103 protein-coding genes, 3 rRNA genes and 4 pseudogenes (1 of these 110 running past the window's edge) are annotated in these 115,343 nt (G+C 45.8%); 67 read left to right on the top strand and 43 right to left on the bottom strand.

The genetic code is table 11. The features are described 5' to 3' along the window. Window positions 1-180 carry the final stretch of a 3-deoxy-D-manno-octulosonic acid kinase gene (locus FM037_RS00550; protein WP_144048763.1) on the top strand. 564 nt of this gene lie to the left of the window's left edge, so the window shows 180 of its 744 coding nt (coding positions 565-744); the start codon falls outside the window, past its left edge; its stop codon occupies window positions 178-180. Window positions 181-536: 356 nt separating this feature from the next. Here FM037_RS00550 and waaA read toward each other — a convergent pair whose 3' ends face one another. Then, entirely contained in the window at window positions 537-1,823 is a 1,287-nt protein-coding gene (waaA, locus tag FM037_RS00545) for a lipid IV(A) 3-deoxy-D-manno-octulosonic acid transferase (RefSeq protein WP_144044378.1), read from the bottom strand. Between the two features lie 4 nt (window positions 1,824-1,827). Then, a complete protein-coding gene (locus tag FM037_RS28365; RefSeq protein ID WP_185976929.1) occupies window positions 1,828-2,004 on the bottom strand; it encodes a hypothetical protein in 177 nt (58 codons plus the stop codon). Window positions 2,005-2,135: 131 nt separating this feature from the next. Here FM037_RS28365 and FM037_RS00540 point away from each other — a divergent pair, with 131 nt between their 5' ends. The 5 genes from FM037_RS00540 to glpG all read left to right on the top strand — a co-directional run bounded on the left by FM037_RS00540 (window position 2,136) and on the right by glpG (window position 6,583). After that, a complete protein-coding gene (locus FM037_RS00540; protein WP_144044377.1) occupies window positions 2,136-2,792 on the top strand; it encodes a TetR/AcrR family transcriptional regulator in 657 nt (218 codons plus the stop codon). 301 nt (window positions 2,793-3,093) lie between these two features. After that, window positions 3,094-4,287 carry a glycine C-acetyltransferase gene (locus FM037_RS00535; RefSeq protein WP_144044376.1) on the top strand — a complete coding sequence of 398 codons (1,194 nt, stop codon included), beginning with the start codon at window positions 3,094-3,096 and terminating at the stop codon, window positions 4,285-4,287. Further along, a complete protein-coding gene (tdh, locus tag FM037_RS00530) occupies window positions 4,288-5,313 on the top strand; it encodes an L-threonine 3-dehydrogenase (protein ID WP_144044375.1) in 1,026 nt (341 codons plus the stop codon). Window positions 5,314-5,408: 95 nt separating this feature from the next. Further along, on the top strand, window positions 5,409-5,717 hold the full coding sequence (gene glpE, locus FM037_RS00525) for a thiosulfate sulfurtransferase GlpE (RefSeq protein WP_144044374.1): 309 nt from the start codon (window positions 5,409-5,411) through the stop codon (window positions 5,715-5,717). A gap of 26 nt (window positions 5,718-5,743) precedes the next feature. Further along, window positions 5,744-6,583, top strand: a complete 840-nt coding sequence (gene glpG, locus FM037_RS00520) for a rhomboid family intramembrane serine protease GlpG (RefSeq protein WP_144044373.1) — start codon at window positions 5,744-5,746, stop codon at window positions 6,581-6,583. A 35-nt stretch (window positions 6,584-6,618) separates the two neighbouring features. Here glpG and elbB read toward each other — a convergent pair whose 3' ends face one another. After that, window positions 6,619-7,272, bottom strand: coding sequence for an isoprenoid biosynthesis glyoxalase ElbB (gene elbB, locus FM037_RS00515; protein WP_144044372.1), 654 nt, complete (start codon window positions 7,270-7,272; stop codon window positions 6,619-6,621). Between the two features lie 424 nt (window positions 7,273-7,696). On the opposite strand from elbB, the gene polA reads away from it, so the two are divergent. Beyond that, a complete protein-coding gene (gene polA, locus FM037_RS00510) occupies window positions 7,697-10,450 on the top strand; it encodes a DNA polymerase I (protein ID WP_144044371.1) in 2,754 nt (917 codons plus the stop codon). A gap of 1,080 nt (window positions 10,451-11,530) precedes the next feature. Here the strand turns inward: polA and yihA are convergent. Further along, a complete protein-coding gene (gene yihA, locus FM037_RS00505) occupies window positions 11,531-12,232 on the bottom strand; it encodes a ribosome biogenesis GTP-binding protein YihA/YsxC (protein WP_144044370.1) in 702 nt (233 codons plus the stop codon). A 168-nt stretch (window positions 12,233-12,400) separates the two neighbouring features. On the opposite strand from yihA, the gene FM037_RS00500 reads away from it, so the two are divergent. The 7 genes from FM037_RS00500 (at window position 12,401) to FM037_RS00470 (ending at window position 20,311) form a co-directional block, all read left to right on the top strand. Beyond that, on the top strand, window positions 12,401-13,021 hold the full coding sequence (locus tag FM037_RS00500) for a c-type cytochrome (protein ID WP_144044369.1): 621 nt from the start codon (window positions 12,401-12,403) through the stop codon (window positions 13,019-13,021). Between the two features lie 743 nt (window positions 13,022-13,764). Next, window positions 13,765-14,442 (top strand): class I SAM-dependent methyltransferase, encoded by a 678-nt coding sequence (locus tag FM037_RS00495; RefSeq protein WP_144044368.1) that lies wholly within the window; start codon window positions 13,765-13,767, stop codon window positions 14,440-14,442. A gap of 48 nt (window positions 14,443-14,490) precedes the next feature. Beyond that, a complete protein-coding gene (gene yihI, locus FM037_RS00490; protein WP_144044367.1) occupies window positions 14,491-15,036 on the top strand; it encodes a Der GTPase-activating protein YihI in 546 nt (181 codons plus the stop codon). A gap of 76 nt (window positions 15,037-15,112) precedes the next feature. Further along, complete coding sequence (locus FM037_RS00485; RefSeq protein WP_144044366.1) at window positions 15,113-15,580, top strand: DUF2489 domain-containing protein; 468 nt, start codon at window positions 15,113-15,115, stop codon at window positions 15,578-15,580. A 224-nt stretch (window positions 15,581-15,804) separates the two neighbouring features. Further along, window positions 15,805-17,181, top strand: a complete 1,377-nt coding sequence (gene hemN, locus FM037_RS00480) for an oxygen-independent coproporphyrinogen III oxidase (RefSeq protein WP_144044365.1) — start codon at window positions 15,805-15,807, stop codon at window positions 17,179-17,181. Between the two features lie 197 nt (window positions 17,182-17,378). Then, a complete protein-coding gene (locus FM037_RS00475) occupies window positions 17,379-19,178 on the top strand; it encodes a DUF885 domain-containing protein (RefSeq protein ID WP_144044364.1) in 1,800 nt (599 codons plus the stop codon). A gap of 137 nt (window positions 19,179-19,315) precedes the next feature. Further along, entirely contained in the window at window positions 19,316-20,311 is a 996-nt protein-coding gene (locus tag FM037_RS00470) for an alpha/beta fold hydrolase (RefSeq protein ID WP_144044363.1), read from the top strand. A gap of 85 nt (window positions 20,312-20,396) precedes the next feature. Here FM037_RS00470 and flhA read toward each other — a convergent pair whose 3' ends face one another. The 8 genes from flhA to FM037_RS00435 all read right to left on the bottom strand — a co-directional run bounded on the left by flhA (window position 20,397) and on the right by FM037_RS00435 (window position 26,922). Further along, window positions 20,397-22,478 (bottom strand): flagellar biosynthesis protein FlhA, encoded by a 2,082-nt coding sequence (gene flhA, locus FM037_RS00465; protein WP_144044362.1) that lies wholly within the window; start codon window positions 22,476-22,478, stop codon window positions 20,397-20,399. A gap of 11 nt (window positions 22,479-22,489) precedes the next feature. Further along, complete coding sequence (gene flhB, locus FM037_RS00460; RefSeq protein WP_144044361.1) at window positions 22,490-23,623, bottom strand: flagellar biosynthesis protein FlhB; 1,134 nt, start codon at window positions 23,621-23,623, stop codon at window positions 22,490-22,492. Further along, window positions 23,616-24,398: a flagellar biosynthetic protein FliR gene (gene fliR / locus FM037_RS00455; protein WP_144044360.1), complete on the bottom strand. Its 783-nt coding sequence runs from the start codon at window positions 24,396-24,398 to the stop codon at window positions 23,616-23,618. The genes flhB and fliR overlap by 8 nt, the downstream gene beginning before the upstream one ends. Window positions 24,399-24,400: 2 nt before the next feature. After that, window positions 24,401-24,670 (bottom strand): flagellar biosynthetic protein FliQ, encoded by a 270-nt coding sequence (locus FM037_RS00450; protein WP_077750707.1) that lies wholly within the window; start codon window positions 24,668-24,670, stop codon window positions 24,401-24,403. Between the two features lie 4 nt (window positions 24,671-24,674). Next, the gene (locus FM037_RS28360; RefSeq protein WP_185976928.1) at window positions 24,675-24,818 is read right to left on the bottom strand and encodes a hypothetical protein; all 144 of its coding nucleotides are present in this window, start codon (window positions 24,816-24,818) and stop codon (window positions 24,675-24,677) included. Between the two features lie 59 nt (window positions 24,819-24,877). Then, window positions 24,878-25,606 carry a flagellar type III secretion system pore protein FliP gene (fliP, locus tag FM037_RS00445; RefSeq protein ID WP_144048762.1) on the bottom strand — a complete coding sequence of 243 codons (729 nt, stop codon included), beginning with the start codon at window positions 25,604-25,606 and terminating at the stop codon, window positions 24,878-24,880. Between the two features lies 1 nt (window position 25,607). Then, entirely contained in the window at window positions 25,608-25,964 is a 357-nt protein-coding gene (gene fliN / locus FM037_RS00440) for a flagellar motor switch protein FliN (protein WP_077750706.1), read from the bottom strand. Window positions 25,965-26,043: 79 nt separating this feature from the next. Then, complete coding sequence (locus tag FM037_RS00435) at window positions 26,044-26,922, bottom strand: FliM/FliN family flagellar motor switch protein (protein ID WP_144044359.1); 879 nt, start codon at window positions 26,920-26,922, stop codon at window positions 26,044-26,046. Window positions 26,923-27,659: 737 nt separating this feature from the next. On the opposite strand from FM037_RS00435, the gene FM037_RS00430 reads away from it, so the two are divergent. From FM037_RS00430 to FM037_RS00395, 9 genes and pseudogenes are all read left to right on the top strand, one after another. Continuing rightward, on the top strand, window positions 27,660-28,493 hold the full coding sequence (locus FM037_RS00430; RefSeq protein ID WP_227993161.1) for a MotY family protein: 834 nt from the start codon (window positions 27,660-27,662) through the stop codon (window positions 28,491-28,493). Further along, window positions 28,483-29,258 (top strand): annotated as a pseudogene (locus FM037_RS30270) (sigma 54-interacting transcriptional regulator); the annotation flags it as partial. The gene FM037_RS00430 and the pseudogene FM037_RS30270, both read left to right, overlap by 11 nt. Window positions 29,259-29,288: 30 nt before the next feature. Next, on the top strand, window positions 29,289-29,783 hold the full coding sequence (locus FM037_RS30265; protein WP_407695646.1) for an AAA-type ATPase lid domain-containing protein: 495 nt from the start codon (window positions 29,289-29,291) through the stop codon (window positions 29,781-29,783). Between the two features lie 38 nt (window positions 29,784-29,821). Further along, entirely contained in the window at window positions 29,822-30,160 is a 339-nt protein-coding gene (gene fliE / locus FM037_RS00420) for a flagellar hook-basal body complex protein FliE (protein WP_077750702.1), read from the top strand. A gap of 90 nt (window positions 30,161-30,250) precedes the next feature. Then, window positions 30,251-31,954 carry a flagellar basal-body MS-ring/collar protein FliF gene (fliF, locus tag FM037_RS00415; RefSeq protein WP_144044357.1) on the top strand — a complete coding sequence of 568 codons (1,704 nt, stop codon included), beginning with the start codon at window positions 30,251-30,253 and terminating at the stop codon, window positions 31,952-31,954. Window positions 31,955-32,040: 86 nt separating this feature from the next. Next, window positions 32,041-33,027 carry a flagellar motor switch protein FliG gene (locus FM037_RS00410; protein WP_152830737.1) on the top strand — a complete coding sequence of 329 codons (987 nt, stop codon included), beginning with the start codon at window positions 32,041-32,043 and terminating at the stop codon, window positions 33,025-33,027. Between the two features lie 67 nt (window positions 33,028-33,094). After that, window positions 33,095-33,886: a flagellar assembly protein FliH gene (fliH, locus tag FM037_RS00405; RefSeq protein WP_144044355.1), complete on the top strand. Its 792-nt coding sequence runs from the start codon at window positions 33,095-33,097 to the stop codon at window positions 33,884-33,886. Beyond that, the gene (fliI, locus tag FM037_RS00400; protein WP_144044354.1) at window positions 33,879-35,216 is read left to right on the top strand and encodes a flagellar protein export ATPase FliI; all 1,338 of its coding nucleotides are present in this window, start codon (window positions 33,879-33,881) and stop codon (window positions 35,214-35,216) included. Before fliH ends, fliI begins: the two co-directional genes overlap by 8 nt. Then, the gene (locus tag FM037_RS00395) at window positions 35,213-35,629 is read left to right on the top strand and encodes a flagellar FliJ family protein (protein ID WP_144044353.1); all 417 of its coding nucleotides are present in this window, start codon (window positions 35,213-35,215) and stop codon (window positions 35,627-35,629) included. Before fliI ends, FM037_RS00395 begins: the two co-directional genes overlap by 4 nt. Before the next feature lie 24 nt (window positions 35,630-35,653). Here the strand turns inward: FM037_RS00395 and FM037_RS00390 are convergent, their stop codons facing one another. From FM037_RS00390 to flgA, 3 genes are all read right to left on the bottom strand, one after another. After that, complete coding sequence (locus FM037_RS00390) at window positions 35,654-36,100, bottom strand: flagellar protein FlgN (protein WP_144044352.1); 447 nt, start codon at window positions 36,098-36,100, stop codon at window positions 35,654-35,656. Between the two features lie 14 nt (window positions 36,101-36,114). After that, window positions 36,115-36,399 carry a flagellar biosynthesis anti-sigma factor FlgM gene (flgM, locus tag FM037_RS00385; RefSeq protein ID WP_144044351.1) on the bottom strand — a complete coding sequence of 95 codons (285 nt, stop codon included), beginning with the start codon at window positions 36,397-36,399 and terminating at the stop codon, window positions 36,115-36,117. A 122-nt stretch (window positions 36,400-36,521) separates the two neighbouring features. Continuing rightward, complete coding sequence (gene flgA, locus FM037_RS00380) at window positions 36,522-37,268, bottom strand: flagellar basal body P-ring formation chaperone FlgA (protein ID WP_144044350.1); 747 nt, start codon at window positions 37,266-37,268, stop codon at window positions 36,522-36,524. Window positions 37,269-37,356: 88 nt separating this feature from the next. Here flgA and FM037_RS00375 point away from each other — a divergent pair, with 88 nt between their 5' ends. The 23 genes from FM037_RS00375 (at window position 37,357) to FM037_RS00260 (ending at window position 56,132) form a co-directional block, all read left to right on the top strand. Next, window positions 37,357-37,707 carry a flagellar basal body rod protein FlgB gene (locus tag FM037_RS00375; protein WP_077750693.1) on the top strand — a complete coding sequence of 117 codons (351 nt, stop codon included), beginning with the start codon at window positions 37,357-37,359 and terminating at the stop codon, window positions 37,705-37,707. A gap of 11 nt (window positions 37,708-37,718) precedes the next feature. Continuing rightward, a complete protein-coding gene (gene flgC, locus FM037_RS00370) occupies window positions 37,719-38,138 on the top strand; it encodes a flagellar basal body rod protein FlgC (protein ID WP_144044349.1) in 420 nt (139 codons plus the stop codon). A 1-nt stretch (window position 38,139) separates the two neighbouring features. Next, window positions 38,140-38,847, top strand: coding sequence for a flagellar hook assembly protein FlgD (locus FM037_RS00365; RefSeq protein ID WP_144044348.1), 708 nt, complete (start codon window positions 38,140-38,142; stop codon window positions 38,845-38,847). A gap of 57 nt (window positions 38,848-38,904) precedes the next feature. Then, the gene (gene flgE / locus FM037_RS00360) at window positions 38,905-40,113 is read left to right on the top strand and encodes a flagellar hook protein FlgE (protein WP_144044347.1); all 1,209 of its coding nucleotides are present in this window, start codon (window positions 38,905-38,907) and stop codon (window positions 40,111-40,113) included. A gap of 11 nt (window positions 40,114-40,124) precedes the next feature. Further along, entirely contained in the window at window positions 40,125-40,859 is a 735-nt protein-coding gene (locus FM037_RS00355) for a flagellar basal body rod protein FlgF (RefSeq protein ID WP_077750689.1), read from the top strand. A gap of 41 nt (window positions 40,860-40,900) precedes the next feature. Further along, window positions 40,901-41,686, top strand: a complete 786-nt coding sequence (gene flgG / locus FM037_RS00350) for a flagellar basal-body rod protein FlgG (RefSeq protein WP_144044346.1) — start codon at window positions 40,901-40,903, stop codon at window positions 41,684-41,686. A 34-nt stretch (window positions 41,687-41,720) separates the two neighbouring features. Beyond that, window positions 41,721-42,383 (top strand): flagellar basal body L-ring protein FlgH, encoded by a 663-nt coding sequence (gene flgH, locus FM037_RS00345; protein WP_077750687.1) that lies wholly within the window; start codon window positions 41,721-41,723, stop codon window positions 42,381-42,383. 184 nt (window positions 42,384-42,567) lie between these two features. Beyond that, window positions 42,568-43,608, top strand: coding sequence for a flagellar basal body P-ring protein FlgI (locus FM037_RS00340; protein WP_265575351.1), 1,041 nt, complete (start codon window positions 42,568-42,570; stop codon window positions 43,606-43,608). After that, entirely contained in the window at window positions 43,608-44,060 is a 453-nt protein-coding gene (locus tag FM037_RS00335; protein ID WP_077750685.1) for a rod-binding protein, read from the top strand. Before FM037_RS00340 ends, FM037_RS00335 begins: the two co-directional genes overlap by 1 nt. Before the next feature lie 58 nt (window positions 44,061-44,118). Next, entirely contained in the window at window positions 44,119-45,483 is a 1,365-nt protein-coding gene (gene flgK / locus FM037_RS00330; RefSeq protein ID WP_144044344.1) for a flagellar hook-associated protein FlgK, read from the top strand. Between the two features lie 63 nt (window positions 45,484-45,546). Continuing rightward, a complete protein-coding gene (gene flgL, locus FM037_RS00325) occupies window positions 45,547-46,464 on the top strand; it encodes a flagellar hook-associated protein FlgL (RefSeq protein WP_144044343.1) in 918 nt (305 codons plus the stop codon). 14 nt (window positions 46,465-46,478) lie between these two features. Continuing rightward, window positions 46,479-47,522: a hypothetical protein gene (locus FM037_RS00320; protein ID WP_229381038.1), complete on the top strand. Its 1,044-nt coding sequence runs from the start codon at window positions 46,479-46,481 to the stop codon at window positions 47,520-47,522. Between the two features lie 494 nt (window positions 47,523-48,016). Beyond that, a complete protein-coding gene (locus FM037_RS00310; RefSeq protein ID WP_144044341.1) occupies window positions 48,017-48,823 on the top strand; it encodes a flagellin N-terminal helical domain-containing protein in 807 nt (268 codons plus the stop codon). Between the two features lie 365 nt (window positions 48,824-49,188). Next, entirely contained in the window at window positions 49,189-50,556 is a 1,368-nt protein-coding gene (fliD, locus tag FM037_RS00305) for a flagellar filament capping protein FliD (protein ID WP_144044340.1), read from the top strand. Between the two features lie 18 nt (window positions 50,557-50,574). Then, on the top strand, window positions 50,575-50,955 hold the full coding sequence (fliS, locus tag FM037_RS00300; RefSeq protein ID WP_077750680.1) for a flagellar export chaperone FliS: 381 nt from the start codon (window positions 50,575-50,577) through the stop codon (window positions 50,953-50,955). Continuing rightward, the gene (locus FM037_RS00295; protein ID WP_144044339.1) at window positions 50,924-51,250 is read left to right on the top strand and encodes a hypothetical protein; all 327 of its coding nucleotides are present in this window, start codon (window positions 50,924-50,926) and stop codon (window positions 51,248-51,250) included. The genes fliS and FM037_RS00295 overlap by 32 nt, the downstream gene beginning before the upstream one ends. After that, on the top strand, window positions 51,240-52,277 hold the full coding sequence (locus tag FM037_RS00290; RefSeq protein WP_144044338.1) for a flagellar hook-length control protein FliK: 1,038 nt from the start codon (window positions 51,240-51,242) through the stop codon (window positions 52,275-52,277). The genes FM037_RS00295 and FM037_RS00290 overlap by 11 nt, the downstream gene beginning before the upstream one ends. 14 nt (window positions 52,278-52,291) lie before the next feature. Beyond that, complete coding sequence (locus FM037_RS00285; RefSeq protein WP_144044337.1) at window positions 52,292-52,750, top strand: flagellar basal body-associated FliL family protein; 459 nt, start codon at window positions 52,292-52,294, stop codon at window positions 52,748-52,750. Window positions 52,751-52,761: 11 nt separating this feature from the next. Continuing rightward, a complete protein-coding gene (locus FM037_RS00280) occupies window positions 52,762-53,484 on the top strand; it encodes an RNA polymerase sigma factor FliA (RefSeq protein WP_144044336.1) in 723 nt (240 codons plus the stop codon). A 16-nt stretch (window positions 53,485-53,500) separates the two neighbouring features. Continuing rightward, entirely contained in the window at window positions 53,501-54,358 is an 858-nt protein-coding gene (motA, locus tag FM037_RS00275; RefSeq protein WP_144044335.1) for a flagellar motor stator protein MotA, read from the top strand. Further along, the gene (locus tag FM037_RS00270; protein WP_144044334.1) at window positions 54,358-55,368 is read left to right on the top strand and encodes a flagellar motor protein MotB; all 1,011 of its coding nucleotides are present in this window, start codon (window positions 54,358-54,360) and stop codon (window positions 55,366-55,368) included. Before motA ends, FM037_RS00270 begins: the two co-directional genes overlap by 1 nt. Then, window positions 55,365-55,799, top strand: coding sequence for a hypothetical protein (locus FM037_RS00265; protein ID WP_144044333.1), 435 nt, complete (start codon window positions 55,365-55,367; stop codon window positions 55,797-55,799). The genes FM037_RS00270 and FM037_RS00265 overlap by 4 nt, the downstream gene beginning before the upstream one ends. Before the next feature lie 48 nt (window positions 55,800-55,847). Further along, window positions 55,848-56,132 (top strand): hypothetical protein, encoded by a 285-nt coding sequence (locus FM037_RS00260; RefSeq protein WP_144044332.1) that lies wholly within the window; start codon window positions 55,848-55,850, stop codon window positions 56,130-56,132. A gap of 15 nt (window positions 56,133-56,147) precedes the next feature. Here the strand turns inward: FM037_RS00260 and FM037_RS00255 are convergent, their stop codons facing one another. The 4 genes from FM037_RS00255 to FM037_RS00240 all read right to left on the bottom strand — a co-directional run bounded on the left by FM037_RS00255 (window position 56,148) and on the right by FM037_RS00240 (window position 64,985). After that, complete coding sequence (locus tag FM037_RS00255) at window positions 56,148-58,655, bottom strand: putative bifunctional diguanylate cyclase/phosphodiesterase (RefSeq protein WP_229381037.1); 2,508 nt, start codon at window positions 58,653-58,655, stop codon at window positions 56,148-56,150. A gap of 1,145 nt (window positions 58,656-59,800) precedes the next feature. After that, a 5S ribosomal RNA gene (gene rrf, locus FM037_RS00250) occupies window positions 59,801-59,916 on the bottom strand. 145 nt (window positions 59,917-60,061) lie between these two features. Then, window positions 60,062-62,964 (bottom strand): 23S ribosomal RNA (locus FM037_RS00245). A 478-nt stretch (window positions 62,965-63,442) separates the two neighbouring features. Then, a 16S ribosomal RNA gene (locus FM037_RS00240) occupies window positions 63,443-64,985 on the bottom strand. The 16S, 23S and 5S rRNA genes sit together here, the layout of an rRNA operon. 570 nt (window positions 64,986-65,555) lie before the next feature. On the opposite strand from FM037_RS00240, the gene FM037_RS00235 reads away from it, so the two are divergent. Next, the gene (locus tag FM037_RS00235) at window positions 65,556-66,110 is read left to right on the top strand and encodes a gamma carbonic anhydrase family protein (RefSeq protein WP_144044331.1); all 555 of its coding nucleotides are present in this window, start codon (window positions 65,556-65,558) and stop codon (window positions 66,108-66,110) included. A gap of 53 nt (window positions 66,111-66,163) precedes the next feature. Here the strand turns inward: FM037_RS00235 and FM037_RS00230 are convergent, their stop codons facing one another. The 5 genes from FM037_RS00230 to FM037_RS00210 form a co-directional block, all read right to left on the bottom strand. Next, window positions 66,164-66,427 (bottom strand): DUF1488 family protein, encoded by a 264-nt coding sequence (locus tag FM037_RS00230; protein ID WP_144044330.1) that lies wholly within the window; start codon window positions 66,425-66,427, stop codon window positions 66,164-66,166. Then, on the bottom strand, window positions 66,424-67,248 hold the full coding sequence (gene aroE, locus FM037_RS00225; protein ID WP_144044329.1) for a shikimate dehydrogenase: 825 nt from the start codon (window positions 67,246-67,248) through the stop codon (window positions 66,424-66,426). The genes FM037_RS00230 and aroE overlap by 4 nt, the downstream gene beginning before the upstream one ends. A gap of 225 nt (window positions 67,249-67,473) precedes the next feature. Next, window positions 67,474-68,394 carry an oxygen-dependent coproporphyrinogen oxidase gene (hemF, locus tag FM037_RS00220; protein WP_144044328.1) on the bottom strand — a complete coding sequence of 307 codons (921 nt, stop codon included), beginning with the start codon at window positions 68,392-68,394 and terminating at the stop codon, window positions 67,474-67,476. 90 nt (window positions 68,395-68,484) lie between these two features. After that, a complete protein-coding gene (locus tag FM037_RS00215; protein WP_144044327.1) occupies window positions 68,485-69,042 on the bottom strand; it encodes an L-threonylcarbamoyladenylate synthase in 558 nt (185 codons plus the stop codon). Window positions 69,043-69,217: 175 nt separating this feature from the next. Further along, the gene (locus FM037_RS00210; protein ID WP_144044326.1) at window positions 69,218-69,781 is read right to left on the bottom strand and encodes a DNA topoisomerase family protein; all 564 of its coding nucleotides are present in this window, start codon (window positions 69,779-69,781) and stop codon (window positions 69,218-69,220) included. A gap of 140 nt (window positions 69,782-69,921) precedes the next feature. Between FM037_RS00210 and FM037_RS00205 the strand changes: the two genes are divergently transcribed. Further along, window positions 69,922-71,694, top strand: coding sequence for a collagenase (locus FM037_RS00205; protein WP_185976927.1), 1,773 nt, complete (start codon window positions 69,922-69,924; stop codon window positions 71,692-71,694). 396 nt (window positions 71,695-72,090) lie between these two features. Here the strand turns inward: FM037_RS00205 and FM037_RS00200 are convergent, their stop codons facing one another. From FM037_RS00200 to FM037_RS00190, 3 genes are all read right to left on the bottom strand, one after another. Beyond that, window positions 72,091-72,564, bottom strand: a complete 474-nt coding sequence (locus tag FM037_RS00200; protein WP_144044324.1) for a DUF494 family protein — start codon at window positions 72,562-72,564, stop codon at window positions 72,091-72,093. Between the two features lie 2 nt (window positions 72,565-72,566). Next, the gene (gene dprA / locus FM037_RS00195; RefSeq protein WP_456114954.1) at window positions 72,567-73,562 is read right to left on the bottom strand and encodes a DNA-processing protein DprA; all 996 of its coding nucleotides are present in this window, start codon (window positions 73,560-73,562) and stop codon (window positions 72,567-72,569) included. Window positions 73,563-73,782: 220 nt separating this feature from the next. Further along, complete coding sequence (locus tag FM037_RS00190; protein ID WP_144044322.1) at window positions 73,783-74,883, bottom strand: LysM peptidoglycan-binding domain-containing protein; 1,101 nt, start codon at window positions 74,881-74,883, stop codon at window positions 73,783-73,785. A gap of 181 nt (window positions 74,884-75,064) precedes the next feature. Between FM037_RS00190 and def the strand changes: the two genes are divergently transcribed. From def to FM037_RS00165, 5 genes and pseudogenes are all read left to right on the top strand, one after another. After that, on the top strand, window positions 75,065-75,577 hold the full coding sequence (gene def / locus FM037_RS00185) for a peptide deformylase (RefSeq protein WP_144044321.1): 513 nt from the start codon (window positions 75,065-75,067) through the stop codon (window positions 75,575-75,577). Window positions 75,578-75,584: 7 nt separating this feature from the next. Then, on the top strand, window positions 75,585-76,544 hold the full coding sequence (fmt, locus tag FM037_RS00180; RefSeq protein ID WP_144044320.1) for a methionyl-tRNA formyltransferase: 960 nt from the start codon (window positions 75,585-75,587) through the stop codon (window positions 76,542-76,544). Next, window positions 76,544-77,821 (top strand): 16S rRNA (cytosine(967)-C(5))-methyltransferase RsmB, encoded by a 1,278-nt coding sequence (gene rsmB / locus FM037_RS00175; protein ID WP_144044319.1) that lies wholly within the window; start codon window positions 76,544-76,546, stop codon window positions 77,819-77,821. The genes fmt and rsmB overlap by 1 nt, the downstream gene beginning before the upstream one ends. A 9-nt stretch (window positions 77,822-77,830) precedes the next feature. Then, a complete protein-coding gene (gene trkA, locus FM037_RS00170) occupies window positions 77,831-79,240 on the top strand; it encodes a Trk system potassium transporter TrkA (protein WP_144044318.1) in 1,410 nt (469 codons plus the stop codon). A 102-nt stretch (window positions 79,241-79,342) separates the two neighbouring features. After that, window positions 79,343-80,784: pseudogene (locus tag FM037_RS00165) on the top strand (TrkH family potassium uptake protein). A 276-nt stretch (window positions 80,785-81,060) separates the two neighbouring features. Here the strand turns inward: FM037_RS00165 and FM037_RS00160 are convergent. Together FM037_RS00160 and hemG (FM037_RS00155) are read right to left on the bottom strand one after the other, a co-directional pair. Next, the gene (locus FM037_RS00160; RefSeq protein WP_144044317.1) at window positions 81,061-81,672 is read right to left on the bottom strand and encodes a hypothetical protein; all 612 of its coding nucleotides are present in this window, start codon (window positions 81,670-81,672) and stop codon (window positions 81,061-81,063) included. A 418-nt stretch (window positions 81,673-82,090) separates the two neighbouring features. Continuing rightward, window positions 82,091-82,630 (bottom strand): menaquinone-dependent protoporphyrinogen IX dehydrogenase, encoded by a 540-nt coding sequence (gene hemG, locus FM037_RS00155; RefSeq protein ID WP_144044316.1) that lies wholly within the window; start codon window positions 82,628-82,630, stop codon window positions 82,091-82,093. A 198-nt stretch (window positions 82,631-82,828) separates the two neighbouring features. Here hemG (FM037_RS00155) and FM037_RS00150 point away from each other — a divergent pair, with 198 nt between their 5' ends. Beyond that, window positions 82,829-83,134 (top strand): ArsR/SmtB family transcription factor, encoded by a 306-nt coding sequence (locus tag FM037_RS00150; protein WP_144044315.1) that lies wholly within the window; start codon window positions 82,829-82,831, stop codon window positions 83,132-83,134. Window positions 83,135-83,451: 317 nt separating this feature from the next. Here the strand turns inward: FM037_RS00150 and hemG (FM037_RS00135) are convergent, their stop codons facing one another. The 4 genes and pseudogenes from hemG (FM037_RS00135) to pepQ all read right to left on the bottom strand — a co-directional run bounded on the left by hemG (FM037_RS00135) (window position 83,452) and on the right by pepQ (window position 87,653). Then, window positions 83,452-83,979, bottom strand: a complete 528-nt coding sequence (hemG, locus tag FM037_RS00135) for a menaquinone-dependent protoporphyrinogen IX dehydrogenase (RefSeq protein ID WP_144044314.1) — start codon at window positions 83,977-83,979, stop codon at window positions 83,452-83,454. Between the two features lie 116 nt (window positions 83,980-84,095). Continuing rightward, window positions 84,096-85,552, bottom strand: a pseudogene (locus FM037_RS00130) (TrkH family potassium uptake protein). A 164-nt stretch (window positions 85,553-85,716) separates the two neighbouring features. After that, complete coding sequence (locus tag FM037_RS00125; RefSeq protein WP_144044313.1) at window positions 85,717-86,334, bottom strand: YigZ family protein; 618 nt, start codon at window positions 86,332-86,334, stop codon at window positions 85,717-85,719. After that, on the bottom strand, window positions 86,334-87,653 hold the full coding sequence (gene pepQ / locus FM037_RS00120) for a Xaa-Pro dipeptidase (RefSeq protein ID WP_144044312.1): 1,320 nt from the start codon (window positions 87,651-87,653) through the stop codon (window positions 86,334-86,336). Before pepQ ends, FM037_RS00125 begins: the two co-directional genes overlap by 1 nt. A gap of 303 nt (window positions 87,654-87,956) precedes the next feature. Between pepQ and fadB the strand changes: the two genes are divergently transcribed. From fadB to FM037_RS00080, 8 genes and pseudogenes are all read left to right on the top strand, one after another. Then, window positions 87,957-90,110 carry a fatty acid oxidation complex subunit alpha FadB gene (fadB, locus tag FM037_RS00115; RefSeq protein WP_144044311.1) on the top strand — a complete coding sequence of 718 codons (2,154 nt, stop codon included), beginning with the start codon at window positions 87,957-87,959 and terminating at the stop codon, window positions 90,108-90,110. 18 nt (window positions 90,111-90,128) lie between these two features. Next, on the top strand, window positions 90,129-91,292 hold the full coding sequence (gene fadA / locus FM037_RS00110) for an acetyl-CoA C-acyltransferase FadA (protein WP_144044310.1): 1,164 nt from the start codon (window positions 90,129-90,131) through the stop codon (window positions 91,290-91,292). A 201-nt stretch (window positions 91,293-91,493) separates the two neighbouring features. After that, window positions 91,494-91,994 carry a GNAT family N-acetyltransferase gene (locus FM037_RS00105; RefSeq protein WP_144044309.1) on the top strand — a complete coding sequence of 167 codons (501 nt, stop codon included), beginning with the start codon at window positions 91,494-91,496 and terminating at the stop codon, window positions 91,992-91,994. Next, the gene (gene ybaK / locus FM037_RS00100; protein WP_144044308.1) at window positions 91,991-92,470 is read left to right on the top strand and encodes a Cys-tRNA(Pro) deacylase; all 480 of its coding nucleotides are present in this window, start codon (window positions 91,991-91,993) and stop codon (window positions 92,468-92,470) included. Before FM037_RS00105 ends, ybaK begins: the two co-directional genes overlap by 4 nt. Window positions 92,471-92,637: 167 nt before the next feature. Next, a complete protein-coding gene (gene tusA / locus FM037_RS00095) occupies window positions 92,638-92,871 on the top strand; it encodes a sulfurtransferase TusA (protein ID WP_144048759.1) in 234 nt (77 codons plus the stop codon). A 33-nt stretch (window positions 92,872-92,904) separates the two neighbouring features. Beyond that, entirely contained in the window at window positions 92,905-93,342 is a 438-nt protein-coding gene (locus FM037_RS00090; RefSeq protein ID WP_144044307.1) for an MOSC domain-containing protein, read from the top strand. Window positions 93,343-93,767: 425 nt separating this feature from the next. Further along, window positions 93,768-97,006 (top strand): annotated as a pseudogene (locus FM037_RS00085) (amidohydrolase family protein). Window positions 97,007-97,636: 630 nt separating this feature from the next. Continuing rightward, window positions 97,637-98,227: a hypothetical protein gene (locus FM037_RS00080; RefSeq protein WP_144044306.1), complete on the top strand. Its 591-nt coding sequence runs from the start codon at window positions 97,637-97,639 to the stop codon at window positions 98,225-98,227. A gap of 112 nt (window positions 98,228-98,339) precedes the next feature. On the opposite strand, the gene FM037_RS00075 is transcribed toward FM037_RS00080, so the two are convergent. Beyond that, the gene (locus FM037_RS00075) at window positions 98,340-98,939 is read right to left on the bottom strand and encodes a DNA-3-methyladenine glycosylase I (RefSeq protein WP_144044305.1); all 600 of its coding nucleotides are present in this window, start codon (window positions 98,937-98,939) and stop codon (window positions 98,340-98,342) included. 180 nt (window positions 98,940-99,119) lie between these two features. Between FM037_RS00075 and glyQ the strand changes: the two genes are divergently transcribed. Beyond that, window positions 99,120-100,025, top strand: a complete 906-nt coding sequence (gene glyQ, locus FM037_RS00070; RefSeq protein ID WP_144044304.1) for a glycine--tRNA ligase subunit alpha — start codon at window positions 99,120-99,122, stop codon at window positions 100,023-100,025. An 11-nt stretch (window positions 100,026-100,036) separates the two neighbouring features. Continuing rightward, window positions 100,037-102,106, top strand: coding sequence for a glycine--tRNA ligase subunit beta (gene glyS, locus FM037_RS00065; protein ID WP_144044303.1), 2,070 nt, complete (start codon window positions 100,037-100,039; stop codon window positions 102,104-102,106). A gap of 51 nt (window positions 102,107-102,157) precedes the next feature. Here glyS and FM037_RS00060 read toward each other — a convergent pair whose 3' ends face one another. Continuing rightward, entirely contained in the window at window positions 102,158-103,225 is a 1,068-nt protein-coding gene (locus tag FM037_RS00060) for an HDOD domain-containing protein (protein ID WP_143564349.1), read from the bottom strand. A gap of 149 nt (window positions 103,226-103,374) precedes the next feature. Between FM037_RS00060 and pxpB the strand changes: the two genes are divergently transcribed. From pxpB to pxpA, 3 genes are all read left to right on the top strand, one after another. Beyond that, complete coding sequence (gene pxpB, locus FM037_RS00055; RefSeq protein WP_143564348.1) at window positions 103,375-104,157, top strand: 5-oxoprolinase subunit PxpB; 783 nt, start codon at window positions 103,375-103,377, stop codon at window positions 104,155-104,157. Continuing rightward, window positions 104,154-105,083 (top strand): 5-oxoprolinase subunit C family protein, encoded by a 930-nt coding sequence (locus tag FM037_RS00050; protein ID WP_143564347.1) that lies wholly within the window; start codon window positions 104,154-104,156, stop codon window positions 105,081-105,083. The genes pxpB and FM037_RS00050 overlap by 4 nt, the downstream gene beginning before the upstream one ends. Window positions 105,084-105,262: 179 nt before the next feature. Continuing rightward, window positions 105,263-106,000: a 5-oxoprolinase subunit PxpA gene (pxpA, locus tag FM037_RS00045; protein ID WP_143564346.1), complete on the top strand. Its 738-nt coding sequence runs from the start codon at window positions 105,263-105,265 to the stop codon at window positions 105,998-106,000. A 46-nt stretch (window positions 106,001-106,046) separates the two neighbouring features. Here the strand turns inward: pxpA and FM037_RS00040 are convergent, their stop codons facing one another. The 8 genes from FM037_RS00040 to dnaA all read right to left on the bottom strand — a co-directional run bounded on the left by FM037_RS00040 (window position 106,047) and on the right by dnaA (window position 115,328). Continuing rightward, window positions 106,047-106,397, bottom strand: coding sequence for a c-type cytochrome (locus FM037_RS00040; RefSeq protein WP_143564345.1), 351 nt, complete (start codon window positions 106,395-106,397; stop codon window positions 106,047-106,049). Window position 106,398: 1 nt separating this feature from the next. Continuing rightward, window positions 106,399-106,830: a cytochrome C gene (locus tag FM037_RS00035; RefSeq protein ID WP_227993374.1), complete on the bottom strand. Its 432-nt coding sequence runs from the start codon at window positions 106,828-106,830 to the stop codon at window positions 106,399-106,401. Next, a complete protein-coding gene (locus tag FM037_RS00030) occupies window positions 106,830-108,056 on the bottom strand; it encodes a sulfite oxidase (RefSeq protein ID WP_143564344.1) in 1,227 nt (408 codons plus the stop codon). The genes FM037_RS00035 and FM037_RS00030 overlap by 1 nt, the downstream gene beginning before the upstream one ends. Window positions 108,057-108,058: 2 nt before the next feature. Next, window positions 108,059-108,394: a c-type cytochrome gene (locus FM037_RS00025; RefSeq protein ID WP_227993363.1), complete on the bottom strand. Its 336-nt coding sequence runs from the start codon at window positions 108,392-108,394 to the stop codon at window positions 108,059-108,061. A 569-nt stretch (window positions 108,395-108,963) separates the two neighbouring features. After that, the gene (gene gyrB / locus FM037_RS00020) at window positions 108,964-111,384 is read right to left on the bottom strand and encodes a DNA topoisomerase (ATP-hydrolyzing) subunit B (protein WP_143564343.1); all 2,421 of its coding nucleotides are present in this window, start codon (window positions 111,382-111,384) and stop codon (window positions 108,964-108,966) included. Between the two features lies 1 nt (window position 111,385). After that, on the bottom strand, window positions 111,386-112,483 hold the full coding sequence (gene recF, locus FM037_RS00015) for a DNA replication/repair protein RecF (RefSeq protein WP_143564342.1): 1,098 nt from the start codon (window positions 112,481-112,483) through the stop codon (window positions 111,386-111,388). 336 nt (window positions 112,484-112,819) lie between these two features. Then, on the bottom strand, window positions 112,820-113,920 hold the full coding sequence (gene dnaN, locus FM037_RS00010) for a DNA polymerase III subunit beta (protein ID WP_143564341.1): 1,101 nt from the start codon (window positions 113,918-113,920) through the stop codon (window positions 112,820-112,822). Window positions 113,921-113,939: 19 nt separating this feature from the next. Continuing rightward, window positions 113,940-115,328, bottom strand: a complete 1,389-nt coding sequence (gene dnaA, locus FM037_RS00005) for a chromosomal replication initiator protein DnaA (protein ID WP_143564340.1) — start codon at window positions 115,326-115,328, stop codon at window positions 113,940-113,942. Window positions 115,329-115,343: the final 15 nt, after the last annotated feature.

Below are 115,343 nucleotides of genomic sequence, written 5' to 3'. Positions count from 1 at the left end.
GATGAATTCTATCTTATCGATTTCGACAGAGGGGAGATCCGAGCGCCTAATACTAAGTGGCAAGCTGCAAACCTTGACCGCTTATTGCGCTCGTTCAATAAGGAGAAGGGAAAACTCCCAGCCTTAGCATTCACCGAATCTAACTGGCAGGACTTATTAAAAGGTTATGCGAAACCTTAGATCGAAATATTCATTAGTATCAGCTCATTAATTCTTTAGCAGAGCCTAACGCTCCCAAAGCTGCACTTGCATTAATCGCCTCCAGCGAGGCAAATGTGCAGGTGCTTCTGTGAGACGCTGTAAACCCTTCCCTGGGCGCTCTGCAGTTTCATCCCTGAAACCGAAGCTCACAGCCGTACCTACACCTGGATTAACCAAACTACGACTCAGTACTCGCTACCGATTGCGAACTTCTATTGACAAATCAGGTGCATTATCCCAATTAACAGGCTTTATATCAGTTACGCATGAAGAAGCAGGTCTGGAACTTTTATATGAATTTATGCCTGATACAAGCCCATCGAAAAACCAAATAACTATTTATTTTGGGACCATTCTTGTGAGCCGATCAATTGTTTCGCAAGCTCAAACTGCTGCTTCAGTGCGCCTCTATTAGCGGCGACAACCTTATGCCCAGCCTCACTGGCGGCTTCATAGGCCGACTGGTCATTGAACTTATTGAGCAATTCACCTGCAAGCTCACTATCCGAAGCGATCACCTTCAATGCCCCGGCATCTTGAAGTAAACCCGTTATCTCAGCGAAATCCCAATGCTGTGGACCGACAAACACAGGTAACCCCAATGCAGCAGGCTCCAATGGATTATGACCACCGTTATCGATCAAGGTGCCACCGACAAAGGCCTGATCGGCGGCGCCATAGAAGGTGAGCAACTCCCCCATGGTATCGCCTAATAGTACTTGAGTATTTGGCTGTAGCGGCTCATTTAAACTGCGACGAGCTAAATTAAATCCAGCACCAGCAATCTTACCTGCGGCGGCATTAAACTGCTCTGGATGACGAGGAACCATGATAAGCAAGGCATCGGGCTTATCCGCTAATACCTGGCGATGAGCATTCAAGATGGCATCAAATTCTCCCGGATGCACACTGCCCGCCACCCAGATAGGACTATCATCTTTCTGCCACGCCAGGCGCAATGCTTTTGCTTGCGCTATTTTATCTGCCGATATACTGAGATCGAACTTTAGGCTCCCACAGACACTGATATTTTCAGGCTTAACGCCTAAATCGATAAAACGCGCCGCCGCCAGCTTAGATTGAGCCGCTATCCGATCTAGGCTCTGTAACATGGGCAAGGTCAGAGTTGCTTGTTTTCGATACTTTTCCGCCGATTTATCAGATAAGCGGGCGTTTGCCAACATCAACTTAATCCCAGAGTTCGATGCCTGATGAAGCAGGTTAGGCCAGAGCTCGGTCTCCATGATGATGCAAGATTTAGGCGCGACTTGTTTGAGAAAACGCCTGACACAGACAGAGATATCGAAGGGTAAGTAACAGTGCTGCACGCTATCACCAAAGGCCTTTACCACTTCGGCAGAACCAGTAGGGCTAGTGGTGGTCACAGTAATCGTCAGCTGGGGAAATGCTTGCTGAATCGCTTTAATCAAGGGCACCGCCGCCAATGTCTCCCCCATGGACACACAATGAATTAACAGATCGCTTTGCTTAAGTGATGTCAGGCCAAACCTCTCACCCCAGCGCCCACGATAGTCAGCGCTCTTCATTGCACGTATGGCTAAATAAATAACCAATAACGGCAGTAACAGATAGAGCAAGGCGGAGTAGATAAAACGATTCATAGGATCAGGTACTTAAAATATTTGGCAGTTGAATATGCAATGCTATCACAGCACTAAACCCAGAGATAATGTCACGGGGCGAGTCGCTAGCGGTCAAGCTGGCATCGCGATGCTTACAACTTAATCCTCTATGGCCTGCGATCTCGATACAATTACTGGTCGGTTCAGCGATTCTTTTCATCTCACCTAATATCCTTCTACTAGCAGCAACCAATATTACAGTCTCTGACAAATGAGTTTTGCCTGATGAATTCCGTCAATGCTAGTATGTTTGTCAACTAAGTTATTAAGTAAAATGCCATTAGGACGAAGATGAAAACCCGCGATAAAATTATACATGCCAGCCTGGAGCTGTTTAACGAGCATGGTGAAAGGACTATCACCACCAATCATATCGCCGCGCACTTAGGTATTAGCCCGGGTAACCTCTATTACCATTTCCGTAATAAAGAGGACATTATTCGCTCTATCTTCTCCCTTTACGAGAGCCACCTTGAGACCAGTTTTCAGCCCTATGAAGGCAAACCCGTCACTATCGATCTCTTGATAGGCTACTTCGATGCCATCTTCTATGCCATGTGGGAGTTCAGGTTTATGTATGCCAACCTCACAGATATATTGAGCCGTGATGATGAGCTTAAGAGACAATATTTACAGGTGCAGCAACAAGTACTCACCCGTTGCAGCCATGTCCTGAGTAAACTCGAGCAAGATGGTGTGATCGCTATCGAGCAAGATGAGATCCCCCCTCTGGCAGAAACCATCAGAATGATTGTCTGCTTCTGGATCAGCTATAAGCAGACCCACTCCCCGGATACCAAGATCACTAAATCATCCCTCTATGAAGGGCTGCTGAGGATCTTGATGTTGTCTAAGGCATATTCGACGCCAAATTCCCACGCGACATTTGTCAGACTCGAGCAGCATTATCAAGAATTAGCCGCGGCCCCGCTCGAAGAACCAGCCTAAGGCCAATCGGTAATAAGGCAAATATCGCCGGCTAGATGTTGGCGATATTCCTCCTCGAATGTTAATCACAATAAGACCATCAAAACTTTAAAATTCCTTCTACAATCAAGGCTTATATTAATAAATCAAACTGAACTTGCCTACTTGTTACGGATTAGTTTTATTGATGTGAAAACATCACTAGGCCTAATCTAATTCATCTTGCTATCACTGGTAAAAAAAAGGCTGTAGGGCGAGCGGCTTTAAGGTTAAAATGCCGCCACTCCAATACTCAAAATAATGCTAATTAAGGAGAATTCAGGTGGCAACGACCTCATTCTACGACCAGCTCAATCAACAACTTGCTGAAGTGAAAGCCGAAGGCTTATATAAGAGCGAGCGCATAATTGTCTCTCCTCAGCAGACCGAAATCCGGGTTAATGACGCAGAAGTCATGAACTTCTGTGCAAATAACTACCTTGGTTTAGCGAATCATCCTGAACTCATCAAGGCGGCGAAAGACGGCTTAAACAATCATGGTTTCGGCATGGCTTCGGTCAGATTTATCTGCGGCACCCAAGACATACACAAGCAACTTGAGGCTAGCCTCAGTGAATTCCTCGGCATGGAAGACACTATTCTTTATTCATCTTGTTTCGATGCAAATGCAGGTCTGTTTGAAACCTTGCTTAGCGCGGAAGATGCCATTATCTCTGACGCCCTAAACCATGCATCTATTATCGATGGTGTTCGTCTTTGTAAGGCGAAACGTTTCCGTTACGCCAACAACGACATGGCCGCCCTCGAAGAGCAACTTAAAGCAGCCAAAGAAGCTGGCGCACGTAACATTTTGATCGCCACCGATGGCGTGTTCTCTATGGACGGTGTTATCGCTAACCTTAAAGGCGTGTGTGATCTTGCCGACCAATATGGCGCACTAGTCATGGTCGACGACTCTCACGCAGTAGGCTTTATCGGTCAAAATGGCCGAGGTACTCACGAATATTGTGAAGTGATGGATCGTGTCGACATCATCACGGGAACTTTAGGTAAGGCATTAGGTGGAGCCTCGGGTGGATTCACCGCGGCCAAGAAAGAGGTCGTTGACTGGCTACGTCAGCGTTCACGCCCTTACCTATTCTCTAACTCTTTAGCACCTTCGATTGTCACGGCCTCCATCCATGTGCTGGAGATGCTAAAAACAGGACAGGCACTGCGTGAAGCCGTCTGGGAAAACAGCCGCTACTTCCGTGAAAAAATGACCGAAGCAGGCTTTACCTTAGGTGGCGCCGATCACGCAATCATTCCTGTGATGATTGGCGATGCAAAACTGGCTGGTGACTTCGCTAATCGTCTACTCGAAGAGCACATCTATGTGGTTGGTTTCTCTTTCCCTGTTGTCCCTAAGGGACAGGCGCGTATCCGCACTCAGATGTCTGCCGCTCATACTAAAGAGCAGCTGGATAAAGCTATCGAGTCATTTATTCGCATCGCCAAAGAGATGGGCATTATTTAAATGAAAGCATTAAGCAAGTTAAAGCCTGAACAAGGTATCTGGATGGTCGAAGCACCTAAGCCAGAGCTAGGGCATAACGATCTCTTGATCAAGATCCGCAAGACAGCCATCTGCGGTACCGACGTACATATCTATAACTGGGATACCTGGTCGCAAAATACGATTCCGGTACCTATGGTTGTCGGCCATGAATATGTGGGTGAAATTGTCGACATAGGCCAGGAAGTCCGTGGCTTTACCATTGGCGATCGAGTCTCTGGTGAAGGACACATTACCTGTGGCCACTGTCGTAACTGTCGTGCAGGCCGAACTCACCTATGCCGAAACACCTCAGGTGTTGGTGTAAATCGTGACGGTGCTTTCGCGGAGTATTTGGTTATTCCGGCGTTTAATGCGTTTAAAATCCCCGATGATATCTCAGACGATCTCGCCGCTATCTTCGATCCTTTCGGTAATGCCGTTCATACCGCGCTATCATTTGACCTGGTCGGTGAAGATGTATTGATCACCGGAGCTGGCCCCATAGGTATCATGGCCGCCGCAGTATGCCGTCATGTTGGTGCTCGCCATGTTGTGATCACCGATGTCAACGAATACAGACTCGAACTGGCTAAGAAGATGGGTGCAACTCGTACGGTTAATGTTGCTAAAGAGAAGCTGGAAGATGTCATGACTGAGCTCGGCATGACAGAAGGCTTCGATGTCGGACTAGAGATGTCTGGAGTACCAAGTGCATTCCACTCTATGCTAGAGACCATGAATCACGGCGGTAAAATCGCCATGCTAGGTATTCCTGGCGATGAGATGGCCATCGACTGGAGCAAGATTATCTTTAAGGGATTGATAATTAAAGGCATCTATGGCCGTGAAATGTTTGAAACCTGGTACAAGATGGCGAGTCTGATCCAATCGGGTCTGGATATCTCACCTATCATTACCCATCACTACAAGATCGATGATTTCCAGCAAGGCTTCGACGCCATGCGTTCGGGTCAATCGGGCAAAGTTATCCTCAGCTGGGATTAACCTTTATCGTTGTGAATGCTATATTAAGGGGCTGTACTATTACGGCCCCTTATCGCACAATTAATCTATACCCTCATTTTTTGCAGTAAGGTTCTATGTCTAACTTTCAACATTTTAGCGTCAATCAATTAATTCAACTCTCAGAGAGTCACTCAGATATTCAGATCGTTGATATTCGCGACGCAGCCAGCTTTGCATCTGGTCATGTGGAAGGCGCAATCAACCTCAATAACGAAAATCTTGCGAGTTTTGTAGCAGAGGCCGATATGGATCAACCTCTTATTGTTGTCTGTTATCATGGCATCAGCAGCCAGGGCGCAGCACAATATTTAGTCGAGCAGGGATTCGATGATGTCTATAGCCTAGATGGTGGCTACCAAGCTTGGCACCAAGCACACGCATAAACAGATCAGTTCCTTAAGGACACTCTATGATTGAAATAGGTAGGCTCCCCAACGAACGAGCGGCTCTAGCGCTAATCGATTACCTTAAAGGCGAGAAGATTGAGTGTAAAATTTTGCCTGCCGAACAGGGCGTCAGTATCTGTGTCCTCAACGACCATCATAGTATTCGTGCCAGACAGGAATTTGAACGCTTTACCCACAACCCTCACGACCCTAAGTATCTACAGGCTTCTTGGGATAATGGTGATAGCAAGCTTAAACTAGACTACGGCTCCCCCTCTCTGCAACTCGTCACACAGTTTATTACCGGCGCAGGTCCGTTAACCTTAGGTATTATCTTCATCTGCATCTTAGTGTTTGCGGGGTTTAATCTGGGCTTTGCCGAGCCAATATACCAACACCTGTCATTTTTTAATGCCGTGCCTGGCTCTAGCCTAAGTGAATTTTGGCGAGTGTTCACCCCAAGTCTACTGCACTTCTCCGCCCTGCATATTATTTTCAATTTGCTTTGGTGGTGGTCTCTGGGAGGAAAAATAGAGAATAAATTAGGCCTGATTCCGTTACTCACCTTACTGATAGTTGCGGGGACTTTACCTAATATAGTCCAGTACTTCGTCGGTGGACCAAACTTCGGTGGCCTATCCGGTGTAGTTTATGCCGTCGTCGGTTACACCTGGATCATGGGCACTAAACGCCCCGAATTAGGCATTGGCCTGCCGCCTGCCTACATTGGCTTCATGTTAGTCTGGTTAGTGTTTGGCTTCACCGATATGTTCGGACTCTCTATCGCCAATGGTGCTCACATAGGCGGATTACTCGTCGGACTTGCACAAGGATTTATTGATAGTAAAAGAATTAAGGGATAGCAGATCCTAGGTTCTAAGCCCTAGGATCTAGAACCTTATACCATCTCAACCACTTTCTTCACTAGCTTCTCGATACCAAGGCTCGCTTCGGCGATATTACCCGCCAGCATATAGGCAGGGGTACTCACCACCTTGTTTATCTCATCGACTATGATGTCCTGAACTGCGGCCTCCTGATGCTGTCCCCCCATCAAGTTGAAAGCTTGTGCAGTCTCGCTGTCATAACCTATAGTGCCTATGGCACCTTCGCCATATAAAAGAGGGATCATTATCGGTGCAATACAGATAAAGCCAACAGGCTTGTTACTAGTGGCAAACTGGCCGATAAAACTTATGATTTCCGGCGCAATAACGCAATCACTACCATTAGTGGCAAAATTGCATAAATTTTTCGCGGCCCCGAAACCACCAGGAATGATCAAAGCATCAAACTCATTGAGTTCAAGCTCTTCGGTCACCTTTATTTCACCTCTGGCAATACGAGCCGATTCAACTAAAACATTTCTGATTTGGTTCGATTCCACCTCTCCAGAGAAATGATTAACCACATGCATCTGTAAAATATTGGGCGCAAAACACTGGTAATCCACGCCCAGCTTTGAAAGCGCTAACATAGCTAAAACCGATTCATGTATCTCACTACCATCGAATACACCCGAACCACTCAATAAGACTGCTATTTTGTTCATTAAAACTAATCTCCATATATCTTTTTATTTTAACAAGATCACAACAAAGCCCTTGATCCGATTGTTTTTCGTGCTAAGTTAGTGCATCGACTTTACCGGGCGCTGAATATTTAACCAATAATTGAGTCTGGAAAGACAGGGGAATAATTAAGTCCACAAATTAGGATGATTTTCAAGAAACTAATGTCTAGTTCACACTTTTTTTAGTTTCACCTTACAATCAATAAGTTACAACCATATCACTTCTACCGTATAACCCAGTTCCACAACGAATCAAAAGTTTAATTCACAGACTTATCCACAGGCTGTGCGTTATTTGACGTGGCTGAAATTCCCCTTCTGTGGCATGCTAGCATCACTATCAAAAATGCACTCAAAATCAGAGTCATTCGCCGCTCTCGAAACCTAAATCGAAACCTAAATTATGCCTAAAATTGCCGAAAATCCGTTAGTTCTAGTAGATGGCTCCTCCTACCTTTATCGTGCCTATTATGCACCACCACATCTTACCAACTCTAAGGGTGAAGCCACCGGCGCTGTTTATGGCGTAATTAACATGTTACGTAGCCTTCTCAAGCAGTATGAACCGACTCAGATGGCGGTAATTTTCGATGCGAAAGGTAAAACGTTCCGTAACGACATGTATGAAGATTACAAGGCCCAAAGGCCGCCTATGCCAGATGATCTTCGCACTCAGATAGAGCCTCTTCATAGAATTATACGCGCTATGGGACTCCCTCTGGTATGTATTTCCGGAGTCGAGGCCGACGATGTTATCGGGACTATCTCTACCCAAGCGAGTAAAGAGGGTAGAGCCGTGCTTATCAGCACCGGCGATAAGGATATGGCCCAGCTTGTCGATGAGAATGTCACCCTGATCAACACCATGACCAATACCATCATGGGGCCGGACGAAGTCACCGAAAAATTTGGTGTCGGACCCGAGCTCATTATCGACTTATTAGCCCTACAGGGTGACAAAGCCGATAATATTCCCGGGCTTCCTGGTGTAGGCGAGAAAACTGCCGTAGCCATGCTAACCGGTGCCGGCTGCATAGATAAGATTCTTGCCGCTCCGGAGAAGATGCCGGAACTCGGCTTCAGAGGCGCTAAGACCATGCCAGCTAAACTGGCCGAACACAGGGATATACTCAAGCTATCCTATGAACTGGCGACGATTAAGTTAGATGTTGAGCTCGAACAAGACTGGCAAGAGCTCACTATCAAGCCGGCAGACCGGGATGAATTGATAAAATGTTTCGGTGAAATGGAGTTCAAGCGTTGGTTAGCCGAAGTACTCGATAATAAGACGGGCTCGGGTAAAGGCGAGACAGCAGCCGATGAAGAGGTAACCAGGCAAGATATTCAGACCGAATACACCACTATATACACCCATGAAGAGTTAGATCTCTGGATAGATAAACTCGCGAATGCAGAGCTCATCGCCATAGATACAGAGACGACCAGTCTCAACTATATGGAGGCCAAGTTAGTCGGTATATCCTTCGCGATTGAAGTGGGTAAGGCTGCCTACCTTCCGCTAGGCCACGATTATTTAGATGCACCAGAGCAACTGGATCAGGCTGAAGCCTTAGCAAAACTCAAACCTTTGCTTGAAAATTCCGAGCTTAAAAAAGTAGGCCAAAACCTTAAATACGACATCAGTATTTTTGCTAATGTGGGCATTAAGCTACAAGGTATAGCCTTCGATACTATGCTCGAGTCTTACGTGTTCAATTCAGTCGCAACTAAGCACAACATGGATGATTTGGCACTTAAATATCTGGGTCACAAGAATATCAGCTTCGAAGAGATCGCAGGCAAAGGTGTCAAACAGCTCACCTTCAATCAGATCGACCTGGAAACCGCCGCTCCCTACGCTGCCGAAGACGCCGACATTACCCTTAGATTACACCAGCACTTATGGCCAAGATTAGAGAAAGAGCCGGAACTGGCTTCGGTATTTACCGATATTGAACTACCACTCATACAAATACTGTCAGATATTGAACGTGGAGGCGTTTTAATCGATAGTATGATGTTAGGGCAACAGAGTGAAGAGCTCGCCAGAACCATAGATGAATTAGAGCAAAAAGCCTTCGAGATCGCGGATGAGAAATTCAACTTAAGTTCACCTAAGCAGCTTCAGGCACTATTTTTTGAAAAATTGGGCTATCCCATTATCAAGAAGACGCCTAAGGGGGCACCTTCGACTGCCGAAGAAGTATTAGTCGAGTTAGCCTTAGATTACCCGCTACCTAAGATTATACTGCAGCACAGAAGCTTAGCTAAGCTGAAGAGTACCTACACGGACAAGTTACCCCTCATGGTCAATGCTCAGAGTGGCCGGGTACACACGAGTTACCATCAAGCCAATGCGGCAACCGGACGCCTGTCTTCCAGTGAGCCCAACCTGCAAAACATCCCCATTCGTACCGAAGAGGGCCGTAGAATACGTCACGCCTTCATTGCACGAGAAGGTAAGAAGGTACTCGCAGCCGATTACTCACAAATCGAATTGCGTATCATGGCTCACCTGTCTCAAGATAAGGGTCTACTCACGGCCTTCGCCGCAGGTAAGGATATTCATAGGGCAACCGCAGCCGAGGTATTCGATGTAGACTTCGATGACGTCACTACAGAACAACGCCGTCGCGCCAAAGCGGTAAACTTCGGACTCATTTATGGCATGTCGGCATTCGGACTCGCTAAACAGTTAGATATTCCTCGCCCTGAGGCTCAAAAGTATATCGATACTTACTTTAAACGTTACCCGGGTGTGCTCAAGTATATGGAAGAGACTCGTGCCGAAGCCGCAGATCTTGGTTACGTCTCGACCCTCTACGGTCGCCGACTTTATCTACCCGCCATTAAAGATAGAAATGCCATGAGACGCCAAGCCGCAGAGCGGGCGGCAATTAATGCACCGATGCAAGGTACTGCAGCCGATATAATCAAGAAAGCCATGATCAACATAGCCCATTGGATCGCTACCGAGACTCAGGGTGAGATCGATATGATCATGCAAGTGCACGATGAACTCGTGTTCGAAGTCGACAGCGATAAGGCTGAACAGATGCAAGAGAAGGTTTGTCAGCTGATGGCCGATGCTGTCAGCCTGGACGTCGAACTGCTTGCGGAAGCTGGAATAGGTGACAATTGGGAACAGGCACACTAGTCCTAAACAAACACATATAACCTAAACTAAGAAGCCTCTGATACTTACCAGAGGCTTTATAGTTTATAACCCTGCCTCATTAGTTTCATTACCTCTATAGGCTCATCATAAATGATGAGACATGTGTTCGCTTGTTAAAACAGTAAAACCTTCCAATTTACTTAATCAAATACGCAGAATGTTGAAAAAAGATCAGTAAATGATGTCTTTTCATCCTTAAGCCTCTAAGTGATTCAGTTTCAATCACTAAAACGATAATTATGGATCATAAAACAACATTTCATCAACGAAAATGTTAGATCTAAGTCACAATATTGACTCCTTTTATAAAAAACTGTTTTCCTAATAACGTCCAATGGGGTATTATTCTTTGCGTAGGGTACAGAGGTTAAGATGTTCTATCTTTCAAACCTTTTTAGTTCATTTTTTAAATGAACAGCCAAATTATGGCGCCTCAGCAATGTATTTTGCTGGGGCTTTTTTTCGCCCAAAATAAATTTTAGAGTATTTACTTTAAATCTGAGTTGATTCGCGCTATGCTGTCGCCATTAAGAGTCATTGAGTCTATCTTAATGGCGCTTGAGTCTTGTTGAATTTAGCTTCTCCCCAAAAGAGCTAATTAGGCCGATGGTTATTCCGTCGGCTATTTTTTTGCCTGTAATTCCTCACAACCCAAGTTAATTTCCAGCAAGTTCACCAATCTAGGCTAAAAAAAACGCCTGCCATGAAAAATGGCAAGCGCTGTTATATACCAATTTCATTAAATGTATGACCTATTCAGAGCTTTCTCAGGGCTTTAAATTCAAGGCGCATTGCTGAGGAAATGGTTATTCCCTTTTGAGGCAATGCAACGCAGAAGTGGAAGTCCTGAGAAGCTCACCTAGTGCGGGTTTAAAAACACTTTTTGCTGCGCAATACGACTGCATGGATGCTGGAGGTAGAGCAACGCAGGAGCTTGTTGCCGAGAATAACTATTAGCTTCAATCCCCTTACTTGCCTACAGCGTTTTTAATTCCCGCTGAATGATCACTTATTTAATGGAACTGGTATTAATACTAGCTTTCGGCTTTGAAGGTAAGGTTAACCCTTAATTGCAGAATCAGTGGCAGAACTTTCGTCTTCAGCCCCATTAGCTTCATCTTCAGCTAATGCGTCAATCAACCATTGCGGATGACACCAGGTATTTAAAATGCCTAAAACTTTGGCCTTACCTATGCCTTTAAGCGATGAGAAAGGCTCTACCTTAACCCGACCATCAAAATCACCCAGATGCTTTCTGACTTCATTGACCATCTTCATGCGATCACTCTGCCTCATCTTATCTGCTTTTGTTAACAGAGCTAACACAGGTATTTCACTCTCGACGGCCCATTCGATCATCTGCATGTCGAGATCTTTCAATGGATGCCTGATGTCCATCAAGACCACCATGCCACCTAGACACTGACGTTTCTGTAAATATTCCCCCAGAGATTGCTGCCATTTTTTCTTGAGCGCCAGTGGCACTTGAGCGAAACCGTAACCAGGAAGATCTACCAGCCTACGATGTTCATCCAGTTCGAACACATTGATTAATTGCGTTCTTCCCGGAGTCCTACTGGTCCGAGCCAGACTCTTTTGATCTGTAAGAAGGTTAAGGGCGCTAGACTTACCTGCGTTCGAACGCCCAGCGAAAGCGATTTCGATTCCAGCATCCCCAGGTAAATACTCGTCTAGGTGTGCGATATCGGGGGCACTGATTAAAAACTTGGCTTTACGAAAATCAATACGAGATTCAGTCACTACTGACTCCAAAAATATTAGGTTTTGCACTATAAATATCGAAGAGTTGCTTACATTTTCACAATTTCGTGTAAAATATTACCCCGATCACATAAGTAGCATTTTATCACGCTTGCGGGCTCAGCTAGTAAGCTCAGGACAAAAAATTTAACAATAAGTTGGAACGCCATGAAAAAGTTAGCTCTTGCGCTATCAGTCTTAGCCTGTATCTCTTCGCCTGTAATGGCTGAAGGCAATGCTGAAGCGGGAAAAACTAAAGCAATTGTTTGTTCTGCCTGTCACGGTGTTGATGGTAACAGCATGATAGACATGTACCCAAAACTTGCTGGACAGCAAACCACTTACCTGATTAAGCAACTACACGATTTCCGTAGTGCAGCTAAAACAGGCGGTAAAGAGGGTCGTAACGATCCGATTATGGGTGGTATGGCTCTCATGCTCAGCGATCAAGATATCGAAGATGTCGCTGCATACTACTCTTCACAGACTAAAGTTGTAGCCGAAGTAAAAGATATACCAACTCTAGGTGAGCAACTATACAAGGGTGGTGATATGACTCGCGGAATTACTGCTTGTATCGCTTGTCACGGCCCGGAAGGCGCTGGTATAGAGTTAGCAGGCTTCCCAGATATCGGTGGTCAACATGCCAACTACCTTAAAATACAGCTTAACAAGTTTAGCGATACAAATCGTAACAACGACTTAAATGGCATGATGCAAGATATCGCGAAGAAACTTACCAGCGATGATATCGAGGCATTATCTAAATATATATCAAGCCTTAAGTAACTTTAAGCATGTTAAAGAAGGTGGTGTTTCCACCTTTTTTAACATCACCACATTTACCTTTACGTAAACTACCTGCAAAAACATACTTGACAGAGATCACAGATTTAGGTTTAATTAAGCCCGTACCGAGATGAACCCATCTGTTTGTATAAAATATTAAATAATAACTTACAGTTTTCGGTATTTGTGACATTTAAGATATAAGAATAAATAAATTCAATAATAATAATATAATTAAGACCACTCACTAAAAATAATAAGAGTCGTGATTTCGATTGAAATCCAGGTCAGAAAAATATTCGTAAGGAACTTGGTTAGGAAGGCCATTTAGCTGTAATAGCACTACCTTACAGGCTCAGAGAACATCGCTTCGCGGATAAGTAATTATCGGTTTTAGAGCGTTAAATCACTGAACTAACGATAAAACTAACAGGGATGGTTACATTTGGCGTCATAGATGACGATAGGATTGTGATGTGTCATGAAGACCATCTACGGAAGCTGTGGTCAGGAAGACTCAGGACTATTAAGAAAGCGTCTGGAAGACCGAAAACTAAAAAAGCATGCATGGAAAGCAGACTAAAAAAAGATGGAAATTGACCGGGAAAGTCGCATAGCAAGTACGGATACTTGAAATAAGAATTGGTGTCTCTGACACTTTTTGAAGGCGACAGTCGTACTGTCGCCTTTTTTTATGGCAAAATATTACCATTACTATCGATAGTGAGCAGATCCATACCTATATGCTTAGATGCCCTCTTTGTCACAATGAACATACCTCACTATTTTATCAAGACAGAAAACGCAGTATCTACACTTGTCACCACTGTCAGCTGGTATTCTCCGACGCTACCTCTCATCTCCCGCCCCAGATAGAGAAAAAGCGATACCAACTGAGTGCCAACAAATACCAAAAGCCCCTTAGACAGTTCTTGCTCAGCCTGATACAGCAGATCGCACAAGAAACCAATCAAGCATTAATTGGACTTAACTTTGGCCGCTTAACCGACACTCACACACTCGAGACAATCAAAGCCCAGGGACATGATTTACGGCAATATGATCCTTACTTTGCCCCCGACCATAACCTCCTGCAGCAAGAGTATGACTTTATCTGCTGTTATCGGGTATTCGAACATTTCCGCTCCCCATTCAAGGAGTGGTCACTGCTGTGTAAGCTCTTGAAACCCGGAGGATGGCTAGCAATAAACACTAAATTACTCACCGAAGCCCACGCTTTCGATAGGTGGCATCACAAGAACAACCTGACTCATGTCAGCTTTTATCAGGCAGACACCTTCGAGTTTCTAGCCGAGCAGGCAGGTTTTAGGCTATTATTCGCAGCAAATGATCTCATCTTGGTGCAAAAACCATCAGGATCTGATATAAAACGCGGCCAAAGTTCGCTTATTGATCTGTAATCAGCGCATTTATATCTAAATTTGTATTACCAGTTATTGAGAAAAACCATGTCACACTCTAAGAAATCCCGTAAAGCCAATGAAAATGCGCCTAAGTTAGCTCCAAGAACCAAGAAGAGTGATCGTGGTCTTGAAGGCAAGAAGAAAAAATCAGGAAACAAGGCAGGAAGCCGTCACAATTCAAATATTGTCGGTGGAAAAGAGGGTTCGGCTGCCACTAAGAAAGATCCACGACATGGTAGCAAGAAGACAATAAAACTTGATCTTCCAAGCCAAGTCAAAGTGATCGCCCCGAAAAAAGAGCAAGGTCCAAAACTGACCGATGAGCAGAAGCTATTCAAACTCGAAGAAGATCCAAGACTAAACCAGCTACTCGATATGCTCGAAGAGGGTAAAGATCTAAGCCAAGACGATCAGAAGTGGCTCAACAAGACGCTTAATCAGATAGAAGCATTGATGGAGCGTTTAGGGATCACCGAGGAAGATGATCTTGGTCAGGTTATTGAGTCAGCAGCTGCAGTGAGCGATGACGACCTGTTGGACAAGTTTGAATCCGGTGCAGATCTGCTAAAAGACTATCAGAATAAAGATTAACGCTTAGCTTTCTAAAAAATGGCATTTTATCGATGCCATTTTTTAGTATTCGTTATCTATACCGACAGGACAAAGCATGACAACAGCGCTTATAGTCATAGGTTTTATCATCATTACCACCCTTGCTGGCTACGCCACAGCCTTGTTGCTTAAGCTGCGTAAACAAAGCATCCAAAAGAAGAAGCATCAACAAGAATTAAAAGCCATAAACCAGGCACGCCTAGACGAGCATTTGAACAGCATCCGCTACATTGCCACCGCTATGTTAGAAGATCGCTGCGAACTTTCAGAAGGCGTAATGAGAATAGCCAAACTGTTCAGTCTTTTATCTATGTCGGAACAGGTAGAAGCTCAATATCCGGCTATTTTCAAACATTTTGCGGTGATCCAAGATCATCCCATCATGGCTCAACGAAAAAAACTGGAGAAGCAACAACGCATGAAGCTGGATTTTGCCCGCATGCGCTCTGAAGCTGAACTCGAAACCGATATTCTTGAAGAAGCGAAACAACTAACCAGTTTTACACCAAGTCCACTGCATTAACTCGGTTAAGCTCTGTTACTCTGCATAAATAGTCCTATCCCGTGAGTCTGTGCACAAATTCCCCATAAGAGCACAGACAAGTGCTCTATTTTCGTGGATATTCCCCAACTGAAATTCTCGAATTAATTATTCAGCTTCAATTTATACAACATGGATCAAGGTTATTTAGCCAATAACCATGCATACTTTACATGTTGCTAAACTATCACTTCGGAGGACACGCCTTGAAGCAGCCCACCCAAATTAGTTGGGATCAGTCAATGATCGAGAAATACAATTACAGCGGTCCCCGTTATACCTCTTACCCGACGGCGCTTGAGTTCGATGACTCATTCACCGAAGAAAAGCTGCTGACTTCGATTAAGAACAGCAAGAGTGATAAGCTTTCTCTCTATATCCATATTCCATACTGCGCCAAGCTTTGTTACTACTGTGGTTGTAACAAGGTCATCACTCGTCACCAGCATAAAGCCGACCAATATCTTGAGTATCTGGCAGCTGAAATTGTCAAACGCGCACCTCTGTTTAAGGACTATCTCGTCACCCAGATCCATTGGGGCGGCGGAACACCGACCTTTCTACGTCCAGATCAGATCCTCGATCTATCAGAGCTAATCAAGGCCAACTTCAACGTAGCCGACGTCGGCGAATATTCGATTGAAGTCGATCCCCGTGAAATCGAACTCACCATGTTAGATACGCTTAAAGAGGCGGGATTTAATCGCATCTCAATCGGCGTTCAGGACTTCAATAAGAAAGTACAGATTGCCGTCAACCGTGAGCAAGACGAGCAGTTCATCTTCGATCTTATGGCTAAGGCCAAAGAGTTGGGCTTCGTCTCTACCAACATAGATCTCATCTATGGTCTGCCTCACCAGACACCGGAAACCTTCGCTGAAACCATGCAGCGAGTCTTAGATCTGGATCCGGATCGTCTTTCTGTATTTAACTATGCGCACCTGCCTTCTCGTTTCGCGGCTCAGCGTAAAATTAAAGATGAAGATCTGGCTTCACCGCAACAGAAACTAGAGATGTTGCACCAAACAATCGAAACCTTAACCGGTGCCGGTTATCAGTACATAGGCATGGATCACTTCGCCAAGCCCGATGATGAGCTGTCTATCTTGCAAAATGAAGGCAGACTCCACAGAAACTTCCAGGGTTACACCACCCAGGAAGAATGTGACCTATTAGGCCTGGGCGTCTCTTCGATCAGCCAGATTGGCGACTGCTATGCCCAGAACCAGAAAGATATCCGCCCTTACTTCGAATCTATCGATGCTAATGGTCATGCATTATGGAAAGGTTGTGGTCTAAACCGTGACGATGAAATCCGCCGCGTGGTCATTAAACAGCTTATCTGTCACTTCGAATTGGATATGGCTCAAATCGATGAGAAGCTAGGGATTAAGTTCGAAGACTACTTCACAGAAGATCTCAAACTACTGCAAACATTTATCGATGATAAGCTAGTCGACATCACCGATAGGAAGATCACCATCAGCCCGACGGGTAGACTGTTGATCCGTAATATCTGTATCTGTTTCGACGTCTATTACCGGGAAAAAGCCCGCCAACAACAGTTCTCTCGAGTAATTTAATAGATAATAAGGACTGTTTCGACGGCTCTCGATGAGATAGCTAAATGAAAGCCGACATCTAGTCGGCTTTTTTGTCTCTCAGATTTACCTCTCTGTTTTGTATTTTGTAACTATTTTTGTATACACTTTTTATCTTTAGCGAGTCTGAGGCATAATCGAAGACATAATAATCAATAATAGCCATTAAGGTCTCAGTAATGTTTAAGCTTTTACTTCCCAGTTTACTCGCCGTGTCTCTCAGTGCTTGCCAAATCAACTCCGTCTCAACCGAACAAACTCAGTCTATGACATCTGCCGAGAGCCCACTAACTATGGGAGTTAGCGATTTAACGCTTAAATCGATTATCGAAGCTGACTGGCAGATTCAACTCGATAGTGATCCATCACAGGCTTTCTTCGAGGGTGATGCCAGTGCAGCCGGTAAATTATCCGATCTATCTCCTGCTAACTTAGCCTCACTCAATCATCGTAAACAGGCGCAGCTCACTAAACTCAAAGCATTAGACAGAGATACCCTCTCGAAAGAGGACAAGATTAACGCCCAGATCCTCCAGGGACAGCTGCAAAACAGTGTCGACCTGTATCGATACAAGGATCACTATCTGCCCATCACAGCCGAGAGCGGTTTTCATGCTTATATCGCCTCCATTGCTAAGGCAAGATTCGTAACGGAGCAAGATTACGAAAACTATATAGCCAAGTTATCTAACCTACCTAAATACTTCGCTCAGCAAACCTATTGGCTGAAACAGGGCTTAGAGTCAGGGATTACTCCGCCACAAGTCACCCTCAATGGCTTCGAAGACAGTATCAGCGCCTTCACGGTTCCCGTGGAAGACAGTGGCTACTTCAAGCCTTTCACCCACTACCCAAAGCATTTTACTCAGGCTCAGAAAGATGACCTGACGGCCCGAGGCAAAAAAATCATAGAACTGCAGATATTGCCGCTTTATCAGCAGTTTTATGACTTCATGACCGAGGAGTACATTCCCGGTGCCCGTACAGATATCGCCTGTGCCAGCCTGCCCGATGGCGCCGCCTTCTATGAAAACCGAGTCCGTTATTACACCACTCTCGATATGACATCCGATGAAGTTCACCAACTCGGCCTTAAAGAAGTAAAACGTATCCGCGCAGAGATGCAGATCATTATCGACGATCTCGGTTTCGAGGGCAGTTTCGCCAACTTCTTACATTTTTTGCGTACCGATCCTCAGTTTTATCCTAAAACGGCCGAAGAACTATTGAAAGAAGCTGCATTCATCGCCAAAAAAGCCGATGCCATGCTACCTAAATACTTCGGCAAGCTACCAAGAATTCCATACGGCATTCAAGCCGTCCCGGCCGAGATAGCGCCTAAGTACACCACAGGGCGTTACTCAGGATCCAACCGTGACGATGAACCGGGTTACTACTGGGTTAACACCTACGCCTTAGATAAACGGCCTCTATATGAACTTGAAGCCCTGACCTTGCACGAAGCCGTACCCGGCCATCATCTACAGATCTCCCTCAATAAAGAGCTCATCAAACTGCCAAACTTTCGCCGTTATAGCTATATTTCGGCCTTCGGTGAAGGCTGGGGACTCTACTCCGAGTATCTGGGCTTAGAAGCAGGCTTCTATCAAGACCCCTACAGCAACTTTGGTCGCCTGACCTATGAGATGTGGCGTGCGGCTCGCCTGGTCGTCGACACAGGCATGCACGCTAAGGGGTGGAGTCGACAGCAAGCACTGGACTTTATGGCTGGTAACACGGCTCTGTCCATGCACAATGTCACCACAGAGATAGATCGTTATATCTCATGGCCGGGCCAAGCCCTGTCATACAAGATTGGCGAGCTCACCATCAAGCGTCTGCGAGTTCAGGCTGAAGAGGAGCTAGGTGAAAAGTTTGATATCAGAGCATTCCATGATGCCATCTTAGAAAATGGCTCTGTGCCCATGTCAGTGCTAGAGCAACAGATCGCAGACTTTATCTCCTCTCAAAAAACCTAGCAAAGAGTTAACTAAGTAACAGTGTCACGAGTATTCAGTAAATGGGAGCTTCAGCTTCAAGACGATACTCGTGACTCGCGGCGGCTTTTTACTCTGTGCTACACTGGCAAGCAGCATACATAAGACCAGTAGATATCATGTCGATAGCCGTCGAATCACAAATGAATGATCAAGTTAACCTTCAAGCTAAGCCGCTCTCATCTGAGCAGATGCTTAATACCCATGAGCAGCAGGTATTTTGGGACAGAGTGACAGAATCAGAAATAAAAACTGATGACAATATTTCTCTCGCCTACATGTATATTGAACACCCGAACAGTGTGCGAGCCATAGTGATCAGCAATGGCCGAATCGAGTCTTATCTTAAATATAAAGAACTTATCTTCGACCTCTATAATCAAGGCTACAGTATTTTCGCACTGGATCATCGCGGCCAGGGCCTATCGACTCGTACCACAAGTAATCCGCATCACGGTCATATCGATAAATTTAGTACTTACGTCGATGATTTTGCTTTCTTTATCGACACTGTGGTGACGCCTAAACAGTATCAAGACCTTTTTCTGGTGGGTCACTCCATGGGAGGGGCCATCGGCACTCTGTATATTGACAAGTATCCTGACACCTTCACCGCCGCCGTTTTCTCAGCCCCCATGTACGGCATAAAACTTCCCATAAGCAAACGCTTTATCCGTTGGCTGGCAAGCCTGTTAGACACTAAACAGGGTGAAGAGCCTAACTATATTATCGGCGGTAAAGACTACCACGGCGATGAGTTCGCCAAGAATGATCTGACTAAGAGCCAGCCGCGTTATGAAGATTACCGTAAGCTTTATCAGCAACGTCCTGAGCTACAACTTGGCTCGCCAACAAACCATTGGCTAGTCGAATCTATCGACGCAGGTGCCAGAACGGTAAAAGCAGCCAAAGAAACTAAGACGCCAATTTTGATTCTTCAGGCTGATGAAGACACGGTTGTCGATAATTTCGCCCAGTACCATGCTGTAGGTGGTTTATGCGAACTGATCAATATTCCCGATGCCCGTCACGAGATTTTTATGGAACAAGATGAAAGCCGTAACTTTGCCATAGAAGAACTGCTTAAGTTCTTATCCTCACACCACACAGGCTAAAATCAAACACTAACAATCAGCATTAAAAAGGGAGTCTGGCTCCCTTTCTTCTAACTGGACGTATCCAGCATATTTGTTGTCAGAACTAGCCCAACTGGCCTGCAACTAGCAGCTCACGACTCTCGGGGATCTCGTTATATGACAGAACATGTAAACCTCGGGCAAAAGCCAACGCATAACGGGCTAATATAGGCCTTAGCTGTGGCGAGACAAGCAACATAGGGCTGTGACCTTGCTCTTTTGCCTGGGCCAGCAGCTGGGGCATCTTCTGCTGTAGCTGAGCAAGCAACTGAGGCTCCACTGGAAAACTGTCTAAAGAAACCTTACCTTGCTGCTGTGATTGATTAAGCGCTGTGAGCAAGGTTTGTTCCAGTTCTGGCGCTAGGGTCAAGACGTTCAACTGCTGCGAAGTACCAGCAATGGTGTGTAATATACTGCTACGAAGCGCACAACGTACGTCGGCAGCGAGTAGCACAGGATCCTTACTCTCCTCGCTGCAATCGAGCAAAGTCGTGGCTATGGTGCGAATATCTTTGAGTGACACTTGCTCCTTGAGCAAAAGTCTATACACCTTCAACTGTAAGATCGGCGTCAAAGCCGTAGAGAGTGATTCCGCCAGTTTAGGTGATTGCTTAGCTAAGCGATCACTCAATGCCATCACATCATCGTGCTGTAACATCTCCGGCAAAGATTCACGGATAAGTTTACTCACATGGGTCGCAATCACGGTTGCGTTATCGACAACCGAATAACCTAAATTCAGGGCTTTCGCCTTAGAATCAGGTTCAATCCACAAGGCATCCATCTGATAAGCGGGCTCTTTAGTGATGATGCCATCGATATCTCCAAAGACAGGCCCACTTTTGATCGCCATCAACTTTTCGGGCTCTAATTCAGCGGTGATCACCGGATTACCCATTAAATTAATTTGATAAGCATTAGGTGCCAAGGCTAAATTATCCCGAACACGCACCTCAGATAACAAGAATCCAGCTTGCTCGGACAAGGTTCGCCGAATGCCTGTTAAGCGTTTCTGCAACTCGGCACCCTTACTGCGCTCGACAAGGTGTACCAAACGATAACCAAGTCTCACCTCAATGAGATCCGTAAAAGGCAATGCTTCCCAGCTTGGCAGTGATGGCTCTGATAGACTCTTTTCAAGTTTCTCTTCAATCTTTTCTTCAGGCCTAACTTCTACTCGCTGGCTCAGCTTCCAGGCGGAAAAACCTAAAACAGCAGCAAATGGGAGAAACACCAAGGCAGGCATGCCAGGCACAATACCAAAAATGACCATGATCACAGATGCTGTGGCTAAGGTCTTAGGGTTAGCCAGTAACTGCTTGGTCAACTGAGCTGGCATCTCTTCAGCATCTGAGACTCGAGTCACGATTATCGCAGCGGCGGTAGCGAGCAACAAAGATGGGATCTGAGCGACCAGTCCATCACCAATCGCCAACAAGGCATAAGTCTTAAAGGCATCACCTGCACTTAAGTCATGCATAAACATACCGATGGCAATACCACCCAAAATATTGATAACTAAGATCAGTATTCCGGCAATAGCATCACCACGAACAAACTTAGAAGCACCATCCATAGAGCCATAAAAATCTGCCTCTCTGGTAACTTCCTGGCGACGAAGCCTCGCCTGATCTTGGCTTAACACCCCAGCATTAAGATCGGCATCAATAGCCATTTGCTTACCGGGTAACGCATCTAAGGTAAACCGAGCTGATACCTCAGAGATGCGCTCACCACCTTTAGTGATCACCACAAAGTTTATGATCATCAAGATTAAGAAAATCACCGCACCGACCACATAATTGCCATCAATGACCACTTCACCGAAGGCCTGGATCACTCTACCTGCAGCGTCTCCCCCTTGATGCCCCTCAATCAGCACGACTCGAGTGGAAGCGACATTCAATGTCAGTCTCATCAAGGTAGCAAGCAGCAAGACTGTCGGAAAAACAGAGAACTCCAACGGCCGCCTTATTGATACCGCAACCAACAAGACCATCACAGACAGGACAATGTTGAAAGTAAAGAGAATATCCAACAACCAGGGCGGCAGCGGAAGGATCACCATAGCAAGAATAGTCAGTAGCATGATAGGTATACCTATATAGCTACGATTTCCAGCAAATGTTCGAGATAACCAATTCATGGAAAGTACCTTTAATCGTGTCTTAAGTGTTTCGGAATAAAAAAGTTTGGTAGTGGATCCGGGCGTTTCTTCTTACCATCTCTGGCCACTTTTATCTGCAATACATAACTCAATACATGGGCTATAGCGATAAAAAGTGCGGCGGGGATCTGTTGCTCAACTTTCGTCGAATAGTAGATAGCACGGGTAAGTGGTGGCAGCTCGATCACCTCAATATCATGCTGCTTGGCAATTTGTCGCATATAGAGGGCGACTTCATCTGTTCCCTTGGTCAATACATAAGGTGCATCGGCCTTTTCAACATCATATTTGAGTGCAACGGCATAATGTGTCGGATTAACCAACAAGACATCGGACTGTGGGATAGCAATTTCTGCTCTAGCTCGCCCCATGCGTTGCTGTAATTGACGGATTTTAGCCTTGACCTCAGGTTTCCCATCCTGTTGTTTTTGCTCATCCTTAACATCCTGCCTCGACATCTTAAGCTCATTATGATGATGCCAATATTGATATGGCACATCGATAAACGTGATAACCAGCAGGCCAAGACCCAAATACAAGATCCCAAGCGCCAGCATATTGATGCCCTTACTCACCGCTTCGTCGATAGGAAGTTGGTTATAGGTGAGTAATACTTGTAAATTATTTTCTAAGAAAATAAACATGATGCCAATAAGCAGGGTGATCTTGAGAATAGATTTAACCAACTCAACCAGAGATTTCACTGAACACATACGGCCAATACCGGCAATGGGATCGATACGACTGTACTTAAACTGAGCATTCTTAAAGCTAAATACCGGTCCACCAGGCATAGCACCTGCAACCATGGCAATAATCGCCACCATAATGAACAAGGGGCCAAGAATATTGAGCATCTCTACCAGAGTCGTACCAAGGTGCTCTAGCATCATACCGGGGCGATCTAACTCCTCTTTAGTGATAGACATATTAAACTGCGCCAATTGAGCAACACGAGCAGCAAACCAATCGGCACTCAGAAATAACATCATAGAACAGCCGATAATAAGCGCCGTAGAGGCCAGATCTTTAGAGCGCGGAACTTGGCCCTCCTCTCTGGCTTTCTTTAACTTCTGCGGTGTCGCCTTCTCGGTTTTACTCTGCCCGGTATCTTTTTTACTCATGTGATCCCCCGATGAACTGATACATGGCAGATAAAGCTTCCAGACAAAGATCACTGTATCGACTAGGCAGGCCACTAAACGAGAAGAACACACATAACAGGCCCATCAACATGGACATAGGGAAACCGAGAGCGAAAACGTTCAAAGATGGTGCGGCGCGGCTCAATACACCAAAGGTGAGGTTAACCATCAACATGGCCAGTATTGCGGGAATTGCTAACATAAATGCCGACGCGAATAACCAGGCGAACCGGCCAACTAATCCCATCAAGGGCAAATCAAAAATACCAGTGCCGATTGGCCACAATCTAAAGCTATCGACGATAATACCAATTGCAACTAAATGACCATCTAGGGCTAGAAATAACAAGGTGCCATAGAGGAGAAACCATTGGCTTAATATAGGATTTGAGCTGCCATTTGCAGGATCATTCATAATCGCCATTGCCAAGCCCATCTGCATCGACATCATGGCACCAAACAGAGTCATTACATGGATCAAAATATACGTAAATAGCGCTAACATGAAACCAATTAACAGCTGCTCTATGGCAAGAAATAGTGCTCCAATAGAAATAGCATCCACAGCAGGCACAGGCGGTAACATAGGTGATAACAAGGCAGAGATAAGCACAGCCAATAGTACTCTCACCATAGGCGGGATATAACTGCTACTCAAGAATGGCATTACAATAAAGGCACCCATTATTCGACAGAATGGCCACCAGAATGTTCCTATAAATGCACTGATTTGAACTGAAGTAAGTGAGAGCATAGTTACCCAATAATATGGGGGATCGTCATAAACAGACGATTGAAGAGATCGGAGATCTGTTGTAAAAGCCAGGGGCCCGAAAACAGCACCATCAACAAGGTGAGAACCAGTCTGGGAAGAAAACTTAACGTCTGCTCATTCACCTGAGTTGCCGCTTGAAAAACAGCGATTAATAGGCCAACTAGCAGACTAGGCACGACGAGTACACCCACCATAGAAACCACAAGAAATATGGCATCGGCGAACATCGAAGTCAGCTCATTTACGTCCATAAATCTACCTTAGACCCGATGCTAACATGCTAAGTAATGACTCCCAGCCATTGAACAAGACAATTCCACAAACCCCAAGACACAACAGAAAATAGATCATGTCACCTAGGCTCAACTCTTTTTCTATCTCTCGTAAAACTTCCATCATGTTCACCTAATTAGGTTAATAACTAGCTCAAATAATCTTTGGTTCTGCCAGTGACAGCACTAACCAAAGCTCGCCACTAAGGTACCGACTGTCATAGACCAACCATCAACCAGCACAAAAACCATCAACTTAAATGGCAAGGAGATAATTAACGGCGATAACATCATCATTCCCATAGACATCAAGACACTGGCCACGACGAGATCGATCACCAAAAAAGGAAGAAAGAGTAAAAAACCTATTTGAAATGCCGTTTTTAGCTCACTCAATACAAATGCCGGCATCAGCACAAAGAAAGGCACCTCATCGGCGGTCAAGGTCACTGGCTCATCGGCTATTTTCAACATCTGCTCAAGATCTGTCTCCCTGGTTTGAGCCAGCATAAATTTCCTGAGGGGCCCTTCACCAATAGAAACAGCCTCAGTGAGCTCAATCGTGCCCTGGTCATAGGGTAAATAAGCTTGATCATAAATATCTTGCCCTACAGGCCTCATAATAAATATGGTCAACACCAGAGTGATCCCTAGAAGTACCTTATTAGGGGGACTCTGCTGCAAGCCTAACGCCTGACGTAAAATAGCTAATACGACTATGATTCGGGTAAAACTGGTCATCATCATCAGCAGTACAGGCAGAAAACTCAGCACTGTCATTAATGCCAATATCTCAAGCTTGATGTTCACAGACTGAGATTGATCACCATCATTGACCGTAAATAAGGTTAAACCTTCATTGGCAAACACATTAGGGGCAAACAGAAATAAGATGAGCAGCAGGACTCGACACATATCAGTCATTCGCTCCGGTTAGACTGATCGCCTCTACCTCTAGCAATCTCACACCATAGCGCCCATTAACCTCAACGACTTCGCCCCGCCCTAGTAGCGCACCGTTAACACGAATATCTAACGGCTCACCAACCATACGATCCAGTGCTACAACGTCCCCCTCTCCCATACGAGTTAATTCACCTAATGACATCTCAGCGCTGGCCAACTCCAGCGTGACTTGGACAGGTAACTGCTGAAAAAATGAGATATCTTTTACAGGCTTAGCTTTAACGGCCTCCTGCTCAACGTCCTCATCAGCGAATAAATTATCATCAAGTAGAAAGTCTTCATCTTGTAGCAAGGTTTGTTCTGACACAGTTAGCTCCTAAAAATTTATTATTCAATAGCTTAAAAAATTCACATACATTCAAATAAATCATTGCATCACAATGAAATTAAACAGTTTTCATATCATCTTGCTGAAATATATCTTGGGTTAACTTGGCAACCATTTGGCCTTCATGGGTATGAATCGCAGCGTAAAAAAGCGGTCTTTTCCCTACGGTTACAGGACATCTGGAATGAAGTTTCATAGGCAAAATGTCTCCAGGTTTGAGACCACTAAGGGAAATCACCGGAGTATTTTGTCGCCCTAGCTCAAGTAGCACTCTTAAAGGGATCTGTTTTAGTCGATACGCTAGCTTTTCTGACAGATCGGAAGTGGCTTGATATTGGCTGGGTTGCTCAGACATCAAGCCTAGCAAATGTTCAGTCATACAGAACAGCATAGGAGGTGCCATATACTCTTCAGGAAACTTAAGCGCCCAATTTACTGGCGCTTGAATAGGTGTGTTATTAGCAACTAGCTCAAGCTCTAAAGCCTCTTCATCTAGCTCAACAGTGGGTAGCATTTTCAGTGCCGCAAGCATGAGCTTTCTGGCCAGCCTAAACTCAGACTGACTAGGTGATCTTAAAGGAGATTTCAACGGACTAGAAGTACTGCCATAATATGCACTTGCAAGTTGATCTAACGTGCATCTGTCGATGCGCCACCAGGCAAGTAGGGATCTATGGTAACTAAGACGAAACCATGCATGTTTTCCTTCTGGCTCTATCGGCTGATCATCGGTCAAAGATATATTGGTTAACCCATGATGACCTTGGCGGATAATTGGATTTAACACACCATTTGCTGCATCTAGCACTAAACGTTGGCACGACTCAACCTGAACCAGTAACCGACTTCTAGCAAGCTTTTCTTGGATTAAAGCCACTGGCCTTACTTTCTCACACTGACTCAACTTCAGTAAACTTGCTTTCGCTGTTGTTTTCATTTAAATCCAACCAAGTAATTAAGTAATTAAGTAATTAAGTAAGTCTATTAATTAATTAATATGACAAACAAACAAATAAAATGACTACTGCCATATTAATGACGCAACCAAAAAATGACTATCGACATGTTTATGGCGCTATTTAAACCTTTGCAATTAACAACCTCAAATACATGAACACCAACTTAATATAAGTAACAACCGATGTGTAAAATAAAATAACCTATTAAGTCGACACAAAATACCAATAACTTTAATTGTTTTTCATTTAATTTTTAATTTATTTTTAAAGTTAATACAACCAGTAAAATGGATAGCAAAAGAGCAACAAAAACAGATAGATAGATGACATTCGAATGGTACACACTTGTATCATGATTTATCAAAACAGTAATAAATAGCGTATTAAAGCATCAACCAGTGGATATATTCTAATACCATTTCTAATTCAGAAAAAGATAATAGCTGAATTAAATTAGTTCAACTAGCTTATTCTCACAAAACAAATAAATTAATGAAAAAACATTTTACATATTCATTGATTAATGTTTAATTACACTCCGAAAACAAGCCTGACAATAAACTACCCACTGTAAAGATAATATTTATACAGTTAGTTACTTTGTAGTTTTATATTCTAAAAACAAATGAGAAATAAAACATTGAAAGCATCAGCTCATATATTAATCTTTTCGCTGTTTATTAGTACAAGCCTTTCTAATCCAGCAGCAGCTAATATGACTCGCTACCAAACACCATTTGAACAAGCCATATGGACGTTTAATGGTGACCAGTTTAGCTGCCAGATAGAGCATAAAATAACTGGCTTCGGTAGTATGAAGATGGAAGCGCTTCCAGGTGAGACACTCAGATTAGAGTTAACGGCTGACTGGCTGACACTCAACCAAACCCAAAGCTCAATTAAGATCACCCCACCCACCTGGAAAAAAAGCCACACAGCACTTGGTGAAACACAATTAATATGGCAAGGCAATAAGGCCACCAGTAATACCAGTATCAACCCTTTTCTAGAGGCTCTCGAACAGGGCTTTGCCTGGCAGGCCATTATCGACGGCAGTGAAACAGCGTCATATTTGGTCAGCAGCAGTCCGGTAAACACTGGCCAAGTTGCCAACCAATTTAGACTTTGTCGCCATCAACTTTTACCTAAGCCTTTCTCTTATGTTCGTAGTGTCGAGCTGTTTTTCAGTCCAGGTTCGAGCCAAATCACAATGGCTCACGAAACAGATCTCGACGCGATCACTCAATATGTGAAAGCTGACAGCTCTATCACCCAAGTGTTAGTCGATGCCCATGCAGATAATAACGGAGAGCACTTAGCAAATTTAGTGCTAAGTAAAGAGAGAGCCGATGAGATTTCAGCTAGGTTAGTGGAGCTAGGCTTGCCAAAAAGATTAATCCAAGCCAGGCATCACGGTGCCAGGGAACCAAAAGTATCTAACAAGACCCAGGATGGCAGGGATGCTAATCGCCGCGTAATGATCCGTTTAATAAAACGCCCCAACAAGATCGCGACAAAAAGAACTGCTGGAGTTGAATATGGTTCTTAATCAAATAAGGCTCGTAGATACCTCTTTATCAACGAGTGAACTGTCGCAGTTGAAATATCAAGGTTTCGACCTTTGGCAACCGGATGATAAATCCCTCTGGCTGTCTATGATAAATATTTCAAACTGTACAACAGAAGAAGCCATCATAAAGCTAGCTCAACATCCTGCTAGAAATCAGGTGGCACTACTCGATCCTGAACAGACAGAGCTTGCAACCACAGCAATGCAGTATGGCGTTCAAGACTACTTATTACTTCCTCTGGAAATTGCACAAGTTTGTGCACTTGCACAGAGATTAAGACGCCTTGAACAGCTGGACTCAGAACTGATAGTCGCATCACCTGTGAGTCGTCAACTCATGATGTTAGCCCACAGAGCAGCGACAACTGAAGCGACTGTGTTACTCACAGGAGAGAGTGGCACAGGCAAAGAGCCACTAGCCCGCTATATTCACCGCCACTCTGCCCGAGCCGATAAACCTTTTATCGCAGTCAATTGTGCTGCAATTCCTGAGAGCATCTTAGAGTCGATTCTTTTCGGTCATAACAAGGGAGCTTTTACCGGAGCCACTTGCGATCAACCTGGCAAGTTTGAACTGGCCAATGGCGGTACCCTGTTACTCGATGAGATTGGAGAAATGCCAGCAGTGCTACAAGCCAAGCTTCTTAGAGTATTGCAAGAAAGGGAGGTCGAGCGACTGGGGGGCATAAGTCGATTAAGCTAAATATCCGAGTCATTGCCTCAACCAATAAAAATCTGAAAAAAGCGGTTAAATCAGGCAGTTTCAGAGAAGATTTGTTTTATCGACTCGATGTTTTGCCCTTAAAAATTACGCCATTAAGAGACAGGCGCGCAGACATTCTTCCGTTAGCTGCGCATTTTTTACAAAGGTACAAGCACCTTGCAGGTGATCAACAGTGTTATTTCAGCGAACCAGCTAAGCAACGCCTCACTTCTCATAACTGGCCTGGAAATGTGAGGGAGTTGGAGAACACCATTCAACGAGCATTAGTCATGAGAAGAGGTCAGGCACTTCAAGCTGCAGAACTCGGTATTGAAACTGACTCCCCCCTCAACTGCGGACAAAAAGAGCAGAGTAAGCAAGGGTTAAAAGCCTCTAAACGCCAAGCTGAGTTTCAGTACATTCTGGACACCCTCAGAAAGTTTAATGGTCACAGAATTCAGAGTGCCGACTCTCTAGGTATGACGACCCGAGCCTTGAGATACAAGCTAGCGCAAATGCGAGAAGAGGGCATAGATATAGATCTAGCCCTAGGTAAAGCAGCCTAAATATCAGTTCATAAATTTGTTTTAGATAGGAAATACAGATGCAAAACTCAACCATTATCAGTCCTCAATCTATGATGAATACTCTAAGTATTCACACTGAGATGGCTAAAGGAGCCATAAAAATCCCTCAAAACCCGAGAGATTTAGGCATACAAGCCCCCTCCTTCACCGAGTTAATGGAGAGTAAGGTCGCGGCAGTAAATACAGATCAAAATGCATCATCAGCCTTAATGAGGGCGGTCGATAGTGGCGAAAGTGATGACTTAGTCGGCGCTATGGTCGCATCTCAAAAGGCAAGTCTTTCGTTTTCAACCATGATCCAGATCCGAAATCGATTAGTTCAGGCCTTTGATGAAGTAATGAAAATGCCCCTCTAACGTCTAAGTTGATCAATTCATAATGAATCAACCCGTTTATCAGTTTTAGAAAAGCCGCAAGCCTATGCGATTTTTTGTAAGGATTAAACAATGTCTACAACTTTAGCTCAACCGAGCCCCGCTATTACAGATGTGTCAGAGAAGAGTGACTTACTCTCGACGGCAAGAAGTAAATGGCAACAGTTTAACAACGGCGACAAGCAAGTACTGATTCTGGCAATACTTGCCAGTGTTGTTGCTTGTGTGATCGTGCTACTTCTTTGGACTGCCAGTCAAGGATATCGTCCACTCTATGGCCATCAGGAGCAAGTTGAAACCTCTGAAATTATCGAAGTGCTCGAAGCTGAAGGCATAAAATATCGACTAGAGGCAAACACCGGACTCGTCTTAGTACAGGAAGATAAGCTAGGAAAGGCACGTATGGTGCTAGCAGCCAGAGGCGTGAAAGCAAGAGTACCATCTGGCATGGAGTCATTGGATAATTCAAGCATAGGCACCAGCCAATTTATGGAGCAAGCTAAGTATCGCCATAGTCTTGAAGGCGAACTATCCAGAACAATTATGGCACTCAAACCGGTTCGGACGACCCGGGTACACCTAGCCATTCCTAAGCGCACCCTGTTCATCCGTCAGCAGCCTGAACTACCGTCAGCCTCTGTGATGTTAGACCTTTATGCTGGTAGTAATATCCAACCTAACCAGATAGAAGCAATAGCTAGCTTAGTCGCAGCAAGTGTCACAGGTATGACACCTGAGCGTGTACAGATTATCGATCAAGAAGGCAACCACCTCAGTTCAGGTCTTGCCATGAATCAAGACATCACTCAGGCAAGAGACAGGCAGCTTAAATATACCCAAGAGCTGGAACAGAGTCTTATCAGCCGCGCATCAAGCATGCTTACTCCTGTACTGGGTCAGGACAATTTTCAAATTCAAATTTCGGCTAAAGTTAACTTTAATCAAGTCGAAGAAACCCGAGAATCTCTGGATCCACAAACAGTAGTCTCACAAGAAAAGCAGAGCTCAAACGAGACCAATTCAAGCATGGCCATGGGAATTCCAGGAGCCTTGAGTAATCAAGCCCCCACGGCTAATGCCGAGGGTGACGACAACGGTCGCCGCAACCTAAACCAACAAGAGAGTCGCCAATTTGAAGTTGGCCGCTCGGTCAGACACACGCGTTTTCAACAGATGCAGCTAGAAAACCTCTCAGTCTCTGTTTTATTGAATACCCAAGCCGCCGGCGAAAATGGCTGGAGTGAGGCTCAGCTTTCTCAGCTTGGGGCTATGGTGCAAGACGCCATTGGTTTTACAGCGATGAGAGGCGATCAGTTCAGTATCAATAGCTTCGACTTTGCCCCGGTACAAATAGCAGTATTTGAGCCTGTGCCTTGGTGGCAAACCGAAGGCTATCTAAGATACTTTATCGGCGGCATACTCGGCTTTGGATTAATTCTGTTTGTATTGAGACCACTTGTGTCTCACCTAACTCGAACAGCCGAACCTAAGACTCAGCAAGATGATGCCACAAGTATCCCAGAGTTAGACTCACCATCTCATAGTCAGCTAGCGAATAAGGAACAAGCTAGTGACTCTCAAGCCCTAGCCGATCAGTTGATGGGACTGGATAGAGACATGTCAAACAGTGACTGGATCAGCAATCAAGGTTTACCACCACCAGAATCTCCGCTAACGGTGAAGATGGAACACCTTAGCTTACTCGCGAATCAGGAACCGGCGCGAGTCGCAGAAGTGATAGCCCATTGGATCGGCGACAACGAGAACGAGAAATAGCAGCAAACCAGAGATCGATAGCTTGGTGTAATAACAGATTAACTGACAGGATAGAGACTGTGAACAAGAGTGAACTTGGAATAAAAATGGACAATCTGGGGCAGGCTGCCATGTTGCTGCTGAGTATGGGTGAGAAAGGTGCCGCTCAAGTAATGGCGCACCTAGACAGACATGATGTTCAACACTTAAGTCATAAAATGGCGCGTCTATCGAGTATCACTCAGCAAGAAGCCGAGGCAGTATTGGGTCGCTTCTTTATGCGTTATCAGGAGCAATCCGGCATCGCCCGTGCTTCTCGATCATATCTACAAAAAACATTAGATCTTGCACTCGGTGATCGGGTAGCAAAAAGTTTGATCGATAGTATCTATGGTGACGAGATTAAGACATTAGTTAAGCGTCTCGAATGGGTAGATCCTCAGCTACTCGCCAGAGAGATCACTAATGAACACAGCCAACTTCAGGCCGTACTACTCGGGCTATTACCACCTGAAAGCGCAGCCCAAGTGTTACTTAGCTTGCCTGAAGCTGGTCAAGATGAGGTTCTGGTTCGTATCGCTAAATTGGGCGAATTAGATAGAGATGTCGTCGATGAACTCAGACAACTGGTCGAGCGCTGTATGTTAATCGCTATGGAGAAAAGCCACACTCAAGTCGCCGGTATCCGCCAGGTTGCCGATATCCTCAATCGCTATGAAGGCGATCGGGAGCAGTTGATGGAGATGATCAAACTTCATGACAGACAGTTAGCCAGTAATGTGGCCGATAACATGTTCGACTTCATCATTCTTGGCCGACAAAAGCCTGAGACGTTGCAGGAGATCATGGCAATTGTTCCACCAGAAATGCTAGCTCTTGCACTCAAAGGCATAGAGACTGAGCTTAAAACCACACTACTGGATGCCCTACCGAAACGTATGTCATCGGCAATTGAGACACAAGTTGATGCTATCGGCGCTGTACCTCTTAGCCAAGCAATTACAGCTCGTAAAGAAATCATGGAACTGGCTAAACAGATGATGGATGACGGTGAAATTGAGTTGCAGTTATTCGAAGAGCAAGTCGTAGAGTGATGAAAATAACTAGCAATAACCTCACAATCATAGAGCCCCAGCACTTCGAAGAACAGGTGGTTGAATAATGAAATCTATACAAAAAAGTGTTGACCCTAAATGGCGCTTGAAAAGTGATCTCGCTAGGCGCCACAGGTTTAGCCCTCTAATACCCGATCAAACAGTAAAGAACAATGGTGAGCCTGGATGGCAGGGTTACCAAGCCGCCTTTGATAAAGGCTACGATGATGGCCTGTCTAAGGGTCATCAGGAGGGATTCGAATCGGGTTCCGAGGAGGGACGTCGAAGCGGCCACGCGAATGGCTTTAGCCAGGGACGAATAGAAGGCCAACTGAAAGGAAAAGAGGCCATAGATGACCAATTCAACAGTCTTCTTGCTCCTCTTGGTGCACTCAAGTCTTTATTGGAAGATGGGCACCTCAGTCAGGTAAATGCTCAACAGCAGCTTATATTAGATTTGGTACGCCGTGTAGCACAGCAGGTCATTCGTTGTGAACTTACACTGCAGCCACAGCAGATATTATCTCTGGTCGAAGAAACGGTTGCCTCGCTACCCGATACTCGCTCCGAGATAAAAATTCATCTGGAACCAACTGCAGTCGAACGCTTACGAGAACTAGCAGCAGACAAGATTCAAGATTGGACCCTGGTTGAAGACACAGGTATTTCCCCCGGAGGCTGCCGTATTGTCAGTGACAAGTCAGATGCTGACGCATCAGTTGAAACTCGCCTAAATGCCTGCATGGATCAGGTAGAGGCTAAACTTTACATATCTGATACTAATTCCAGTGATAGCCAGCAATCACAAGGGTTAGCCTCAACGGAAAACATGCCTGAAATTGAGCTTGAGAATGCTTAATACCCAACCCAATAGCGCCGAGATCCTCGACTGGCCAACTATTCCGGTAGCACAAGTATATGGCCGCCTAACACGAGTCAACGGTCTGTTATTAGAAGCCGTTGGCTGCCAATTAGGCATGGGAGACAGGTGTAATATTGAGTGCCGTGATGGACGCTTGGTAGAAGCTGAAGTCGTGGGATTTAACAAAGAAACGCTTTGCTTGATGCCCATCGAACACACATCAGGCCTAATGCCGGGTTCACGGGTGATGCCTGTAGCAGAACAAGCTCAAATCCCGGTTGGAAGTGCCTTATTAGGTCGTGTGATCGATGGTTTAGGTCAGCCTTTAGATCATCTCGGCAAGCTCAATAATACCCAAACAGTTACGCCATCAAATCGCACTATTAATCCACTGCAACGTAAGCCGATTCGAGAGCCTTTAGATGTGGGTATTCGTGCCATCAATGCCCTGCTTCCCATAGGACGCGGCCAGCGTTTAGGCCTTTTTGCGGGTTCTGGCGTAGGTAAGAGCGTATTGCTTGGCATGATGACACGCTTCACCGAAGCCGACGTAGTCGTGGTAGCCCTAATCGGCGAACGCGGTCGTGAAGTCAGGGAGTTTATCGAAGAATCTCTGGGTGAAGAGGGCCGTCGCCGAGCGGTTGTGATTGCCGCTCCAGCCGATACAACCCCGTTAATGCGCTTAAGAGGCATGCGTCTTAGCCACCACATAGCGGCCGCCTTTCGGGATCAAGGAAAACAGGTACTACTACTGGTTGACTCATTGACTCGCTTTGCCCAGGCACAACGTGAGATAGCACTCAGCCTTGGAGAGCCACCAGCCACTAAAGGCTACCCACCTTCGGCATTTGCTCAGCTTCCAAGCCTTGTGGAGCTTGCCGGTAATGGCAAACACCCTACTGGTACGTTAACAGCCTTCTACACGGTATTAACCGAAGGTGATGATCAACAAGATCCTATCGCCGACTCTGCTCGGGCTATCTTAGATGGCCATATTGTACTGAGCCGAAAGCTGGCCGAACAGGGACACTTCCCCGCCATCGATATTGCCAGCTCGGTGAGTCGCTTAGCTAAACAAGTTAGCACCAGGCAAGTGATCAGTTGGGGACATACCTTTAAGCAACTCAATAGCCGCTATAACGACGTCAGAGAATTACTTCCTCTAGGCGGTTATCAGGCAGGACATGACACTCAAATGGATCTGGCCGTTAGCGCTTACCCCAAAATGGCTGAGTTTCTACAGCAAGAGATAGAGCAAAAGTCTGAATTGACTCAGAGCCTGAATGAACTCGAGCAACTCATCAACCTTATTAAGGCGGACCAATGAAGCAACTATTAATACTCTGTCAGCAAGAAGAAAAAAAGCTCGGCCGACTGGGTAACCAAAGAGCCGATGCCCAAACTAGGGTTACAGAGAATCACAAGCAGCGTCAGGCTATCGATAACATGCTCAATGAATATCATGGCAGTAGCAGCCATAGAGTTAATCCTCTATTACTGCAAAATAATGCTAATTTGCTCTCCACGTTGAAGCCTTTACAGAGCAAACTCGATAAGCAAGAGGTGCTGCTACAACGGGAACATCAACGAATGGATGGACTATGGCGAAGGCAACTCGGACGCCAAAAGGGATTATCTTGGCTCTATGAGCAACGTAAATCGGAGCAACGTAAAGCTATCGATGCTCAGGAACAAAAGCAGTTAGATGATCTCTCATCGAGATATCAAAACCAGGGATAGCAGGAATAATTAAGCTAACGCTTCCTATAATCCCTTACTAGCACCGTAATCGACATTTTTCTCGGTATCACGACTCAGCAGGTTATTGATCACAGTCTGCTGAGACACCAATAATTTACCATTCGCTTCATTGGTCTGCTGGCTTTCTTTGACGAGCGCTAACAAATTCTCCCATAGCAAGTTAACCTGCAGTGAACTTTGTTTAGGTAGCTTATCGATCAGCTTCTTCATACCGTTAGCATCTTCACTGAAGCCTAACTGATTTAATGCATCACTGCGTTTTTTAGCTTTAACCATCAGCTCATCACAGAGCCGAGTCTGATGCTGATTATGATGCCTAAGGCCATCATTATCTCTTCGCTGCATTAGCTCACGTTGCCGATTGAGCAAGCTCTTTAACTGCTTATAGCCTTCGATATCCTGTCGAATGCCACGAACAAGTGTTTGAAGTATCTCTCTTTTAGAACTCATAAACAGGACCCGCTTTAACTGTGCTGCTGCAACATAGCCTCAGAGATCGCATCCAGATCTAGCTTAAATGTCCCCGATTTTAGTGATTGACGAATTTCATCAATTCTTGCCTGATCAACGTCTTCAAGTAGCTCAAGTTCCGATTGAGAGCCTGTCAGTAATTGCCAATCATCACTGACAACTTTATGTTCAGCTTGTATCGATTTCTCTGGGTTATCTTGCTTTACAAGGGGCTGTGCCTGATCCTTCTTAGTACTAATTTCAGTGCTGATAGCACTGTTTATCTTTTGAATTTCCATCTGTTTCACCGAAAGTAATGGTCGTTACTCCCTTAAAGCGACCCAAAAGCATCTAGACTAAAAAAACAAGAAGCAAATACTCATAAATAAGGCAGATTTTATAGCCGCTATAGCATTGAATATTAAAACTGCGTCGCCACCCGGCCTTTGGCGGTTGGATAAGCGGTGATGACCTTGCCAGAACTTAAGTTTTTGACCCTAATCGCCTGCCCCTCTCCACCAGACTCCAAAGCTTCCCCCTGCATGTTGGCGTAGAAACCATCGCTTCGAGCCTCGATAATGACCTTATCCCCAATATTTACCCACTGTGGTGCACTGAGACTCTGAACTTGTATCGCCTTGTGACGACGCAGGCCTCGGATCACCTGCCGACCAACGATCTCATCGATTCGAGTCGCTAGATTTCTGTCAGAGGAACGGAGAGTGATCGACTGCCAATCCAGATCACTCCTACTCACCAATTCACCCCGCTTCATTGCTCGGTTAGCAACAGGGATCGAAACCCTTACCTTGACATTGGCACGTACAAACATAGACCAACCTTGGGGATGACATTCAATACGTCTCTGAATGTTGCCAAAAGCAAGCCCAGTAGCTCCATCTATCGTCAAAGCGTCAGAACAAACCTCTAAATTTGCCGCTCCGGAAGGCACCCTAATAGCAACTTCATGATGCAGACTCTTCACTCCAGTCTGCTTCTGCCACTGCTTAAGCTCCCTGGCAATCAGCTGAGTAAATTCAGCCTCGATCTGTTCATTGACCGACAAGACACTTCCCTGTGACAAAGATAGCGGAAGCAGAGACGACAACAAGATAAACAAACAGGAAAGAAGAGTTCCGTTCCACTTATAAAAATAACTGCAAGCCATTAAAAAACCTCAATAAAAATAATTGGCACGTAATTTGTAACGTAGCAACAACAAGAAATAAACCGAACATACACTACTAGGAGTCGCGATGGCTATCAACCTCGATGCCGCACTTGGCATACACCCACAAACACTCGATTTTCGCGTCGAGCGTAGCAAGATGCTGGCAGGTAATCTAGCCAACGCAGAGACCCCTGGCTACAAGGCCAGAGATCTCGACTTCAAAACTGTAATGACTCAGATCAATGCGGGTATGGGCCACGATAGAAGTTATCAAGCAGCCTATCGAGTGCCCTATCAGACATCCGGGGATCAAAATACCGTTGAGCTAGGTAAAGAGCAGGCTAGATACTCGCGAAATGCGATGGACTACCAAACCAGTCTCACATTTCTCAACATGAAAATTTCCGGGCTTAAGTCCGCCATCGAAGGTCAGTAGGAGCTGTAACTATGTCTTTTGGAGAGATCTACGATATTGCAGGTGCAGGCATGCACGCTCAAACAATACGTCTCAACACAGTCGCGAGTAATCTAGCAAACGCAGGTGCCGCCGCTGAAACACCGGAAACAGCATTCAGAGCACTCAAGCCCGTGTTCTCAACCATCTACAAACAAACCCAGGAAGGGCAACTTTCCGGTGCCCATGTGGAAGTCTCTGCCATTGTCGAAGCCGATGCACCATTGGATATGCGTTATGAGCCAAACCATCCCTACGCTGATGAGCAAGGTTATGTGGCTTATTCGAATGTGAACACAATCGATGAAATGGCCGACATGATGGCTGCGAGTCGATCTTTCGAAACCAATGTAGAAGTGATGAACCGTGCCCGCTCTATGCAACAGGGTCTGCTGCAATTAGGAAGCAATTAAGATGAGTATCAATACTGTTTCAAATCAAAATGAAACCAAGCAGGGTAACAATCCGGAGATAAAGGCATCCTCAGGTGGAGCCACACAATCGACCAGCACTAGCTCGTCAGATGGTAATGCAGCAACAATCAAAAATGATTTTTTAACCTTGATGCTCGCCTCTATTCAAAATCAGGATCCGACTAGCCCCGTAGATAATAATGAATTTGTCACCCAGATGGCGCAAATATCTCAAGTAGAAAGTCTGGAGATGATGCGAGCCAATCAGGCGATGAGCATGATCATGATGGAGAACCTAGGCATAGTGCAATCGGCGCAGTTGATTGGTAAAAGTGCCATGGTCCCGGCCTCTGAGTTTGAGATCGATACAGACGCGATTGATGGCAAGATCTATCTTGAAAATACCACTGAAGAGCTAACGCTAGAGATCACCGATGAAGATGGTGAAGTGGTCGCCACTATCGATTTAGGTTCACAGGAAACCGGTGACATCGCTTTCACCATAGATCCTGACAAATTAGACCTACCTCCAGGCGAATATGCCATCAAAGCTAAGGCTACCGATGGCGAAGATACCCTCACCGCCGATACTTTCATCAAGGCTCCCATAGAAAAAGTCCACTTCGTCAGTGCATCCGGCGTGATGATGGCTGAGCTTGGTAATGGCTTAGGCACAGTATCAGTATTGGATATATCTGAAGTTTCATAACATTACGTTAGCTAAAGATTAAAAAGCACAATAACGATTAATTCAAGGATAAACCGAATGTCATTTAATATTGCACTGAGTGGATTGCAAGCAACCACCCAAGATCTTAATACCATAAGTAACAATATCGCCAACTCATCAACCGTTGGTTTCAGAGGTGGTCGCAGCGAGTTTTCAGCCATTTATAACGGCGGTCAACCAGGTGGTGTCAACGTCATGTCCACCAGCCAGAACTTCTCCATGGGCGGTGGCTTAGCCTATACGGGTCGCGAGCTGGATATGGGCATCGAAGGCAATGGCTTCTTTATGTTGTCAGCCACTGATGGTACTACGCTCTACTCGAGAGCGGGTATGTTCAACCAAGATGCAGACGGTTATGTGGTCGATCCTGCCGGTAACCGGGTTCAAGGCTATACAGTGGGTGCTAATGGTCAGCTACAGACGGGTAATGTGAGTGATCTACAGGTTCACTCGGGGTCACTCGCGGCAAAAGCGACCACCAACATAGGTCAGGTCTCTAATTTAGATGCCCGAGTCGAAAAAATTGATCAAACGGCAAATCCATTCGATGCTGATGATGCCTCGACTTACCACTCATCGGGTACTGTCACGGCTTATGACTCTTTAGGTAAAGAACATGCTTTGACCCAATATTATGTCAAAACCGGCGATAACCAATGGCAGGTTCACTACATGATGGACGGTGAAGAAGTCACTCCACCGGGTGGTCACTCTTTGGAGTTTGATTCTGACGGTAACCTGATAGCCGGTGACAGCCTGACTCTTAATATTGCCGACCCGGATATTGTCGGCGGCGCATCAGCCCTGAGTCTCGCACTTAGCTATGACAAGAGCACCCAATACGCCTCTGATTACAACAACTCCAGCCTGACACAAAATGGCTATACTTCGGGCGACCTTAACGGCATACGCATCGATGAAGACGGCATACTTTTTGGCACTTATACCAATGGACAGGAGCAAACCCAAGGCCAGGTGGTATTGGCATCATTCAACAATCCTAACGGCCTTACACCGGCCAGCCAAAACGCCTGGACCGCCACTAATGCCGCAGGCCAGCCCATGATAGGCACTCCGGGAACAGGGACCTTCGGTGGTGTTTTCGGCGGCTACCTCGAAGGCTCTAATGTCGATCAAACGGCAGAGATGGTTAACCTGATGACAGCCCAGCGCAACTATCAATCAAATGCCAAAGTTCTACAGACCAATGCCAGCATGCAACAATCACTGCTTAATGCCATTTAAAGGATCTGACCATGGATAAGATGCTATACACGGCGGCAACGGGTGCGGCTAGGGTTATGGAAGCACAAACCATACGTGCCAATAACTTAGCCAACGCCGAAACCACCGGATTTAAGGCCGACCTTGAGCGCGTCAATGCCAAGGTACTCGCTCCTACGGGAAACAGTCTGCACACGCGGGTGATGGCGCAAACCGAGAGTAGTGGCTTTAGCCAACAAGCTGGTGCGATGAACCCCACAGGCAGAACCTTAGACCTTGCCATTCGTGATCAAGGCTTGTTTACCGTGATGACGGAACAAGGCGAAGCTTACACCCGCTCCGGCAATCTGGTTCCCGATACCAATGGTCAACTCACCATAGATGGTCGGCCTGTGGCAGGCATCGATGGCCCCATAGTTCTACCCGAATATCGACAACTCTTTATCGGTGATGATGGCAGGATCAGCGTAGTTGCAGCCGAAGGTGGCATCATCGAAGAGGTGGGTCTACTCAAGTTGGTCAAGCCTGAACTGAATGCCGTTGATAAAGGACTGGACGGCATGTTTTACAGCCGTGACGGTAACATTCTACCAGCCAGTGAAGAAGTACGAGTAGACAGTGGCTTCTTAGAAGCCAGTAACGTCAATGCGGTCAATGAACTCATCGCTTCAATGGATCTCAGTCGCCAGTTTGAAGTTCAGGTCAAACTAATGAAGACCGCAGAAAAGTTAGCCGAAGCAGGTAACAGGTTGATCCGTAACGCCTAAGAGATAGGCACATTTATCAGTTAAAGAATTAAGGAATAAAAATGCAATCCTCGTTATGGGTAAGTAAAACCGGCCTCACGGCTCAAGACATCAAGATGACCACCATAGCCAACAACCTGGCAAACGTAAATACCACAGGATTTAAGCGTGATCGTGTGGCATTCAACGATCTCTTCTATCAGACACAGCGTCAGCCAGGCGGTCAGGTCGATGAACTGAACGAGCTACCTTCAGGCCTGCAGCTTGGAACTGGTACTCGAGTAGCAGGCACCCAGAAGGTATTTACCACTGGCGACCTGCTAACCACCAATCAGCAACTTGACCTTGCCATCGAAGGTCAAGGTTTCTTCCAGATAGAGGAACCAAATGGTGAATTGTCATTTACCCGAGACGGCCAATTCTATCGTAACAGCGACGGCTTGATGGTGACTTCACAAGGCTTACCTCTAGTTCCCAATATCGAGATCCCTGAAGATGCACAAACCATCACTATCGCCACTGATGGTGTAGTCAGTGCACAAATCTCGGGTCAGGCAGAATCACAGGAGCTAGGGCAGATCACCTTGGCAAATTTCACCAATCCAGCAGGCTTAGAGTCTCGCGGCGATAACCTTTACCGTGAAACGAGTGCCTCAGGAGCAGCAATTGAAGGGGTAGCAGGCGATCAGGCCATCGGCCAGCTACGCCAGGGGGCTCTTGAAGGTTCCAACGTTAACGTGGTTGAAGAGATGGTTGAAATGATCTCGACTCAACGTGCCTATGAGATGAATGCCAAGGTGGTATCCGCCTCAGATGACATGTTGAAGTTCCTCAATCAGGCGCTTTAAGCCTTTTATTCAATTAGATAGATAAGGACAACAGATGCGCCACTTATGGATAGGGATGTTATTACTTTTATCTGGATGTATCTCTCACTTCCCTGAGCCAGAAACCAAGCCGGGAGAACCTGAATGGGCACCGCCAGAGATTGACTATAGCCTACCGGACGCAAAAGACGGCAGTGTTTACAGACATGGTTATATGCTAACCCTATTCAAAGATAAACGTGCCTTCAGAGAGGGAGATATTCTCACCGTCGCTCTGGATGAAAAAACCTACTCCAGTAAGCGTGCCGATACTAAGGCAAACAAAGAGCAAGATATGTCTCTCGGCGGCCAGGCCTCTACTGGCAGTGAAAGCTTCAGTGGAAGTGGCAGTGGCGCAGCTTCCCGTGGCTTTAGAGGCTCAGGTTCTAGCACTCAACAGAACCAACTCTCGGGTTCTATCACTGTCACTGTCGCCAAAGTGCTCCCCAACGGCGCCTTACTTATACGTGGCGAGAAGTGGTTGAGGCTAAATCAGGGAGATGAATACCTGCGTTTGTTAGGACTTATCCGCACCGATGATATCGGTAACGATAACACCATATCCTCACAGAGAATCGCCGATGCTCGTATCATCTATGGCGGCCAAGGTGCAATAGCCGACAGTAACGCCATGGGATGGGCTGCACGATACTTTAATAGCCCCTGGTTCCCCCTATGAAGCAAGAAAATAGCCATGCAAAACAAGATATACAGAACACTTCTAAGCAAGAATCTTGCTTACAGCTTTCACTTGCTACAAGGGTGAGTCAATGAGACAGATCAGTCTATTTATTGCGAGTGTGATCCTCGTATTTGCCATCAATCATACGCCAGTTCAAGCCACAGGCCAGACTCGATACTTGATGGATATTGTCGATGTGCAAGGCATACGTGATAACCAGCTTGTTGGTTATGGTTTAGTTGTCGGCCTGGATGGCACGGGTGACAGAACTCAGGTTCGATTTACCAGCCAGTCTATCGTCAACATGCTCAAACAATTTGGCGTACAGGTCGATGGCAGAATCGACCCTAAGCTAAAGAACGTGGCGGCTGTCGCGGTTCATGCCACAGTGCCACCACTTGCCAGCCCGGGGCAGACTATCGATATAACAGTCTCATCCATAGGTGATGCTAAGAGTCTACGTGGCGGTACACTCTTGATGACCCCGTTAAGGGCGGTCGATGGTGAGATCTACGCCGTCGGTCAGGGTAACTTAGTAGTAGGCGGCGTATCAGCTCAAGGACGTAACGGCACTTCGGTCACTATCAATGTGCCAACTGTCGGCAATATTCCCAATGGTGCCCTGTTGGAAGCCCCCATGGAGAGTAACTTCAATGACAATGAGGAGATAGTCCTTAATCTCAGAGCCCCAAGTTTTATGACCGCTCGCAATATAGAGCGCCAGGTCAACGCCCTATTTGGGCCGGATGTAGCTCAGGCCGACAGTAGCGCTAAAGTAAAGATCCGGGCACCACAATCAAATAGAGAACGTGTCACCTTTATGTCGATGCTCGAAGAGTTGCAGATAGAACAAGGCCGAAAATCCCCTCGCGTTGTCTTCAATAGTCGAACCGGCACTGTGGTCATGGGTGGAGATGTCGTCGTCAGAAAAGCCGCTGTAAGCCATGGTAATCTGACAGTATCTATCATAGAACAGGAATATGTTAGCCAGCCGAATGCACCAATGTGGGGCCAGGGTCAAGGTGAAACTGTCGTCATTTCTGATAGTAAGGTCGATATAGGCACCGGAGATGGTCACATGTTTGTCTGGCCTGAAGGCATAGCATTAGAGGAAGTCGTCAGGGCGGTAAACAGTTTAGGGGCCTCCCCTATGGATCTAATGGCGATACTTCAGGCACTGGATGAAGCGGGCGCCCTGGAAGCTGAACTGGTGGTTATATAATGAAGTTAGAGAACTCCCATAGTTACCTTAACAACCTCAACGCAGGCGATTTGATCAAGGCCAATGGTGAACATGGTGCTCTCGAGCTGGTTAGCCAGCAATTCGAAGCTCAGTTTTTACAAAATGTGCTTAAGCAGATGCGCAGTGCCTCAGACGTAATGGCCGACAGTGATAGTCCACTCTCTTCGCAGAATGATGGCATGTATCGAGATTGGCATGACGCCGAACTTGCAGGACGCCTCAGTCAGATGCAAAGCACGGGCCTTGCCAGCGTTATGACAAAACAATTAAGCGTCGGTCTTAAGTCGCAACCCACAGCAGTCGCCTCTACACAAGAGACCCCATTAAGTGAAGCGGCTAACTCGGCTCAGTTTAATGGGAACAGTGGCTCAACAATGGCGATGCAACCCGCACTTATTGTGCCTCAATTAACCAATACAAACGATAAGTAGAGATGCCTTACACTCGCTGACTTCTGCTACCTATAAATTTAACAGATAAGGAAACCCTATGAGCATGCTTAATATCGGCATGTCAGGACTGACATCGAGTATGGCGGCCCTGAATGCAACCTCAAATAATGTCGCCAATGCCATGGTACCTGGTTACTCTCGCCAGCAGGTGATGATGAGCTCTGTAGGCGGCGGTATCTATGGTAGCGGAGCCGGCGTTCAGGTCGATGGGGTACGCCGGATCTCAGATCAATATGAAGTTGCGCAGCTATGGAACACCACCAGCGGTGTGGGTTATGCCCGAGTCACAAATAGTTACTACAGTCAGGTGGAGCAGATCTTCGGCTCTAAAGGCAATAATATCTCTTACGGCCTAGATCAACTCTTTGCCTCACTAAACTCATCACTAGAGCAACCCAGTGATATTGCCTATCGTCAGGGTGCTTTGAGTGAAGCTAAGGCTATGGGACAGAGATTCAACTCCATCAGCCACTCGCTCAATTCACAACTTTCACAGATTGAGGGACAGATAGGTGCATCGGCTAAAGAGATTAACTCCCAGCTCGAATCTATTGCTAAATTTAACCAAGAAATTCAGCGCTCCGGTACCGATATTCCAGCTTCACTGCTCGATGCCAGAGATGCGGCGATAGATGATCTGGCTCAACTGGTTGATATCAGAGTCACCGAAGAATCAAATGGCATGGTCAATATCTCCCTGGCCCAGGGTCAGCCACTGCTCTCAGGCACTACCGCTTCGACACTGGAAGTAAAGCCAGATCCAAGTAATCCAGCCTTAAGCACCGTCACGATTAAGTTTGGCGATTCCAGCTTCCCGTTAGATGAGAACGTAGGTGGTAGCTTAGGCGCCATGCTCGATTACCGTGATAATAGCCTGCTGGAATCCATGGCATTTAACGATGAACTAGCGATGACTTTTGCCGATGAGTTCAATGCCATTCTTGCTGGCGGTACCGATCTTAACGGTGGTACACCGACACAAGACCTCTTTACCTATGACCCTAATAATCCAGCTGGCAGCATCAAGGTAACCGAAGGTTTTACCGCAGAGATGCTTGCTTTCGGTCAAGGTGATGGGCCTGGAGATAACAGCAACCTAAAAGAGCTAATCGAGCTGGCTAACACTGAGTTTACCTTCGGCTCTATCGATGTAACGACTTCTATGGGAGATGCCTATTCGAGCATGGTGGGCAAACTAGGCTCCGAATCGAGACAGGCTCAGGTCAGTGAAGACACTGCCATCAGCCTTCAGATGGAGGCGCAGGCACAATGGGCCAGCACGAGTGGAGTCAATATGGATGAAGAGGCTGTAAACCTCATTATCTATCAACAGAGTTATCAAGCTAATGCCAAGGTAATCGCCACCGCCGATCAACTGTTTCAAACCATAGTCAACATTTAACCCGTCGGCGCAGCTGCCCACCACTTAAGTATGGGCTTTTGAATCAGATTTAAGGAATACACAATGAGAGTCAGTACCCACAACCTCTATGCCAGTAACTTACATAACCTGCAAAATTCAACCGCTGATATCGCACGCCTCAATCAGATGATGGCAACGGGCAAGTCTATTTTACGTCCGTCCGATGATCCTATTGGTTCGGTCAAAGTCATAGCCAGCCAACGTGAAGTCGCAGCCACCGAGCAGTACCTTAAAAATATCAACTCGCTGAGCACGAGTTTCGATCGTGCAGAGACCAATTTATCTTCCATGGTGGAGATAGAGTCAAGAATGCGCGAAGTGACATTAGCGGCGAGTAATGGTTCGCTATCCCCAGAAGACAGAGCTGCTTACGGTGCGGAGCTGGAAGAGTTGCTTGAAACATTCGTAGGCATGATCAACGCGCAGGATGATGGCGGAAACTATATCTTCTCCGGCAACCAGACTGGCACAGCGCCTATAGCCCAAGATGCCAGCGGCAACTATATCTATCAAGGCGATAATAATCACAGAGAGGTACAAACCTCTGGCTCATCCTGGATGACAGCAAACGTCACCGCAGAGCAGTTTTTGTTCTCGAACGGTAGTGCAGATATCCTCAATCAGACTCAAGAATTTATCGATGTGCTTAAAGACCCAAGTCTAGCCCCCGGAGAATCTGGATTTGATAACGTATCTAAGGCCATGATGGAGACATTAAATGACACATTATCCAGTATCAGCGGCGCGATTACCGATATAGGGGGTAAGCAGAAGAGCCTGATGTTGATGGAAGAATCCCATGAAGAGATGATTCTCTTTAATGAGGAGGTGATCGGTGAAACAGAAGGTTTGGATTATGCCCAGGCAACGGCCGAGTTTAATCTGAAGTTAACCACACTACAGGTGACACAGCAGACCTTCGTGCAGATCACCCAACTCACTCTCTTCAGTCAGATTTAACAAGGAAAAAGCAGATGGCTATGGTAACTGGAGTCTCAGATGCGCTAAGTGTTCAACACCGTAGCCAGCCTCTCAGCGCGCCGATTAACGATCGGCAGGCACAAAGTCAGCTCGAGCCGAATCATAAATCCAATATCCCGACACACAGGCTAGAGAGCTATTCCCGCTGGGCAAAAGTGACTCAAGGCCAGCATAAGGTCTCAGCCTCTCAAGTTGCCGAACAAGGCCTTAGGCAGATAACCCATATCCTGAAGCAGCTCAAGAAACAGACTCAAAAAGCACTGAGCGTTGAGGGCAGCTTACAAACAGAAAAAGCCAATATGGCTAAAAGGATACAGAATCAGCTAACAAAGCTAAAGGTCGAGTATCAAGACACACCACTCATAGATCATCAACTGAACCTGATCACACCAAGTCGCCCGGCAGCGCAACGAGAGTTTACGATGAAATCCGTGGATCTCGCGAGCACTAAGCCAAGAGATGAATACATTCAGCTACAGCACAACCAAAAAAATGCCAGTGTTTTTCTCCCGGCAAAAACTCCTAGTCAACAGCTCAGAGAGCAACTTGCCCTGGGGATGAAAGTCCTTGGCATCGATGTCTTCACACACAAAGATAGCCCATCGACACAAGAAACCATTTTTTCGACCAATGATAAGCAATGGCAACAACTAAAAAACGGCATAATGATGACAGGTCAAGGCCAACGACTACCAGCCGGGGAAGCCAGAAATATCAAATTGGATGAAAAACTCTCCTGGCAAGATCCAAGAGAATGGAAATTTACCAGTAATGATGAGCTCAGACAGGCCATAGCCAAGATCAATAAGTCTCTGCATAAAGTCGATCAACAACTCAGGGATCTTACCGAAGCCAAGCTAAAGGTGCAGCATCAGCTAGACAAAATCAACCGCAGCCACAACAGTGATAACTTGGTCATCGAGACCTTACAAACCTTAGATTCAGCAATGCAAGCCAACCCATTTTCTAAACAGATGACGTCTATCATGGCTCAGGCCAATGTTACACGAGCCCATGTCTCTTCATTACTGAAATAACCATGTCTCTCCCTAATTGAATAACTTGATTCACTCAACCGGCCTGGCGCCGGTTTTTTATATGTGAATATCCCGCACATCGAAATACCAATTACATTAGGTATCTGACCATTCTGCGGGAGTTCAAAGCGCTGTAGGCAAGGCTGGGGGCTTGAAGCAAAAGTTGTTCTCGGCTCTGGCATCCTGTTTCGCCCTAACTTCTGCATCTATGCAGTCGTATATCTAAAGCCCTAAACGCAGCATCAAGTGCTTTGCCCTTTACTTTAAACATCAGCCGAACTACGTGAGCGCCTCAGGATTTCCACTTCTGCTTTTTGCATTTATTATTTTTAACTATTTTTCTATCCGAGAGTTCAGTTTCAAATCAGGGCGTCGTTTTAACAAATATGAGACACAACGAATTATTTAACTTTTGTTCTCTCCTAGCTAAACACGCTTTAGTGGTTAGCTGGAACGGAAGCTAAATAACACTAAAAATACTTGGAGAATTAACCATGTTATCTGTTCATACTAACTATGCTTCTAACGTCGCTCAAAATGCTGTAAACAAAAATAACAGCTTACTTACCACTTCTATGGAGCGCCTATCTACTGGCCTTCGTATCAACAACGCTTCAGATGATGCTGCAGGCCTACAGATCGCTTCACGCCTAAACGCTAACGTTGTTGGTATGGAAACGGCTAGCCGTAACGTATCTGATGCAACCTCTATGCTACAGACTGCTGATGGTGCACTGGACGAGCTAAACACTATCGCTAACCGCCAGAAAGAGCTTGCAACACAAGCGGCTAACGGCGTGAACTCAGCAGAAGATCTAACTGCACTCAATGCTGAATATAAAGAGCTTACAGCTGAAATTGATCGCATCGTTGGCAGTACTGAGTACGCGGGTAATAACTTATTCACTAGCTTAGATGCGGGAGTACAGTTCCAGATCGGTGCAGGCTCTGCTGAAACATTGGCAGTTAAAACAGATGTTGTAGCTAAGCTTGCTGGTGATGCTACCGATATTAGTGTTATAGGCGATGCATCTAAGGCAATCGATGCCATAGACGACTTTATCGACGCTGTCGGTGTTGAGCGTTCAAACTTAGGTGCAAATATCAATCGCCTAGGTCATACATCTTCTAACTTAGCCAATGTCACCGAAAACACTAAGGCCGCTGCTGGCCGCATCATGGATGCAGATTTCGCCGTTGAAACTGCCAACATGACTAAGAACCAGCTACTTGTTCAAGCCGGTACTAGCATCCTATCTTCTGCCAACCAGAACACTGGTTTGGTTATGGGTCTGCTATAAACCCTGCTCTTCGTTAAACCTTACTCTTCAACATAGAGTATCGATTTATCAAACATCAAAAAGGAGCCTAACGGCTCCTTTTCATTTATTTTTCTCTGCTAACTGCATTCAGTATTTCGTTAATCACAAAGAATTACTCAATCTATCCCTCTTACACTTCATCTCTTTGAACTAGCGTCGCTTTATTTATTTAGCGAATGCCTAACGGTCAGCAAGTTAAAGCGGAAGCCTTGCTTCCCTCAATCATTCCATTTTCGGAAAACTTTTAGATTAGATGAATTAATAGTAAAAGCTAACAAGTTGAAAATTAACAACTTAACTTTTGGCATAAAGATTGCCATACCCCTTTAACAGGAGGAGTCACAATGATATCAGGTATGAGTGCCGCCCAGTTCGCCGAACAGATAATTATGGCCGAACGTATGGGTAAAGATCAGCTCTATAAAAATCAAATGGATCGTTATCAAGCCCAGCTTGATGCCTACAGCGTGCTGGAAAAAAGCTTAAATAGCATGACCAGTAAGCTGGATAAGATCGATAGCGATGCCTTCGATGAAAAAACGGTATCTGTCAGTGATGATAATGCCTCCGTTACCGTGGGCTCAGATGCGCCAGAAGGTAACTATGAATTAATCGTTAAACACCTTGCCCAGGCTCATCAACTAACAAAAAAATTTACCAGTGAAGACGCCACCGGCCTCCCTACTAGTGGTGACTTCACCATAGAGATTGCAGGCGAAAAACTCACCTTAGATATGGGCGAAATCAATAGTGATGGCAGTATCACCATCAGTCAATTCAGAGACTATATCAATAACCACGCGGATAACCCTGGTGTACAGGCATCCCTGGTACGCACTGGTGGCAGTGTTGAGTTTATGCTGACCTCAACAGAAACGGGAAAAGCAAGTAAGATAACCGTGCTTGATAACGGTACTGACTTTGGTATGACCGAGCGCCGCAAAGCTCAAGATGCAGTAGCAAAGCTCAATGGCATCAAAATAAAAAGCAGCAGCAATTACCTTGAAAATGTCATCGATGGCATGACCGTAGAGCTCAAAAAAGTTCACGAATCAGGGCAAGCCAGCACTATCACTGTAGGCACAGACTTTGAGTCCAGTGAGCAGGCGGTAAAAGATTTTGTCGACGCTTTTAATTTATTGATGGATCAGGTCAATAAGCTCACTCGCACCATGGGCAGTGAAGTGGCCGATGAAATCAATGATAAAAAAGAAGACGATGACGATGATGATGATGATGATGACTCATCGTCCGGCAGTAGCTCGATCACTGAAGATCAACTCGGCGTCTTAAAAGGCGACTCCAGTGTACGCATGCTGCAAAACAACGTGAGGCAGGTGGTATTCGCCCCGTCCCCAAATGGTATGCGTCTATCGGATATCGGCATCGAGATGACCCGTGACGGCAAGCTCAAGATCGACGACGACAAGCTTTCGGAAGCCCTAAAGAGTGATCCCTCGGCCGTTAAGGCCATGTTCACTGATGACGAAGGTTACGTCGATCGACTCGACAAAATTATCGACCCTTTCACAAAATCCGATGGTTACCTGGATCTTAAGCAAGGCAACCTGGATAAGCAGGTGTCTCGCATTGAGGACAATATGGAACGCCATGACTACCACATGCAGCAAAGGTATCAGGTTTACCTGGCCCAGTTTACTGCAATGGAAGCCAATATTATGAAAATGAGTTCAGCCAGCGGGCTGTTTTAACTAAGGAAACCAAACACTATGTTGAATGAGCATGATCCCTTCAGCGCTTATAAACAGACCACTCTCGATGCCAGAGCTGCTGCTGCAAACCCCCATGAAATGGTGCGCATGTTACTCGACGGACTACTCGAGGAGATGGAACGCACCCGAGGCTTTATGGAGCGAAGAAGCTTCGAAGATAAAGGGAAGAGCGTCAATAAGTGCCTCAACATAGTGCATGGTCTCGATTCCATGTTGGATCTTGAGAATGGCGGTGAAGTAGCAACCAGCCTTAACCGCCTTTATGAGTACTGCAGCCGCCAACTCGTCTCCGCCAGTGTCGAAAACAGCTCGGAAAAATTAGATCCCATAATAAAGGTAATTAGCGATGTCAGAGAAGGTTGGACCAATCTCAATTGAGCAGTGGGGCCAGTTTGAAACAGCTTTGAATAAGCACTCAGAGTCAAAGGATTGGGACAAGGTCGTGATGATCAATGAAGTCATGATCAAAGCGCTCCAGAGAGAGGGTAAAGCTAACACACGTCCTCAATTTACCGCCAGACAAGCACTTGCAAAGACCCATGCCGCCATATTGGCTCAGCTCAAAAAGGAGAAGGATAAGTTGGAAGTTGAGATGAAACAGTTCCAAAGCCAACAAGATGGCATCGCAGCTTATCAACTCACTAGCCTGAGTGGAGAGCGTGATGATATCTAATTCTATTAATCTACATTCACCTAGAGATAATTCAGAGAAATTAACAGGTGATATTTCAGATGCTAACGAAGAGCTTTTCTCCACAGAGTCCGCTGAATTTGCCATATATGCCTCAGCCAGCCTATCTCAGTTAGAGAAGCTCAGCGGCAATACAAGCTTAAGCTCTATTTATAGTGATATAGCTCAAGAGAGGACAAAGGTTAGTGGTAGCTCCTTGGCAAATCTAACTCAGGATGCAGAACAGCTAACCAGTAAATTAGAAAAATCGACTCAGTTTCAGCCTATCGTATCCAGAGAAGGGATTCCTGATAAACCACTGAACGTATCTTCTAATCCCACTCACACTCCGCCAACAAGTCAGAGTGAGCAGTTACAACTAGGGAAACTTGAGAAAGGGGCTACACAACCCCAAACACAGCAGTTGTCTTTGCCAATACCTAATATGAACCAAGTAATAAAAACTCAAAAAGGTGAGGCAAGCCTGCAGGCTAACTTGGTTACTAGCCAGCTTATTCAGGCTACGACGCAGATTACTGAGGGCGAAACAAACCATTTGGCCATCACCACTGCCAACCGTACTCATGCCGCGGTTAGCCAGTGGGGACCAGTCCCCGTTACAACCAATGCACCTCTGGCGATGCAAGCCCAAGAGATACTAACCCCCTTGAGAGAACAGCTTAGATTCCAGATCGATCAGAAAATTAAACAGGCGGAGATTAGGTTAGATCCCCCTTCACTTGGAAAAGTAGAACTCAACATCCGCCTCGATGGTGACCGCTTACACATTCAAATGCATGCAGCTAACGCTTCAGTGAGAGATTCACTATTAATGGGGTTGGACCGATTAAGAGAAGAGCTAGCTATGGATCACGGAGGCCTGATAGATCTGGATATCAGTCAGGGCGACAAACGTGAGCATCAGGATGAGAGGCATGCAGTAAACATTTCCAATTCTCAAGTTGATCTTATTGAACTTGAGACCGAACAACAAGATCAGCAAAATAATCAAATCGATTTATTAGCCTAACTAGGAGTAATTTAATGGCTTTTGGTAAAACAAGCGTAAGCAAAAAACTGTCTTTTTCACTACTCATTATCCTTTGGAGTACCACTATATTTTGGGTCGGTTGGCAATCACCAAGTATTATCGGTGGTCCATTTGTCACACAAGATGAAGAAGCCAACAAAGCAAAATTCTATCCCTTAGATAGATTTGTTATCTCTGTGCCCGGTGATAATTTACCTCACTACCTCTTACTTGAAATGGCGCTAAAAAGCCGTTCGACCAATGTCAGTAGAATTCTTAAAGAAGCGGATCCATTAGTAAGAAACTCACTAATGAAGATGTTCTCTCGTAAGCACTTCAATCAGCTCAATGACTCTGAACAACTGGAAAATCTTCAACGAGAAGCTCTTGTCTTGCTCTCCAACGTATTGACAGAGAACAATTATGAGATAGAGCTCGATGAAGTCCTATTTACTCGCATGGTTATACAATAGGGAATGACATCATGAACTCTGCTCAACTCGCATACCAAGAGACCAATGAAGAAAAGACAGTAAACAGACTCAGTGAGAGCCAGGTGATGAAGCAGTATTTACCTTTGGTAAAGCGATCAGTCTCTCAGCTTAGAAGTCACTGCGGAGCCGTACTTGCTGTCGAGGATATGGAGCAGATTGGCATGATGGCTCTACTCGAATCCTCGAGACGCTACCCCGGAGAGTTTGACAATGGCTTCTTATCATTTGCTGGACAGCGAATTCGCGGTTCAATTCTTGATGAGCTTAGACGCCAGGACTGGCGTCCTAGGCCCGTTAGGCAGCAAGCTCACGAGCTTAATGACGCTGTGCGTAAACTCACCCGAATGCTGGGGCGTGATCCGACAGATATAGAAGTCTCTGATTCGATGGGGATAAGCAGAGACCAATATAGAGAACGTCTCTATGCCTCTCAATCTGAGTCCATGAAAAGCTTAGATGACATGCTAAGTGCAGGTAGCCATTTCGCCGATAAGACTAATGTTATTGAGCAGTTTTCATCCAAACAAACATTAAAAAAGGCAATATCTAAATTAAGTAAAAGAGAACAGGTGATCCTGTCGCTTTATTATCAACATGAACTCAATTTAAAAGAAATTGCCGGGACCTTAGGATTGACTGAGACGCGGATCTGCCAGCTACATAAACAGGCGGTGAAGCATCTTAAGGAGATTTACCAACTTTGGGAGCGGTAGAGGCAGGTAAGAGAACATGAGTAAGATATTAGGTTTAGCGATTATTTTATTTTCGGTATTTGGAGGCTATGTTTGGGCAGGTGGAAATCTGAGCTCCCTCTGGCAACCCGCAGAAATACTTATCATCTTTGGTGCTGGTGCTGGTGCTCTTATTATTGCTAACCCTAGACCCGTACTGATAGATATGGTTTCACAGTTAAAGGAACTAATATCTGTAGAAAAAGAAGATCCGGAACTCTATCCTCAACTATTTGGTTTAATGGGGATGTTAATGAGCCAGATCCAGTCTCAAGGGATGAAAGTGCTGGATGAACATGTAGAAAAGCCTAGAGAAAGCTCATTATTTCTAATGTATCCCACAGTGTTAGAGCACCCGAATGTGCTGCAATTTCTTATCGATAACCTGCGTCTGCAATCTATAGGCAAGATTTCATCATACGATCTTGAACATATTTTGGAAGAAGAGATTTACCGAATTGAGGAAGACAGGTTACGACCTTCCCATGCACTGGCTAGAGTTGCCGAAGCTATGCCTGGGTTTGGTATTCTTGCCGCGGTCATGGGCATCATTATCACCATGTCCAGCATAGATGGTCCAATTACTATGATTGGCGTCAAGGTAGCAGCGGCACTCGTCGGCACTTTCATCGGTATTTTTGCCTGTTACTGTTTGTTTGAACCCGCTTCTAAAGCGTTAGAGCACTTAGTCGATAGAAAATCAGCACAACTTCGCTGTGTCGCCGCAATACTAACCTCATTTTCCAAAGGTAAGCCTCCCATGCTAGCCATTGATGCGGGTAGAAAACAGATACAGAGTGAAAACAGACCTAGCTTTGTAGAGCTAGAACGTTGGATGGTGGAGCAGAAAAGCTAATGGCAATAAAGAACGAGCCAATTATCATCAAGCGCCGCAAGCGAACAAAGTCAAAAGGCTCACATGGCGGCGCCTGGAAAGTTGCATTTGCAGACTTCACCTTAGCCATGATGGCGCTGTTTATGGTGCTGTGGATTTTACAAATCGCCGACCAGCAAGAGCGAACATTGATTGTTCAATATCTAAAAGGTGATATGTTTTCTGATGGTTCTATAAATCCTTTCGATCTGAGCCAATCTCCTTCAATGATCGATTTACAAGGTTCTGTCGCCCTACAACAAGCCATAATTCCGGCAACGGGGACTGGGGTCGAAAGAGCGGGTCAAGCCATGCATAACCATATTCCTGCAGGCGAAAGTAACCCCAAGGCAGGCCGAGGCCCGGAGCTTAACTCCTTAGTGCCAGGACAATTTGAGACTCAATCTCAACTGGAGTTTTTAGCCAGAGAGGTTAATGAAGTCATCACCCAAGTAAATTTAAGTGCCAATGTTGAGATCAAAATCGTACCTCAAGGCATAAGAATTCTGATCCACGACAATGTCCATCAGTTTATGTTTACCCGAGGAAGCTCAAACATGACACCTTACTTTGAAGATCTCCTTCTAGCTTTAGGTCCTCTTCTGGGAAAAGTTGAAAATAAAATCAGTATATCCGGTCACACAGACTCTACCCCCTACGCAGGAAAAACTTTCACTAACTGGGAGCTTTCCAGCAAGCGGGCGCTATTAGCCAGACGAGTCCTGGAATATGGTGGTGTAAAGCGCGATCAGGTCATTCAGGTTACAGGGATGGCCGATCAAGTGCCGTATATCAGTGATGACCCTGCTGCCGCAGCTAATAGACGTATCGAAATGCTGGTGTTGACCAGTGCAGCTGAATCACAAATAAGAGAGATGGCAGGACTAACTAAAAAAGTGCCAGACACAGACTCAAAGCTGAGCCAAGCTAAAAAGGCTGCCGAGGACAATCGACCCAGAACACGTTACCCAGAGCAGTGGACAACCGAATGATGCTGTTTGAAGAGTTTATTCCCGCAGACAAAAAACAACAGCCAAAAGAGTCAGATAGTAATCTTAGGCTTCACACTCGATTGAGCCTGAGAGCCAATGAGGAAGAATGTCTGACTCTGGCTTGCGATGGAGTGACAGTAGATCTGATCCGTAAAAGTTGGTGGCGAAAGCATAAGTTAGGTGTGGCCAATATAAAGGACATAGGCTTGGGAGGTTTAGGACTCTTGACTACAGTTCCTTTGACGTCCGCTCAAGAGATACATATCGAGTATCTAGGCTCTCAATTAAAAATTCGAGTGGCAAGAAGCTGGCCAATCAATAGCAGACTCCACTTTGTCGGCGCGACTTGGGTTACTCAGGATGAAAATGAGATTATCACTATGCTCAATATCATCACGCCACACAACACATACAAGTCTGTAGATATCTAGCTCAATTAAACATGCATAACGGATCATGATTTTGTTTAAGAGGTTTCAATGACACGCCCCAACAAGCGCAAAGGACCGGACGGTCTACAAAAAATCTTCCTCTACCTCATTTTGCTCGACTGGTTTATATTGCTCTACGTTTCTACGGACATCAGACACATGCCATTCAGACACGGTGCAATGGCATCTCTAATGCTAGCAGTATTTAATCTGATTCTGGTTAACCTATGCATCCGCCGCGCGCGTCGTTCAGGAGATAGCTACTTAATTTATCCTGTGATAGCTGGAGCGCTTTTCTCATTTGTCCTTATGAGCTACTTCTTCTTTTTCTAATGCTGTGAATTAATATTAACTCACAGCTATAGGCCCATTAACAGCAACCGACTCTATATAATTAACAAGGTCAGCTTCCTTTAATGGCCGAGAGAAGAGATAGCCTTGAAATGAATCGCATCCATGCTGCAGTAAAAAATCATATTGCGCTTGGGTCTCAACTCCCTCTGCCACCACTTTTAAATTCAGACCATGGGCCATGTCGATAATCGCCTTAACTATGGCGTTGGATGACTCATTAACATCGATCTTACTGACAAATGTTGCATCAAGTTTTAATCTAGATAACGGAATACTCTGCAAATAACTTAATGAACTGTATCCGGTGCCAAAATCATCTATCGCGATGGATATTCCAGCCAGACTCAACTTATCCATCGCCTGCTTAACGACGTCTAAATTACTCAATAGGGCATACTCGGTCAGTTCTAATTCGATAGAATTTGCTTTTACTCCGAGCCCCTCAATTACCCTCAGCAGGTTTTCAGCAAATACCCCCTGATTAAACTGTCTGGCGCTGACATTGATAGCTACCGCATCTAGCTGCACACCTTTGGCATGAAGCTTATTGATGAAGCCACAGGCCTCTAGCAGGACCCACTCTCCCAACTCTTCAATTAAACCACTGCCTTCGGCAAGAGGAATAAAGGTCGATGGTGGAATATTGCCCATCTGAGGGTGACTCCACCTGAGTAGGGCTTCTACGCAAACGACCTGACCTCTGAAATCGACAATGGGTTGGTAGACCAAAGAAAGTTGATTCGCCGCAATAGCACCTCGCAACTCACTCTCTATAAACAGGCTATGTTGGGCAACCTCCTCCATCTCGGCGCTATAAAGTAGGTACCCATCTCTTCCCCTTTCCTTCACCTGATGCATGGCCACATCTGCTTGTTTGAGTAACAGCTCAGGCTCAATTTCAATCTGACTATCGATGAAGCAAGCTCCAACACTGGCAGATACACTGAAGGTCTGATTATTAATATGAAAACTACGGCCGATAATCTGACGCACTTGGCTGGCCAACGCATGAATTTTCCGCTTAGCAGAGTTTTTATCCTGAGGGAGATTCTTAGCCAGGACGACAAATTCATCGGCAGATAATCTAACTATCAATGAATTAGTAGCAAAAAAGCTGGAGAGACGCGCCGCGACCTGGATCAGTAACCTGTCACCGTAGTGATGCCCTAGTGCATCATTGATCATCTTAAAATTATCTAAATCGATAAGAAACAGACCGGCTGATACCTTTTGTTTACTCTCATTCAGAGAATAGAGTGCATCGAGTAAGCTGCTACGATTTGGTAAATCTGTTAACAAATCATGCTTTGCCTGATGGAGAAGAACCTGTTTATTTCTCATGTCACTGGTTACATCGGCATGTGTTCCGATCATTCGAGTGGCCTTACCTTTATCATCCCACTCAACAATCATGCCTCTATCTAAAACCCATATATAATGACCCAGCTTATGTCGAAGTCGATGGACACTCTCAAATTCATCCAGCTCGTTATTTAGATATTGGTTTAGGGTAAGCAATGCATCCTTCTTGTCTTCCGGGTGTAATAAATTTTCCCAGGTCGACAATTCGCTGGCTAATTCATCTTCAGAGTAACCTAACATCTCTTTCCAGCGATCAGAGAGGAACACCTCACCGGTGGCAAAATTCCAATCCCATATACCATTTCTAGACACCTCAATAGCAAATAACCACCTCTGTTGGCTATCCCTTAATTGCTTTTCACTACGTTCAAGCTTGTCCGAAAAATTGATAAGATGATTTCTAATCGCCTCTAATTCACTAAATACCACATTAACAGGAGAAGCTTTCCACTTAGGGAAAGACCCATTATTTTTTACGATATAACTCGCCTTTTTAGCTTGCTTGGCCATAAGTCTCAAGGGGCGTATCAGATAAAAATGAAGTAAAAACAGAAATATAGCCAAACAAAGAAGACTCACCCCCCATGAACGAATTGCACTCTGAAAACGAGCCTCTTTAACTTCTGAAAGTAGAGGAGAAACATCATATTCCAGATAGATAATATTGCCTTGGTCTTTCTCCAGAGCCGTGATGTTATCAATAGGGTAATATGCCTGAATTGATAAACGAGCAGGATTAAACTGAATAGTCGGTGTATCTGCTTTAATGGTTTTACTGTGAATACTCGGCTCATAGCCATCGATGACATAATTTGCCTGACTCCCGCGCCATACCAAATGATTAGCGAACCTAATCTCGCCCTCCTGATATAAAACAGTGAAAACCATGACATCCAGATCTGTAGCGGCCAAGGATATCTCTTGCTCTATACGCCCAGTATCCTGAATCGCCAATGCCGACTCGACAATATACTTCATTCGAATCAAATGCTGCTCAATTCTAGCCTGAGTCTGAGATAGGGCTTCCGCCTGGCTTTCACTACGCTCATAAACAAATTCTGCAGACATTAAACAGAGATATAGAATAAACGTGAATATGGGCACAACAAAGACCAAAGACGGTCGATTGATTTTAAACAAATCCAACAGCACCTAAACCTAAAGTAAAAACAGACAATTGCCTTATATCAATGATGTTAGTCTTCCAGAATAAAAATAGGAAAACATCAAACCAAATAGACAAGTGCATCAAGCAAACAATCTACTGAGAAGCTGTAAATTTTAACAAGCTAAGCTTTAGCAAGATACACTATTTATCGATTAAAATGTTACAGATAAAGTTAAACAGACAGCAAATATCCAGTGATGACTCCCTTGTATAGGCCTGGTACATAGCCAAACTGTATCCGCAGGACATACAAGGTAGAGCAGGATGCTAGAGCCAAGACACAAACCTCAACCTTTTACATGAGGGCCGAGGCCAAAAAGCAGTTCTTTTTTGAATGCGCAGCATTCAGCTGCTTTGTAGCGCGTAATGACGTAGTCATCAAGCTGCGGAGCAAGCCACATGAATGTGGTGAATGTCAGAAATGCATGGATGCAATTTCTGACCAAGCTCAGTGGCGTGGCGACATCAAGCGTAGTTCCTTCGTGGAGCGTATATGCGTAGAACAAAGAGCGAAGGCGCCTTCCAATGGCTCAACTTGAAATCGTCGTGATACTTGCCGAAGGCCGAACCACATGGGGGTGGAAAAGTAGCGCTTTGAATGCGTAGCATTCAGCTACTTTGCAGCGAGAGATGACGTAGTCATCGAACTGGAGACCCTGACCGCCAGGGATGGCGGAAATGCCGTTAATGCATGGATGAAATTAACGGCCACACTGCATTAACAGCTTTGGGCTGCATGTGAAGTAGCTCCTTCGCGGAGCGTATATACGAAAAAATCCCCAACACTAAGTGCTGAGGATTTATCGACTCTCTTTACGAGAAATTAGGCGCCTGGAAATGACCTACTCTCGTAGTCCACGAAGTGGACACATGGGGGTGAAATTACGGCGATTTGAATACGTAGTATTCAGCCCTAATTGAACGCGGAGAAACTTCGTTTCGTAGCGGGAGAGCCCGCTCAGCGGCGGGGCGACATCGGGGGTAGGCATTCATGCCTTCCTAAGTGGATAAGTCACCTGATATCTGTACCGGTAAGTTCGAGCTATTCAGCCAAACTTTATTAAATCCCAGACGCAAAAAAGCCACCTTATTCAGGTGGCTTTTTCACTTAATGAGCGCCTGGAAATGACCTACTCTCACATGGGGAGACCCCACACTACCATCGGCGCGATTGCGTTTCACTTCTGAGTTCGAGATGGGATCAGGTGGGGCCACAATGCTATTGTTTCCAGACTAATTTGGTAAATTTGAAAAGCTGTCTATTCAGAATAGTCTTCTAAATAGCTCTAAATAATTAAGTTCGACTTAAATCAAGTTCGTATTCTTTTGTGCTTATGAAGTAATACACACACTAACTACACAAACCCATCTGGGTTGTATGGTTAAGCCTCACGAGTCATTAGTACAGGTTAGCTCAACGCCTCACAACGCTTACACACCCTGCCTATCAACGTCCTAGTCTCGAACGGCTCTTTAGAGGAATTAAATTCCTAGGGATGACTCATCTTAGGACTCGCTTCCCGCTTAGATGCTTTCAGCGGTTATCGATTCCGAACGTAGCTACCGGGCAATGCTATTGGCATAACAACCCGAACACCAGCGGTTCGTCCACTCCGGTCCTCTCGTACTAGGAGCAGCTTCCTTCAATCATCCAACGCCCACGGCAGATAGGGACCGAACTGTCTCACGACGTTCTGAACCCAGCTCGCGTACCACTTTAAATGGCGAACAGCCATACCCTTGGGACCGACTTCAGCCCCAGGATGTGATGAGCCGACATCGAGGTGCCAAACACCGCCGTCGATATGAACTCTTGGGCGGTATCAGCCTGTTATCCCCGGCGTACCTTTTATCCGTTGAGCGATGGCCCTTCCATACAGAACCACCGGATCACTATGACCTACTTTCGTACCTGCTCGACGTGTATGTCTCGCAGTTAAGCTGGCTTATGCCATTGCACTAACCGTACGATGTCCGACCGTACTTAGCCAACCTTCGTGCTCCTCCGTTACTCTTTGGGAGGAGACCGCCCCAGTCAAACTACCCACCAGGCACTGTCCTCAACCCCGATTCAGGGGCCTGAGTTAGAACATCAAAACTACAAGGGTGGTATTTCAAGGTTGACTCCATCAGAACTAGCGTCCCAACTTCAAAGTCTCCCACCTATCCTACACATGTAGGTTCAATGTTCAGTGCCAAGCTATAGTAAAGGTGCACGGGGTCTTTCCGTCTAGCCGCGGGTATACGGCATCTTCACCGCAATTTCAACTTCACTGAGTCTCGGCTGGAGACAGCGTGGCCATCATTACGCCATTCGTGCAGGTCGGAACTTACCCGACAAGGAATTTCGCTACCTTAGGACCGTTATAGTTACGGCCGCCGTTTACCGGGGCTTCGATCATGAGCTTCTCCGAAGATAACCCAATCAATTAACCTTCCGGCACCGGGCAGGCGTCATACCGTATACTTCCTCTTGCGAGTTTGCACAGTACTGTGTTTTTGATAAACAGTTGCAGCCACCTGGTATCTGCGACTCCCAACAGCTTAGAGAGCAAGTCTCATCACCGTCGGGAGCGTACCTTCTCCCGAAGTTACGGTACCATTTTGCCTAGTTCCTTCAGCCGAGTTCTCTCAAGCGCCTTGGTATTCTCTACCCAACCACCTGTGTCGGTTTGGGGTACGATTCCTACTAACCTGAAGCTTAGAAGATTTTCCTGGAAGCATGGCATCAACTACTTCAACCCCTTGGGGTCTCGTCATCAGTCCTCAGTCTTGCAATTTAATGCGTATTCCCGGATTTGCCTAAGAATACAACCTACAACCTTAAACGCGGACAACCAACGCCGCGCTAGTCTAGCCTTCTCCGTCTCTCCATCGCAGTTAGCAGAAGTACAGGAATATTAACCTGTTTCCCATCGATTACGCCTTTCGGCCTCACCTTAGGGGTCGACTTACCCTGCCCTGATTAACATTGGACAGGAAACCTTGGTCTTTCGGCGAGGGAGTTTTTCACTCCCTTTATCGTTACTCATGTCAGCATTCGCACTTCTGATACCTCCAGGATGGGTTACCCCTTTCCCTTCAACGGCTTACAGAACGCTCCTCTACCGCACCAGTGCAAGCACTAGTACCCATAGCTTCGGTGTATTGCTTAGCCCCGTTAAATCTTCCGCGCAGGCCGACTCGACTAGTGAGCTATTACGCTTTCTTTAAAAGATGGCTGCTTCTAAGCCAACTTCCTAGCTGTCTAAGCCTTCCCACATCGTTTCCCACTTAGCAATAACTTTGGGACCTTAGCTGATGGTCTGGGTTGTTTCCCTTTCCACGACGGACGTTAGCACCCGCCGTGTGTCTCCCGAGTAGTACTCATTGGTATTCGGAGTTTGCAAAGGGTTGGTAAGTCGGGATGACCCCCTAGCCTTAACAGTGCTCTACCCCAATGGTATTCGCTCGAGGCGCTACCTAAATAGCTTTCGAGGAGAACCAGATATCTCCCGGTTTGATTGGCCTTTCACCCCCATCCACAAGTCATCCGCTCATTTTTCAACATAAGTCGGTTCGGTCCTCCAGTTGATGTTACTCAACCTTCAACCTGCCCATGGATAGATCACCGGGTTTCGGGTCTACACCTTGCAACTAAACGCGCAGTTAACACTCGGTTTCCCTACGGCTCCGCTATTCGCTTAACCTCGCTACAAAATGTAAGTCGCTGACCCATTATACAAAAGGTACGCAGTCACGGTCTCAAGAACCGCTCCCACTGCTTGTACGTATACGGTTTCAGGTTCTATTTCACTCCCCTCACAGGGGTTCTTTTCGCCTTTCCCTCACGGTACTGGTTCACTATCGGTCAGTCAGGAGTATTTAGCCTTGGAGGATGGTCCCCCATGTTCAGACAAGATGTCACGTGTCCCGTCCTACTCGTTTTCATCTATGGTTAGTTTTCATGTACGGGGCTATCACCCTGTGCCGCTGAGCTTTCCAACTCATTCCACTAACACCCCATAGACTTAAGGGCTAATCCCCGTTCGCTCGCCGCTACTAGGGGAATCTCGGTTGATTTCTGTTCCTCCGGGTACTTAGATGTTTCAGTTCCCCGGGTTTGCCTCACTACACTATGTATTCATGTAGTGATACTCACTTATGTGAGTGGGTTTCCCCATTCGGACATCGTTAGCTCAAATGCTTGTTACTAGCTCGCCAACGCTTTTCGCAAGTTACTACGTCCTTCATCGCCTCTGACTGCCAAGGCATCCACCGTATACGCTTAGTCACTTAACCATACAACCCACATGGGTCTTTATCCGCTTGCCACTGTACTGTTATGCAGCGTTACTCAAACTCACTTGTCGGTTATGTAGTGAACTACACGCCCTCCTCGTTCGCTTTCGCGTCTTGCCTAACAACACATTGACTGCGCTAACAGACTCAATATTCTCTACGGATAATAGAAAACAAATTGTATCGCAACTAATGGTGTTTACTTTCGCCAAAAGAATACTCTTGAATTGCATCACTGCAATTCGGCACTTAATTTAAGTGTTTGAGAACTCAATTATTTATTTTTCGCGCTAATGCTATTAACCACTGTAATCCTTACCTCTTACGAAGCAGTTTTCACAATAGTCCCTTTCACATTAACACTATCAGCTTTCCAAATTTTTAAAGAACGCTAACTCTCGCTTGGAGAATTAGTTTGCTCTAACAAGAACAAGTTATCTGTGTGAACACTCAGCAAATATTGAGTTAGTCGTATAGGTAAGGAGGTGATCCAGCCCCAGGTTCCCCTAGGGCTACCTTGTTACGACTTCACCCCAGTCATGAACCACACCGTGGTAAACGCCCTCCCCGAAAGGTTAAGCTATCTACTTCTGGTGCAGCCCACTCCCATGGTGTGACGGGCGGTGTGTACAAGGCCCGGGAACGTATTCACCGTGACATTCTGATTCACGATTACTAGCGATTCCGACTTCACGGAGTCGAGTTGCAGACTCCGATCCGGACTACGACCGGCTTTGTGGGATTAGCTTGACCTCGCGGCTTTGCGACCCTCTGTACCGACCATTGTAGCACGTGTGTAGCCCTACTCGTAAGGGCCATGATGACTTGACGTCGTCCCCACCTTCCTCCGGTTTATCACCGGCAGTCTCCCTAAAGTTCCCACCATTACGTGCTGGCAAATAAGGATAAGGGTTGCGCTCGTTGCGGGACTTAACCCAACATTTCACAACACGAGCTGACGACAGCCATGCAGCACCTGTCTCACGGTTCCCGAAGGCACTAATTCATCTCTGAAAAATTCCGTGGATGTCAAGAGTAGGTAAGGTTCTTCGCGTTGCATCGAATTAAACCACATGCTCCACCGCTTGTGCGGGCCCCCGTCAATTCATTTGAGTTTTAACCTTGCGGCCGTACTCCCCAGGCGGTCTACTTAATGCGTTAGCTTGGGAACCCAGTGTTCAAGACACCAAATTCCGAGTAGACATCGTTTACGGCGTGGACTACCAGGGTATCTAATCCTGTTTGCTCCCCACGCTTTCGTACCTGAGCGTCAGTCTTTGTCCAGGGGGCCGCCTTCGCCACCGGTATTCCTTCAGATCTCTACGCATTTCACCGCTACACCTGAAATTCTACCCCCTCTACAAGACTCTAGTTTGCCAGTTCAAAATGCAATTCCCAGGTTGAGCCCGGGGCTTTCACATCTTGCTTAACAAACCGCCTGCGTACGCTTTACGCCCAGTAATTCCGATTAACGCTTGCACCCCTCGTATTACCGCGGCTGCTGGCACGAAGTTAGCCGGTGCTTCTTCTGCGAGTAACGTCACAGCTATAGTTTATTAAACTACAACCTTTCCTCCTCGCTGAAAGTGCTTTACAACCCGAAGGCCTTCTTCACACACGCGGCATGGCTGCATCAGGCTTTCGCCCATTGTGCAATATTCCCCACTGCTGCCTCCCGTAGGAGTCTGGACCGTGTCTCAGTTCCAGTGTGGCTGATCATCCTCTCAGACCAGCTAGGGATCGTCGCCTTGGTAAGCCATTACCTTACCAACTAGCTAATCCCACCTAGGTACATCCAATCGCGAAAGGCCCGAAGGTCCCCTCCTTTCCCCCGTAGGGCGTATGCGGTATTAGCAGTCGTTTCCAACTGTTATCCCCTCGACTGGGCAGTTCCCTAGGCATTACTCACCCGTCCGCCGCTCGACAGCAAAGGTGCAAGCACCTTCCTGTTTCCGCTCGACTTGCATGTGTTAGGCCTGCCGCCAGCGTTCAATCTGAGCCATGATCAAACTCTTCAATTAAAGTTCTTTTGATGCATCCTCTTTCGAAGATGACATCGGCTCAATGAATTATACTGTTTATATAAGTGATCCGAACTAGGTTCGAATCTATGAACACTCATTCATTGAGTAATATTTTGATTGCCGACATTCCGAAGAACAGAAGGCAATTTCGAATAACTCAATACCTGTGAGTGTCCACACAGATTTCTTGTTTTGAATTGTTAAAGAGCTGGTGCTTGGTAGCACCGCCGTTAGACGCTAGGTCGCTGGCTTTTACTTACTTCCCAAGGCGTTCCGCCTTGGCTAGGGATGCGTATTCTACACTTCCCGTTGTTGGCGTCAAGGGCTTTTAAAAATTTAACTTTTAACCGCTTACTTATTGCCCTGACTGGGTTTCAGCTTCGTTTAAGAAGACTGGTTTACCGTGTCAGTGGATGCGCATTATAGGGATGTCAGCCCAGAGCACAAGGGCTAATAGTGAGTTAATTCGCTTTTCTTATTCGTTTGAAGGTTATTTAGCCTGACCTCCTACTTTTTAAGCATTATAATGCCGGTATTACGCTTCAAACCTATATATAAGGAGTTTCAGTGCCTGTTTCATTAAGAGCCTATAAAGGGGTAAGTCCTCAATTCGATGATTCTGTATACCTGGATGATGCCTGTGTACTCGTTGGCGACATATTTTTAGATACTGATTCTAGTATTTGGCCTTTAGTTGCCGCTCGCGGTGATGTGAACCACATGAGAATTGGCAAAAGGACTAATGTACAAGACGGGGCCATTCTTCATGTCACACGCAAGTCTCCCTCTAATCCTGACGGCCACCCTCTATTAATAGGCGATGACGTCACCATAGGACATAAGGCTATGCTCCATGGTTGCACAGTTGGCAATCGTATCTTAGTTGGCATGGGAGCCATTATCCTGGACGGTGCAATATTAGAAGATGATGTAATCTTAGGAGCTGGTTCATTAGTTCCTCCAGGGAAGGTACTAAAGAGTGGCCACTTATATGTAGGTAGTCCGGCAAAACAGATCCGAGCCCTGACCGAAGCAGAACTTAAGTTTCTACCTCAGTCAGCCGATAATTATGTTCGACTCAAGAATGAATATTTAGATGAAGAGATAGTCACTCCAGTCTAGTTCAAAACAGGCCTTCAGTTATCTATGCCCGGCCTTTAACAATGTGTAGGGGATTAGCGCCAACTCACAGCCCCATCCTCATCGAACATCTCCTGTTCGATGAGCTCTTCAACGTGATCTTCTATATCGAAACGACATGCTTCGAAGGCAGCGAGCACTTCGGCTTCCCCCGTCAACTCCTCACCATGTAGCTTAGTTAATCTTGATAGGCTTATTCGGCATTGTATATTAGCTCCCTGAGCCTGGGCCGGAAAAATAACCAGCTGCTTAGTGTCATCCCAATCTTGTAAGTCCGGAAATAAAACACTCTGATTCATTCTGCATCCAACTTGACTCTTAATGCATATAAAGCTGTTGTCACCTTGGGCCTAACACCACGCCATAATTCAAAACTCTTAGCAGCCTGCCCTACTAACATTCCTAAGCCATCGACCACCTTATTCGCTCCCAAGGATGAGGCCCAAGAATTGAACGAAGTCATCTGCTTGCTATACATCATGTCGTAGCACTTTGTTTCTGCATCTATGACTGACTCGGGTATCTGTGGAACATCACCGGATAAGCTTGAAGAAGTAGAATTAATGATTATATCGAATGAAGCTGTCAATTCATTAGTCGCTATGGCGCTGATGTTTCCGTATTCAGCGAACAGCTCGGTTAGCACTTCTGCCTTCTCATGAGTTCTGTTATGGATACAGAGCTCAGTGATCTTGGCATTTAACAGAGGCAGAATGCAGCCTCTTGCCGCCCCACCAGCCCCCAAGAGCAGCACTCGCTTTCCTACTAAACTACCAAAGTTACTTTGAAGATCGGCGACCAGACCTAAACCATCGGTATTGTCACCACGAACATGACCGTTCTCTAATAAGGTTAAGGTATTAACCGCTCCCGCCAGCTGAGCTAATTCACTCAACTCATCACATAATTTAAATGCCTGCTCTTTAAAGGGTACGGTAACATTGGCTCCCTTACCTTTATTAAGCCAAAACTCCGACAAGCTCTTTTCGAAACCATTGATAGGAGCCAGCAAGGCTTCATACTCCAATACTTGCTCCGTCTCTTCGGCAAATAAGCCATGTATAAATGGAGATTTACTGTGTGCTATCGGGTTTCCAAAAACGGCGTATCTGTCAGTCATCGTTTATCTCCAAAGTCGGATGCAATCTGATTAAACCATAGGGAAGCTACTTATCAGGCTATCAGCGTATTAGCCGACAACATTCGTAACCAATCACCTTAAATATGGCTAATTGGTTACGCTTAATTAACTATTTACTTATTCAAACCCAGATTGTCGGGAATGTGGCATCGACATATGCTTCAGTTAATGCCTGTACCACCAGCTATTCAATCAAGCATAACTCTACTTATCCAAACCCAACCAGTCTCTCGGTTTCAGAAAGTCTGTATAAAGCAAAGCTTCAGGAGATCCAGCTTCTGGTGTGTACATATACTCCCAACGGACCAAAGGCGGCATCGACATCAAGATTGACTCAGTCCTGCCACCAGTTTGCAATCCGAACAAGGTACCTCTGTCATACACGAGATTAAATTCGACATAGCGCCCACGACGGTAAAGTTGGAAGTCGCGTTCCTTCTCACCATATTCAGTATCTTTACGGCGCTTAACGATTGGGGCATAGGCGGTTAAGAAGCCAGTACCAACTGCTTGCATAAATTCGAAGCTAGTATCGAAACCTTCTTGGTTAAGATCATCGAAAAAGAGCCCACCGACACCGCGAGTCTCATCTCTATGGGGCAAATAGAAGTATTCATCACACCACTTCTTATACTTAGGGTAAACCTCATCACCGAATGGGTCACAGAAAGACTTGGAATGTTGGTGCCATTCAATGACATCTTGCTCGAATGGGTAATAAGGAGTCAGATCGAATCCCCCGCCAAACCACCAAACCGGATCGGCTCCCTCTTTAGATGCAATGAAGAAACGCACGTTCGCATGTGTCGTAGGGATATAGGGATTATTAGGATGAATGACCAATGACACCCCCATAGCCTCGAAGCTACGGCCAGCAAGCTCCGGACGATGGGCAGTTGCTGAAGCAGGCATTGAAGCGCCTGTTACATGGGAAAAATTAACGCCGGCTTGCTCGAATACGGCACCTTTGGTTAGTACCCGACTCGTGCCACCGCCACCTTCTTCACGCTCCCAGGAATCAGCCTTAAACTCTCCCTTGCCATCAAGCTGTTCCAGGCCTTCACAGATTTGCTGCTGCAGGGCGAGTAAAAATGATTTTACTGTACTGATATCAGGTACAGACATATAGATTCCTTTTCTTTTATATTTATAAGCTGGCACATTTATAGAGTCTTCTACCTAAGTAGCTTTATCGAACTACTTTTATTTAAGTGCTTAGCGTAAGACCTTGCCGCTGAGGGCGTCGATAATCGTCGAAGGGCTAGCCTCTAAGCCTAATTCTCCAGTGGCAACGCCTGCTATCACGCCTTCAAATTGTGCGGTCACTTCATCCAAACTCATTGCCGGCTCTTGTCCGGTAATATTTGCACTGGTAGACACCAGAGGTTTACCCAGCTTATTACAGATAGCTTGTATTCCAGGATGAGCGGAGACCCTAACCGCCAATGAATTAAAGCTGCCACAGAGCAGCTTAGAAATATCGTATCTTATAGGCATAATAAAAGTGAAAGGGCCCGGCCATTTGGAAAACACTGACTCAAGCTGTTTACTCGTCAACTGAGTGTCATCGAGGTAGGGCGCGAGCTGAGAATAATCGCTGGCGACTAAGATCAATCCCTTCTGCCAAGGACGCTGCTTCAAGCCGAGTAACTTCGCTATCGCTACATCATTATCAGGATCACAGCCTAAGCCATACACAGCCTCGGTTGGATAGGCGATCACGCCTCCATTTTCAATCACCTCAGAAATTTCTGATGGGTCTAACTGCAACATGTATCGTTACCTTCAATAAAATTCAATAATTTAGCCATAAAAGAACTCACCGCCCCATCACTCGGGAGAGCTCGATCGGGAAGATTATACAGAGATTGTGAAGACGAATACATGAATAGAAATTATAGCCGAACAAATCTATTAATCAGACCAACAAGCCTGATAACAAGGATATTTAGACTGCTCTTTTATACTTGCATGTCTTCTTCGGACACTCTAAACGAGACCCTGCGGCACCTTTCCTCTCTATCAGGATGCCGAAACCACACTCGGGGCAAGCTTCGGCTACGGGTCGATAGTTCACTAAAAACTTACACTTAGGGTAACTACTGCAGGCATAAAAACTTTTCCCGAACCGACTAGTTCTCTGCTCTATTTTCCCAGTTTTACAACTTGGGCAAGCTATCTGATCTTCAGGCTCTTCCTGATCATGCTTTTCAATGTGCTTACAATCCGGGTAATTTGTACAACCAATAAAAATGCCAAATCGTCCAGACTTTACCGCCAGTTCATGACCACACTCGGGGCACTCTGAACCTGGGATAACTTGAGTCTCAATTGACTCATGTTGCACTAGTGGCCGGGTGTAATCACATACAGGATAACTATTACATCCAATGAACCCGCCATGTTTACTATGCCGAACCGATAGTTCACTGCCACACTTAGGGCAGAGTTCATACTCTTTCTCTAAAGCATGCTCATGGGAACTAAACAGTTGATCATCAATTTTAGACATGGGTTTCTCGGCTGAATCAGGTATTTGCCATTTTACCAAGCAAAGCCAAAACAGGGAAATGTCTTAGGAGATTAAATAGCACTAGGTTTATACAAACAACGTGAGTATATTGTATGCAAAAATACAATAGGATGAATCTTATGTTGCGCAAGTCAATTTTGGCTCTTGCGATAGCTCTCCCTGCTCTTGTAGGACTATCGGCCTGTAGTACCTCACCTCAAATCATCACAGACACGAGTTTATTACAGGAAATTACTCAAGCCTCAAACGAAAGTCTATTCGATGCCAGTAGCCCATTGCTTACTCAAGGTGCCTTCGAACAAGTCGTTTTCAGGTTAAATAATACAGCCAACTTATCTGAAGCCAACAGCCTACTCTACTATTTAAGAGCCTTTAGTTACTTCGGCCCAATAGATGATTTAGATGATAATAGCTTTGCATTGCTAACATCAGGGTTAAACAGCTTAGCTTCTACAGATGTTTTTGTTTCATCTGCCCGCCTGCAAGAGCAATTTGCCGTCACCCTGTATCGCTACTACGCCAACAACGAACAGGCGAGTGCATTAGCAAGATTAACCCCACTTCTCGATAATCAATTCATTCAACTTGCTGAGAGTGCCAGCGATCAAGAACATGATTACGCCCTATGGGAGACGCTTCGGGCTTACGGCTTGCTGCTCAATGTCGCAAGAAAAGACAGTGATGGTGAGCTTAATAAGGCACTACTTGATTTGGGATTAGATAAAACCTTATTGGCATTTGCTGGCTCAGATAACAGCATACGCAAGGATAAAGACTGGCCTAAGCGCAATGCTTACTGGGCACTAGGCCTATATCGTTTAGCGCTACCAGCCAGTGAAGATGCTAACGCCACGCAAGATGAAGCAGCTTTAGATAAGGCCGTAGCCGATATAGCGAGGCAAGATATCAGCGTCAGAGGCGATGCGGCAAAGGATGCCTACACCTTAGGCTATCACGTCAACTCATTTGCGGGATTAGAAGAGTGTGAGAAAAACAGTGATAGCTGCCGTATCCCTGAGCAGAGCGAAATACTGCCTATTGAACATCATTGCTCAGACAGCCTATTTATTCTTGCACAGGATTTGAACGAGCAGGAACTGGCCATCAGCTGTACTAAGCTCACCTCTCAGGAATCTAATTTCCACACTTTACTAGAAACCAGAGAGCAGCCAACGGCTAACGATTTTAATGATGCCCTCAGAGTCATCGCCTTCAAGAATTGGAGTCAATATAACGCTTACGGCCAGTTGTTATTCGATATCAGCACGGATAATGGTGGTATGTATATAGAAGGCACACCATCTAAGCCTGGCAACCAGGCAACTTTCTTCGCCTATCGTCAGTTCTGGATCCAACCTGAATTCGCCATCTGGAATCTCAATCACGAATATGTGCACTACCTGGACGGACACTTCATCAAGTATGGCGGTTTCGGTCATTTCCCGGAGAAGATGGTGTGGTGGTCAGAGGGCTTAGCCGAATACATCTCTAAGGGTAATGACAACGCCAAAACCTTAAGAATAGTGAAGAAGAAAATCGATGAGGCGCCGAGTCTGGAAGAGATCTTCGCCACCGAATATAAAGACGGTCTGGAGCGAACTTATAGCTGGAGCTATATGGCAATTCGATTCTTGGCCGAGAACTACCACGAAGACTTCGTTCAGCTGAGCCAATATCTTAAAACAGATTACTTCGAGGGCTATAACGAGCTACTTGCAGAATTAACTCAGCATCAAGATGAATTTAGCCGCTGGCTAGCGGAGCGAGCCGAGCAGTTTGATGATAGTGAAGATCAAGCTAAGCCTAGGCTGCACAAACAAAACCGCTACAGCTATCGTGATTACTTAGCCCCAGTGCACCTGATAAAGGATGATGCTCACAGGCATTATTAATCAATGAATATTGGAACCTAAGCTCATTTATGGGCTTAGGTCTGAGTGACACAGACCGAGAAATTTCGAGATTATGGAGCACATTTACGGCCAGACACAACCCCCCTCTAACGCTGTCCCTGCGCTCGGGAGCTAATGTGGATAAATAGTCTTATGAACCAAAGAGGTTCATGTATAAAGTCTATTTATTTCCATCCCTGGCAAATAGACATAAGTGTTCTGACCGCCACGGATGGTGGAAATGCCGATAAATGCCAAGAACATTTACGTCCGGACACAAATCCCCTCTAACGCTATCCCTGCGCTCGGGGATAAATACTTCCATGTATAAAAAAGGAGGCCTAGCCTCCTTTCTTTTTGTCACATGAAGTGAAGAGATAATTAGTGCTGATATAATTAGGAATGCAATCGACCATCAGGCTGCTCGAAGATAAGATCTTCCATTTTTTCATAAGCAGACTCATTACCTGGCGCATTAAATAACACCATAAGCACTACCCACTTGAGATCTTCCAATATTAACATCGGCTCATCGAGTTCCATGACACGGTCTATGACCATTTCACGTGTTATAACGCTTAGTACTTTTATCTGCTCTAGAAATAGAAGAAAACCTCTACACTCGACATCTAGCTTATCCATCTCATTCTGAGTATAAATTCTGAATGAGTGTTGAGCATGATCACACAGGTAAGGTGTATCTCCTTCCTGTAGCTCAGCTAAATGTTCAAGCCAAGAGATGGCTTTAATTATCTCGGACTGGTGAAAACCAGCACGGGTGAGCTCTTGTGTAAGCTCATCTTCATCCACTAAAAACTCTACTTCACTGTGAACATAGTTTTCAAATAGATACATGAGGATATCAAACATGGCTAGCTCCTCTTTAGTCTTATATAACCACCGGGTACTACAGCGACCCAACCTTGTAATTCAAGTTCAAGCATTTGCTCTAATACTAAATCTATGGCCTTTCCACTATGCTCAACCACATCATCTATTGTTGTGGTCTCATATCCTACACTAGCTAACAGTGAGGCAAATGGCAAATCTACGGCCTTAACCTCCTCTATATGGTGACGCCTTCTCAGTTCTTCAAGGTGAAAATCCGATAAAGCCGTAACTTCTTCTATTATATCGGCCACATTCTCTACAAGCTTTGCCCCATCTTTGAGAAGGTCATGGCAACCTTGACTCTGACCTGCCAGAATATTGCCAGGAACCGCGAACACTTCACGCCCCTGATCCAATGCCAGCTTAGCGGTAATCAGTGAACCGCTTTTTCTGCAGGCTTCTACCACTAAGGTACCTAGAGATAGACCGCTGATTATCCTGTTACGTTTCGGAAAATTACCAGCGAAAGGTTTAGTGCCAGGCCAAAACTCACTGACTATGGCTCCATGGTACTGAATTTTTTCATAAATAGTCCTGTGTCTGCGAGGATAGATCACATCGGTTCCCGTCCCCAAAACTGCCAAGGTTCTTCCGTCATTATCGATACATGCTTGGTGAGCAGAGCCGTCGATGCCCACGGCCATACCACTCACTACAGCAAAACCTAAACCTGTTATCTCAGAAGCCAACCGATAGGCTATCTGCAGTCCTGTTTGTGACGCGGCTCTGCTACCGACAATCGCAATACCAGGAAACTTCAACGCATGGAGCTCTCCTTTGACAAATATAATCGTTGGCGGATCGATTATCTGCTTGAGCAGATAAGGGTAGTCGGGATCGTCTAAGGTCAATATATAATGATTATCGGCAGCTTGTTGCCATGACAAGGCTGACTCTACTCGAGAAAAGTCAGGAATGAGTGAACGCTTGAGTAAACTCTCTGGTAGAGGAAGAGCGTCGGGTTCATGCTCTAACATCTGTCTGAGTTCCTCTACATCCATGTAGTTGAGCAGTTGTTGAGTCCGGGCGGGTCCTAACCCGGATACTGCACTAACAACCAGCCAGTCGACCAGTTTATCGGTAATTCCTTCACCTCAATATTTGTAATGAGCACCTTCAACAGATAATCCTTCACCTGCAATCAGTTTATTTATCCAATTCTAAGCTTTATTCACTACTATTTTATTCGCTGACAGTTTATTCACTGATAAGGAGTGCATCGGGTTTTACTAGCTTATCTTCGACTCTAACGGACCTCTCATTAACCATGATGAGTCCCATGCTGGTCTTGTCGAACACCTTGAACACCATCAACTTGCCTCGATAGATATCCGGCATCTTGATAGAGTTAGCGGAAGAGACACTCGACAACATATTCTCGTATGTACTTCGCTCTGTCGGTATTACAGGCTGACCATCACCATTAATCACTATATCTAGGCCATCTCTATAGATAGAGAAGACATGACCGGTTTCGACACCGTCCTCGCTGCCTTTATCTATATAAACAACATCGAGTTTACCCATCTCACGAAGATTCTTCTCAGAGGCTAGCACGGATGCAGGAGATGAAAGCTCGGCGGCTCTAGGCATAAAGTAAGCGGACATTAATGAGTCTTCTTCGATTGGCAGCACTCGGTTGCCTGCAACTGTTTCACGAAAATTACTCAGTAACTTAACTTTAGAAATCGAACCAGATTCGATGACACGACCACTGGCGGTTAATATCGCTTCGACACCAAGATCATCCCCATCCTTGCTGACAAAATCGCGACCTTGCTCATAGACACCGAATTTATCACCTAAGGTCAGCTCGGCTTGAATATAAATCACATCGCCAACAATATGATGCTTGGATTCACTCTCACCGCCTAACACCATAGGCTGAGTTTCAAACCAGTCACCATCTACTACCCTGTTCTGAATCAGATATGGTCTGATTAACGCAAGATCAATGGCTGGAATGGCTCCACCTTTAGGCATGATTCTGCCTGCAGGTGACTTACGAATATGAGGTTTAACGACCAGTCTAGGTTCACCGTCAATAAAGACTAAGGTCAGCCTGTCACCAGGATAGATGAGGTGGGGGTTGGCTATTTGAGGGTTGGCCCCCCAAAGCTTAGGCCAGCGCCAAGGATCTTTAAGGAAGTGTGCAGAGATATCCCAAAGGGTATCTCCCTTCTCCACCACATAGGAGTCGGGGTGCCCTGATTTCAATGTCAGAGTATCTGCGAACACAAAAGAGCAATTTAATAAAATTAAACCGAGTAAAATTAATCGTTTCATCGGGGTTCCCACGCTGTTTGTTCTCTATATAACAAACTCTTCCTTGCAGGAAGCACTCGAAAGATAAAACTAGTTTGGTGATATAGAGAGCTTTTGCTGTTATTGATTGCCACTAAGGATTAAAATTGACCCATTAGCTAAAGTCAGTATAACCAACTGATAAAGATTTGACAGACTTGTTAAGAGTTTAAGTATGAGTTTACTAAAAGTTTTACGTTTTCCCGATGAAAGATTACGCACGTTTGCAAAGCCTGTTACAGAGTTTAACACTGGCCTGCAAACTCAAATCGATAATATGTTCGAAACCATGTACGAAGAGAAGGGGATTGGCCTAGCTGCAACTCAGGTCGATTACCATAGACAATTGATTATCATGGATCTTCAAGATGAAGAAGAAAGACCAAAGGTCTTCATAAATTTGGAAATTGTTGCCAGCAGTGGCCACTTTTCCAATGAAGAAGGCTGTCTTTCAGTACCAGGGATCTATGCCGACATTGAGCGTGCCGAACATGTCACCATCAAGGCTCAGGATCGAGATGGTCATGAGTTCACTCTCGAAGCCGATGGCTTATTCGCCATCTGTTTACAGCACGAACTGGACCACCTTAAAGGCAAGTTATTTGTCGATTACCTGTCGCCCTTAAAGCGTCAGCGCATCAAGCAAAAGCTGGAAAAAGCCGCACGACTAGAAGCAAAACAGGGATAGCATTATCTTGAAACCATTAAATATCGTTTTTGCCGGTACTCCGGACTTCGCAGCTCGCCACCTTCAAGCACTGATAGACTCTGAACATAATGTTATTTGTGTCTATTCTCAACCAGATCGCCCCGCTGGAAGAGGCAAAAAATTACAAGCGAGTCCGGTAAAAACCTTGGCGTTAGAGCATGACATTCCTGTTTACCAGCCTAAATCCTTACGTAATGAAGCAGCTCAGCAGGAACTAAGCGGCTTAAATGCCGACCTTATGGTTGTCGTCGCCTACGGTCTAATCTTGCCACAAGTTGTTTTGGATACCCCCAAACTAGGTTGTATCAATGTCCATGGCTCAATCCTTCCCCGCTGGCGCGGCGCGGCACCGATACAAAGAGCACTCTGGGCCGGCGATAAAGAAACTGGTATCACCATAATGCAGATGGACTTAGGTCTGGATACCGGTGATATGCTTCTCAAGACTCAGCTTACTATCGAAGATGATGACACCTCAGGGAGCCTCTATGACAAATTGGCACAACAAGGACCGGATGCACTTATTCAAGCATTAGCTGGTCTGACAAATGGTGAACTCAAGGCCGAGAAACAAGATGAAACTCTGGCGAACTACGCCAAGAAGCTAAGTAAAGAAGAAGCTGAGCTGGATTGGGATAAATCGGCACTGCAGCTTTGGCGCGAAATACGCGCCTTTAATCCTTGGCCTATTAGCCACTTCAGTCACAATGATGCCAGTATCAAGATCAGACAGGCTAAGGTGAGTGAATCTATTAGCGATGCACCGGCAGGCACTATCATCTCAGCCGATAAGAACGGCATAGAGATAGCGACAGGTGAAGGGGTACTGAGTCTGCAGAACATGCAGTTACCGGGTAAGAAGCCACTGAGTGTCGGCGACATTCTTAATTCTCGCGGTGATTGGTTTACTCCAGGCACACGCTTAAAAAACAAAGAGGCTAGCTAATGAACTTGCGCGCACTGGCGGCAAAAGTCGCATTTCAGGTGCTTGAGAAAGGTACCTCGTTATCCGTCGCCCTTCCCGATCAACAGAAACACCTAGAAAGTGGCAAAGATAAGGCCCTACTTGCAGAGCTTAGCTATGGCGTGATGCGCCACCTGCCCCAGCTTGATAAGTTGGTCAGCGACTGCATGAGCAAACCATTGAAAGGCAAGCAGAGAATCGTTCACCAACTGCTGCTTATAGGTTGCTATCAACTCTACTTTACCCGAATTCCCAGCCATGCTGCGATTTCAGAAACTGCTGAAGCCTGCAGACAGCTTAAGTTTGAAGGCTTGGTTAAAGTAGTTAATGGTGTACTGCGTAACATTCAACGCCAAGAAAAGCCGCTGCCGACAGATAACGATACCTTAGCCTTCAACACCCCAGCCTGGATTGTTAAGCGCCTTAAAGCCGCTTACCCTGAAAATTGGCAAGAGGTTATCGAGCAGAGCCACCAGCGTCCGCCAATGTGGCTGCGCAATAATAAGTTGTCACAGACTCGGGATGAGTATCTTGCCACCTTAGCCGAAATAGAGATCCCGGCTTCTGCTGGCAAGAGCAGCGATGCTATCTTACTCGAGAGCCCGAGAGATGTAACACAGCTGCCAGGCTTCGAACAAGGTGCCGCTTCGGTTCAGGATGGTGCGGCTCAGTGGGCTGCCACGCTACTGGCCCCTAAAGATGGTGAGCTGGTACTCGATGCTTGTGCAGCGCCAGGGGGCAAGACTTGCCATCTATTAGAGCTGGCAAATATTCAGCTGGTCGCCGTCGATTTCGATGAGAAACGTCTCGAGCGTGTGCAACAGAATCTGGATCGCCTATCACTCGAGGCCAAGCTAGTTCATGGAGATGCTGCCGATATTGATTCCTGGTGGCAAGGTGACAAGTTCGATCGTATCTTACTCGACGCCCCCTGTTCGGCAACGGGTGTAATACGTCGCCATCCGGATATCAAGTGGCTAAGAAAACAAGCCGATATTGATGAGCTAGCCTCACTACAGAGTAAAATTTTAGATCATTGCTGGCAGTGGCTTAAGCCAGGTGGCACACTCCTGTATGCAACCTGCTCGATTCTCCCACAAGAGAATGAACAGCAAATCCGCTCATTCTTAGCAAGAGCCGATGACGCCACTCTAGTTCCTATCAGTGAACAGCCAAATTCCGACGATATCGGCTGGCAAATTACCCCGGGAACAGAGAATATGGACGGATTCTATTACGCTCGCCTAGTAAAGGGATAAAGTAAGGCCATGAAGATTATCATTTTGGGTGCGGGTCAGGTCGGTGGCACGCTGGCTGAGAACTTAGTCGGTGAAAACAATGACATCACAGTCGTCGATTACGACAAGACCCGGTTGCGTTCACTGCAGGACAAATACGATCTACGAGTCGTACTCGGCCATGGTGCTCACCCGGATGTGCTCAAGGAAGCAGGCGCCGAAGATGCCGATATGCTGATCGCCGTGACCAACAGCGATGAATGTAATATGGCGGCCTGTCAGATCGCTTATACCCTGTTTGGAACACCAACTAAAATTGCCCGGATCCGTTCGGAGCAATACTTAGCGCTTAAAGATAAGTTGTTTATCAATAGTGAAACCAAGCAAAGTGATAATCGAACTCGTGGTGGTTTCATTATCGATGAGCTTATCGCCCCAGAACAGTTAGTGACCTCCTACATCCGCCGCTTGGTGGAATACCCCGGAGCTCTACAGGTACTGGAATTTGCCGAGGGGCGCCTCAGCTTAGTCGCGGTAAAAGCCTATTATGGTGGCCCCTTGGTGGGTAATGCTCTCGCCGCCCTGCGCGAGCATATGCCTAATATCGATACCCGAGTCGCGGCCATATTCAGACAAGGCCGCGCAATCATGCCGCGCGGTACTACTATCATCGAAGCCGATGACGAAGTCTTCTTCCTTGCCGATAGCCGCCATGTACGCGCAGTGATGAGTGAGATGCAAAAGCTCGATAACTCCTACCGCAATATCATGATTGCCGGTGGTGGTAATATAGGAATGGGACTCGCCAAACAGCTGCAGCGCAATCACTCAGTCAAGCTTATCGAACATAGACAAGAGCGGGCCGAGGAGCTTTCCGAGCGATTGGAAAACACCACAGTATTTTGTGGTGATGCCTCAGATCAGGAGCTCCTGCTCGAAGAGCATATCGATCAGACCGATGTGTTTATCGCCGTCACCAATGACGATGAAGCCAACATCATGGCCGCACTACTCGCTAAGCGCATGGGTGCCAAGAAGGTAATGGTACTGATTCAACGTGAGGCTTATGTCGATATCGTTCAAGAAGCCAATATCGATATCGCCATCTCTCCTCAGCAAGCCACTATATCTGCACTCTTGACCCATATTCGTCAGGGCGATATCTGTAACGTCTACTCCCTACGCCGCGGAGCTGCCGAGGCCATTGAGGCCATAGCTCACGGCGATTCCAAGACCTCCAAAGTAGTAGGCAAGAAGATAGGTGATATTAAGCTGCCACCGGGTACAACTATCGGTGCCATAGTGCGGGATGAAGAGGTGTTGATGGCTCATGACAAGACAGTAATAGAACAAGGCGACCATGTCGTTCTCTTCTTGGTAAACAAGAAGTTTATCGGCGAAGTTGAGAAGCTTTTCCAGCCAAGCGCATTCTTCTTTTAATATTTGCCATCAGACACTTTTGAATAGCGGCTTGGCTTTACACTCGGTTTTACTGAGAATAATAGAGACCGGCCGCTCGTTTGTTTTTCAAAGGATTGACTCATGCTGAACTTTCGGCCACTGCTGTTTATTTTGGGCATATTTCTGTCGACCCTGACGGTATTTATGTTTATCCCCTTGCTCTTCGCGCTATTCTATAGTGAAGAAACCGTTGGTGCCTTCATGATCTCATCTCTGGTCACGGCCACGGTGGCTACCGCTTGCATGCACCAGGGAAAAAGTAAGCAGCTCAACCTTAATATTCGCGACATGTTCCTACTGACCAGCCTGACTTGGCTGATAGTCAGTGTTTTCGCGGCCATGCCCTTCACCCTCTATCACGGCATCAACTATACCGACGCCTTCTTCGAGACTATGTCGGGGATCACTACCACAGGTTCGACGGTATTATCAGGCTTGGACAGCATGGATCACAGCATATTGATCTGGCGATCCCTATTACAATGGCTGGGTGGCATTGGCTTTATCGTGATGGCCGTGGCTGTGCTACCATTTCTTAATGTCGGTGGTATGCGGCTGTTTAGAACCGAATCCTCCGACTGGAGTGACAAGGCAATACCCCGTACCCAAGATATGGCCAAGAACCTTTTCTACATCTATATCTTACTCACGGTACTCTGTGGATTCGCCTACCATATGGCAGGCATGAGCTGGTTTGAGGCACTCAACCATGCCATGACCACCCTCTCTACAGGTGGCTACTCCACTTCCGATAGTTCGATGGCAGCTTTCTCTGATAATGCCCATTGGGTCGGCATCGTCTTTATGGCCGCCGGTGGCTTGCCGATGCTGATGTTCGTCAACTGTATTCAACAGAGATCTCTGCTGGTATGGAACGACGCCCAGGTGAAAGGCTTCCTGCTATTCATCTTTACTGTGTCATCTTGCCTGGCGTTCTGGCTCTGGAACAGTCGCGAGATCCCCCTATCGATGCCATGCGTCTCGCTAGCTTCAACGTAGTCTCGGTTGTCACCACTACGGGTTACGGCTTAACGGATTACACCGCCTGGGGTGCGCTGGCCAATGTCATCTTCCTGTTCTTAATGTTTGCCGGTAGCTGCTCAGGCTCGACTTCAGGAGGCATCAAGATCTTCCGCTTTCAGATAGCCATCGCCATCATGCGTGAACAACTCAAGCAGCAGTTTCACCCTAACGGTGTATTCAAGGAACGCTATAACAACCGCCCCATAGGCGAAGATATCGTCCGCTCCCTAGTGACCTTTATTCTGCTGTTCATGTTCGTGATAATCGCACTTTCAGTCATATTAGTCATGACAGGACTAGATCCCACCACCAGTTTCACCGGCGCAATAACAGCAGTGACTAACGTAGGTCCTGGTCTTGGCCATATTATTGGTCCAGCGGGTAATTTCTCTAGCTTGCCCGACGTGGCCAAGTGGGCACTGGCCATAGGTATGTTGTTAGGACGCTTGGAAATACTGACGGTAGCGGTGCTGTTCCACCCAGGCTTTTGGAAATACTAGTTCGAAGTATTTTGGTCGATGATTGTTTAGATTTATTTTATTTGAGAGTTGCCCAGTAGATTTAGACTTTATTCATATCTATCGCCTGCAGCGTGCGCATGTACAAGCACTTCTGTGACACGCTGCAAGCACAATCCCTGTGAGCTCTGCGACAACATCCCTGTTGCCGAAGGTCACAGCCGCGCTTATACTAGGTAATGCCCCTTCTTCGATTAGGCAGTTAGTGTAAACACTGACAAAATGGAAACTCTACATTCTGAATCCTCTCCAAGATTTTCACGTATTAATAAGTTTGTTCGGAGACTCTCTGACATCTGTTATAAGTTTTATCAAAATAGACTGAAGATGACTTGATGATTTATCTAGACTTTGATGAGTTGTATAACTCTCAACGTCCGTAGCTATTTTTCGAAAATTAGTAAATTCAGTTTTAAACTCTTTATAATTAGGGATTAATGAAGGTAAGTAAATAATAAATAAATTACCAGACAAATTAAACTTCGTAGTAAGCTGATTTATATAAAGTTTATATTTATCCCTTAACTCCATGTTATCAACAGTTACAGGGCATATAAAGATCTTATGTTGACACTGACATAGCTCATCAAGCATCTCATTCATCTCACATAACAGCCCAAGCACCTCTTCTTTTTTATCAAGTCGTCGCTCCTCGGACTTCATTAAAGCATTATGTTCATGGTCTTTTTTCTGCCGTGCATAGAAACACACCTGAACAATTGATACTGTAATAACAGCTAGAGCTCCAGTTAAAAGAGTACCTAAGAGTTCTTTCTCTTCAATAAATGCATAAATTTGAGACCTGCACATTATTAAAGAAACAATAATTAGAAGGCTCCCTGTCGCTAACAAATGTTTAAGTACCCTCACACACTTCCACTCCTTCCTAACCTCAACAAATAATTAGCTATTCTGATAGTAATTACTTACATAAATTGACGAGTAGAAATTATAACATATTGAGAAAAAGCAATATTTCATAGGGAATATATATTAAAAATGCACTACGTCACTCAAAAGGGTCACGTCGAAGAAACATATAAACCCGTTGGAAGTTGCCGAAGTTTGTTGAAGTAAATAGCGTGATTACCACATGAATGTGGCAAGAGCTTTCGGGGGGGGGGGGGGGCTTTGATGCCCCATCGGAAGCGTTAGCTATTTTCAAAAACAAAAGAAGGAACACAACTTCGCCGGAGCGTCATAGGTGGATGCAGTCCTCCTTGCCCGGGTGTGGGTTGGAAATCCACGACCTTTATCAAGCAAAGCTTGATTTATAAAAAGCTAAACGTTATTTAGCTAAACTAACCAAATGATCGGCATAGACTTTAACGTCATCCCAGTCGGTGTAGTCGATCACCGATTTAGGGTCTGTTGGGCCATCTGTCATCTTCATGATCATCTGAATAGCGAGTCTGTCCCACCAGCGCCATGAGGGGTAATCAACCTTGCCGGCGATCACTTTAACGTCCTTGGGTTTCCAGGGGGAAAGCTCGATGAATTTCTGCAGATACTTGTTATTCTCCGGGATGCGCTTCTCGGGATTACGAGCGACAACATTAACGCTGTAAAAACTGCTGGGAATGCTATCTAAGGCTGCTTGATGTTCAGTGGCAAAGGCGAATACTGATTTATCATAGCTACCGTAAAGTACACAGGCACCTAAAGCGACGCAGTCATATTGTGACCAATCCAAGCCACTTTGCGTCGCCTCACTGATATGCATCACAGTGCATCTGTTTCCGCTGCTTTCAATTTGTTCGGCGACGGCGCGGCTGATTCTGGCGGTATGACCACCTCTGGAGTAGTAAAGTACCAGTACTGACTTCATCGATATGTCCAATTCAAAACTATTTTCAGCGCGTATTGTTGCAGCAAGTCATTTTATAAACACAGGAATTGATCACAAATTAGCGCTAGCTCATATAAATAGAAGTTAGAATTGAGATCTGTAGCCAAGTTAGTATCATTGTCTTAGCTAAACGGCTCAATTAGAATAAACTAATCCAAGAGTGAAGTGAGTACAGATATGCAAAAAGATATCGATGTAAATGCCATGGTGACCAATGCAGAGAATGCGGCTAAATGGCTAAAAGCGATTGCCAACCCAAATCGATTGATGATCTTGTGCCTACTGCTGGATAATGAATTAAGTGTGACTCAACTAAATGAGACCATCCCGCTGAGCCAATCAGCCCTGTCTCAGCATCTTGCCGTTTTAAGAACACAGGATCTGGTGTCTACACGTAAGAGCTCCCAGGTGGTGTATTACTCACTCAAGAATGAACAGGTCACTGAAATCATCTCGATCATGCATAAGCAGTTTTGTACATAATTCTTTTGGATAAGTTTATACAGCAAAATGCCAGTCACTCGACTGGCATTTTTAGTTTTCATCACAGCTAGAACTATCTATCGGTAAAAGCCTTGGCGAACTCTTCGACTTGATCCCAGTTGGTAAACTCATAAGTCCCAGAGGTATCCATTGGCGACCCCTTGGTCATCTACTGTTTATTGTTAACAGCTAACCCTATTTATCGGTGAAAGCTTTAGCGAATTCTTCAACCTGATCCCAGTTGGTAAACTCATAAGTCCCAGAGGTATCCATTGACGCCCCCTTGGTCATCTACTGTTTATTGCTAATAGCTAACCCTATCTATCTGTGAAAGCTTTAGCGAATTCTTCAACTTGCTCCCAGTTGGTAAACTCATAGGTTCCAGACGTATCAGTCGGTCCCTTGGTCATCCACATGATAAAACGTATCATGCTCTTATCGAAGAAACGGTACTTAGGATAATCGATCTTACCGGCGAAAACGCCTAACTGCTGTGGTTTCCATAAAGAAAGCGATAGAAACTTCTTCATATAAGGATTGGTTTCCGGGGTGTTCTTCTCCGGTTTCCTGGCAACTACATTCACTGTAAAGAAGGCATTCTTCTTGGCATTAAGTACGGCTTGATGACGGTTGATATACTGATACAGTTCCGGTCTGTGCTTACCATAACGGATACTGGCACCAATCAAGATCTTATCAAAGTAAGAGAGGTTTAAACCTTGGGCCTCTTCCAGTGAAGCTAAAGTCACACTATCACCCGCACCTTCACTGATCCCCTGCACAAGCTCACAAATTGCTTTTGTTTGGCCATCGACGGTGGAGTAGATAATTAACGTATTGCTCATCAGCTTTCCTGAATAATAAAGGTAGAAATACCAGCGGCCACTTATGGACCATAAGTCTATATCAATTAAATAAAAATGTAGCCAATAAAGCTATAAGGTAAAGGTTTAATTCGACCCTAATTTCGCCAAAAAGTAGGCGTAAACAAGACTAAAAGCGTAAAAACTTCGAGTCGGCCAAACAACATGGCTAACAAGAGTATCCATTTAGAACCATCATTGATACTGGCATAGTTACTTGCCACTTCACCTAAACCTGGGCCTAAGTTATTTAGGCAAGCCGCGGTGGCGCTAAAGGCGGTGATATTATCCATCCCCATCCCCATCAATGCCAGCATGCAGATAACAAAAACCAGGGCGTAAGCAGAGAAAAAACCCCATACCGCATCTATGACGCGCTCGGGTAAGACTTTATTGCCGATCCGAATCGAGAACATGCCTCTGGGGTGTACCAGACGTTTAAGTTCACGGGAGCCCTGCTTGAGTAACAAGATCATCCGCATCACCTTGATACCGCCGGCAGTCGAACCGCCACAGCCGCCGATAAAGCTAGAGAAGATGAGTAACATAGGCAGAAACAGCGGCCACATGTGGAAACTCTCGGTGCCGAATCCAGCCGTTGTCGAAATTGACACCGCCTGAAATAGGGCATAATCGAAGGTCTCTTCCGGAGAATCATAGATCCCCGAGTGATAGAGAGTCGCAAAGCAGATCGCAGTCAACGCAAGCTGCACTATAATCAGCACCTTAAACTCGGCGTCTTTAAAGTAGACTCTGAGGTTAATACCGCGACGGGTGAAGGCAGCAAAGTGAAGGCTGAAATTGAGCGCTGCTATTAAGAGAAAGACCACACAGACCATGTTAATTGCCGGGCTATCGAAATGGCCGATACTGGCATCATAGGTAGAGAAGCCGCCGATGGCGATAGTTGAGAAAGAGTGGCAGATAGCATCGAAGACATTCATTCCCGCCACCCAGTAAGAGAAGGCACAGGCGACTGTCAGTAAAAAATAGATATACCATAAAGCCTTAGCTGTCTCGGCTATCCTTGGGGTCATCTTACTGTCTTTCACCGGACCAGGCATCTCGGCGCGATAGAGCTGCATTCCACCGATACCAAGTACAGGCAGAATGGCGACGGCCAAGACAATGATCCCCATACCACCCAGCCATTGCAGCAGATGTCGGTAGAAAAGTATGGCTTTGGGTAGAGAATCTAAGCCTACAATCACAGTGGCACCTGTGGTGGTTAAGGCCGAGAAAGACTCAAAGAAACTGTCAGTAATAGATAAGTCTGGCTGACTGGAAAAAATAAAGGGTACCGCACCAATAGAACCTAGCACCCCCAAAAAAGCACCACCAAGAGGAAGCCTTCACGGGTACGAAGATCTTTTTTGTGCCTTCGATTGGGATACCAGAGCATGAAACCAAGAAATAGACTCAACACAAACGCCTGAATAAATGCGGTACCGCCTCCATCCTTATAGATCACCGCAACCAGAGCTGGCGGGAGCAGAGATAGGGAAAACAAGCCCATAAGCATACCTGTTATTCTTATTATCGTTCTATATTGCATCTAGGCCTATCTATTATTCATTAGCGAAACTCACTCCCCATAAGAAGAGAGCGAGGAAAGCGCACATTTTGTTATTTTCGCACATTTCGATAACCCAGCACAGAGACAAATCATCGTGCTCACTCATCATTAATGCAACTGGTATAAACCTCTTAAGCCAGAGATCACTCCAGCTCAAAGTTCGCTTTGAGCTTTCCCTGACTCATGGTGGCTAAATCAGTATTGAGTTTGTCTTGATGCCGTTTAGGAAGCTCAAAAGTCACCAGAACCTTATCGGTAAAGGATCTGTCCGATATCACGCCGTCACTCTGCTTAAGCAGATACTCCACATCCTGAAGCTGGCTATAATCACACTCCAATAGCCCCGGATAACGGATCTGTTTAAGCTCAGTTTGTAACTGAGTCAGTCCTTGTCTGATACCCGAACTATAGGCCCTGACTAACCCACCCACTCCGAGCTTAGTACCACCGAAGTAACGCACCACAATGGCGCCTATCTCACCCACACCAGATCCCTGTAAAGTCGCCAACATGGGACGCCCGGCACTTCCAGCTGGCTCCCCATCATCACTGGAACCGATAGCCATGCTGTTACCCGGTGCTGCATTTACGAACGCATAGCAATAATGGCTGGCCCCAGGATACTCGACCTTAATGTTAGTAAGCGCACACTTCAGCTCTTCATCAGACTGACAGTGAAAAAGAAAAGAGATAAAGCGACTATGCTTTATCTCTTCTTCTACTACTATGTCGACAGATGGGATCTGATAACTATCAATCATTAGCCTAAGCCACAATCACGAGTCATATTCTCGTTTCTATCGGCATGAACGATGACATTATCTTCGATGCGAATGCCGCCGAATGGACGTAACAGATCTATGGTATTCCAGTTGATCTGTGCCTGACGTTTATCTTGCTTTAAGCCATCGAGCAGAGAGTCGATGATGTAGATGCCAGGCTCTATGGTCAGCACCTGGTTCACGGCAAGAGTACGGGTACAACGCAGGAAGGGATGCGCATCTGGTGCGGCAATATGAGTGCCGCGTTCATCATGAAGATAGCCACCCATGTCGTGGACTTGTAGCCCTAACATGTGGCCTAACCCATGGGGGTAAAAGACACTGGTGATACCCTGCTCGACTAAGCTCTCGACATCCCCTCTGGCCATATTAAAATCCAACATGATCTGGGCAACTTTCTTATGAGTCTCAATATGTAAATCAACATATTTGACTCCCGGCCTCATCATATCCACAAGCTCAAGTTGCGCCTTGTTCATCGCCTCGATCAACTCGCTGAAGATATTTTTCTCGAAGGCGTAGGTGCGGGTAATATCCGAGGCATAACCAAAGAAATTTGCCCCGGCATCGATAAGAAAGGATTTTCTCGGATGAGGACTGGCATGTTCAAGCTTAGTGTAATGCAGAATCGAAGCATTCTGGTTAAGCGCGATAATATTACCGTAAGGCACTTCGTTCTCGCCCTGACAAGAAGCTGTTAGGTATTCCTGCTGGATCTCAAACTCGCTGCCACCATTATAGAAGGCCTTTCTAGCCGCTACGTGACCATGTACAGCTATCTCGTTAGAGCGTCGCATACACTCGAGCTCATATTGAGTCTTGGTCGCTCTATGGTAATGAAGGTAACTCATCACTGCATCTGGATTTCGAGACTTAAACCCAAGTACCTCGGCAACATCTAAGTGTTCCCCTATATAGGCCCAGTTTGCGATATCTTTTGGCAGTAACTCGGCAACCTTATCGGCTTTAGTCAGCAGTTTGATCTCAACATGCTCGCTCCAGAATGCATCGGGAACATCGGCAACCTTATGCCAGAAATCTACCGGACGAAAGAAGATCAATTGCGGCTTATCCCGGCCATTGACTAACAACCAACAGTGAGGATTATCCAAGATAGGTAACCAGGCCTTAAAGTGCGGATTAACCTTAAAAGGGTAATCCATATCGTCTAAAAACTGACGATGAGGTTGGCCTGAATGGATCACCAGACCAGATAAATTTTCTCGGGTAACTATGTCCGCCACACGACGGTTCAGTTCGGTGATATGAGCAAGATAATGGCTAGCGAGCTGATCCATGAGTGACTTCCTGTTGTTAGTTGTTCTTATTATTAAAGCATAGTAAGTATCTGACTCGCTTTTCAGCGTCACTTAACTAGACTATTTATGCCTGTTCAGCATCTAAAAACAGTCTAACATAAAGCTTAAAAAGACCTCCACCAAAGCGTCAATCAAACGAGTGTTTAAATTGGGTGTTGTAATTTATCCAAATTCGTCGCACACTGAGTAGTAACTGGTCAGATGATGACCTGCGCTGAGATAGAAAAATAACCCCTAGTTAATAATATTCAAAGACGGGTATCACGCAAAAGGAAGCAAGCAATGATCTACCAAAGTCCTACGATTCAGGTTGAGTTACTTGAAGATAATATCGCTCGGCTATGCTTTAACGCACCGGGTTCAGTCAACAAGCTAGATAGAGAAACGATTGACTCTCTTAACGCTGCACTCGATGCAATCAAGCAAAATTCAGACATCCAAGCTTTAGTCCTGACTTCAGGTAAAAGCGCCTTCATCGTTGGCGCCGACATCACTGAATTTTTAGGCTTGTTCGCCCAAGACGATAGCGTGCTACTACCTTGGATAGCAGAAGCGAATGTCGTATTTAATAAGTTAGAAGATCTTCCCTTTCCGACTATCTCAGCCATCAACGGCTTTGCACTAGGTGGTGGTTTCGAAACCGTACTAGCAACCGATTTCCGTATTGCCGATACTACGGCAAGAGTGGGATTACCTGAGTCTAAGCTAGGATTGGTTCCTGGTTTTGGTGGTACGGTTCGCCTTCCGCGTCTAATCGGTACAGACAACGCCCTCGAGTGGATCACTAGCGGTAAGGACCAACGTCCGGAAGCGGCACTTAAAGTCGGCGCTATCGACGCTATCGTTGCACCAGAGAATTTACAAGCTTCAGCGATTCAGATGCTGAAGGATGCCGTCGCAGAAAAACTCGACTGGCAGAGTCGCCGCGCTCGCAAGCAGGCGCCACTTACATTACCTAAGCTAGAAGCCATGATGTCATTCGCCACGGCGAAAGGCATGGTCTTCAAGATAGCGGGCAAGCATTACCCTGCACCTATGACAGCCATCAGCGTCATAGAGCAAGCAGCAAACCTTAAGCGAGATGAAGCTCTTAAGATAGAGCATCAGGCTTTTGTTAAGCTAGCCAAGACAGACGTGGCTCAGGCATTGATTGGTATCTTCCTCAATGACCAGTTAGTCAAAGGCAAGGCTAAGAAGGCCGGTAAACTGGCTAAGAAAGTAGACACAGCCGCCGTACTGGGTGCTGGCATCATGGGTGGCGGCATCGCCTACCAGAGCGCCAGCAAGGGCACTCCTATTGTCATGAAGGATATCGCACAGCCAGCTCTGGAGTTAGGTCTGGGTGAAGCATCTAAGCTGCTTGCTGCACAGATTAAACGTGGTCGTTCCACACCAGAGAAGATGGCTAAGGTGCTTAACAACATCACAGCGACTCTGGACTATACCCCGGTTAAAGATGTCGATGTTGTTGTCGAAGCCGTTGTCGAACATCCTAAGGTCAAGTCAATGGTACTGGCCGAAGTTGAGCAGCATGTTGCCGACGATGCCATCATCACCTCTAATACTTCTACTATTTCGATCAATCTGCTGGCTAAGGCGCTAAAGAAGCCTGAACGTTTCTGTGGCATGCACTTCTTCAACCCGGTACATAAGATGCCATTGGTTGAAATTATTCGTGGTGAGAACAGCTCGGAAGAGACTATCGCGACTGTAGTAGCTTACGCCAGTAAGATGGGTAAGACACCTATCGTAGTGAATGATTGCCCTGGTTTCTTCGTTAACCGTGTGCTGTTCCCTTATTTTGCAGGCTTCAGCGGCCTACTCGCCGATGGTGGTGATTTCGCCGCTATCGATAAGGTGATGGAGAAGCAGTTCGGTTGGCCAATGGGCCCAGCATACCTGCTCGATGTTGTCGGTTTAGATACAGGCCATCACGCACAGGCTGTTATGGCTGAAGGCTTCCCTGACCGCATGGCGAAAGAAGGCAAAGATGCTATCGATATCATGTTCGAGGCGGAACGCTTCGGTCAGAAGAATAGCAAAGGTTTCTATGCTTACTCAGTCGACCGTCGTGGCAAGCCGAAGAAAGATGTCGATGCCGTTAGCTATGAACTGCTAGGTGCCGAATTCGGCGAGCTTAAGCAATTCGAATCAGATGAGATCATCGCCCGCACTATGATCCCTATGATCATAGAAACCGTGCGTTGTCTCGAAGAAGGCATTATCGCTTCACCCGCTGAAGCGGATATGGGTCTGGTTTACGGCTTAGGTTTCCCACCATTTCGAGGCGGTGTATTCCGTTATGTAGATACCATGGGCGTCGCAAACTTCGTCGCTCTTGCCGATAAATATGCTCACTTAGGTGGCCTATATCAAGTAACAGATGCCATGCGTGAACTTGCCGCAAACAATGGCAGCTACTACCAGTCTAAATAAGTGGGAAGGAATAATACAATGAAACAAGCAGTTATCGTAGATTGCATCCGTACTCCCATGGGCCGCTCTAAGGCTGGAGTATTTAGAAATGTACGTGCAGAGACTCTCTCTGCTGAACTAATGAAGGCCCTGGTTGAACGTAACCCTAAACTGGATCCTAATACCATTGAAGACGTGATCTGGGGCTGTGTGCAGCAGACTCTGGAGCAAGGCTTCAATATCGCCCGTAATGCATCACTGCTTGCGGGTCTGCCTAAGCAGATTGGCGGCGTGACCGTTAACCGTCTATGTGGTTCATCTATGGATGCCCTGCACCAAGCCGCGCGCGCCATCATGACAGGCCAAGGTGATACGTTTATCGTCGGTGGTGTCGAGCACATGGGTCATGTACCTATGAATCATGGTGTCGACTTCCACCCGGGTCTTGCCAGTAATGTCGCTAAGGCATCGGGCATGATGGGTCTAACGGCTGAGATGCTAGGTAAAATGCACGGCATCACACGTGAGCAGCAAGATGAATTTGCAGTACGTTCACATAAACGTGCTCATGCAGCCACAGTCGAAGGTCGCTTCGCCAATGAGATCCACCCAATCGAAGGTCATGATGCCAATGGTGCCTTGATCATGGTTGAGCATGACGAAGTTATCCGCCCTGACACGACCATGGAATCTCTATCAGGACTTAGACCTGCTTTCGATCCAGTTAACGGTACTGTAACAGCGGGGACATCCTCAGCCCTGTCCGATGGTGCTTCTGCCATGCTGGTTATGGAAGAAGAGAAAGCCAAGGCTTTAGGCTTACCAATTCGTGCTCGTATCCGCTCAATGGCTGTCGCAGGTTGTGATGCAGCCATCATGGGTTATGGTCCGGTTCCGGCGACTAAGAAAGCACTGGAACGCGCAGGCCTGACTATCGATGACCTTGATGTTATCGAACTCAACGAAGCCTTCGCCGCCCAGTCTCTGCCTTGTGTGAAAGAGTTAGGCTTAATGGATGTTGTCGATGAGAAGATTAACCTCAACGGCGGAGCTATCGCCCTAGGCCATCCATTGGGTTGCTCCGGTACGCGTATCTCTACAACGCTTATCAACCTGATGGAAAGCAAAGATGCAAAATATGGTCTTGCGACCATGTGTATCGGTTTAGGCCAAGGTATCGCAACGATATTCGAAAGACCTTAGGTTTACCATCAAATAAAACTTGTTAACGAAGTTAACCTTAAAAAAAACCTAAGCGTATTTAGCTTAGGTTTTTTTGTTCCACGTGAAACATATCTACTGCAAGTTCCTGAAAATGCTCCCACAAACAGATCGACCTCCCCTTGAATAATTAATCAAAACCTGTCAAAACTAGTCTTCCTCAAACAACTTTGGAATCAAGATATGGAACTGGTATTACTGGCAGATAAGCCTAAAGCGATTCCACAAATTGCTAAATGGTATAGCGATGAGTGGGGACACATAAGTAACGACAGTAGTCGATCAACTTCAGCGTTAGAAACTAAGCTGAATGGTTATCTCAATACAGACAAACTCCCCTTAATGCTTTTGGCTACAGTCAATAACCAGATGGTTGCAACGGCTCAATTGCGTTTTCAGGAGATGACCACTTACCCTGAAACCTCACATTGGCTCGGCGGCGTTTACGTCGATAAGGCTCACAGAGGGAAAGCCATTGGTCAGTCCCTGATTAATGGCATCTTAGATTTAGCCAGACGACACCAGGTGAGCGAACTCTATCTACAAACAGAAGATCATTCAGGTGGCCTGTATAAGAAGATGGGCTGGAAAGCCGTCGAACAGGTGACCTATCACGGAGTGAAAGTACTGGTGATGAAATTGAAGGTGAATGAGCGAGTTTGCGAAGAGCAGAAACGAGCATGACGCCTGCAATCGATGCACTAAAGAAAGCTAAGGTAGAGTTCACCATTCATGAATATCACCATGAACCGGGTTGTGATTCCTATGGGTTAGAGGCGGCAGAAAAACTAGGTCTGCAACTTGAACAGGTATTTAAGACCTTGGTCGTGCAACTCGATGGCAAACAGCTTGTGGTTGCCATAATTCCCGTCGCCTCAAAACTCAGTATGAAACTCATAGCCAAGGCAGCGAACGCGAAAAAAGCGGTCATGGCCAATGCCGATGATGTGCAAAGATCCACGGGTTATAAATTGGGAGGCGTCAGTCCAATCGCCCAGAAGAAAGCCCTAAAGACTTACATAGACATCAGTGCAGAGAATCACCCACAAATATATGTCAGCGGCGGTCAGCGAGGATTAGATATCGAACTAGCGCCAGAGCAGCTACAACAGATGACTAAGGCACAAGTATCTCCCCTCACGAGTGAATTGAAATCCTAAGCCCTACTTTCACAAAATCCCCCTCAGAGCTTGGATAAAGCTTTTTGCTGGAGTAATATTAGTCACTCTTTACAAGCACGCCTCACCTCTGATTTCAGTAGGTTTGATGGCAGATATATGGTTGAGGAATTATGAGCGACCGAGTGAGTGATACGATTATCGATGGCATGAATCAGGCCGACCATCATTTAGATGCCATTGGGCTCAGATGTCCGGAGCCCGTTATGATGGTGCGTAAATCAGTACGAAAAATGGAAGCTGGCGAGACTCTGCTGATTGTCGCAGATGACCCTGCCACTACACGCGATATTCCCAGCTTCTGTGAATTTATGGATCATAAGCTACTCTCGAGCAGTACAGATAAAACCCCTTACCAGTATTTAATCCAAAAAGGTCTCTGAACTGAAAGCCCTAACTACATAAAGGAATCATCTATGTCGACACTCATTGCCATCGGGTTTAAACCCATTAAGCAGAAGCCTATGACACTCGTTACTAAGGCGAATGTCACCTGCAACCATGGCGTCGAACAGGATTTCTTCGGCCGACCAGGAAAACGACAAGTCACCGTAATGTCTAAAGAGCAATGGCAAACCGTCTGCGCTGAACTAAATACCATGCTACCTTGGACGACCCGTAGAGCGAATCTACTGGTGGAAGGACTGAGTTTTACTCCGGCACACGTCGGCAAGATACTCCAGATAGGTGAACTCAAGCTGGAAATCACCGGCGAGACAGACCCATGCAAGAAGATGGAAATAGCCCATGCAGGACTCGAAGCCGCATTAAGACCTGATTGGCGCGGCGGTGTCACCTGCCGGGTATTAAACGATGCGGAGATAAATACAGGAGATTCCGTTCTGCTGAGCTAAACCAAGCTTACCTGTAAAAGCAGACTCGATGACAGGCTTAGCTCTGTTCATCGAGTTGAATTAGTCCAGACACTCTTCTTTCTCTTTCTTGCTAACCAACAGCAAGACCAATTTTCAAAACAAACTCGTTTATGGCAAGTATCAAAAATCCTGCTTAGAACCTCTCCTGCTAATTTCCCGATAAGCTTAATCATAAATCGAGTCTTGAACCCAATCTGAGTTAACAATTTGCTACACGATATTTGTTTTACCAGTCCCTTAAATATGCGATAAAAGACAGGTAAAAACCCAACGAAAATAAAGCATAAAAAACACAAGCGTCACAAAAATAACAACTCAGCTCGCTTTAAGAAAAGTCTGGCACAATCAACAGAGAATAATTATTGCCAACAGTTTTAGATTAGAAGAATAAATCAGGGATTAAAATGATAAAACATAAGTTAACTCCGCTATGTGCAGCAATCGCACTTAGCTTAAGTTTGCCGATAATGGCAAGCGAATCGACCTCAGACAAAGAACCTAAGTGGCAGGTAAATGCACCGACTAACGCCCCCTTTGAACAGGTTAAGATTGATGTATCAGAAGGCACCTGGATGAACATCAGTGTCAGTCCAAATGGTAAAACTATCGTGTTCGACATGCTGGGTGATATCTATCAGATCCCCATGCAAGGTGGTGAAGCTAAAGTACTAGCCAAAGGCATAGCCTGGCAGATGCAGCCAACATACAGCCCGGACGGAAAGTATATCGCCTTCACCTCCGATGAGAATGGTGGCGATAATATCTGGATCATGGATGCCGATGGCAGTAATCCAAGAGCCCTAACGGACGAAACATTCCGCCTGCTCAATAGCCCAGCCTGGAGCCCAGATTCACAATACCTGGTCGCGCGTAAGCACTACACAGGATCTCGTAGTCTAGGTGCCGGAGAAGTCTGGCTATATCATGTGGCAGGCGGCGAAGGCATTAAACTCACCGAGCGCCCTAACGAACAGAAAGATCTGGGCGAACCCGCCTACTCTCCGGATGGCCGCTACATCTACTTTAGCCAAGATGCCACTCCGGGTAAGACATTCCATTACTCGAAAGATTCGGTCAAGGGCATCTATAAGATCAAGCGCTACGATACCGAAACCGGTGACATAGAAGTATTAGTCCAAGGTACAGGTGGCGCCATACGGCCGACCCCTAGCCCGGACGGCACTAAACTAGCCTATATCAAGCGTGACGGATTTCAGTCTTCTCTGTACCTGCTCGACCTCAAATCAGGCAAGAAAGAGAAGCTATACGGCAAGCTAGACAGAGATATGCAAGAGACCTGGGCCATTCACGGTGTCTATCCGACCATGAGTTGGACCGCCGACAACCAAGAGATAGTCTTCTGGGCTGGCGGTAAGATTAACAAACTAGATGTTGAGTCCAAATCAGTTAAACAGATCCCCTTCTCGGTAAAGACCGAATTGGCAGTTCAACCTGCGGTACGATTCGAGCAAGACCTTGATAAGGATGTGTTCGACGTCAAGATGCTGCGTATGGCTCAAGTTTCACCCGATGGTAAGAAAGTCGTTTATGAAGCTCTGGGCAAGCTGTGGATTAAGAACTTATCTAATAAATCTGACAAGCACAGCCGCCTCACTAAGCTAGATTCAGACCTGAGGGAGCTGTATCCCCAGTGGTCTCGTGACAGCAAAAGTATCGTGTTTACCACCTGGGATGATCAGCAACAAGGTACCGTTAAAGTTGTCAGTGTCAGAAACAAGCGCAGCAAAACCCTAACCAAGGAGCCAGGTAAATATGTAGAACCCACCTTCTCCCCGATGGTTATTTCGTGGTTTACCGTAAAGCTAAAGGCGGTTTTATCACACCGAAAACCTGGTCTCAGGATACTGGACTCTATAAGGTAGATATCAAAGGCAAACAAAATACCCGAATCACGCCCGACGGTTATCAGCCACAGTTTGGTGCCGACTCAGGGCGTGTCTACTTTATGGATCAAGGTGAGACCCCAGAGTTCGCCTCAATAAACCTGGATGGCTTCCAGAAGCGAGTTCACTACACCAGCAAGCTAGGTACAGAGTTTCGCATATCTCCCGATGGAAAGCAGCTAGCTTTCGCTGAACGCTTCAAGGTCTGGGTTACCCCATTCGCTAAGCACGGCGAGACCATAGAGATAGGTCCTAAGGCGAGTAACTTACCTGTCAGCCAGTTGAGTGTACGTGCCGGTGAGAGTATTAGCTGGAACGGTAACAGCGATCAACTCTACTGGACCTTGGGCCCAGAGCTGTATCAGATGCCAGTAGATACAGAATATAAAAATCAGCGTAAAACCAAGGGTGATGAGCAAACTAAGTCAGATATAGCTAAGGTCGAACCTAAGACCACCGATCTAGGATTCACTCAGAAGGCCGATGTTCCACGTGGAACAATTGCCTTCGTCGGGGGCAAGATCATCACCATGGAAGATGACAAGGTGATTGAGAATGGTGTGGTGATCGTCAAGGATAATAAGATTATCTCTGTCGGTGACGCATCGACTGAAATCCCTGGTGAAGCAACAATCATAGACATCAAAGGCAAGACCTTGATGCCAGGCCTATTCGATGCACATGCACATGGCGCACAAGGTGAAGATGAAATTATCCCTCAGCAAAACTGGGAACTCTACTCGAACCTGTCTCTGGGTGTCACGGCTATCCATGATCCGTCTAACGATACTACAGAAATATTCGCCGCTTCCGAGCAACAGAAAGCGGGTAATATTGCCGGCCCACGCATCTTCTCGACTGGTACCATTCTCTATGGAGCCAATGGTCCCGGCTACACATCTCACATAGATTCATTGGAGGATGCTAAATTCCACCTGGAGCGTCTGAAGAAAGTCGGTGCATTCAGTGTGAAAAGTTATAACCAGCCACGTCGTAATCAGCGTCAACAAGTCATAGCGGCCGCTCGTGAACTCAAGATGATGGTAGTGCCTGAAGGTGGCAGTTTACTACAACATAACCTGACCATGATTGTCGATGGTCATACGGGTATCGAACATTCATTACCAGCGGCATCTATCTACAACGACATAAAGCAACTCTGGAGTCAGACTGAAGTCGGTTACACCCCGACTCTCGTCGTCGCCTATGGCGGAATCTCGGGTGAGAACTATTGGTACGATAAGACAGATGTGTGGGCACACCCAAGACTGTCCATGTATGTACCAAGTGATCTATTAGATGCCAGATCCATGAGACGCCCTACCGCACCGGATGAACATTACAACCATTTCAATGTTGCTCGTGTGGCCAATGAGATGAATGATTTGGGTGTTAAACCAAATATAGGTGCCCATGGTCAACGTGAAGGTTTAGCGGCTCATTGGGAGATGTGGATGTTTGCCCAAGGTGGCATGAGCAACCTCGAGGTGCTCAAGACTGCAACCATCAATCCGGCCACACACTTCGCCATGGATCATCAGCTCGGCTCAATCAAACAAGGCAAGCTCGCCGACCTGATCGTCATCGATGGAGATCCACTCAAAAATATTCGAGTCACAGATCGAGTTACTTATACTATGGTTAACGGCAAACTCTACAACGCCGAAACCATGAATCAGTTAAACGGTGGATCAAAAAATAGAGGAAAGGAGAGAAAGCCTTTCTTTTTTGAACATTAATATCTGTTTTTTATTTTAAAATCTGGCTAACTTTACTGCCAAATTTTAATTTCAGGAAAATTATTTTTTTAAGAAAAAGAACCAAAAAATAATTAAATTTTCGCTTCGCGAAGAAAAGTGAGATAGAAAAAGTAATACTTCGATATTAAATAAGACAAAGGGTGTTCCACGTGGAACACTCTTTTTCTTATCATAATATACATACTTCATCCGCCCAAAATTAGAGAAGGTTCATGCAAATTATTCTACTGACAGTCTTGTCTCTCTTCATTTTATGCATGACCATTTTTAAGAAGTTAAAGTGGAAGCTAACCACACTTTACTTTGCAACAATTTCTAGTTTAAGTATTTTATTCATCGCTAAGAAGTACTTCTTCCTTCTGGAACCTGAAGCTTTGAATCCCATAAACTTCAGTGGCAACCTTTTTTACATCCGTTCTTGTTTATCAAGTAGCATATTATCTATTAAAAAAAATTAAGAATAGTCGGTTCAACATAGCGATAACCGTTACTATTGTTACCCTAGTAACTATTTTATCCTTGTATACACTACCGCGAATGGTCTATTTCCTCGCCTTCAATGAATACCTGAACCAAGAAACAAGCACTAATAATACCAACCCGCTTAAGTTGAGAAAAATAGAATATCATCGTCAAAGCTCTGATGTATCAACAGATATATCATTAAGCTTTATGTTATCTAAATCGTTAATTCCTTTGGAAATTTACAAAAGTAATAACAAGTTTCCACTTACAAATAGCAAGATGTTTTTTTCTGAGAAAAATGACATTTATAAGTCAATGAATATTAGAAAAGTAGTTGTAGACTCAAATTATATTAAACAGCTGTTAACCGAAGAGAACTCTGAAGAATTAAAGAGTTTAGTTGGTATTAAGCCCTTAAGTTCTGATTTTGAACTTATCAAGTTTATGTTTAAATTTGAAATAGATGACTTAAGTTTTTTTTCTTCATTAGATGACTTTAAGCTGGCAATGATGTCCAAAATTATCAAGTCAACTTTCATACCTTTCAATGGAAACATATTAGAATTTAAACTAGATAAAGGATATCAAGGGTTTCAGTTTGGAGAGACTGATCTGAATAAACATATAAGAGTTAATGTTTACAGCGAAAAAATGCTGCTTGAACTGACGTTCAATGAATATACACAACAAGAGATCGATTTCTTTTTATCACAGATAAAGTTGATCGAGCAGTAGCAGGAAGTACTAATGCCAATCGGTATAGTACACTCTATTCGCTCCAACAAGCACTGACCAGGTCTTGGTTTTGCTCTCTCTTGACCTTAGCTATTTCCCTAAAACCTAGTTCCTAGGAACTAATCTCTTCTTTATTACACTTATCATAACAAAAACAATATGTTGCATGGTCGTTAACCATACCCACCGCTTGCATAAACGCATAACAGATTGTTGGCCCTACGAAGTTAAATCCCATTTTTTTCAAAGCCTTAGACATGGCTACTGATTCTGGAGTCTGCACGGGGATCTCTTCCATAGCCTCGAAGTGGTTCACAATCGGGCTGCCTCCGACGAAGCTCCAGAGAAATTCAGAAAAATCATTGCCCTGCTCGCCCTTAGTATCAGAAAAGTTGGCCATGTAACCACGAGCATTCTTGATGATGGAATTAACCTTAAGACGATTTCTGACTATACCTTTATCCTGGAGCAATTCTGCGACCTTAGCATCATCGAATTTGGCGATCACTGCTGGGTCGAAGTTGGCAAATGCCGCTTCATAGGTCTTTTGTTTCTTGAGAATGGTGATCCAGGAAAGACCCGCCTGCTGCCCATCGAGGCAGAGTTTGGCGAAAAGCTCCTGATTGTCGTACACAGGGCGGCCCCAGACGTAATCATGATAATCCAGGTAAATTTGATCATCCCCGACCCAGCCGCAGCGCTTCTTGTCCATGGTCTTACTCCCGAAATATAATTTTTATGTTTATTTCCTTTAGGAGATAAAAAATAACCTACATATGCCTATTTCTACAAGGTATAATCGAAACCATTTTTATATTTCCAAGCTAGCTCTAGTTGCTAATAAGCATCTAGACAAGGTATTGGTATCATCCTGACGGCGTAGACAGTAGACATGACGACGAAACATGACGTAAAGACATTCCAGGGTTTTATTATGACCCTGCAGGAGTACTGGGCGCAGCAAGGTTGCGCTATCGTTCAACCTCTCGATATCGAGGTTGGTGCCGGTACATTCCACCCACAAACTTTCCTACGTTCATTAGGCCCGGAGCCAATGAGCAGTGCCTATGTGCAGCCATGTCGCCGCCCTACCGATGGCCGTTATGGTGATAACCCTAACCGTCTACAGCACTATTATCAGTTTCAGGTCGTATTGAAACCATCTCCGAGCAACATTCAGGAATTATACCTGGGCTCATTGGAAGCAGTGGGTGTAGACATGGGCGTTCATGATGTACGTTTCGTAGAAGACAATTGGGAATCACCTACATTAGGTGCCTGGGGTCTAGGTTGGGAAGTCTGGTTGAATGGCATGGAAGTGTCTCAATTCACTTACTTTCAACAGGTTGGCGGTATCGAATGTAGCCCAGTAACCGGTGAGATCACTTACGGTCTGGAACGTCTTGCCATGTATATCCAGGAAGTTGATAGCGTCTATGACCTGGTCTGGACCGATGGTCCCATGGGTAAGATCATGTACGGTGACATCTTCCACCAGAACGAAGTAGAGCAATCTACCTACAACTTCGAACATGCGGATGTCGATGTACTTTTCAAATTATTCGATGATTGTGAGAAAGCGTGTGAGCGTCTCCTGTCTCTCGAAAAGCCTCTGCCGCTTCCGGCCTATGAGCAAGTGATGAAAGCCTCTCATGCTTTTAACATGCTGGATGCCCGCCACGCCATCTCGGTAACCGAACGTCAGCGTTATATTCTACGCGTTCGCACCTTGGCTAAAGGTGTTGCACAATCCTATTATCAAGCCCGTGAAGCCCTCGGCTTCCCAATGTGTAAGTAGAGGTAATAACCATGAATTTCGAAAACTTACTCATTGAAATAGGTACCGAAGAGTTGCCTCCTAAATCTCTGCGCAAGCTAGCAGAGTCTTTCCTGAGCAACTTTACCGACGAATTGAAGAAAGCGGAGCTTAGCTTCGAAACAGCCGTTTGGCATGCCGCCCCACGTCGCTTAGCCCTTAGCGTAAACCAACTCGCTACCGCTCAAGCCGACAAGGTCGTCGAAAAGCGTGGTCCAGCAGTGGCTCAGGCCTTCGATGCCGATGGCAACCCGACTAAAGCCGCCATGGGCTGGGCTCGTGGCAATGGCATCACAGTCGAACAAGCGAGCCGTTTGAAAACTGATAAAGGCGAATGGTTACTGCATCAGGCAAAAGTTGTCGGTGTAGAGACTAAGAGCCTGATCTCCGCTATGGCGCAACGCGCACTGGATAAGCTCCCTATCCCTAAGCCAATGCGCTGGGGCAGTAACAAGACTCAGTTTATCCGCCCTGTGCATACAGTGACTATGCTACTTGGCAGTGAAATCGTTGCGGGTGAGCTACTGGGCATCAAGTCAGATCGCGTTATTCGTGGTCACCGCTTCATGGGTCAAGCCAGCTTCGAGTTGGATCACGCCGATAACTACCTGTCAGCACTGAAAGAAAAAGGCAAGGTACTCGCCGACTACGAAGCGCGTAAGGCAATCATCAAGACTGATGCTGAAGCTGCGGCGGCTGAGATTGGCGGTATTGCCGATCTTGAAAACGAGCTGCTCGAAGAGGTCTGCTCTCTGGTCGAATGGCCAGTGGTATTAACCGCTAGCTTCGAAGAGAAGTTCCTCGATGTACCTGCTGAAGCCTTGGTATACACCATGAAAGGCGATCAGAAGTACTTCCCCGTATTCGATAAAGCGGGTCAGCTACTGCCTAACTTTATCTTCGTCACTAACATAGTGTCTAAAGATCCTCAGGTGATCATCTCGGGTAACGAGAAAGTAGTTCGTCCTCGCCTTGCCGATGCCGAGTTTTTCTTCGAAAACGATAAGAAACAGACATTGGAAGATCGCCTTGTGAGCCTGGAAACTGTTGTGTTCCAAAAGCAGCTGGGTACGATTAAGCAACGTGTCGAACGCATCTCTGAAATAGCAGGCTTCATCGCCACCAGCATAGATGCAAATGCCGAGGAAGCATCTCGTGCAGGCCTACTTTCTAAATCAGATCTGATGACAAACATGGTCATGGAATTCACCGATCTTCAAGGCACTATGGGCATGCATTACGCACGTCTCAATGGTGAGACCGAAGCGGTTGCTCTGGCTCTGCAAGAGCAATACAAGCCAAAGTTCTCCGGCGACACGGTTCCTGCGGCAGCTATTTCAGTCTGTGTAGCGCTGGCTGAAAAGCTGGATACTCTGGTAGGTATCTTCGGTATCGGTCAGGCACCTAAGGGCGCAGCCGATCCATTCGCACTGCGCCGCGCCGCTATCGGTATCCTACGTATTTGCGTCGAAAATAACCTGCAGCTGGATCTGGTTGACCTTATCGCTAAGGCACAGGCACTACATGGCAGTAACTTGAGTAATGATACAACTGCCGAGCAGGTACTCGAGTTCTTCATGAATCGTTTCCGCGCCTGGTATCAAGATCAAGGCGTTAGCGTCGACGTAATTTTAGCCGTACTGGCTCGTCGTCCAACGTCACCAGCCGACTTCGATAGTCGCATCAAGGCCGTATCTCACTTCAGAACGTTGGAGCAGGCTTTGGCATTGGCCGCCGCTAACAAGCGTGTGTCTAATATCCTGGCTAAAGTTGAAGGTGATATTCCGGCAAATATCGATGCGAGTTTATTGACTGAGAACGCTGAAAAAGCACTGGCAGAGAAGCTCAAGGATCTTCAACCTAAGCTGGCTCCTTTGTTTGCCTCGGCAAACTATCAGGAAGCACTGGCACTTCTGGCTGATCTACGTGAGAGCGTTGATACCTTCTTCGAAGACGTCATGGTTATGGTCGATGACGAAGCATTGAAGAACAACCGTTTAGCCCTGCTTTCAAGCCTACGCGATCAGTTCCTCCATGCGGCAGATATATCTTTGCTGCAGTAAACTGGTCCTAGAAACTTAAAGAAGCCTCAGCTCTCGCTGAGGCTTCTTCTTTTAAACCTCTTTCAGCTTCTCGTGTAGAACCTCAAACTCATCCCGGCTTAGATTTGCATCGATTAACAAGCGTGCCAAACAAGGCTCATCTAGCTTTTTACCATGATAAAGCATGGAACACTCACTGATCAGGTTTGCGCGCCATACCAAGGCTGCTAACGGCTCTGTGGGCGTTGAATCTAGGTTGGCTAGTTGGCTCAAAGATGATTCAAAGCAAACAGGTAAATGCCAACATTGAGCCAATAAGGCACTCAGGCTGAGGGATTTAGTGGTCATCACTTGCCTGAACAGCCAGGAGCTGGGCTGCTCTCCTGGTTCGGCTATCTGAAACTCATCTAACAGCATCTTAAAGATGGCAATTTTTCCTACGTCATGAAGAAGGCCTAAGAGAAATGCCGTGTCAGGATCCTGATCGGAATGATCAGCGGCCAATTCCGATGACAGATAGGCGACTTGCATTGAATGGCGCCATATCTGCAGACCGAAGCGGCGATAGTAGATAGGTTTAATCACTATCATCTCACGCACCATACAGGTGGTAACCAAACGCCTAAGCTGATCTCTGCCCAACTGCACGAAGGCCTGTTGCAAGCTGGTGACCTCCCTATCACCACGCTTAAATAACGGAGAGTTACATAATTTTATCACTTCGACACTCAAGACAGGATCGTCATGAATCTCGTCTACCAATACCTTTATATCGACACTCTCATCCTTAAGCCGTCTATCTAACTCGGTTAGCTTGCTTGGCAGTTTAAGGACCTTGTCGGCCACATCTTGTGGTGACATCAGGGCATTCTCTACATCATCCATAACCGCTTTCTCTAAATTATTAGCGATTCCTCCGGTGTCATTGGATTTAGTCGGGAAAAGTAGACTATAAAACAGCGCAGCGACATCAACCGAATCAGAGGTAAGCACCTCCTCTGTCGCTGTTGGGTCTTGTGGTTTAGCCGAGGTATCGGCTAATTTATCTTGGACACTCGTGTCTTGCCTAAAGCCTTTCGGCTCGGAAATAGAGGTTTTATCTCTGATATTAAAGAGCTTATTAAAAAGTTTTATAACCAATTTGTATGACCGGGTGAATAAACAGAAACGCCAGAATAGAAACTTAATCATAGCGCTTAGAAAGATAATCGGTGCGGTTTATCGGGTTACAAACTAGCTTTTAAGTATTACCCTGATTCTTTATCTTATAGATATGAAGCAAACATCACATGAGCGACGATCTGCTACCTAAATTATTCCGACTCGGTGAAAAAGCCCTGGTGCTGGATTGCGCCTCTCTATCAGGCTCAAACAGTAAACTGCAAATACAGAGACAAATTTGGCACATAGCGGATCTATGTAAAACCAGTGGTGACTTTGACGATATTGTTCCGGGTAATAATAATCTCACTCTTTTTTTCAAAGACAGTAAAAAAATCTCTTTCTGGAGTAATCAAATCAACAAGCTTTGGACCAATAAACAGGTTCAAGACAAGCCTAGTAAACTCATCCAAATCCCGGTCCAATATGGTGGGGAATATGGGCCAGATCTTAATGCTGTTGCCGAGTACCACAAGCTAACTCCACGAGAGGTAATAGCAATACATACCTCAACCCAATACAGTGTGCTGTTTCTGGGCTTCCAACCTGGCTTTCCCTATCTCGATGGACTGGATAAGCAACTCTTTACCCCAAGATTGGCAACTCCAAGATTATCGATTCCAGCAGGGTCTGTCGGTATTGGTGGCGAGCAGACTGGCATATATCCGGCTCAGTCTCCCGGAGGCTGGCAATTGATTGGTCGAAGTGCCCTGACACTATTCGATTCCTCATCTGAGCATGGTGCCCTGCTGAAACCTGGAGACAGGGTAGAGTTTGTCTCGGTTCGATCTATTTTAGATCCATCTATTTCAGAGCAGCCTATTTTAGACCAAGCAATTTCAGACCGATCTAATCCCGAGAAAGCTATTTCAAAGCAAGCTAAAACCAGCCATAAGGAGTCCTCAAGATGATAGAGGTGCTCATTCCCGGCTTTCACACCACAGTTCAAGACCTTGGACGCACAGGTTATCGCCACTTAGGGGTATCAGTCTCGGGCGCTTTAGATCGACAAGCCTTGATGCTTGCCAATCGTTTAGTCGCTAATCCGGATAACGCTGCGGGCCTAGAGCTCACGGCAGGAACATTGGAGCTCAAGTTTCACCGTGATGCCTGGTTTAGCCTGACAGGAGCTAACTATGAGATCAAGATTGGTTCCAGAGAGATCTGGCATGGTTGGCGCAGCAAGATTAACGCCGGAGAAACCCTCATCCTGAAAGGGCCAAAATCCGGAATGCGTGCTTACTTAGCTATAGATGGCGGCATAGATGTGCCTATCTCTTTGAGCTCGAGATCTACGCTAACTGCCGCCGAACTAGGCGGACACCAAGGTAGAGCCCTCAAAGTAGGGGATCGAATCCCCTTAGGAGATAAACTCTCACTTTCTAAGCCAATTGGTGCGGTGCAAAGAGGTTATTCTAATGAGGTACGCGCCCTAGCCGGACCCGAGATGGCCCTGTTTACCCAAGATTCACGTAAAGTATTCTGGAGTCGCCAGTGGCGGCTATCTAACGACAGTAATCGTATGGGTGCACGCTTATCCGGCGAGGCATTAAACTTAGAACAAGAGCCGAACTTAAACTCACATGCTGTGATGCCTGGTACCATTCAGGTTCCGCCATCGGGTCAGCCCATAGTCCTGCTAGCCGACGGACAGACGACTGGTGGCTATCCTAAGATAGCTACTGTGATTGAGGCCGATCTTTGGAAACTGGCTCAGACCAGGCCAGGAGAGAAGCTGCAATTTATTCACGTGAGTCCAAACCAGGCGGAAGATGCGAACTATGAATGGCAACAATATTTTTATCGTCTCCAAAAGGCAATTGATAGTTGTAGTTGATAACAGCAATCACGGAAGATGTCTGTAAACTGCAAGTGGCAACAATATTTTTATCGTCTGCAAAGGGCAGTGGATGCTAATAGCTAAGGCTAAGAAAGCCTCGAGTTGCGAGCTAAAGACAAAGCTAAGAAAGCTGCGAGTTTAAAGCTCGTAGCTAATAATAACAGTAAGGTTATATAGTGAAATTAAATCCGAAAGGCTACCCGATCGATCTTAATGCCGACTTAGGTGAAGGTGGAACCAATGATGAAGCCTTACTGCAACTGATCACTTCGGCAAATATAGCTTGTGGAGGTCATGCCGGTGATCAATCGAGTATGCAGACAACAGTGAAGATAGCATTAGCATCTGGGGTTAATATTGGTGCTCATCCCAGCTTCCCCGATCGTGAAAATTTTGGTCGTCAGCCCATGATCATTTCAGACCAAGAGCTATCAACCTCACTCAATCAGCAAATTGGCTCATTAAAAGCCGTATGTAGCTCACTAGGCGCAAAATTGTTCCACGTGAAACCTCATGGTGCCCTTTATAATCAAGCGGCCTTCAGTGAGCGTTTAGGGCAAATCTTAATTAACGCCATAAAACGAATAGACCCAAGCTTAAAATTAATGATTCTCGCTGCCAGTCCACTGGTGCCATTGGCAAGACAGCACGGATTAACGGTAATTGAAGAGGCTTTTGCCGATCGCACCTATTTAGCTGACGGCTCTCTGGCTCCCAGAACTATGCCTGGAGCGATAATAGAAGATGACAATCAATCCATAAAACAAGTTGAGCAAGTGTTAGCTAATCGACCACTAACGACATTAGATGGATCCATGCTGCAGCTCAAGGCCGATAGTATCTGTTTACATGGGGATAATGAGCATGCCTTAAGGTTCGCCCAGAAAATTGCAGAATACCTTAAAAATAAATAACACCGATCGCTATCAAATCAGCAGCCAATCAAACGCCAAAGATAACTTATTTAACCTTGGTATTCAGATTAATAGGAGTCAGAAGGCTATAGTAGAAAGTAAGATCTCTCATTTGCTCATCGGTCAGGCCACCAGCCTGAGCCTGCATATTAATATCGGCTCTGTCCCCAGATTTAAAATCCTTAAGCTGCTTATACAAATAAGCTTGCTTTTGTCCCCTGAGGCTAGGAAATAAACCCGCCTGACTTAACATCACTGGTCCATGACAAGCTTCACATCTGGTGTTGGCTAGCTGTCTCCCCTGCTCAATATTCCCTTGTTGTGGTTCTGCTGCGCTCACGCCAACAGCGACAATGGAAATAAGAAATATAAATGCGATACCAATTAATTTTTTCATCTTACTCGTCCCTCTTTATCACAGTGCCTATATCGGCTTTCTGACTTGGCGGCAGCGAGTCTTTATCTATTGGCTTACGTCGAAACAGGGTCATATCAATATCGACTTGATTGTAATAAGTACTTAAGTAATCCAATGTCGGCTCCCATGTATCGGACAGATCCCATAATCCCTGTGTATCTACCATCCACTGAATAGTCTCTTGCCAAAAGTCTCTGTCACCATGGTTTTGCGGCACGATTAAACTAGAATGGCAGGCGTTACACTGACCATTCACTAACTCCCAGCCAGGTGCCTTAATCAAACCGGATTTAGCATCGACGGGGTAGTCAATCTTAGCAATTGAAGTATTGGTGTCGCTTAGCTCAACGGCTTGAGCATGCAGGCATGTAGAGAGCAGGAGCAGACAGACAAACCGAATAAAGGACTTCATCAGACCACCCTAACGGCTATTCTATGGCAGCCATTAAACATATAACCTTTTGGGTTCCACTGAGGCTGCACCACAGGCTGGGTATCACCCTCACTATCGGTGGCTCTGGCCCAAATCTCATAATACCCTTGCTCAGGTAAGTCTAACTCTGTCTGCCATTGCTGCCAGGCAGTTGCGTTCTTGGGCTTCTCTAGCTCAACGACATGCCAGCGAGTACCATAGTCATAGCTAACCTCAACCTTGATAACTTCTCTCAAACCAGCCCAGGCATGACCACGAAGCACTGTTTTCTTGCCAAGCTTCATCTCGGTACCGGACTCAGGGAAAGTGATCAATGACTTTACAATCATCTGCTCAATGATCTCAAAGTCTTTGTTATCGACTTTTTCACCTGGGGCCACTGGATACTTAGGCACCTGATAAGCGGGAGCCGCCATCTTATGACCGTCGTGTAACTTGTTTCGTACACTGATCCCCACCGCGCATTTCTGTGATACCGAAGCGGGCCGTCCACCGAAAACAATACGCAGTGGATAACCATGCATATAAGGGATATCTTCACCGTTCATCGACCAGGCGATCAAGGCATCATCACTCAAAGCGGCATCGATAGGCACGCCTCGCGAAATAGCCTCACCGTGACCACTAAGATGCTTGTCGATACCATGATGTCCGGTATACACGGCATCTTCCTTGATGCCACAGTCATACAGCACATCCCTGACTAAGACCCCTGTCCACTCAGAACAGTACACAGCAGCATTATTCCACTGATTGCCCTTAGTACCGGGAAAGAAGTTAACCCGACTATTACCGCCACACTCAAGCACAAGTCTGCGGGTATGATGTTTAAATCTTTGCTTTAGCTCATCTAAGGTATAGGTCTTAGGTGTCTTTACAGATTCGCCATCCACCTTGAAGGTCCAGGTTTTAAGATCCATAGCCTTAAAGTCAGGCATCTGACCATTCCATCGAATGAATGCTACATCACCAGGAGTCACAGCCTTATCCAGCATGTGCTCTGCTGGGTAAGCATTTAACGGTTTTGTGTTCAAAACAGTGAAGTAATCGGGAAGATCTTCAGCCTTACTCCAGGTTAAAGATGAAATATCCAGAGAGGCCATTCCCAGAGGCATATTTCCAGCAAATACCCATTTAACCGGCAATATAGCAACCGCAGAGGTAGCAATAGCCCCTTTAATAAAAGCTCGTCTGTCTAAACTCATAATTATTTATTCTCTCCAGTGTAAAAATATTGCGCCAGGCTCTGCATATCTTCATCGGTTAATAACTGCGCCACCTTAGACATGGTCTTGTCACTGCGCTCACCGGATTTAAATGCCTGAAGTTGTTTAACCAGATATTCCTGATTCTGCCATCGTAAGTCTGCAATATTGGGAAAGTCATTAGTGCCCACAGTGCCATGGCAGGCAATACACATATTGAGTAACTGAGGTGATTCTCCAGCCTGAGCAGCCGAAGACGCCAAAACAGCAAGCATGACTAAGCTTGATAGCGTCAGACTCAATGCTGGCTCGGCACTTCTGAGATTAAACATGGGCATTACAGCCTCCATAGCTTGCTCAATAAATTAACGACTCATACCCATTGGTATAATTTTCAGTGAGCCTTCTAGCATTAGCTGAAGGCTCACTTAACGTGTCGCTAATTTAGCCTTAACAGGACGGTTAAGAATATTCAAACTTCTTGATTTAAAGCGTTGAGAAAAGTTAATCAGGGCTGGGAAAGAGGGAATAAAGAAGGTGAGCGAGAAGGATTAAGAGGGAGAGGGAAACACCAATACTCTTTGTCTACAACAAGGGAACATCAGGCAGCTATGGTCTTTGGGATAACGACTCTGACTATCAGGGATGATAGGAATGCACAGAGATGTAGAAACATCTCCTGCCATGTGCAACGTCTATTTGTATACATCCCTGTCCCTCTTATCTAATAAAGAATGACATAAATGTTCCAGACACAAACCCCCTCCTAGACCATCCATGGTCTTCGGGGATAACTACTTCCATGTACAAAAAAGCCCCGGATTTCTCTGAGGCTTTATCTTTCACTGTTAACGCTTAGCTCTTAACGCCACGTAGTGGCATCAATAGAGATGCGCAGCAGATCTATTTAGACATCCAAGTTAGCTACGTTCAACGCATTCTCTTCGATGAAGTTACGACGCGGTTCAACTTGATCACCCATCAAGCAGGTAAACAGCTGATCGGCACCGATAGCATCTTCGATGGTCACAACCAGCATACGACGTGACTCAGGATCCATGGTGGTTTCCCAAAGCTGCTCAGGGTTCATCTCACCCAATCCCTTATAACGTTGGATATAGAGACCACGTCTGGAATCATTCATCAGCCAGTTAAGTGCCTCGACGAAGGTAGAAATCTCCTTTATGCGTTCACCACGTTTAATATAACCGCCTTCAACTATGAGTCCTTCGAGCGCCGCAGCAAGTTTAGCCATACGCTCATAGTCACTAGAATTGAGGAACTCGTAGGTAAACAGATAACTGGTATCGATACCGTGCTTACGTATGTGCACATTAGGCAGATATACTTTACGCTCAGGATCCATAATCGGTTCGGCTTTATAGATAACACCGCCAGATTCTTTCTCTGTTAGATCAGCGACAAATGCGTCACACCACAGCTTAACCTTAGCTTCATCGGCTAACACCTCAGCATCCAGAGCTGGATGATAAAGCATACGTTCGGTCAGCAGAGTCGGATAACGCAGATTTAAACGCTCAAAGATGGTTTCAACTTCACGATACTGATAAACCAACTTCTCTAACGGTGCACCTGAGATAGCTGGTGCGTCAGCAGAAGAATGAAGCTCACCACCATCTAAGGCTAAGTTAGTCAGAAACTCAGTCAAGGCCAGCTCATCTTTCAGATACTGTTCCTGTCTGCCTTTTTTCACCTTATAGAGAGGTGGCTGGGCGATGTAAATATAGCCACGTTCGATAAGCTCAGGCATCTGACGGAAGAAGAAGGTCAGCAGCAAAGTTCGAATGTGAGATCCATCGACGTCCGCATCTGTCATGATGACGATGTTGTGGTAACGGGTCTTATCAGGATCGTATTCATCACGACCGATACCACAACCCAATGCGGTGATCAGAGTCGCGACTTCCTGAGAAGAGAGCATCTTATCGAATCTAGCCTTCTCAACGTTAAGAATCTTACCCTTTAGCGGTAGAATTGCTTGATTCTTACGGTTACGCCCCTGCTTGGCGCTACCGCCAGCAGAGTCACCTTCCACTATGTATATTTCAGAAAGTGCAGGATCTTTTTCCTGACAATCAGCCAGCTTACCCGGCAGACCACCTAAATCTAATGCACCTTTACGACGCGTCATCTCACGGGCTTTACGCGCCGCTTCACGAGCACGAGCCGCATCGATAATCTTACCGACGATCAATCTGGCTTCGTTTGGATGCTCCATCAGGTAATCACCCAACTTCTCACCCATGGTCTGCTCAACTGCCGATTTAACTTCGCTTGAAACCAACTTGTCTTTAGTCTGAGAACTGAACTTAGGATCCGGAACTTTAACCGAAACAACCGCAGTCAGGCCTTCACGGGCATCATCGCCGGTAGCACTGGTCTTGCCCTTCTTGTTATAACCTTCACGCTCCATGTAAGCGTTTAGGTTACGGGTCAATGCACCACGGAAGCCAGCAAGGTGAGTACCACCATCACGCTGAGGAATATTGTTGGTGAAACAGAAGATGTTCTCCTGGAAACCATCGTTCCACTGCATAGCCACTTCGACAGTGATACCGTCATCGCGTTCCTGAATGAAGTGGAACACGTCTTTGTTGACCGGCGTCTTGTTCACGTTCAGGTAATCGACGAAGGCGCTGATGCCACCTTGATACTGGAAAAACTCATCACGGTTATCACGCTCATCGATCAAGCGGATACCGACACCCGAGTTTAGGAATGACAGCTCACGAACGCGTTTAACCAGAATATCGAAATGAAATTCGATATTAGTAGTGAAGGTTTCATGGCTTGGCCAAAATCTTAGCTCGGTACCAGTGCTCGTCGCATCGCCAATCTCTTTGATCGGCGCATCGGGCTCACCCGAGGTATAGAACTGCTCGTAGAGCTTACCGTTACGACGAATAGTCAACTGTAGCTTCTCAGACAGAGCGTTTACTACCGAAACCCCCACGCCATGGAGACCACCGGAGACTTTATATGAGTTATCATCGAACTTACCGCCCGCATGGAGTACGGTCATGATCACTTCTGCGGCCGAGATACCCTCTTCCGGGTGAATTTCGACTGGAATACCACGACCATCATCTTTCACCGATACCGAACCATCGACATGGATAGTGATGACAACTTCGCTACAATGGCCCGCTAAAGCTTCATCGATAGAGTTATCGACCACTTCGAATACCATGTGATGTAGCCCGGAACCGTCGTCGGTATCGCCGATATACATCCCTGGTCTTTTCCGTACTGCATCAAGGCCTTTTAATACCTTAATACTCGAAGAATCGTAACTATTCTCTGACATATTATTCTCTCGTCGGTTGTTCAATTACCGTTACACGCCCCTGTTCCACATGGAACACCTTACTCGGCGGCGTGTTTAACGAATCTAGTATCGCTGCAGGCTCGATGGCGGTGACAAAAACTTGTGCGCCGGTATCGGTTAACTGCTGCAGCAACAATTGCCTGTGCTTTGCATCCAATTCCGATGGAAGATCATCCACCAGATAAATACTATTCTTATCTATTTGCTGCTTGAGTAACTTTCCCTGTGCAATACGCAGTGCACAGACTAACAATTTCAGCTGTCCCCGGGATAAAGCATCCTGAATTGGCAAGGTGCCAACACGTAACCTCAAATCGGCTTTATGGGGACCACTAGCGGTATTGCCGCTAGATACATCTCTGGGATATTGCGTCTCTAAGAGCTGCGCATAATCTGTTTTACTATCCCAGCCTCGGGTAAAAGAAATCTTCACATCGACCTGAGGTAAAAACTCTTCGATTATACCCTTAAGTAGCTCATTTAACGAGTTTACATATTGAGTTCTGATATCGGTCACGACTTCAGAATAACGAACTAACTCTCTATCCCAATATTGAATCTGATCGTAGCTAGCCTCATTTTTAAGCAACTGATTTCGTTGCTTTAAAATTCGCTTTACATTGACCCAGGCGGAATGAAAAGTTTTATCACAATGGAACGCTCCCCAATCGATAAACTGACGCCTAGACTTAGGCCCTTCAAACAGCAAGGCAAAACTCTCGGGGGTGATCACTTGTATCGGCAAAGATTCGGCCAGGGTCGATAATCGTTTGACCTTATCGCCGTCAATCTTGACCTCGGTCTCGCCGCTGCGAAATCGTCTCAGGCCTATTTTGCTCTCTTTATCCTGCACATTTAAGTTAGCGAATAAGGTTAACTTATCATCCGAGTGTTGAATCACACGCTGGGAAAGATGACTGCGAAAGGAGCGACCCATACCAAGAAAATAGATAGCTTCTAAAATACTGGTTTTGCCACTGCCATTCTGACCATAAATGAGATTAATCCCTTCGGCCGGAAGCAGTTGAGCAGAGACGATATTCCGAAAAGTTTCAATATGAAGACGCGTCAGACTCATTTATGGCTCATTAATCACTTATTCGGGCAAACTAACAAAATGCACTTAATTTAACGGATAAAACGTCGCAAATCATCAGGTGGAAAAATTTAAATAGCCAAGAAGATTAGCATATCCACAGACCACATCAAAGCGCAGAATTTACCCAGGGTAAGACACAAAGCCGGTTGTTTACCGTCCATAGTCAACCGGCATAGGTGTTGACTGCCAAGGTCTTAAGCGTTCCATACGCTTTAAAGACATTTCCCACATCCCTATGGGTCAATGGCAGACACAAAAAAGGCTGCGTTAGCAGCCTCTTCAATATTAATTGCGGTTTATCTAGTCGAATTAAGACTAGAGCCTCATCGGCATAACCACATACATAGAGTTTTCTTCGATATGATTTTCGATCAAGGCACTGGAATTGCCATCGATAAGCGTGATGCGTACATCGTCTGAAGGTAAGTTATTAAGCACGTCCAACAGGTAACTGACGTTGAAGCCTATCTCCAGAGGTGTATTGTCATATTCCACATCTAAGATCTCCTCGGCTTCTTCCTGCTCAGGATTGTTGGCGGTGATCTTAATCAGATTATTTTCCAGCTGTACCCGCACACCACGAAACTTCTCATTCGACAGGATAGAGGCGCGAAGCAGAGCCTGCTTAAGCTGGTTTCTGCTGGCAATAACGATTTTATCGCCCCCCTTGGGCAAGACTCGGCGATAATCAGGGAAACGACCATCCACTAACTTACTGGTCAGTACAGCACTCGATGTCGTTGCGCGTATGGCATTATCACCTATGGCGATAGTCACATCTAAATCTTCGCCTTCGAACAGACGTTGCAGCTCGACAACCCCTTTACGGGGCACGATCACTTGCTTCTCTGGCAGGGTCGCCTCAATTTGACGATGACTCAAGGCTAAGCGATGTCCGTCGGTTGCAATGGCACGCAGCACATTGCCATCGGTTTCCAGTAGCAGGCCGTTAAGGTAATAACGCACATCCTGATTAGCCATGGAGAACTGAGTCGCATCGATAAGCGACTTGAGTGTGCCCTGCTTGATGGTAAATTCGATATCAGACTCGAAGGCTTCTACATTGGGATACTCTTCCGCCGGCAGTGTCGCTAAGGTAAAGCGACTGCGGCCAGATCTGAGTAACAGGCGATTTTCCTGTTGCTCAATTTTTATCTCGACCTGATCGGGGAGTGATTTAACGATATCGAGTAATTTCTTCGCCGGAACGGTAGTACGTCCCTCTAGAACATCACCCTCTAACTGAACCTGACCGACTAATTCGACCTCAAGGTCGGTACCAGTCATCTTAAGTGTGTGACCACTTACTTCAACTAAGAGGTTTGCCAGAATAGGCAAGTTATGTCGTCTCTCCACCGCTCCATTAACTAATTGCAGCGGCTTTAATAGGGCATCCCTATCAATTGAAAATTTCATCAGTTTCAATTTCCCAGATTTATGAAGATAACGTACGGATCAAATTAGCATAATCTTCTTTAATGTCGTGATTTTCTTCGCGCAACTGTGCAATTTTACGACATGCGTGTAAAACAGTTGTATGGTCACGACCGCCAAAAGCATCCCCTATCTCAGGTAAGCTCTGGTTGGTTAATTCTTTCGATAGCGCCATAGCCACCTGACGAGGCCTGGCGACACTACGGGAACGACGCTTAGACAGCATATCGGCCATCTTGATCTTATAATATTCGGCAACAGTCTTCTGAATGTTATCTATGGTGACTAATTTTTCCTGCAACGCCAACAGATCTCGCAAGGCTTCGCGGACGAAATCGATAGTGATTGGGCGACCGGTAAAATTAGCATTCGCTATGACTCGATTCAATGCACCTTCGAGCTCACGAACATTAGAACGTAATCGCTTAGCGATGAAGAAAGCGACTTCATCGGGGAGATTGACGCCACTTTCCTGCGCCTTACGCATAAGGATCGCCACACGAGTCTCTAATTCTGGAGGCTCGATCGCTACGGTCAAGCCCCAGCCGAAACGAGACTTGAGACGATCTTCTACGCCATCGATCTCTTTCGGATATTTATCTGAGGTCAAGATCACTTGATGATTACCTTCCAATAACGCATTGAAGGTATGGAAGAACTCTTCTTGTGATCTGTCTTTATTGGCAAAGAATTGAATATCATCGATAAATAATGCATCGACGCTACGGTAATAGCGTTTGAACTCTTCGATGGCATTATTTTGCAGGGCTTTCACCATATCCTGAACGAAACGCTCAGAATGCATGTAGACCACTTTGGCATTGGGATTATTCTTGATGATGGCATTGCCCACGGCGTGTAACAGGTGGGTCTTACCCAGACCGGTTCCACCGTAGAGGAATAAGGGGTTGTAAGCACCACCAGGATTCTCGGCAACTTGAAGTGCCGCAGCTTTGCCTAATTGGTTCGATTTACCCTCGACAAAGTTTTCAAACTGATAAGCCGGATTAATATTACTTCTGTGATTCGCCGTGATAGCCGGTTCGGGCATATTCACATTAAATGAAGTCTTAGTCGGCCTGGTATTCATCTGAACTCTAGGGGGAGCCATTGCAGGCGTAGCCTGAACCGGGCGTGGAGCGGCAGGTTTGCTGCCTATATCGAAACGTAACTTAGGTGCATCACTACCCAATTGCTCAGTAAAAAACTGATTGATGATGTTAATATATTTGTCTCTGACCCAATCTAGTACGAAGCGATTTGGCGCGTAGAGAACGAGTGTGTCCCCATCCATTTCTGCTTGCAACGGTCTGATCCACATGCTGAATTGTTGAGACGAGAGCTCATCTTGTAGTCGCCCGAGACATTGCTGCCAAAGTGTAACCGCCACGTACTTATCCCCAAA

The sequence above is a fragment of the Shewanella psychropiezotolerans genome, from assembly GCF_007197555.1.
In the GTDB taxonomy this organism is placed as follows: domain Bacteria; phylum Pseudomonadota; class Gammaproteobacteria; order Enterobacterales; family Shewanellaceae; genus Shewanella; species Shewanella psychropiezotolerans.
This window is presented reverse-complemented; position numbering and strand designations above follow the sequence as displayed.

Excerpts from the sequence above, each read along its gene's own strand:
- waaA (WP_144044378.1), bottom strand. The coding sequence starts at position 1,823 with ATGAATCGTTTTATCTACTCCGCCTTGCTCTATCTGTTACTGCCGTTA.
- FM037_RS28365 (WP_185976929.1), bottom strand. The coding sequence starts at position 2,004 with ATGAAAAGAATCGCTGAACCGACCAGTAATTGTATCGAGATCGCAGGC.
- FM037_RS00540 (WP_144044377.1), top strand. The coding sequence starts at position 2,136 with ATGAAAACCCGCGATAAAATTATACATGCCAGCCTGGAGCTGTTTAAC.
- tdh (WP_144044375.1), top strand. The coding sequence starts at position 4,288 with ATGAAAGCATTAAGCAAGTTAAAGCCTGAACAAGGTATCTGGATGGTC.
- glpE (WP_144044374.1), top strand. The coding sequence starts at position 5,409 with ATGTCTAACTTTCAACATTTTAGCGTCAATCAATTAATTCAACTCTCA.
- glpG (WP_144044373.1), top strand. The coding sequence starts at position 5,744 with ATGATTGAAATAGGTAGGCTCCCCAACGAACGAGCGGCTCTAGCGCTA.
- elbB (WP_144044372.1), bottom strand. The coding sequence starts at position 7,272 with ATGAACAAAATAGCAGTCTTATTGAGTGGTTCGGGTGTATTCGATGGT.
- polA (WP_144044371.1), top strand. The coding sequence starts at position 7,697 with ATGCCTAAAATTGCCGAAAATCCGTTAGTTCTAGTAGATGGCTCCTCC.
- FM037_RS00500 (WP_144044369.1), top strand. The coding sequence starts at position 12,401 with ATGAAAAAGTTAGCTCTTGCGCTATCAGTCTTAGCCTGTATCTCTTCG.
- FM037_RS00495 (WP_144044368.1), top strand. The coding sequence starts at position 13,765 with ATGCTTAGATGCCCTCTTTGTCACAATGAACATACCTCACTATTTTAT.
- yihI (WP_144044367.1), top strand. The coding sequence starts at position 14,491 with ATGTCACACTCTAAGAAATCCCGTAAAGCCAATGAAAATGCGCCTAAG.
- FM037_RS00485 (WP_144044366.1), top strand. The coding sequence starts at position 15,113 with ATGACAACAGCGCTTATAGTCATAGGTTTTATCATCATTACCACCCTT.
- FM037_RS00475 (WP_144044364.1), top strand. The coding sequence starts at position 17,379 with ATGTTTAAGCTTTTACTTCCCAGTTTACTCGCCGTGTCTCTCAGTGCT.
- FM037_RS00470 (WP_144044363.1), top strand. The coding sequence starts at position 19,316 with ATGTCGATAGCCGTCGAATCACAAATGAATGATCAAGTTAACCTTCAA.
- flhA (WP_144044362.1), bottom strand. The coding sequence starts at position 22,478 with ATGAATTGGTTATCTCGAACATTTGCTGGAAATCGTAGCTATATAGGT.
- flhB (WP_144044361.1), bottom strand. The coding sequence starts at position 23,623 with ATGAGTAAAAAAGATACCGGGCAGAGTAAAACCGAGAAGGCGACACCG.
- fliR (WP_144044360.1), bottom strand. The coding sequence starts at position 24,398 with ATGCTCTCACTTACTTCAGTTCAAATCAGTGCATTTATAGGAACATTC.
- FM037_RS00450 (WP_077750707.1), bottom strand. The coding sequence starts at position 24,670 with ATGGACGTAAATGAGCTGACTTCGATGTTCGCCGATGCCATATTTCTT.
- FM037_RS28360 (WP_185976928.1), bottom strand. The coding sequence starts at position 24,818 with ATGATGGAAGTTTTACGAGAGATAGAAAAAGAGTTGAGCCTAGGTGAC.
- fliP (WP_144048762.1), bottom strand. The coding sequence starts at position 25,606 with ATGTGTCGAGTCCTGCTGCTCATCTTATTTCTGTTTGCCCCTAATGTG.
- FM037_RS00435 (WP_144044359.1), bottom strand. The coding sequence starts at position 26,922 with ATGAAAACAACAGCGAAAGCAAGTTTACTGAAGTTGAGTCAGTGTGAG.
- FM037_RS00430 (WP_227993161.1), top strand. The coding sequence starts at position 27,660 with ATGACTCGCTACCAAACACCATTTGAACAAGCCATATGGACGTTTAAT.
- fliE (WP_077750702.1), top strand. The coding sequence starts at position 29,822 with ATGCAAAACTCAACCATTATCAGTCCTCAATCTATGATGAATACTCTA.
- fliF (WP_144044357.1), top strand. The coding sequence starts at position 30,251 with ATGTCTACAACTTTAGCTCAACCGAGCCCCGCTATTACAGATGTGTCA.
- FM037_RS00410 (WP_152830737.1), top strand. The coding sequence starts at position 32,041 with ATGGACAATCTGGGGCAGGCTGCCATGTTGCTGCTGAGTATGGGTGAG.
- fliH (WP_144044355.1), top strand. The coding sequence starts at position 33,095 with ATGAAATCTATACAAAAAAGTGTTGACCCTAAATGGCGCTTGAAAAGT.
- fliI (WP_144044354.1), top strand. The coding sequence starts at position 33,879 with ATGCTTAATACCCAACCCAATAGCGCCGAGATCCTCGACTGGCCAACT.
- FM037_RS00395 (WP_144044353.1), top strand. The coding sequence starts at position 35,213 with ATGAAGCAACTATTAATACTCTGTCAGCAAGAAGAAAAAAAGCTCGGC.
- FM037_RS00390 (WP_144044352.1), bottom strand. The coding sequence starts at position 36,100 with ATGAGTTCTAAAAGAGAGATACTTCAAACACTTGTTCGTGGCATTCGA.
- flgM (WP_144044351.1), bottom strand. The coding sequence starts at position 36,399 with ATGGAAATTCAAAAGATAAACAGTGCTATCAGCACTGAAATTAGTACT.
- flgA (WP_144044350.1), bottom strand. The coding sequence starts at position 37,268 with ATGGCTTGCAGTTATTTTTATAAGTGGAACGGAACTCTTCTTTCCTGT.
- FM037_RS00375 (WP_077750693.1), top strand. The coding sequence starts at position 37,357 with ATGGCTATCAACCTCGATGCCGCACTTGGCATACACCCACAAACACTC.
- flgC (WP_144044349.1), top strand. The coding sequence starts at position 37,719 with ATGTCTTTTGGAGAGATCTACGATATTGCAGGTGCAGGCATGCACGCT.
- FM037_RS00365 (WP_144044348.1), top strand. The coding sequence starts at position 38,140 with ATGAGTATCAATACTGTTTCAAATCAAAATGAAACCAAGCAGGGTAAC.
- flgE (WP_144044347.1), top strand. The coding sequence starts at position 38,905 with ATGTCATTTAATATTGCACTGAGTGGATTGCAAGCAACCACCCAAGAT.
- FM037_RS00355 (WP_077750689.1), top strand. The coding sequence starts at position 40,125 with ATGGATAAGATGCTATACACGGCGGCAACGGGTGCGGCTAGGGTTATG.
- flgG (WP_144044346.1), top strand. The coding sequence starts at position 40,901 with ATGCAATCCTCGTTATGGGTAAGTAAAACCGGCCTCACGGCTCAAGAC.
- flgH (WP_077750687.1), top strand. The coding sequence starts at position 41,721 with ATGCGCCACTTATGGATAGGGATGTTATTACTTTTATCTGGATGTATC.
- FM037_RS00340 (WP_265575351.1), top strand. The coding sequence starts at position 42,568 with ATGGATATTGTCGATGTGCAAGGCATACGTGATAACCAGCTTGTTGGT.
- FM037_RS00335 (WP_077750685.1), top strand. The coding sequence starts at position 43,608 with ATGAAGTTAGAGAACTCCCATAGTTACCTTAACAACCTCAACGCAGGC.
- flgK (WP_144044344.1), top strand. The coding sequence starts at position 44,119 with ATGAGCATGCTTAATATCGGCATGTCAGGACTGACATCGAGTATGGCG.
- flgL (WP_144044343.1), top strand. The coding sequence starts at position 45,547 with ATGAGAGTCAGTACCCACAACCTCTATGCCAGTAACTTACATAACCTG.
- FM037_RS00320 (WP_229381038.1), top strand. The coding sequence starts at position 46,479 with ATGGCTATGGTAACTGGAGTCTCAGATGCGCTAAGTGTTCAACACCGT.
- FM037_RS00310 (WP_144044341.1), top strand. The coding sequence starts at position 48,017 with ATGTTATCTGTTCATACTAACTATGCTTCTAACGTCGCTCAAAATGCT.
- fliD (WP_144044340.1), top strand. The coding sequence starts at position 49,189 with ATGATATCAGGTATGAGTGCCGCCCAGTTCGCCGAACAGATAATTATG.
- fliS (WP_077750680.1), top strand. The coding sequence starts at position 50,575 with ATGTTGAATGAGCATGATCCCTTCAGCGCTTATAAACAGACCACTCTC.
- FM037_RS00295 (WP_144044339.1), top strand. The coding sequence starts at position 50,924 with ATGTCAGAGAAGGTTGGACCAATCTCAATTGAGCAGTGGGGCCAGTTT.
- FM037_RS00290 (WP_144044338.1), top strand. The coding sequence starts at position 51,240 with ATGATATCTAATTCTATTAATCTACATTCACCTAGAGATAATTCAGAG.
- FM037_RS00285 (WP_144044337.1), top strand. The coding sequence starts at position 52,292 with ATGGCTTTTGGTAAAACAAGCGTAAGCAAAAAACTGTCTTTTTCACTA.
- FM037_RS00280 (WP_144044336.1), top strand. The coding sequence starts at position 52,762 with ATGAACTCTGCTCAACTCGCATACCAAGAGACCAATGAAGAAAAGACA.
- motA (WP_144044335.1), top strand. The coding sequence starts at position 53,501 with ATGAGTAAGATATTAGGTTTAGCGATTATTTTATTTTCGGTATTTGGA.
- FM037_RS00270 (WP_144044334.1), top strand. The coding sequence starts at position 54,358 with ATGGCAATAAAGAACGAGCCAATTATCATCAAGCGCCGCAAGCGAACA.
- FM037_RS00265 (WP_144044333.1), top strand. The coding sequence starts at position 55,365 with ATGATGCTGTTTGAAGAGTTTATTCCCGCAGACAAAAAACAACAGCCA.
- FM037_RS00260 (WP_144044332.1), top strand. The coding sequence starts at position 55,848 with ATGACACGCCCCAACAAGCGCAAAGGACCGGACGGTCTACAAAAAATC.
- FM037_RS00230 (WP_144044330.1), bottom strand. The coding sequence starts at position 66,427 with ATGAATCAGAGTGTTTTATTTCCGGACTTACAAGATTGGGATGACACT.
- aroE (WP_144044329.1), bottom strand. The coding sequence starts at position 67,248 with ATGACTGACAGATACGCCGTTTTTGGAAACCCGATAGCACACAGTAAA.
- hemF (WP_144044328.1), bottom strand. The coding sequence starts at position 68,394 with ATGTCTGTACCTGATATCAGTACAGTAAAATCATTTTTACTCGCCCTG.
- FM037_RS00215 (WP_144044327.1), bottom strand. The coding sequence starts at position 69,042 with ATGTTGCAGTTAGACCCATCAGAAATTTCTGAGGTGATTGAAAATGGA.
- FM037_RS00210 (WP_144044326.1), bottom strand. The coding sequence starts at position 69,781 with ATGTCTAAAATTGATGATCAACTGTTTAGTTCCCATGAGCATGCTTTA.
- FM037_RS00205 (WP_185976927.1), top strand. The coding sequence starts at position 69,922 with ATGTTGCGCAAGTCAATTTTGGCTCTTGCGATAGCTCTCCCTGCTCTT.
- FM037_RS00200 (WP_144044324.1), bottom strand. The coding sequence starts at position 72,564 with ATGTTTGATATCCTCATGTATCTATTTGAAAACTATGTTCACAGTGAA.
- dprA (WP_456114954.1), bottom strand. The coding sequence starts at position 73,562 with ATGTTAGAGCATGAACCCGACGCTCTTCCTCTACCAGAGAGTTTACTC.
- def (WP_144044321.1), top strand. The coding sequence starts at position 75,065 with ATGAGTTTACTAAAAGTTTTACGTTTTCCCGATGAAAGATTACGCACG.
- rsmB (WP_144044319.1), top strand. The coding sequence starts at position 76,544 with ATGAACTTGCGCGCACTGGCGGCAAAAGTCGCATTTCAGGTGCTTGAG.
- trkA (WP_144044318.1), top strand. The coding sequence starts at position 77,831 with ATGAAGATTATCATTTTGGGTGCGGGTCAGGTCGGTGGCACGCTGGCT.
- hemG (WP_144044316.1), bottom strand. The coding sequence starts at position 82,630 with ATGAAGTCAGTACTGGTACTTTACTACTCCAGAGGTGGTCATACCGCC.
- FM037_RS00150 (WP_144044315.1), top strand. The coding sequence starts at position 82,829 with ATGCAAAAAGATATCGATGTAAATGCCATGGTGACCAATGCAGAGAAT.
- hemG (WP_144044314.1), bottom strand. The coding sequence starts at position 83,979 with ATGAGCAATACGTTAATTATCTACTCCACCGTCGATGGCCAAACAAAA.
- FM037_RS00125 (WP_144044313.1), bottom strand. The coding sequence starts at position 86,334 with ATGATTGATAGTTATCAGATCCCATCTGTCGACATAGTAGTAGAAGAA.
- pepQ (WP_144044312.1), bottom strand. The coding sequence starts at position 87,653 with ATGGATCAGCTCGCTAGCCATTATCTTGCTCATATCACCGAACTGAAC.
- fadB (WP_144044311.1), top strand. The coding sequence starts at position 87,957 with ATGATCTACCAAAGTCCTACGATTCAGGTTGAGTTACTTGAAGATAAT.
- fadA (WP_144044310.1), top strand. The coding sequence starts at position 90,129 with ATGAAACAAGCAGTTATCGTAGATTGCATCCGTACTCCCATGGGCCGC.
- FM037_RS00105 (WP_144044309.1), top strand. The coding sequence starts at position 91,494 with ATGGAACTGGTATTACTGGCAGATAAGCCTAAAGCGATTCCACAAATT.
- ybaK (WP_144044308.1), top strand. The coding sequence starts at position 91,991 with ATGACGCCTGCAATCGATGCACTAAAGAAAGCTAAGGTAGAGTTCACC.
- tusA (WP_144048759.1), top strand. The coding sequence starts at position 92,638 with ATGAATCAGGCCGACCATCATTTAGATGCCATTGGGCTCAGATGTCCG.
- FM037_RS00090 (WP_144044307.1), top strand. The coding sequence starts at position 92,905 with ATGTCGACACTCATTGCCATCGGGTTTAAACCCATTAAGCAGAAGCCT.
- FM037_RS00075 (WP_144044305.1), bottom strand. The coding sequence starts at position 98,939 with ATGGACAAGAAGCGCTGCGGCTGGGTCGGGGATGATCAAATTTACCTG.
- glyQ (WP_144044304.1), top strand. The coding sequence starts at position 99,120 with ATGACGACGAAACATGACGTAAAGACATTCCAGGGTTTTATTATGACC.
- glyS (WP_144044303.1), top strand. The coding sequence starts at position 100,037 with ATGAATTTCGAAAACTTACTCATTGAAATAGGTACCGAAGAGTTGCCT.
- pxpB (WP_143564348.1), top strand. The coding sequence starts at position 103,375 with ATGAGCGACGATCTGCTACCTAAATTATTCCGACTCGGTGAAAAAGCC.
- FM037_RS00050 (WP_143564347.1), top strand. The coding sequence starts at position 104,154 with ATGATAGAGGTGCTCATTCCCGGCTTTCACACCACAGTTCAAGACCTT.
- FM037_RS00040 (WP_143564345.1), bottom strand. The coding sequence starts at position 106,397 with ATGAAAAAATTAATTGGTATCGCATTTATATTTCTTATTTCCATTGTC.
- FM037_RS00035 (WP_227993374.1), bottom strand. The coding sequence starts at position 106,830 with ATGAAGTCCTTTATTCGGTTTGTCTGTCTGCTCCTGCTCTCTACATGC.
- FM037_RS00030 (WP_143564344.1), bottom strand. The coding sequence starts at position 108,056 with ATGAGTTTAGACAGACGAGCTTTTATTAAAGGGGCTATTGCTACCTCT.
- FM037_RS00025 (WP_227993363.1), bottom strand. The coding sequence starts at position 108,394 with ATGCCCATGTTTAATCTCAGAAGTGCCGAGCCAGCATTGAGTCTGACG.
- gyrB (WP_143564343.1), bottom strand. The coding sequence starts at position 111,384 with ATGTCAGAGAATAGTTACGATTCTTCGAGTATTAAGGTATTAAAAGGC.
- recF (WP_143564342.1), bottom strand. The coding sequence starts at position 112,483 with ATGAGTCTGACGCGTCTTCATATTGAAACTTTTCGGAATATCGTCTCT.
- dnaN (WP_143564341.1), bottom strand. The coding sequence starts at position 113,920 with ATGAAATTTTCAATTGATAGGGATGCCCTATTAAAGCCGCTGCAATTA.